Here is a 115,343-nt window from a genome sequence, read left to right as displayed (position 1 = left end):
ATGATCACACCAGCTTTTGCAAGTGTCCCGGGAGTGGATACTTCACTGAAAAAAGGAGCAACAAAAGGAATCGTATCAGTTTCCCACCCTTTAGCGGCTGAAGCGGGCATAAAGATATTAAAACAAGGTGGAAACGCAGTCGATGCAGCAGCAGCCATCCAATTATCGTTAAATGTAGTTGAACCGATGATGTCTGGAATCGGCGGCGGTGGTTTTATCATGATTTATAATAAGAAAGAAAATAAAATAACGATGATCGATAGCCGCGAAATGGCACCGCAAAATGTTACGCCTGAACTCTTTTTAGATGAAAAGGGAAAACCCGTACCTTTTAGTAAACGGCACACAACTGGAAAAGCTGTCGGTGTTCCTGGAACCCTTAAGGGGATGGAAGCTGCCCTGGAGAAATATGGAACATTGAAATTATCACAAGTTATGGACCCTGCCATTAAACAAGCTGAAAAAGGAGTTAAGGTCAATTGGATAACGGCGCAATATATCGATGAAAATGTAAAAAAATTAGAAAATAACGAAGAAGCTGCAAAAGTATTTGTGCCTAACGGAGTGCCATTGGAAGAGGGAGACACTCTCGTTCAGCCCAATCTTGCAAAGACTCTTAAGTTAATAAAAAAACAAGGTTCAAATGTTTTTTATAAAGGTGAAATCGGGGAAGCCCTCACCAAAGAAGTTCAAAAACGTGAAGGGACGATGACAACTGAAGATTTGGAAAACTATGTGGTGAAAGAGAGGGAGCCAATTAAATCGGAATATAGGGGATTTGAAGTGGTAGGGGCGGCTTCACCAAGTTCAGGCAGCTTGACTGTCCAACAGATTCTTGAGCTTATGGAAGGGTACGATGTGCAAAAGATGGGGGCGAACTCTCCTGAGTATCTTCATCATCTAACTGAAGCCATGCATTTGGCTTTTGCCGATCGAGCTGCCTATATGGCGGATGAAGATTTTTATGATGTACCCACTAAAGGACTATTAGATGAAGAATATATAAAAGAAAGAAGAAAACTCATCAATCCAAATAAATCAACAGCAGATGTCAAAGAAGGCGATCCATGGAAGTACGAAGGCCAAGAACCGGTTTCAATGGAGAAGGTAAAAGAAGAGAAAACACCGATTGGACAAACGACTCACTTTTCTGTAATGGATAAGTGGGGAAATATGGTTTCTTATACGACTACGATCGAGCAAGTATTCGGTTCAGGTATCATGGTACCTGATTATGGCTTCATGCTTAATAATGAAATGACGGATTTTGATGCCACACCAGGTGGCGTTAACCAGGTGGAACCAGGAAAAAGACCAAGAAGCAGTATGTCACCGACCTTCATATTAAAAGATGGCAACCCTTTCATGGCCATCGGGTCACCGGGTGGAGCCACGATTATAGCATCGGTATCTGAAACGATTATGAATGTGATCGATCATCAAATGACAATTCAAGATGCGATACTTACGCCGCGTGTTTACTCTGCTGGCTATCCGACAGTTAGATGGGAACCGGGAATCGATCAAAATACAAGGTTAGAGTTAATGGCCAAAGGGCATGTTTATGAAGAAAAACCGCAGCATATCGGAAATGTGCAAGCTGTTATTTATGATTATGAAAGGGAAAGAATGTATGGGGGTGCCGACAATACAAGAGAAGGAACAGTTCTCGGTGTGGATGGGTTTTCCTATAAATCGAAACAGCCAAGAGAAATGAAAGAAGAAAAAAAGGGGCCGTTCACCTTAAAAGTGAATGGAGCCGTTTATCCTTACACAGCAAAACAAATGAAACTGATTAATGGAAAACCCTATATCCAATCAGACAAATTGCTTCTAGGTTTGGGTGCAATTGAAACAGTGGATTTAAAAACATTTAAACCGGATAAAAAATCCTACTTACCGGTGCTAAAAGTCGCAAAATCATTAGGATATAAAGCAAAATGGAACGAAAAAGACAAAGTTGCACTTTTGGAAAAAGATCCGGCTGATAGTGAAGATCCAGACGATGATGGCAGTGTCACGAATTAATCCAACCTGCTCTAAGAATAAAATCGAATTCTGTATGACTCAAAAAATGGAAAACCCCTGGATTCTCTATGAAAAGAGAATTCAGGGGTTATTTATAGTTCATAGCGGTTCTTTTATCAAATCTGATCATTTCAAAAGTGGATGGCCGCTTAAATTGGATTTTGTCTGTTCAATTGCCAATTTTGCTAAATTCTTTATCGTTACATCGTCCATCGGAGGATTGTGTAAACCAGCTCTTACATCCCTATAGTGCCTTTGTAGTGGATTATTGCGTTGAAGACTCTTTGCACCGACTATTCGCATGGCTTTATCGACAATTGTAATGGCTGCGTTTGTAACAATATGTTTTGCAGCCCCCAGCTCATTTGTGAAATGGATTCTTCGTGATTCATCATCATAAGCCTCGGCAACGCTATATAAGAAATGCCTGGCTTTCATTAATTCCAAATCAATTTCTCCTAACAGTTGTTGGACATTAGCCAGCTGGCTGATAGGTGCATTTATACTGTTTGGAGTATAGGTATTGGCAAAGTGTATGGCGTAATCCCTTGCAGCTTGCGCAATGCCAAGGTAACAGGCTGGAATATGAAGGATCCATGCATTGAATCTGTTTCCACTTGGCATTTCAGGTAACTCTACAAGTTTTGAATCATCAACTTCAACATCTTTAAGGACCAAATCATGACTTCCTGTCCCCCTCATTGAAATTACGTCCCATGTTTCATCTATGTAGAGCCCATCCAAATCTTTATGCAGGAGAAAAAATCCAACCTTTTGCCTTTCCTCGATCCATGCTGAAACTAGGAAATAAGTTAAAACGGGGGACATGGTTGTATAGGTTTTACGTCCGGAAATAACCCAGTAATCTCCCTTTTTGACTGCCTTCGTTCCAGGGCGTCCCCCGCGAGTCGGACTGCCAGTTTGCGCTTCACTAACGGAACGGTTCACTAAAGCGCCATTTAGAACTTCCCCTGCAATAAAATCTAAGTTCGTGTTTGTCCAACTTTCCTGTTCAAAAAGGTCTCCTATCACTCCAAGGTTCCAACCAATGGATAGCGCAGTCGCTGAATCAAAACTAGCCAATGTTTCTTGAAGGAGAATCATGTCATAAACTTTTAACCCTCCGCCACCATAGGATTTGGGAAGAGTTGAACTTGTATATCCCATACGAATTAAATCTTGAATATGTTCTTTCGGAAAAAAGGCCAATTCATCAATTTGAGCAGAATTATTTTTGAATTTTGATTCTACTTCATATAATTTTTTCAGCCACGCTTTTTGACTCTCCGTCTTAATGAATAGGTTAATCACACGGTTCCCTCCTTCTATAACCTTCTGTTTTTGTTTTAATTCCTATTAATCTTATTGGTTTAAATAATAATTAAGGTGTGTTTAGTTGTCAAGGAAATTAAGGATTTGCAGATAAACTACAACTCTTTTAATAAAACAGGTGTGTGCAGTTGCTTGAAAATTTTAAATATACACATTGACTTTACAAAAGTATCCATCTATTATGTTTATAACCAAATAACTTACTTAACCTACCTCAATAGTTGGTATTGGGTGGTGAAGGGTGATGTATTTATTTCCTTTTAATTTCAGGAAATACCAATGTAAGTAAAAAAAGATCGTAAAACGAAAGGGGTTCCACTATGAAAAATAAAAAAATTCGCCATGTTTTAACTATCGGTTTAGCGTTTGTAACCATATTAGCGGGGTGCGGATCAGGTACATCAACGAGTAATGAAGCCGATGCAAATTCAGGTAGCACTTCAGGTGTCCGAAAGGTAAAAGTAGCATATGACCAAGCATCAAAACCTATGTCTTGGCTGGATGAGAAGGGAAATCCAACTGGATATGATGTGGAAGTTATGAAATTGGTAGATGAATTACTACCGGCATACGAATTCGAATATGTTGGCACATCAAGCGATGACCTGTTAGTAGGCATTGAACAAGGTAAATATCAAGTGGGGGTTAAAAATGCTTTCTGGACAGAAGAAAGGACTGAAAAGTTCATCTTTCCTAAAGAATTCCTTGGATTAAGCAGTGCGGGCCTTGTTTTAAAGAAAGAAAATTCAAAGATCAAAAATCTCAAGGACTTTGCTTCATCGGGCTTCTCATTAGCACCAATCGCAGCAAACAACGCTCAATACACGATCGTTGATGAGTATAATCAGGCCAATCCGGACAATAAGGTGAAATTGAAAGCAGGAGATGCATTCACTGTAGATGTAATTCAATGGGTAAATGAAGGTCGTGTCGACGGTGGAATAGCAATCGAGGGAGCTTTTAAGAAGCAAGTGGCCGATGATGGCCCCTATCATAATTTAGTGGATGATCTTGTTTACAATGAATTTGCAGTCATTAAAACCTGGCCATTATTCAACAAAAAAGAACAACAATTCGCAGATGCTTATGATGAAGCGATTAAAAAAATTAAAGACGAAAAGAAGACGAATGAGTTAAGCAAAAAGTTTTATGGCCGGGATTTATTCGAAGTTTTGGGAACTGTAGAGAGATAACGAAGCCCTTTGCAAAAAAAGCATTAGAATGTCAATCAATAGGTTATGACTTGTCATTTTCTTAATATGGGTTTTCTTGGATAACTCTTGGTATTTTAAGAGATGGCAAGTTTCTAGGTACTGGCCTTGAATAGAATGATTGGATTTGAAAATTCGAATCTTCAATGAAAGCAGATGGAGGTGAAACATGGAAAAATACTTTGATTTAGCTTACATAATAGAGTCGGTACCAATGTTAGTTCCTTTTCTAAAAGTAACATTAATCGTTACGGGTCTATCAGTCTTGTTCGGGACAATCATAGGGTTCATCTTAGCAGTCATGAAACTTGGAAATAGTAAAATCGCCAGGAAAATTGCTTATGGATATACAACGGTACTGAGATGTACGCCCTCTATAGTTCTGCTTTTTTTGACTTATTATGGTATCCCTGCAATTGCAGGGAATTTTGGCATAAATCTTAATGATATTGATAAAGCAGTATTTGTAGTCATAACCTTTTCGCTTCAATTTGCGGCTGCAATGTCAGAAGTGATCAGAACATCGCTTGAATCTATTGATAGAGGGCAATTTGAAGCGGCAGTAAGCGTTGGATTAAGCAATACGCAAGCTTACCGGAGAATTATTTTACCCCAGGCTGGCGTAGTCGCTTTACCAAACTTCGGTAACAGCTTACTTGAATTAATGAAAGAAGGGTCTTTAGCATATACAATCGGCTTGATAGATATCATGGGGAAGGCAGAGCTTATAATCGCCGGGAACTATAACACTCATGCATTAGAAATTTATCTTGCATTGGCGGTTATTTACTGGACATTATCGATTGCCATTGAACAACTGTTCTTAAAATTGGAAAAGGCATTCAGTAAAGGAAAACAAGTGATAACAACTGCATAGAGGGGTGACGGAATGTCAGAAGGTCTGGATTATAGGTTTTTAGTGGAAACCTTTTTTGTAGCGTTATCGGGGGTGCCGACCGCATTATTCATTACAATTGTTGCTTTGATTATTGCCTTGCCATTAGGGTTTTTACTTGCTTTATCAAGAATAAATCAAATCCCGGTATTGAATCGCTTAGCACAGATATACGTTTCATTTGTCAGAGGAACGCCTGTCATTATCCAAATTTTCATTATATATAGCAGTGTGCCATTAATGCTGACTTCGATATTTGAAAAGTATGCTGTCGAAATGAATGTATACGATGTAAATCCGATATGGTACGCTTTCATTGTTTTCTCGTTGAATACGACAGCTATTCTCACAGAGGTGTTTCGTTCGGCAATTAGCACAGTGAGCAAGGGGCAGCTTGAAGCTTCTTATGCTGTCGGATTAACAACTGTGCAAGCATTTAGAAGAATTATCATTCCACAGACATTGGTAGTGGCATTACCGAATATATGTACAGCAACAGTCAATCTGATTAAAGCGACATCATTAGGTTATGCTTTGTCATTGCAGGAAATCACTTTAAAAGCCAAAGTAGCTGCCAATGTTGGCTACAATTATGTTGAAGCATATATTGATATCTTTCTTGTTTACCTAATTTTATGTAGTTTGGTGGAATACTTGTTTAAAAGGTATGAAAAACGAGTAAGCAGGTTTAAAGCAGTTAGTATCTGAAATTAGGAGGTGTGGCCGAAATGCTAGAGATTAAAAATATTCATAAATCATTCGGTGAGAATGAGATTTTAAAAGGTGTGGATTTAAATATAGACAAGGGGGATGTGGTGGTCATTCTGGGTCCAAGTGGTTCAGGTAAGACAACTTTACTTCGATGCATTAACTTTCTTGAAAAAGCAGATCAAGGACATGCCGTTTTTGGAGATATTGATGTAAGTCTTAAAACGGCATCTAAAAAAGTGATTCATGGAATAAGGCAGAAGATAGCCTTTGTTTTTCAAAATTATAATCTTTTCACTAATAAAACGGCATTGGAAAATGTGACGGAAGGACTGGTTATTGGAAGGAAGATTGCGAAAGCAGAAGCATATGAGATTGGTAAAAAAGCATTGGATAAAGTAGGCTTGTCAGAAAAATATGATGCTTACCCTAGTGAACTCTCAGGCGGGCAGCAGCAAAGGGTGGGCATTGCGAGAGCAGTTGCTTTAAACCCTGACATTATTTTATTTGACGAACCAACTTCGGCATTGGACCCGGAATTGGTCGGTGAAGTACTGACGGTGATGAAGCAAATTGCCAAAGAAGGAACTACGATGTTAGTCGTCACGCATGAAATGTCTTTTGCAAAGGATGTTGCAAACAGAGTGATTTTTATGGATGCAGGTGTCATAGTGGAAGAGGGATCGCCTAAAGAAATTTTTGTGAATCCAAAAGAAGAAAGAACGAAGAGGTTCTTAAAAAGAGTCTTGCCGGAGGATTATATTTTTTATATTTAGGTTATGTTCACTTCTCTTTTGAAATGTGATTGAAACAAACGAATGAAAATAACGTTTGTTAGGGTAATTCAGAATGCCGTTAAGTGAATTGATAGTAAAAAGTCAAAATTTGTATTAAACAAAAATACATCGATTGAAAGAATTCTTTATCCATTTACTTGCATCATCATTTTCTGCAAGTGAACAAGCATTTCAAGAAGTGACCGAACGCAAAAATAAAGATGGCTAAACTTATGTAGATTTTGACTCTTTAAACATATACCTCTACAGTTCATTATCAAGCAGATAGTATAATGAAAGAAATATGCTTTTGTGGAAATTGAAAACTGTAAAGGAGAATAAAAACATGCGTAATCAACAATGGAGTAAAGTAAAGAAAAAGTTAGAGAGTTTTATCTGTGACTCTCTAAAAAATAGAGTTCAGTTTACTGTTACGAATTATCGAAAGGCTCACGACCGATTAGGACGAGCTTTTATTACTGTTGATAAAAAGGAAATCCTAAATATGTGTACGATAACATCTGATAGAGAAATGTTCAGAAAAGAAAATGAAATAAGAAATGCCAAAAGTATTGAATACGATGTCTATAATGGAAATCAGAACTATGAGATAGGGATACAAGCACATGAAATGATTAAAGCAGATGGGATTTTTGCGCAGTATGACTTTTTTAATGCGGTTGAAGAATATTTTAATATACCAATAGAAATTTACTTAAAATCAGATGATATGATTTTAAAGATTCTTTCTCTGATAGATAGAAGAGTTGGGATGCGTACTTTACAAGGACTAAAAAAATCTATCCTAAATGAAAAGGAAATTATCCAGTATTTTTATATCTTGCGATGTGAAGCAGAGGGAATAAGAACTTCCTAAAAAGCGCTTAATGAATTTTTATTGAACACGTATTTTACTTGGCATTGAAGTGTGAGCGTTAGGACGTTATTAATTAGTGAGGAAAAACAATATGGATGGAGAGTGAAAACACATGAACCTCCTGCAAATATGATGGGGGAATCTAGCTCATTGGCAGGAAGTCTAAAGTGTTTTCTTTATATAAAGTGAATCACAATGAGCCATGGTGTCTTTCCCATTAAATTAGAGAATCAGCATTTAGGTATCGTTCCTAACATCCCACCTAAAAAAGCAATGTATGTCCTCGACTAACTTACATACAGCAGGAGATAGATATCGATCTTTCAAAAAGGCCAGGTAAACAGTCCTTTCCAAAAAATTCGAATCAATCGAACGAATTGCAGTATTGGGGGTTGCAGCGGATTTTATATAGCTTTCCGGTAAAATTGTAACCCCAAGACCTTCTTCCACCAAACTGCAAGCCGTTTCAAGTCTTTCTATTTCGTATAGGATATTCGGAATTGCATTTTCATCCTTAAACGCTCTTAAGATATCATCTCTAGTTTGAAATCCAGTTGTGCTGATGATCAATTCTTTCTTTGCAATGTCTTGGAAAGTGATGGACTCTTTTTCATTTAACTCGTCATCTTTATGGATCAAAAGCATGAATTTTTCTTTATAAAGGGGAGTGGACAGGATTTCATCATTGTTGATGGGCTGGTTCGTGATGGTGAAATGAACATTATATCGATTTAACGAATCGAAAACTTTCTCTTCCCCTAATATTTCACTTATTTTTATATGAATATTAGGATAATTGATTTTGAAATTCCTGATTATCTTCGGGAACCAAAATTTGAATGATTCTATGGAACCTATAGATACTGTTCCGCTTCCAACATCCTTCATTTCCTTAAGCTCCACTTGCATATTATCGAATCTTCTTAACAGATCAACAGATCTCGCATAAAAAAGACCTCCTGCTTCCGTAAGCTCAAGACCCCTTGTATTACGTTCCAAAAGCTGTAAACTAACTTCATTTTCTAATTTCATTATGGCATTACTTAGGGAAGGTTGTGATATATGCAGCATTTTTGCCGCTTTTGAAAAATTCTTTTCCTGGACGGTAGTAGTGAAATACCGAAGTTGACGAAGATCCATTTATTCTCCTTACTATAGCTTTAAACTATAGATATATTGAATTTTTGTATTGGTAATTATATATTATCTCATTTATAATTTTTTAAAAAGATATTTCGGAATTTTTTAAATAAAGGAGAAATTATGTATACTAACCCGACTTCAAACTATTGGAATGGAAGAATTGACTCCCAAACTGACCTGGACAGCTTTAGATACCACCAAAGAGTACGGTTGGCTCCAATATCGGAATTGGCCATCTCTTCCAATGCATCAAAGACCTTTGGTTTGATTGGCTTCAAATGTGATGAAGGCGTCAAAAGGAATAAAGGCAGGATTGGTGCTGCTGAGGGTCCTGATCATATTAGGCAGTACTTGGCGAAATTACCCTGTCATTTACCGATCCATACCGAGCTGGTGGATGCTGGCGATGTAATATGTGAAAGTACGGAGATGGAGGCCGCCCAATTCGAATTGGGATCGGCTATTGACAGAATATTGGAGACTAAAGCGATTCCTATCATACTTGGGGGAGGACACGAAACCTTGTATGGCCATTATCTTGGAATTAGGAAATCCATTGGACCGAAAGCTAGATTGGGGATCATTAATATTGACGCGCACTTTGATATGAGGCCTTATGAAAAAGAAAGTTCATCAGGAACGATGTTTAAGCAGATTTTGGACGAAGATCAAAGTTGTGGATATTTATGTGTCGGAATTCAGAAGCAGGGGAATACGAAGGCACTGTTTGAAACCGCTGAGAGAAGTAAGGTCGACTACATATTGGAAGAAGATTTGTCATTGAACGAAATGGATGAAACAAAGCGGCGGATAAATGAATTCGTTAATAAAAATGACTACATTATGCTAACATTATGTACGGACGTTATTGATTCAGCCTATGCACCTGGGGTAAGTGCACCATCTCCGTTTGGACTGAACCCGAAATTGGTCCGTGCGATTATTAGGCATATCGTATCAAATGAAAAGATTCTCTCCTTTGACATTTCGGAAGTGAATCCTTCGTTGGACGAAAATAATAAAACCGTAACATTAGCAGCACATTTAATAAATGAAGTTTTGCTGCATTTTAAATAATGAGTGGACATGGAAGAGGGGCAATTCGAATTTGGTCCTTCCAGCTTTCCTCAATGTTATCTCCATGATCAACTATCAGTTGAGGCTAAAACCTTTGACAGCACCCAGGCTGTCCGTGAATCATTCATGGACGGTCTTTTTTACGCCTTATTTACACGGGTTAATGGTCCAGCAATTGCTTGCCTACCCGTTATTGGTTTAACCATGACTCGGCCAAAGTTCACTATGATACTTGTGGGTTTTTGGTTTATAATAACAACCATCTAGGGGGGATTTTTTTATGAATGAATATAAAGTGACGGTCAGGAATGGCAGTACCTTGATCTTGTCGGAAATCATTAAAGCTGAAGATGAAAGAGAAGTCCTTGGAACTCTTTTGATTTCCAGCGAATTATTTAATCAACCATTTACCGACATCAGGATTTTAGAACGCTGATTTGTGCCTGCCCGTGTGATTTGTTACACTGTAATAAATTCTAATACGGTAGGCGATAGTATGTGTGGACGTTTTACTCTTTTCACTGATATTGAAGAAATAAAAGATCGGTTTGATATTCAAGGATCGTTTGATGAGGAATACCAATTCAGCTACAATATTGCTCCCTCCCAATCCGTCCTCTCCGTCATTAATGACGGGGCAAGGAATCGACTTGGATATCTTCGGTGGGGACTCATTCCTTTCTGGGCAAAAGACGAAAAAGTGGGCTACAAAATGATTAATGCCAGAGCGGAAACCATTGCTGAGAAAGCAAGCTTCAGGAATGCGTATATGAAGAAGAGATGCTTGATAATCGCTGACTCTTTTTATGAATGGAAGAAGACACCGGAAAGAAAAATACCGATGCGAATAAAACTGAAGAATCATGCTCCATTTGGAATGGCGGGTATCTGGGAATCCTGGAAATCTCCTGAAGGCATCAGCGTCTATTCGTGCTCCGTTATAACAACCGTTCCTAATGAGCTAATGACTAGCATTCATGATCGTATGCCTGTCATCCTTAAACCAGAAGATGAAAAAGATTGGTTGAATCCAACCAATAATGATCCTGCATATCTGCAGCAGTATTTAAAGTCATTCGATTCGGAACAGATGGAAGCCTTTGAGGTATCGACTGATGTGAACTCGACAAAGAATAATTCATCGACCCTAATACAACAAATTTGCTGAGAGGTCATTAGACCTCTTTTTTATATGAACTCTTTCCGATAAATGAAAATAACTGATTAACTGCATATGTCAAGATCTCTTTATAATCAGTAAGGAGTGCATGAGAAATAATTTAAAACTAATCCTTGCGAAAATAGACAAAATGCTGTACTCTTATATTTGCTTTTCAAAACGACTTTCGGTGACACTTTCAGAAACTAGATCGGTTTCGGCAACTTTTCAGCCTGGTCCTTTTCTGGTAGACATCGTAATTTTTGATAAATTATATAATTTAGATCTTCTTATCAAGAGAGACGGAGGGACTGGCCCGAAGATGTCTCGGCAGCGGACTTAATAGGAGTGCTGTGCCAAATCCAGCAGGCTGATTTTCGCCTGAAAGATAAGAAGGGTGTTTTTTATAAATTAAAAGACCTCTTCTTGTTGTTAACATAGAAGGGGTCTTTTTTATGCTGACAGTTTCTTGGCTATAGCTCCATGACTTGATAATCAAGTTCAAACGGGTGTTATTTGCGAAAACTGTTAATAAAATAAGAGCTGTGACACATGTCACGGGAAAAATAAAAAGAGGTGTACATCATGAGTGCAAACAAGAAAGGGAATCCATGGGCATTGATCCCATTTGTCGTATTTTTAATTTTATTTATAGGGTCCGGAATCATCACTAAAGATTTTTATTCATTTCCGGTGATTGTAGCGATTTCAATTGCTTCGGCAGCTGCATTGGCAATGAATCGGAAAGAGACATTCAATCAAAAGGTTGATATCTTCTGTAAAGGTGCCGGGGACGCCAATATTATGTTAATGGTTATCATTTTCCTTTTAGCCGGAGCTTTTGCCGAAGTTGCCAATGGCATGGGGGCAGTTGAATCAACAGTGAATCTTGCCTTAGCCGTTTTTCCGCAAAATTTATTAATGGTAGGGATTTTCATCATCGCTTGTTTTATTTCACTATCCATGGGGACAAGCATGGGAACGATTGTTGCACTGGCACCTATCGGGGTCGGGATTAGTGAGCAAACAGATATTTCGCTTGCCCTTTCAATGGCGGCCGTTATTGGTGGTGCGATGTTTGGGGATAACCTTTCCTTCATTTCAGATACGACAATCGCTGCAGTTCGAACTCAGGGAACGAAAATGAAGGATAAGTTTAAAGTGAATTTTTTCATCGTTTTACCTGCAGCCATCATCACATGTGCCATCCTGGGAATTTTAACGATGGGTGAACAAGCCGACATCTCCCAACAGTCTTATGATTGGGTGAAGATTCTTCCATATCTTTGCGTATTGATCACTGCATTGGCAGGAGTCAATGTGTTCTTGGTCCTTTCCATCGGAATCGTCTTTGCCGGAATTATCGGGTTGGCGGACGGAAGTTATCAACCGTTGGGTGTCATCCAAAAAGTTGGAGAAGGAATGGCGGGAATGTATGAAATCTCCTTCCTTGCCATTTTAATTGCAGGTATGGTAGCTGTAATCAAACATAATGGTGGCATCGATTATCTACTCCACCTAGTGACCCGAAATAGCAAATCAAAAAAAGGCGCGGAATTCAGCATTGCCGGGCTTGTTGGTTTGACGAACCTTTCAACGGCAAATAACACGATTTCGATTATAATTGCCGGGCCACTTGCCAAAAATATCGCTGAAAAGTATGGGATTGATCCGCGGAAATCAGCGAGCTTGCTTGACATATTTGCATGTTGTATCCAAGGGTTGATTCCATATGGGGCACAACTGCTTGTTGCAGCAGGGGTAGCAAAGATTTCTCCGATAAGCATCCTGCAGTATTCATATTACCCGATACTAATTGGACTTTGTGCTGTCATTGCCATCCTGATTGGTTTTCCACGGTTTCAGCCGGGAAATGATGGATCGAAGAACTAAAACAAAGTTGAGGAACGGGTGTGCGAGACTCCTGCGGGAAAAGCGAGTGCCCTACGTTCCATTCAACTTTCAAATTGTACAACCCCCTAAAAAAACTGTAGACATACTAGATTTTCATCGAGTTTGTCTACAGTCTGAACACCCTGAATCATTGGATACAGGGTGTTTTCTGTATGGGTTAATATCGAACGTATATAGTATCAATGTTTAAAAGAAATTAAAGTGAGTCTTCAATTTATCTACTTATTTCCGGTCCAAAATGATATGGTTGTGTGTGCGAAATTTGTCATGAATAGAGGACGACTCCAACTAAACCAGAAAGAATAATTACATAAGCTGGGTGCCAGCGTAATTTCATTAGGGCAAATAACGATAATCCAAAAACGAGTAATAAGCTTATCGTATGCCATGAAAAGTTCAACGCTATCATATGATTGGAAAGTGCAAAGCTGATCGCTGCAAAGAGGATTAAACTAGTGACAATGGGTCTTAGTCCATAGAACATGGATTGAATAACTGAGTATTGATTCAATTTGCTAAAGAAGGTGGCTATAACGGTTACGAATATAATAGCAGGAAGCAAGATTCCGACAACAGATGATATGGCTCCTGCAAATCCGGCAGTAGAATAGCCAACGAGAATGGCACTATTGGCAGTGACAGGTCCTGGGGACATACCGGAAATGGCAATGATATCAGCAAATTGCTGCGTCGTCATCCATCCATGCTGTGAGACTTCCGATTCTATTACGGGAATCATGGCGTATCCGCCTCCAAACGATACAAAGCCGATAATAAAGAAGGTGCTAAACAACTCCCACAACTCCATCATTCTATCACACGCTTTCTTCAAAATTAGTTAGACCCTTCTTTTGATATACCTATATGCCAGCACCCATGTAAGGTTCGAAATCATTTTCTTCATTTCCTATATCTTTTCTGTCCATTTTGACATCGTAACCTAATTTTCTCTTAATGGAGATGGTCACAATTCCACCTACAGCTCCTGCTAATATAACCATCACAGGGTGCAGAAAAAAAAGGACTGGAATTCCTGCTATTAAAATACAGAAAGTTGTTTTATCTACAATAGCCGTTTTACCAATCTTGATAGCCGCATAGGCGATGATGGCTACTATGGAAGCTCTGATCGCTACGAATGCGGATTCTATCTTCGGGTTATCATGAATGAAAAAATACAAAATGCCGAGGAGCAGAACAATTAAAAAGGTAGGTAATGAAACACCGATCATGGCTGCCATTGCCCCCTTCATTCCGGCAATCCGATGGCCGATAAAGGTGGCGGAGTTAATGGCGACTGCTCCCGGTACGGACTGAGATAACGCAAAAACATCCGTAACTTCTTCGCTTTTCATCCATTTCCTCTTTCCGACCACTTCTTTTTCGATTAAAGGGATCATCGCAAACCCGCCTCCGAATGTGACAGGTGCTATTTTAAAAAAGGTCCAAAATAATTGGAATAGAATTTTCCATTGCCCTTTCATTGACATCAGTCACTTCCTTTGCATGCTTTGTTTAAATCTTATTATTAACATATCAAAGAAAAAGGGATGGGTAAATTGCAACAAAATCATCGGGTATAACAAAACGTTATACCCAGAAGATTTATCCGTTTTATAAAGAATGCCGCCAAAAATTGAATAGCCTCAGAATGTATCATACTATTTTCATTTCGCCATTTACCTAATGATGCTATCATTTTAATAAACTATCTAAAAACATGGAGGTCGTTTTCTTGAAATTGGAAAATCTGAAAATGTTTTGTTTGGTGGTGGATGAAGGAAGCATAAGCCAGGCAGCTAGGTTAAGTTTCCTATCTCAACCCGCTGTAACACGACAAATCCATCAACTTGAAAATTATTATAACACTTTGTTATTCGACCGTGAGGAAGGAAGGCTGAGAGTTACTGAAGCAGGAAAGCTGTTATACCCTTTTGCAAAAGCTATTGTAAATGACTTCAACCATTCAAAAGTAGTGATCCAGCAATCGACGGGCGAGTACAATGCAAACCTCATAGTGGGCGCATCTTTGACTATCGGTGAGTATTTGTTGCCGAGCTTGCTGGGGAGATTTAAAAAACAACAGCCTGAAATAAAAGTGACCTTAACGATAAAAAATACCCCCCGGGTTCTGGAGGATCTTTCAAACGATGTCATTGATTTGGCCTTGGTGGAAGGACTTGTGGAAAACACCGATTTTATTGTAGACAAGTTCGCCGAAGACGAATTGATATTGGTATGTCCATCCGACCACCCATGGAAAGACAGAAAAGAAATTCAGCTAGAGGAATTGGGAAATGAAAGGATGATTTGGCGTGAATCCATTTCCGGAACACGGCTTATCGTAGAAAACATGTTAAGAGAGCATGGGGTTTTAGAAAAAATAGAAAGCTACATGGAGATTGGCAGTACACAAGCGATAAAAAGTGCGGTTGAAGCTGGACTTGGAATCAGCATTTTGCCAAGGTTGACAGTGGCCAGGGAATTGGAGCAAGGCTTTTTGTGTAAAGTGGGTATTTCCAGAATAGAAATAACAAGAAATTTATGGCTAGTCAGGAAAAACAAGCGATTCAATAAAATAGGGGTGTCTAAATTTGTTGATTTTCTTCGATAAGGAATGAAGGCTACCTCCGTTTACTATTACAATTGCGGGAAACGGTATGGCCCCGAACTCCTTGCCTTGGAAAAGTAATAGCAAATTGAATATCCAGCATTGTTATACATTAAAGCTCTTCCCTATCGGGAGGGGCATTTTGTATTTGGTTGTTCAGCCTTCGGTTAGACAAATAAAGGAATTGTTATTTTTTTATATAAATAAAATTGAAGTTACCATTAGAAATAGGAAATATACTTAAAGGCAAATTAATTATAAAATAAATTCACATTATTCTAAAAATTTATAAAAAATGAGAAAGTTTACTGCTGCAACATTCGGAATAGATACATGATATCTACTTAGAAAGGGGTATGAAATGTCCAAAGTATCTTTTATTAAAGGAATTATATCCATTCCCATTGTTTTTGTTTTACTGGCAGGGTCTTCTGTTACAAAGGCTGCGTCAGATGAGCCGATGGCGGCGACAGATGCAACCATTTCAGCAAATAAGGCTTTTTATGAACAGTTGAATTTTAAAGATAAGGAAGATTTCAAGAATGCACATAAAGGGTTCATTGCGCCTTTGAATATGAATCCAATTAATAATTCAAAAGGTGACGTAGTTTGGGATAGTAATCGATATTCATTCATCAAAGAAGATCAGCCGGCAAGTTTTACTGTAAATCCAAGCTTGTGGCGGCAGGCTCAATTGCAAAATATAACAGGCTTATTTAAAGTGGTAGATGGTGTTTATCAAGTTCGGGGCCAGGATTTATCGGTGCTTACCATTGTTGAAGGAAAGACAGGATTAATAGTTTTGGATACACTTTCTACAATTGAAACGGCCAAAGCAGCCATGGAGCTTTATTTTGAACATCGGCCCAAAAGTCCGGTGAGTGCAATTGTAATTAGTCACAGTCATGCGGATCATTTTGGTGGTATGAAAGGCATTGCTCAATACGCTGAAAATCCAGCTAAGGTGCCGATTATTGTCCCAGCAGGTTTTAACGATGAAGCGCTAAGTGAAAACATTCTATTAGGCAATATAATGTCTCGCCGTGCAGGTTATATGTTTGGAAATCTCTTACCCGCAAATGAAAGGGGATTTGTTACTTCTGGTATTGGCCCTGGATTAAGTAACGGAACTTTTAGCTATTTACCTCCAACAATGGAAGTCAAGGAAGATATTCAAACGGTGGAAATAGATGGAATAACATTTAAATTTTTATTGACGCCGGATTCGGAAGCTCCATCTGAAATGCATTATTATATCAATGATTACAAAACTTTAGTGGTAGCGGAAAACACCGGACACACGTTACATAATATTTATACATTAAGGGGAGCTAAAACCAGAGATACCTTAAAATGGGTGAAAGCACTTGATGAAACAGTTGATCTGTTTGGAAACGAAGATATAGATGCTATGGTTACGGCCCATACATGGCCCATATGGGGAAGGGACAATGTTTTGGAGCAGTTGGAAAGTCAGCGTGATTTGTACAAATATATTCATGACCAGACCATACGATTAGCTAATTTAGGTCTAACACCGGATGAAATCGCGGAAGAGTTAAAGCTTCCTGAAAAGTTGGATAATGTCTGGGCCAATCGGGGGTATTACGGAACATTGAAACACAACGTAAAAGCAGTGTACAACTTTTATTTAGGATATTTCAACGGTAATCCATCCGACTTGGATCCATTACCACAAGAGGAATCGGGCGCTAAATATGTACAATATATGGGTGGGGAAAAGAAGGTAGTTAAACGGGCAAAACTTGATTATAAAAAAGGGGAATATCGCTGGGTGGCTCAAGTCTTAAAGCATGTCGTCATGGCCAATCCGAAAAATACAGAAGCAAAAAATTTATTGGCTAAAGCATATGAGCAATTAGGATACACAGCTGAATCTTCTGTGTGGCGTAATTTCTATCTTACCGGCGCAGATGAATTAAGGAATGGTGTGGCAGACTCGAAAGGAAGTGGCGGAATGATGAATCTCGATACACTGCTCAATATGCCAACGGATGATTTTCTGAAATTCTTGTCCATTAAATTAAACGGAACAAAAGCGGAAAATAAAAATATGACATTCAATTTGTCATTTACAGATTCGAAAACCAAATACACGATTGAGCTGAATAATTCTGTATTGAACTTCAAAAAAGGGGAAATGGCATCCAACCCTGATGCAACATTAACATTAGATAGAATAACCTTCTATCTGATTGCTCTGGGACGTGAAGATCTATCCAAAATGGAAGCATCCGGTAAAGTTGCCATTTCCGGTGATAAAAAACAGTTTAAAGATTTCCTGACTTTGCTGGATCAATTCCAACCAAAGGTTAATATTGTAACTCCATGATAATCAACTACTTCATATTCTAAAAACCAGGATGGATCGGTTACCCACTAGTCTACATAGTAGTCTCGTGGGTTTGAATGTATTAATTAATCCTGTAGGCATCCAGTTTCATTTATAATTTTTTATAAAACGCTCCTAATAGTTACAGAACATAAGTCAATAACCGTTAAAAGAAAATTTTAGGTTTTGTCATTCGAAAGGAATTGTAAGCGCTTCCTATGTGACTGAGGTTTTGTGAAAATATAAGAAAATGGAGTGATGGGGAATGCAGTTATATGCAAGTAAGAAACGAAAAATAATGATTAGCGGCCTTTTATTTGTAGGAATGATTTTAAGTTTTTTTGATCGCGTTGCCATAAATGTCGGGATCATTCCTATTGCAGATGAGTTTCATCTCAATACGTCCCAGACAGGTATTTTAATTAGTATATTCTTTGTTAGCTACTCACTCATGCAACCGGTTGGCGGATGGATGACCGATAAGTATGGCGCCAGAGTCATGGTTGCTGTTTCTTTGTTTAGTTGGTCCTTGTTCACTGTAATGACCGGGTTTGCTTGGTCATTTATGTCTTTATTATTCATCCGTTTTCTGTTCGGGTTAGGTGAAGGGCCTTTCTATCCTGCCAGTATGTCCACTATAAGAGATAACTTCCCGGAAGATGAACGGGGCCGGGCAAATTCGTTTTTCCTGTCAGCCCAAAATATTGGCGGGATATTAGGTACGGCACTTGCCGCTTCCATGGTGGTGGCATTCGGTTGGCGGGGCATGTTTACCATTGCCGGAATTCTAGGGATATTGGCTTCTTTCGGAATTTGGTTCATTCTAAAGCCTCAAGGAAATCAAGAGGTTAAAAAAGACAAACCGAAACAAAAAAAGGTTGCTCTGAAACTGTTATTTAAAATCGAAAATATTTGGAAACTCATAACATTCAAGTTTATATCAAATATTATCAACTATGGTCTGATCACTTGGATGCCTATATATTTGGTTAAAGAAAAAGGGGTGGATCTAATAGCCGCCGGAGGTTTATTGGCAATTCCTTATATATTTGGTTTCTTGATGTTTAATGTAAGCGGGTGGCTTCTGGATAAGCATATGGCTAACCGGGAGAAGTATCTTGCCGCTGCAGGCGCTTTATTATCGGCAATTTTTCTGTTTCTAATGTCTAACGCCACGTCTATAGCACTTATCATCACTTATCTCACTCTCAACTCCATAGCACTGTCTTTCTTTGGAACGGTTCTTTATACGATCATCATAAAATACTCACCAAAGGAACTAACGGGCTCTGCTTCCGGACTCGTAACTTTTGCCGGTCAAATTGCCGGTGCAGTTTCACCTTTAGCGCTCGGTTTGATTATCAGTTTGTTTAATGACTCCTATAATGCCGCTTTCCTGTTCTTGGTGATAATAGCGTTATTGGGAACGGTTGTTGCCGTATCTATTAAAAATAATCGGGCACAACCCGTAAAAGACTATGAAAAAACAACTACTATTATATAAAACGGGCATTCTGCTTTCGATGAGACCGTTTGAAGTGTCCTGAATCCACTTCTCTAAAATTGAAAGGGCTTTCTGTTCGAGGTATGATATTAGTAATAGGCTAGAAGGAGAATGAAACATGAATATTGAACAATTGGAATATATCATCAAGGTAGCCGAGGTTAACTCGATTTCCACGGCTTCAGAAAGCCTCCATATCTCCCAATCTGGAATCAGCATGGCCATTACGAGTTTGGAGAAGGAATTAGGTATAAAAATCTTCAAGCGGTCAAGGTTAGGAACCATACCTACAGAAGACGGAAAGGAAATCATCCAGAAAGCTCTTGAAGTATTAAGCAAATTGGAAGAAATAAGAGACAGTGCCCAAATACATACAGATACGATGGAAAAAGAGTTACGTCTATCATCTACACAAGGGTTATTTCTAACGGTTTTGCCTAAATCCCTGGCCTTATTTAAGAAGAAGTATCCCGAGGTGAAAATCGTCATTGAAGAAAAAGGGGGACAAGAGATAACCGAAGAAGTACTGAATGGTAAGATAGACATCGGGCTATTGAATATCCCAAAGGTTAAACCAAAAGAAATTGAGCTGGAATTCCAGCCCTTGATGGAAGCTAAAGTGATTGTGATGGTCAGTAAGAACTCCCCTTTAGTGAACCGTAAAAGTATAACCCCAAAGGAGCTAATGGACCAAAATTTGGTCATTTACAATGGTCCAAGAATGAAGTCTTTCATTAAAGGTTTTTTTGATCATTACGGTGAGATGAATATTTTGTTTTTCACGAATAATACAGAGATCATCAAAAAAACCGTCGCTGAGGGATTAGCGATTGCCTTTTCTTATGATATTGGAGTAAACAGCGACCCCTATTTCCTAAGCGGGGAGCTTGTTGCCATTCCTTTGGTGGAACTGGAAAATGATACAATGGAATTCGGTTACGTTCGCTCTAAGAAGCAGTATTTTTCAAAAGCTTCCAGGGAGTTTATTAAATGTCTCGATTTCTATACTACTCTTAAATATTAGTTTCCTATGATGATAGGGAACTAATATTTTTTTATTTACTTCAATATTTTTTATATTTATATCATATATCCTTATTTTACTTAAATATTATTTACATTTAAAATTAATTTTATAACATTTTAAATATTTAAAAAGTTTAATGATAATAAACATCGAAAGGGGAAACTTATGGTAACGTCCCAGGAAGAGAAATTAGAGGTACTTCAAACAAAATTGCAGGATTTCATCCAAAATGAATTGCTGCCATATGAACAGGAGCATGGATTGAACGCTGAAGAAGATGTCCCGATGGAATCCATACAATGGGCAAGGAAGCGATCCAGGGAATTGGGTTTTTACGGAATTAACCTCCCTGAAACTTATGGCGGACAAGATGTTAGCTTAAAAGGCTTATGCATGTTTAAAGAAGAATTGGCCCGTTCCGGAGCGGTTTTATGGGGGCAGGTTATCGGCGAGATTGGCGGGCCGCTAAGAATTGGTCAGATGTTGGAAAGTTTTACACCGGAGCAAATAGAAAAATATGTGATGCCCGTTGTAACGGGAGAAGCGAGCTGCTGCTTTGCCTTAACAGAACCAAATGCCGGTTCGGATGCATTCGCTATCGAAACAACAGCCGTTAAAGACGGAAATGATTATTTATTAAACGGAAAAAAACATTTTATCAGTGCTGCTCCCTATGCTGATTTTGCCATTGTCATAGCGAAAGAATCCCGGAAAGGAGAAAAAGAAAGAATCACCGCTTTCCTAGTTGATAAAAAAACACCCCAACATCCGGGGTTTGAACTAGGAGACATTCAAGTTCCTCTTTCAGGAGAACGCATACATGCTGAATTGAATTTCAATCAATGTCGAGTGCCTGCCTCCAATATAATCGGAGAACCAGGAAAAGGGTTGCTGCTCGGATTGAAAAGAATAAACACAAATCGCGCTTCCCATGCCGCCGGCTTTATCGGAATGGCTCAACACCTTCTCGATTTATCAATTGAACATGCCAAAACGCGAGTCCAGCATGGCCGGCCCATCGGTGACTTCCAGGCAATTCAGCATATGCTCGCAGATATGGCGACTGAAATCTATGCAGCAAAGTGCATGGTCTATGATGTGGTTGAAAAAATTGATCAAGGAAAAGAGGATCGAGCCGGCACGTCCATGGCTAAGCTGTTTGCTTCAGAAGTAAATTGCCGTGTGGCTGACAAGGCTGTCCAAATCTTTGGCTCCAAAGGCTTGGTAAAAGGGCATCCAGTAGAAAAAATGTACAGGAGTGCTCGGATGTATCGTATTCTGAGCGGAACCTCAGAAATTCAAAAAAATACAATTGCCAAAGCATTATTAAAAGGGTAAAACCTTTTTCGAGGGAGGAAATATAGATGCTGCACAAGATGACATTTCAGTCACTGTTGAATAAAGGAATGAAACGATTCGGCGAACTGCCTGCTATTACCTTGTTGCCAAACGGTGAAACGCTAACCTACGGCGAGTTATGGAAGAAAACAGAACTTATCACTTCTTATCTACTTCGTTTAGGTGCAGGAAGGGGTGTCCGCATAGCGACCATCATTCCAAACAGTTTGGAAAGTGTGATGTTTGGTTTGGCCATCCAGCAATGTGGAGCCACCTTAGTGCCATTAAGTGAAAAACTGGGGAAACGAGAAATACAATTCATTTTAAAGGAAGCAAAACCAGAAGTGGTAATAATAGCTACACAGACACACTTTGACACCTTTTTTGAGTATTTGGAAGAAATGAAGAAGGAAGATGTCCATGTCATTGGGCTCCCAGGCTTCCATATTAATTATCCGGAGGAGTTTGAACAGTTTCAATGGCCTCGCGACATAAATAATCTAGACTTGCCATTAGCGGAAGAGGAAGACATTGCCCTTCTGTCATATACAGGCGGGACAACCGGTACACCGAAAGGCGTCATGCATTCCCAGAAAGGACTCGGCGCCGCCATACTTTCTGCCGCTATCGAAGACCCGCTGGACGACCGTGACCGGGTATTGCTAAGTACGCCCATTGTGCATTCAGCCGGTTCATTACTTTGGAGATCCCTTGTTTCAGGCGTCCATGTCTATGTGATGGGCTCATTCGACGCTGCAACATTCATTCAGGCGATAAAGGAACATAAAATCACGACGACATTCATGGTACCGACCATGTTATACAGGCTCCTTGATCAGACAAAGAAGATGGAATATGATATGAGCTCCATGCGCAATATCTTCTACGGCGCGTCACCAATTTCTCAAAAGCGCCTTAAAGAAGCTTTTGAAGTATTCGGGCCTATCATGCGCCAGCAATACGGCATGACAGAATGCAATATTGTCATTGCCAGACTATCGAAGAGCGCTCATGTATGGGCTTATCATAACAATTCTGAAATTTTGAAAAGCTGTGGGAAACCGTGCATTCTTACCGAAGTTCGACTGATTGATGAAGATGGAAATGATGTAAAACCAACCGAGCTTGGAGAAATAATCGTAAAATCACCAGCGATGATGGCAGGCTATTATCAAAGACCGGATCTTACCCAAGAATACATCCGTGATGGCTGGTTCTACACTGGGGATATTGGCAAATGGGATGAAAGCGGTTACCTTTATATTGTAGATCGGAAGAAAGATATGATCATTTCAGGCGGGATGAACGTATATTCTTCAGAAGTTGAGCGGGTGGTGAACCTGCACCCTTCTGTTGCATTAAGTGCTTGCATAGGTGTTCCCCATCCAGATTGGGGAGAAGTAGTGTGTGTCGTTGCATCACTGCAAGAAGGGCTGGACTGTACGAGTGAGGAATTAATTGATTTCTGCAAACAAAGAACCTCAAAGTATATGGTTCCTAAAGTAGTCTATTTTCTTGATAAGTTTCCATTAACGCCGATTGGAAAAATTGATAAGAAAGAATTAAGAAAGATGTTTGCACAAGGTATTCTAACCATCTAGCAGCAATGAGAACTATAGCAAATATAAGATAGAGCAGAGGAATGCAAAAAAAGCCTCGCACGTTAACCTGGGATCAGGACGTGTGAGGCTTTTTTGTGCTATACCAAGATGTGTTTGGAATATGAATGGAATAATCGTTGCAGTGAATGTTAACTGAATAGAGGATAAAGATTATGATCTAAAAGAAAGGCTCTTTTCGTAAAGATTGTTTTTAAAACGAAACTATATAAGGTTGATTGGAGCGGAACCTGCGGGAGCAGCGGGACAGGTGAGACCCCACAGGCGTTTACGCCGAGGAGGCTCACCGCCCGCCCCGCGGAAAGCGAGCATCTGGAGGGGAAATCAACCACACCGCACTACTTCGTAAATAGCAACAAAGTATGCGAAAACAGCTAAAAGAAATGATACTGAAATATAAATTCATGAATGAAAAAAATAGAGTGTTAGGATATAATATATTATTGTATTGGAGATTCATTCTGGAATTTCCTTTTTTTATGGGCTTCACTTGTTTATCTCCTCATTGTACGGGGAAATAAATTATAGTTGTATATGTTTTTATAATAATAATTAGAGTTAAGTAGAGGGGTTTGGTTTAATGGAGATGTTAGAAAATTTTATTAGTGAGACAAATGATGTGTTATGGTCTTCCATATTGATCATCATGTTGGTTGGATTGGGCCTCTATTTTAGCATCCGCACGAAGTTTGTCCAATTCAGAATGGTAGGGGAAATGTTCAGGCTTTTGGGAGAGGGGGCCACTGCGGATAAAAAAGGTGTAACATCTTTTCAGGCATTTTGCATAAGCACGGCATCGCGGGTAGGAACGGGTAACCTTGCAGGTGTTGCCATCGCGATCACGACGGGCGGACCGGGAGCCGTTTTCTGGATGTGGTTAATAGCACTGATCGGATCTGCTTCCGCATTTATTGAAAGTACACTTGCTCAAATCTATAAGGTCAAGGATGGGGATGCATTCCGCGGCGGTCCTGCGTATTATATGGAAAAAGCGTTGAATGCACGCTGGATGGGCATCACGTTCGCTGTGTTGATTTCGCTTACATTTGGACTAGCTTTCAACTCGGTACAAGCCAATACGATTACGAGCGCATTCAATGAATCGTTTGGGATTGAAAAGTGGGTTACGGCAATCATCTTGGCTATGGTCACGGCTGTCATCATTTTTGGCGGGATCAAAATGGTTGCAAAGGTCTCTGAAGTCATCGTTCCGATCATGGCAGGAGCCTATGTGATAGTGGCATTGGTTATCATCATCATGAACATTACCGAGTTACCCGGTGTCTTTGCTTTGATCTTTCAAAGTGCATTTGATGGAATAAAAGAAGTGGCTGGCGGAGTACTGGGAGCTGCCATGATGCAGGGAATCAAGCGCGGCCTATTTTCAAATGAAGCCGGGATGGGTAGTGCACCAAATGCTGGCGCCACGGCTGATGTCAGTCATCCCGTCAAGCAAGGTCTCATTCAGTCTCTAGGTGTTTTTGTCGATACGCTCATCATTTGCAGCTCGACAGCCTTCATCATTTTGTTTTCAGGTCTTTATACATCGAAGGAAACGGATGGAATTGTCCTTACCCAAAATGCCCTTGGAACGGCATTGGGATCGTGGGCCGGTATTTTCCTTGCCATTATTGTCCTGTTATTCGCTTTTAGCTCCATTGTTGGCAACTATTATTATGGAGAGTCGAACATCGGCTTCATCAATGAAAATAAGGTTTGGCTGAATATCTATCGTATCGCAGTCGTAGGGATGGTGATATTCGGTTCGCTTGCCTCACTGGATTTTGTTTGGGGACTGGCTGACTTGCTGATGGCCCTTATGGCCATTATCAACCTGATCGCCATAGCATTACTAGGGAAGATTGCATTTGCTGCACTGGCGGATTATCAAAAACAAAAGAATAGCGGGAAAAATCCTGTCTTCCATGTGAACAATATTAAAGGTTTGAAGAATGTGGAATGTTGGGGTGACTCATCCGATAATGTGGATGGGAAGAAGGAAGCCTAAACTATCAATTAGCTTACATGTAAAGTCCTTGAAAGGGGATTTTACTTGTAAGCTTTTTTCCTTTTTCCTCCTTTTTTTACATTATTGAATATTGCTTCATTTTTTACACAAAATACCTTTGACTTTAATTATGCTGTCAAAATGTTTGGATAATTCAAAAACTAGGAGTGAATAAAATGGGTAGTAAGCAATCAAAAAATGAATCTTCAGAAGTTGCCGGAAGAATATATGATGTCAGCGATTATAAACGGGAAGATCCATTATCCTCTGGACTGGCCAGAACTCACGAACAAGTCTCCGATACTTATGCGGAAGGCGAAATAAAGGCAGTCATTGATGATGTAAACGGAAGAGATATTGAAATTGCAAAAGAAAGATCTAAAGAAGAAAGGTAATAAAATTTTTTAGGAACAAGAATTATTGCCTTTATTTTATAGATATCTCGGTTTGCTCCCCTAGCTTCTGGAAATATGAACAAGAGCTAGGGGATACTTAATTAATAAATTCTTTCTGTCTCCAACTTTTGAAGCAACTCTTCCTTCGTCCTTGGAAAAAAGTCCCTTTCGGCAGCACTCCTTGATTGAAGTAGTGCTTGAAACATTTCAAAAACCCACGGTTTTTCCAGATGTGCCTGCAGTAAAACGTCTTCATCATGGAAAACGGAAATAGGATCCCCCTGATATATGACCTTACCATCGTTCATGACAACGACTTCATCAGCCCATTGATAAGCTAAATTAACATCATGAGTTGATAGAATAATCGTTTTTTCAGTGTCGTGGATACTGTCCAGCAGAGCCATGATCTGTCTAGAGAAATAAGGGTCCAATCCAGCAGTAGGCTCATCTAAGAGCCAGACATCGGGTTCCATGGCGAGTATCCCCGCAATAGCGACACGTTTTTTTTGCCCAAGGCTTAAAAAATGGGTAGGTCTGTCTTTCAGTTCCGTTACTTCCGTTTGGGCCATTGCCCAATTTACTTTCTCGTGAACCTTCATTCTATCCCATTCTAAATTCATCGGTCCAAACGATATATCCTGTTGAACATTAGCGGAAAAGAGCTGCGAGTCGGGATCTTGAAAAACAATCCCGACTTGCTTTCGTAATGATAATAATGACTTACGGTCATATTTCATTTTCTTGCCCTTAAATCTGATCTTTCCTGCCGTAGGTTGTAAAAGACCATTTAAATGGAGGAATAAAGTCGATTTGCCGGCACCATTATTACCTAATAACGCTATCTTTTTACCATGTTGAATCGTTAGCGACAGTTCGTTTAAAGCGAACGTTCCATCTGCGAATTGATGGGTGAGGCCGTCTATATGAAAAATATGCTCGTCCATTGTTGGGTTGCCTCCAATTTACAAATATCCATTAATAAAGATTAAGCTTCCTAATATTATAATCGTGATCAGCCAATTCCGTGAGGAATAAGTGTAACTATCCTCGATATAGGAAAGGTTCTCCTGGTAGCCTCTTGCGTTCATGGCCATCGTCAATTGCCCAGAGCGCTGCAATACTCCTAAAAATAAAGACGAGATTAGTAATCCGAGAGATCGTATGCCTTTCCTTAACGAAACATACCCGAGCCGTGAAGCTTGTGCTTGGTGAATGGCCAAAGCTGTATCTAAAAAAATAAAAATGAAGCGATAGGTCAATTCTATTAAATCGATCAATAAGGAAGGCACTTTAAATTTTCGCAGCACGGATAGGATGACGGTAATCGGTGTAGTTAAGGTAAGGAAATATAAACAGCTGATGCAGCCGAATACGACACTGATCAAATTGGCCACTGTACCGACGCTGTCATCGCTGATGAATATTTGCCAGTTCCCGACCTTCCAGGACCACCATATATTCGATATCGATGTAAATTTACTTGTGAAAGAAAAAAGAATGGTAATTGTTCCCGATAGTATAAAAAATCCTGGCAATAGAAGTAATTTCAGATAATAGGAAAGCGGGATTTTTGCCGCAAAAATGATTAAAGCGCTCATCACCGTAAAAGTGATGAGCGAAACGGTCATATCCCTTACCGTTAACGAAAATAGCAATATGGAAAGTGAAAAAACCATCTTTTCTAACGGATGTACATCCTTTAGCCCATTGAAATAGGCATATTTATCAATGAGTAACATGCTTCGATTTTTCGGGAATTTCTTGTTTGGTTTGTTTATTCCTTTGTCTCGTTACACCTATGAAATAACCGATGAAACCAGCTCCGATTGCAGCTTGCAGCGCAAATAATAAGCTTTCGGTTTCTGCACCTGGCGGTTCCCAAATACTGTTGAACCATGGCTTGTATTCCGGATGGATCTTAGTGATGGCTTCCTCAGCTTCACCGTCGGCACCGCCAAATTCCGTTCCTTGTTGGGTGATTAACGGTATGGTTGCAAGAATGACAACCAGGAAAAGCAGCAGTAGACTTTTTTTCATATTAACGGGCCTCCTTTGATAAAACTCGCAGCAATTTCAATTCACCTAGATTGTATTTTTTTAAGAAATTCATCACGACGACTGTCAATAACCCCTCACTGATTGCCAAGGGAATTTGGGTCAGGGCAAAAATGCCTGCAAATTTACTGAAAGAAGCCATGAATCCTCCTACCTCGGATGGAAAAGCAAGAGCAAGTTGAACGGAAGTGACTACATAGGTTCCCAAATCTCCAAAAGCAGCCGCCAAGAAAACGGCAAGTGAAAAAGACCACCCCAATTTAGTTGCGCCCTTGAAGACGAAGTAAGCAATGAACGGTCCGCAAACGGCCATGGAAAATGCATTGGCCCCTAATGTCGTCAAGCCTCCGTGAGCCAGTAAGACAGCTTGAAATAACAGAACGATGGAGCCAACGACACTCATGGCCAAAGGCCCGAATAATATGGAACCCAAACCAACACCCGTAGGGTGTGAGGAGCTTCCCGTAACGGAAGGAATCTTTAGGGCCGATAAAATAAATACAAATGCACCCGATAGGCCAAGTATCATTTTAGTTTCTGGATTTTCCCTTACTTTGGACCTGATGGAACGGTAACCCATGATTAAAAATGGAAGCGTTACGGCCCACCAGAATATGGCCCATTCAATGGGTAAAAAGCCCTCCATGATATGCATGGCCATTGCCCGGTTCGGGACAAAAAGCAGTAAGATGACAAAATAAATGATTTTCCAATTGGTTCTTTTCATTCTTTCTCCTTTCAACACTTTTAAAATTTTTCTGATCAATCTTGAGAAGAAAAGCGGCGCCCAACATAAAAAGCACTTCTCTCATAGGAAAGAAGTGCGTAATGAACAGGAATTTTGCAGTATGAACCAACCATGGGCCATTCTGCCTGATCCGCACGCCCATCCTCGTAGGCTGAAACAGTTTCACGCTTCATGGCAGGTCTCCTGGCTTTGGTTCATCATCCCATTACATCCTTCCCATCTCATTTGACAGTGGATTAAAGTTAAAGTAATAGGACTTCCCTTTACAGTGGCGGGACCGCTCCGGATTTTCACCGGCTTCCCTTTTAAGCTGAATTCCGAGAAATTCAACACCATGAAACTTATGTAATTATTTTGAAAATTTTCTCGTATAGTGTACCATAAAGAAATAATTCCAGCTACACTATCTTTTTTTTCGGGACGAAGTTTGTTGCAAGGAAAGGATTTTAACTGGTTTTACAAGATTAAACTTTTCTAAACAGTCGGAATAAACTATTGAATTTTGATAAAGTTGTTATATGATAGATTAAGTTAGTTAGAAATGTATAATAAAACCAAATATTTCATTTTAAAAGTGCCCTTGTGTGAATAAGCAAGGGATAATAGGGAAATCGGTGAAAATCCGATGCAGCCCCCGCTACTGTAAACGCTGATGAAATTGTCGATAGCCACTGGCATTGTTGCCGGGAAGGGACAAAGTAAAATGAAGCGTAAGCCAGGAAACCTGCTTTTAAAATTGCATGATACTTTTCGGAGGGAAAGGTAGAAGGACTATGACGATTTTGGGAGGATTTGGCATGCTTGCCTTTGGCTCCTCATTCATATAGTTTTTTAAACCTTGACTCTTATGTTAAGGTTTTTTATTTTGCCTTTTCCCTGAACTCAGGAGGAAGAAGATGACTACTTGGAACTTGACGGGTACAAATACACATCTGTTGATTTGTAATGGAAGCAGCTGCATGAAAAAGGGCGGGGAAGAAGTAATCCAAGCGATTCGTGATGAAATTACTTCAAAAGGACTGGATCTGAAAATCCATACAACCAGGACACGCTGTAACGGAAGATGTAAGGATGCCTGCGTTGTGATTGCCTATCCGCAAGGAAACTGGTATCGAGTGGAAACGCCTGATTTCGGTCGGCAGATCGTCAGTAATATCGATGAAGGTGAGTTTGTTTCACAGATGATCTATCAATTCAATGATGGGGAAATGACACCTAATCCAGATTTTCCTGCTCATACGGGTATTTCAAAGAACAAAGCGTAAAAGGAGATGTCTTAATGAGTACAAACGGTAAATTATTCGTCGTGGGCTTTGGGCCCGGGAATTTTGAACACATTACCAAACGTGCCGTCGAAGCCCTTCAAGAAAGTGACTACATCATTGGTTATAAAACTTATGTTGAACTCATTCAGGGACTGCTTACAGATCAAACGATCATTAGTACGGGGATGACTGAAGAGGTATCACGTGCACAGGAAGCAGTGAAACAAGCGGAGCTGGGAAAGAAAGTGGCGGTGATTTCCAGTGGGGATGCTGGAGTTTACGGGATGGCAGGGCTGGTTTATGAAGTATTGATTGAGAAAGGCTGGAAAGAAGAAACAGGAGTGGGCATTGAAGTCATTCCTGGCATATCTGCAATCAACTCATGTGCGTCTTTACTTGGGGCACCAGTCATGCATGATTCGTGTACGATCAGCCTCAGTGATCATTTAACTCCTTGGGAACTGATTGCTAAAAGGGTTGAAGCAGCTGCGATGGCAGACTTTGTCATTGCACTTTATAATCCGCGCAGCGGCAGGCGGACCCGGCAAATTGTTGAAACACAGAAAATTCTCCTTCGCTACCGCTCGCCGGATACACCTGTCGGGTTGGTGAAAAGTGCTTATCGAGATAGGCAGGATATTGTCATAACCAATTTGCAGGATATGTTGAATCACGATATTGGAATGTTGACCACCGTCATTATCGGTAATTCATCCACCTTTTTGTATGATGACAAAATCATCACACCAAGAGGCTATCAGAGAAAATATACGTTGAATTCGGAAAAGCAAACATTGAAGCCGCATCAACGACTTCAAAAAGAAGCGGAACCGTGGGCATTAGATCAAGAAGCCTTAACCGAGTCCGCTGGAGGAGTTGGATTGCTTACAAAAGCACCAGAAAAGAAGCCAGCCTCCTTTGAAATGGCAATGGAGGCCCTGTCAAGAGTCAAGGGTCAAACCGTTAAGCAATCCATTCAGCCGATTGTTCAGCAAAAAATGGAGTCAGTATTCGAACTTGCCGTTAGTCCAGGTGTGGCGAATAAACAATTCACTCCCAATCAAATGATGACACTTGCGGAAGTTGTCGGGGAAAAGGGAACGATGGAATACACGCCAAATCATAAAATCGTCTTAAAGATCCCGACAACGGATCCGGAAGTCATTACGGGGAAATTGCAATCAGCAAACTTTCTTTTGTCGCCGATTGGAGATGTACTGACATTAAAAGCCTGTGATTTCTGTGATGGTGAAAAAGCGGAATCCATTCCTTATGCAGATGAAATACACAGGGTGCTTGGCGGAATGAAAATGCCCAAGGAACTGAACATCGGTTTTAATGGGTGTGGGATGGCTTGTTATAGTGCTGTGATGGATGATATCGGGATTGTCTTCCGAAAAGGGAAGTTCGACTTATTTCTTGGAGCTAAACCGGTTGGAAGAACAGCCCATCCGGGTCAGCCGGTTGCGGAAGGCATTGAACCGGAACAGCTTGTTGAACTGATCACGGACATTGTCGGGGAGTATAAGCAAAATGCCCATCCAAATGAGCGGCTTTTTAAATACTTCAAACGTTCGAAAAAGATACAGAATTTTTCTTATCAGGACATCGCTCCCAAAATAAACATAGAGCCTGCGCCTTGTGAAGACTAATCAAGAGGGGGAAAGTAAATGAAAGCAGTTTTGTTCGTAGGACATGGAAGCCGGTTGGCTTCGGGAAATGAAGAAGTCCGTCATTTTATTGAAAATATGATTCCGGCAATGGACGAGCGTTTCCTGGTGGAAACGTGCTTCTTGGAATTTGCGGCACCGAATATATCCAAAGGAATTGATAATTGTGTAAAACGAGGGGCTACTGAAGTTATTGTCATACCGATCATTTTATTGCATGCAGGACATTCGAAATTACATATCCCAGCTGAAATAGAGGATGGGAAAACCAAGTATCCAGAAGTGAAATTCACATATGGCCAAACGATCGGGGTCCACCATGATGTATTGACGATCCTGACAGACCGTCTGGAGGAAGCGGGATTCGATACGGCCACTGAACATTCTGAGACAGCGATATTGCTAATTGGCCGAGGTGGCAGTGATGCTGATGCAAATAGTGATATATATAAAATTTCACGGTTATTATGGGAAAAATTAAACGTTAAATGGGTTGAAACTGCTTTCATGGGTGTAACGGACCCGCACGTTGATGAAGGTATTGAAAGATGCATCCGATTAGGGGCAAAAAAAGTAGTGATGCTGCCATATTTCCTCTTCACAGGTGTGTTGATGGAAAGAATGGAGGATATGCTGAAAGGCTATCAAGAGCAATATCATGATCGAGAATTCATTTTGGCAAAGTATTTTGGATATCATCAAACCTTACAGAACATTCTGCAAGAACGAGTAATTGAAGCCAGTGAAGGCAGGTCAAGCGGGGCGCGTGATTTGGAAAACTATCGTAAACATGTCGAGGAACATGGACATGCTCACCATCATCACCATCACGACCACGACCATGATCATCACCATGACCACGACCATGACCATGATCATCACCACGACCATGATCATCACCACGATCATGATGGGCAAGTGGTGGGGACATCAAAATGATTTTGTTCTTGGCGGGTACAAGTGATGCAAGGGAATTAGCGATTGAGATACAGCAGGTGGGGTTCAAGGTTTTGGCAACTGTTGTAACCGAATCGGCGGCTAAGAGTTTGCAAGATGCTGGGATATCCACCCGGATTGGCCGATTATCTGCAGAAGATATGACCTCTTTAGTCTCTGCAAAAGGTTTTCAGGCTGTAGTCGATGCGAGTCACCCATTTGCCGAAGAAGCATCCAAAAACGCCCTTAACGGAGCAAAGGCAGCAAATGTTCCTTATATTCGTTATGAGCGTGAAAGTCAACGGTTTCAGAATGATAAATTGATAGTTGTCCGTGATTATGAGGAAGCTGCCAAGCTTGCCGCTGCAAAACGGGGAGTCATCATGCTCACGACCGGAAGTAAAACACTATCCGTGTTCGCAAAAGAATTGGTAGGGCTCGAGAATACCAGAGTCATAGCGAGAATGCTGCCACGCATGGACAATATGGAAAAATGTGCACAGCTGGGCATCGAACAAAAAAATATCGTCGCGATTCAAGGGCCGTTTTCCAAAGAATTGAATAAAGCTCTATATGAACAATATGGGGTCACATTGATGATAACGAAAGAAAGCGGCAAGGTCGGTGCGGTTGATGAGAAATTGGAAGCCGCGTTGGAATGTGGAATCGAGACGATCATGATATCTCGACCGGATGTTGACTATCAGAATGTTCATTCCAGTTTTGAACATGTCATTGCCGAGCTGAATAATCAGTTAAATGAAAAATAGGAGGAATGCAAGATGGATTTTAAAACGGATTTTAAACCACTAACGGTAGACCCTGACAAAATATATGATTATAGCTTTTCAATCATCGCTGAAGAAATGGGCAATCATGATTTTTCTGAAGATGAATGGAAGATCGTCCGCAGGGTCATTCATGCTTCAGCGGATTTTGAATTGGGAAGAAGTGTCATCATCCATCCAAATGCCATTCAAGCTGGTGTGGAAGCCATTCGCAAAGGCAGACATGTCATTGCGGATGTGCAAATGATCGAGAGCGGTACAGGCAAAAAAAGATTTCAAAAACACGGCGGGGACGTTCATTGCTATATTTCAGATCCGGATGTGATGGTCGAAGCAAAACGTTTGAATACGACAAGGGCGATCATTTCGATGCAAAAAGCGGTAAAAGAAAATGAAGGGGGCATTTATGCGATTGGCAATGCACCTACCGCTTTACTTGAGCTCATTCGCCTGATTAAAGAAGGGATTGCAAAACCGGACTTAATCATTGGAATGCCTGTTGGGTTTGTTTCTGCAGCAGAATCGAAAGAGGAACTCGCTAAGATCACAGAAGTGCCATTCATTACGAATATTGGCCGAAAAGGTGGAAGTACTGTCACTGTTGCAGCATTGAACGCGATTTCCCTTTTAGCTGATAGTTAAAAAACATGGAAAAGAAAGTGAAAAAAGACCCCTCACAAATGCGTCATGGATATACGACGGGAGCATGTTCGACAGCCGTGACCAAAGCGGCATTGACCGCTTTGATCACGGGGGATGCACTAGAGGAGGCAACCATTTCCTTGCCAATCGGCCGAGATGCCACTTTCACTATTGAGAAATATGAAATATCGGAAAATGCGGTAAGTGCAGAAACGATTAAAGATGCCGGAGATGATCCCGATGCCACACATCTGGCCCATATCATCTCTACTGTCAGCTGGTCGGATGCACCGGGGATTATTTTGGATGGAGGGACCGGAGTTGGTCGTGTAACCAAACCCGGTCTTCCCGTTCCAGTTGGAGAAGCGGCGATTAATCCTGTACCGCGCAAAATGATTTTAACCACTGTGCAACAAACATTGGAAGAATTCAAGATCAATAGAGGAGTGAAAGTCGTCATCTCCGTGCCCGCAGGAGAAGAAATGGCGAAAAAAACATTAAATGGCCGCTTGGGGATTGTAGGAGGCATTTCCATTTTGGGAACAAGGGGCACTGTCGTCCCTTTTTCCAGTTCAGCCTATATGGCAAGTATCGTCCAGGCTATAAGTGTCGCCAAAGCGAGTGGGTGTGAGCATCTTGTCTTAACGACTGGCGGGCGCAGTGAAAAGTATGCGATGGGCCTTCTCCAGGATTTACCTGAGGAAGCTTTTATAGAAATGGGTGACTTTGTGGGCTTCTCACTTAAGCAATGTAAAAGGCAGGGAATTAAAAAGGTCTCACTGGTCGGCATGATGGGCAAATTCTCCAAAGTGGCCCAAGGTGTGATGATGGTGCATTCAAAAAGTGCCCCGGTCGACTTCGGTTTTCTATCGGAAATCGCCCAAAGCGTCGGAGCTGATGATGATCTTGTTCTTGATATCAAGAATGCAAACACAGCGTCACAAGTCGGGGATATGATGTCAGCCATTAATAATTTTGACTTTTTTAATAAACTTTGTGAATCTTGCTGTCACTCTGCCATAAACCAAGTGAAGGGCGGCATTGAAATGGAAACGGCGATTTATTCGTTGAAAGGACAATTACTGGGAAGGGCTGTTGGAATTGAGTCAATCGATTAAATTAATCGGGATAGGGGATAACGGTCAGGAAAGCTTACTGCCTCAATATGCCCAATGGATAGAAGAAAGTGAAGTGCTGGTCGGAGGTGAACGGGTCTTATCCTTCTTTCCGAACTATTCTGGCAAAAAGATTGTCATAAAGGGCGGTTTGAAAAAGGTGGTGGAGCAACTGCAGGATGAAACTCGTCCAACAGTGGTTTTAGCTTCCGGTGACCCAATGTTTTATGGAATGGGAGGCTATCTTTCCAGCAAAATCAACATGGATGTTTACCCATATTTCAGTTCAATACAGCTTGCTTTTGCAAAAATGGGGGAAAGCTGGCAAGATGCCTTCCTTGTTAGCATTCATGGCCGCAGTATGAAAGGGCTGGCCCAAAGGATTGATGGGAAAGCGAAAGTTGCCTTGCTTACTGATAGTGAAAATAGCCCCAATCAACTGGCAAAATATCTCCTTTCATTCGGAATGACGGAATACCGGGCATTTGTGGCTGAAAATCTTCAAGGGGAAACCGAAGAATCTGGCTGGTATGAACTTGATGAAATGATGGAGCGGGAATTCTCCCCGCTGAATGTCGTCATTTTGAAAAGAAAATCAGAAGGGCCAAGCTGGTCATTGGGGATAGAAGATGAAGAATTTTCGCAGCGTAAGCCGGACAAAGGCCTCATAACCAAAAAGGAAATTCGGGTACTAAGCCTGCATGCGATGAAACTCCGGAAAAACAGCACAGTTTGGGATGTTGGGACGTGTACGGGCTCAATGGCAATTGAAGCGGCCAAGCTTGCATCCGAAGGTCAAATTTTCGCGATTGAAAAAAATGAGCCAGATTTAGAAAACTGTTATCAAAACCAACGTAAATTCCGTACCGATATAACGGCGATTCATGGTAAAGCCCCGCATGGATTGGAAAATTTTCCTGATCCTGATGCAATCTTCATTGGCGGGACTGGCGGCGAAATGGTAGATCTGATCAATACATGCTGTAAACGGCTTAAAGAAGGCGGAAGGATCGTTCTTAATGCTGCGACGATTGAGAATCTTTACCGGGCTAATGAGGCATTTGCGGAAGCTGGTTTTCACACCTCCATCATGCATGCGCAAATCTCCAGAAGTAAGCCAATATTGGGAATGAACAGGTTTGTACCTCTTAATCCGGTTTATATCATTACTGCACAACGAAAGGAAGACATGAATGAGTAATCTTGGTACATTATATGGCCTTGGCGTGGGCCCGGGCGATCCAGAGCTAATTACAGTAAAGGCATTTCGCGTGATTCAGGAATCTCCGGTCATTGCGTATCCCAAAAAAAGAAAAGGGAGTAAAAGCTACGCCCATCGCATTGTTGAAGTTTACATTCGTCCTGAAGAGAAGGATATGCTGGGCCTTGTTTTTCCGATGACGAAAGATCAAGCCATTTTGGATCGGGAATGGAATGGAACGGTTGAAAAGGTTTGGCAAAAATTAAATGAAGGAAAAGATGTGGCTTTCGTTACGGAAGGCGATCCGCTTTTATATAGTACGTTCATACATATGATGAAATTGATGCAGGAGTTGCACCCCGAAGTCGAAATCAAGACAGTCCCGGGCATTTCTTCCTTTAATGGATCAGCGTCAAGGCTGGGCATCGCTTTGGCTGATGGTGATGATCATGTTGCAATAGTTCCTGCAAGGGATGATTATGAAGCGATGAAGAAGGCTATCGAAGATCATGATGCCGTGGTGTTCATCAAAGTCGCAAAGGTCATCGATTTAATGATTACCGTTTTAAAAGATTTGGACTTGCTTGAAAAGGCCTCGGTCGTAACCAAAGTCACTTCCGATGAGGAAGTGATTTGGAAAGTGAGTGAATTGGAAGGACTTGAACTGGAATACTTAACATTGATGGTGGTGAGAAAATGAAGATATATATTGTAGGTGCCGGACCGGGTGACCCGGATTTGATTACTGTAAAAGGATTGAACATTCTCCAAACGGCTGATGTGATTTTATATACGGATTCATTAGTGAATGAAGAATTGATTGCAAAGGCAAAACCCGAGGCCGAGGTGCTAAAAACGGCTGGAATGCATTTAGAGGAAATTGTTGGCATCATGGTTGAGCGTGTTAAAGAAGGAAAGATGGTTGCTAGAATCCACACAGGTGATCCTGCCATGTACGGTGCAATCATGGAACAAATTGTCCTTTTGAAGAAAGAGGGTATTGGTTATGAGGTGATTCCTGGCGTAAGTTCGGTATTCGCCTCAGCAGCGGCAATAGGAGCAGAGCTGACCATCCCTGATTTAACTCAGACACTCATATTGACGAGGGCTGAAGGACGTACGCCTGTTCCTGAATTTGAGAAGCTACGTGATTTGGCAAGTCACCACTGTACGATTGCCCTCTTCTTGAGTGCGACCTTGACCAAAAAAATCGTTAAAGAACTCCAGGAAGCCGGGTGGAAGGATGATACTCCGGTAGCGGTCATTCAAAGGGCAACATGGCCGGACCAAAAAATCGTTCGTACCACGTTAGTGAACTTGGATGAAGATATGCGTCAAAATGGCATCCGCAAGCATGCGATGATTTTGGCTGGATGGGCGTTAGACCCTGACATTCATGATAAAGATGAATACCGTTCCAAATTATATGATGCGAGTTTTACCCATGGTTTCAGAAAAGGTGTTAAGCCATGATCATTGAACTGAAAGAAGCGGAACTTGCTCCCATTAAACGGTCTCATACTTATGCGGTCGTTGCGATTACAAAGCATGGTGTTGAGCTGGCACGAAAATTACATACCGTTTTTTCGAATTCCGATCTATATTACATGAGCAAGTTTGAAAAAGGGGACGAAGAGCATAAACAGATCCAGCTTTTTTCGGGCAGTGTCCGTATGCTATTGCCAGCTTTATTCAAGGAATATAAGGGAATCATTTTAATTATTTCACTCGGGGCAGTCGTGAGGATGATTGCACCAATTTTGAAGGATAAGAAAACGGATCCAGGTGTCGTAGTCATTGATGATAAAGGGGAAAATGTTATCAGTGTACTGTCAGGGCATCTGGGAGGGGCAAATGAACTGACTAAGGAAGTTGCTGCAGCCCTTGATGCAAGAGCTATAATCACCACGGCTTCGGATGTACAAAAAACGATTCCTGTCGACTTATTTGGCCAGCGCTTCGGCTGGATTTGGGATTCCGCAGAAAAATTGACGCCAGTAAGTGCGTCCGTTGTAAATGAAGAGCATGTTGCCGTTGTACAGGAATCAGGTGAACGGAACTGGTGGTCTTATGAAACCGCATTACCTGAACGAATTATCGTGTACCCATCCATTGAAGAAGCGCTTCAAGCAAAGCCGCAAGCAGCTCTGGTCGTGACTCACCGCATGCTTAAGCTGTCGGAAAAGAGGATCCTGGAAAATGGAATCGTATATCGTCCAAAGGTCATTGCTCTTGGTATCGGGTGCAATAGGGGAACGGCGGCTGCTGAAATTGAGCAGGTGATTGCAGAAACACTAGCCGATTTATCATTTTCATTAAAAAGCGTTAAGGCGATCTGTACAATTTCTTTAAAGAAAGACGAACTTGGCTTGATTGAAGTAGTTGAAAAATATGGCTGGGAATTCGTGCATTATGAACCCGAAGAGCTTAATCAAGCCAAAATCGAAGCGCCATCGGATACAGTATTTAAATACACGGGTGCATATGGTGTGAGTGAACCGGCTGTGAGGATTTATACAAAAGCCGAACAATTGGAGCTAGTTAAGAAAAAATCGGGGAACGTAACCATATCAGTTGGGATCATTCCTTTTTAAGGAGGGAGAAACAAATATGAACGATAGAAGACTGGTAATTGCGGGTACCGGAAGCGGTGTCGGCAAAACGACATTGACCATCGGAATCATGGCAGCCCTCCAGAAGAAAGGCTATACCGTTCAAGGGTTCAAATGTGGTCCTGACTATATTGATCCTACTTATCATACTGCAGTTACAGGACGGGTTTCACGCAATCTGGACAGTTGGATGTTTGAACATGACACTGTTCGAGAAATTCTTAACAAAGCAGGTGCCGGAGCTGATATATCGATCATCGAAGGAGTCATGGGCTTCTTCGATGGCAAAAGTCCATTAGCCAATACAGGATCGACGGCTGAAATCAGCATCATCACGCAAAGCCCTGTCCTGTTAGTAGTCAACTGTGCCAGCATGGCACGGAGTGCAGCTGCCATTGTAAAAGGATTTCAGGACTTTTTGACCGGACCGAACATCATTGGGGTCATTGCCAATCAAGTGGGAAGTCCAGGTCATTACAAAATTGTCAAATCAGCCATTGAGCAAGAATGCGATATACCGGTGCTCGGTTATATGAAGCGGGAAATGGATATTGATATTCCAAGCCGTCATTTAGGTTTAATTCCTGCTATTGAACGCGGGGAACTAAATCCGTTTTTTGATAAGCTTGCACAATTAGTCATGGAAACGATCGATATCGAACAGTTGTACCGTTTATCCAAGACAAGCTCCGTTACCAGTACAGACTCAAATATTTTTCAACCCAAAAATGAAAATGACGTCTGCATTGCCGTCGCAAAAGATGCAGCCTTCAATTTTTATTATCAGGAAAACCTTGAGCTGCTTGAAGCATATGGGGCAAACATCAAGTATTTTTCTCCATTAAAAGGGGATGAAGTACCATTGGATGCTGATGGTTTATATCTTGGAGGCGGTTTTCCTGAGGAATTTGCAGCTGAACTTTCCGGTAACGTGGATGCTATCTTATCCATCAGAAGCTCCATTGAAAAGGGGATGCCGACTCTTGCGGAATGTGGCGGTTTCATGTTTTTGAGCAAATCGATTGAAACAACTTCCGGAGAAACGCATCAGATGGCAGGAATGATTCCGGGCAGGATTAAAATGCAGAAAAAGCTTGCAGCACTTGGGTATCGTGAAATTAAAGGAACTCCAGGCAATTTTTTGATCAATGAAATGGAGCAGGCAAAAGGTCATGAATTCCACTACTCGACATTTGAAGCGGATGATGATCTTGCACATGCTTATGAAGCCAAAGGCAGATTCGGTTCGAAACAAGAGGGGTGTGTATTGGGCAACCTTGTTGCTGGGTATACCCACTTTCATTTTGCTTCCAATCCAACACTTGCTAAGAACTGGATCGATGCTTGCATAAAACAAAAAAACAGATCTGCCCATGAAACTATCAACTAGGAAAAAGGTATTTTTTGAAGCTTAAGAGGAGGCGCGAGCATGAAACCGGGAAAAGTTCATCTGGTCGGTGCGGGTCCCGGAGATCCGAAATTGATTACGGTATATGGACTGGAATGTATCCAAAAGGCGGATGTCATTGCATATGACAGGCTTGTCAATCCAGAACTATTAAACTATGCAAAAGAAGATGCAGAACTGGTGTATTGCGGGAAATCACCAGGGAAACATCATCTCATTCAAAATGAAATACATGAACTGTTAGTGGAAAAAGCCTTACAGGGGAAAAACGTCACCCGTCTGAAGGGTGGAGATCCATTTGTCTTTGGGCGGGGCGGTGAGGAAGCGGAAATACTGGCTGCTAAGGGGATTGAATATGATATCGTCCCAGGAATCACAGCGGGAATCGCCGCACCGGCTTATGCGGGAATCCCGGTAACCCACCGTGAACATGCCTCAAGTTATGCCATAGTGACAGGCCATGGCCGTGATTACAAAGGGCAGGATAACCTGAATTGGCAGGCATTGGCTCAAGGGATCGATACCATTGCCTTTTATATGGGAATAGGTAATATGCCGTTCATCTGTGAAAAATTGATGGAGCATGGCAGGGACGGTAAAACGCCAGTGGCCGTCATTGAATGGGGCACGACAGATAAACAAAGGACGATTACCGGTACTTTAAGTTCGATTTCCTTGAAGGCTATAACAGAAGAAATTCAAAATCCGTCAATCTTTCTAGTAGGGGATGTCGTCCAATTAAGAGAAAAAATCCAATGGTTTGAAAGAGTGATTGAATCAGAGTCCATTAAGAAAGGGAATGAGTTGGAATGTCCATCATTCAAGAATTGAAGGAGCGCCGGGCAATAAGGAATTACGAAGAAAAAGAAGTGGAAGATGAAAAAATCAGGCAGTTATTGGAAGCGGCTACCTATGCCCCTAATGACCGATTGCGTGAACCTTGGAGTTTTTATGTTATCAAGGGGGAAGCGAAGCACCGTTATGAAAGATTGGCAGAAAGGTATTTACATGAACGCTTTCCGACCAAACCAAAATTGATTGACAGTTCACTGGAAGTTGTAAACACGACACCGCTTATCATTGTCGTGACTTCTGATATTTTACCTGACGATCCAGATTCATCTGAAGACAATGTATTCGCTTCTTGTTGTGCCGTCCATTCGATGTGGCTTGCCGCAAAAGAACTTGGTCTTGGATTCGTTTGGCGCACTAGAGGAGTGGGTCTTGTCAGGGATGAACGCCTGCACGAATTTATCGGTTCACCGGAAAACAAAAAAGTGATCGGCACCATTTTTGTCGGTTACCCTAAAGGCGACCAACCGGTTCCTGCTACTAAAAGGACTTCATACATAGAAAAAACAGTTTGGCTATGAAGGTAGGTGAGTGAGTGGCACGCAGAGGATTAATGCTTATTTATACGGGAAACGGGAAGGGCAAGACGACTGCCTCATTAGGGGTGACTTTAAGGGCAATCGGCAGAGGAATGACTGTTAAATACCTTCAGTTCATTAAATCTCCAGAGCGTACTTATGGGGAAGCATTGGCTTTGAGAAAATTAGGAGTTAAAATGGAACAGTTAGGAATTGGTTTTACATGGACCAAAACACCAGAAGAACATCGCGATGCCTTATCGTTAGCTTGGGAAAAGGCGAAACTGGCACTTACTGATCCGGATATTGATTTACTTGTTTTGGATGAGTTGAACAATGCGCTAGCGATCTCCAAATTCCCGATTGAAGATGTCTTGCCATTGGCTGAAGTCATTGATGCAATTCGAAATCGTCCCGCTCATATGCATATAGTCATTACCGGCAGGGATGCCAGGCCGGAGCTTATGGAAATGGCGGATTTGGTTTCATCGATCGAGGCGACCAAGCATTATTATGACGAGGGTATCGGCGCTGTCAAAGGATTAGAGTTTTAGGGGGTGAACGTAATGAAGGCACGATCCATCATGATACAAGGGACGTCATCTGATGTAGGGAAAAGTCTGATTTGTACGGCATTTTGCCGGGTATTTTCCAATAAAGGATTACGTGTCGTCCCATTCAAATCACAAAACATGGCTTTGAATTCTTATGTAACCTTGGATGGCGGTGAAATTGGACGGGCACAGGGAGTACAAGCGGAAGCAGCAAGGATTACGGCAACGACCGATATGAATCCAATATTACTGAAACCGAAACAGGATATGGTTTCGGAAGTGATCGTGCACGGAAAGCATTTCCTTGATATGAATGCAAAAAGCTATCGGTCCCAATTTGTCCAGGAAGCCATGCCCATCATCCGTAATTCGGTGGAAAAACTTCAAGATGAATATGACATCATTGTACTCGAAGGGGCAGGAAGTCCGGCTGAAATTAACCTTAAGGACCGGGATATAGCGAATATGCGAATGGCTAAACTCACGGATGCGGCTGTCATTTTAGTGGCCGATATTGATCGTGGTGGAGTATTTGCGTCCATTATCGGGACACTTGCCCTATTGGATCAAGATGAACGAGATAGTGTAAAGGGCATCATCATCAATAAATTTCGTGGCATGCGTGAATTATTGGACGATGGCATTGAATGGTTGGAAAAGGAAACCGGGATTCCGGTTCTCGGGGTGCTGCCCTATCTAGACGTGAATATTGAAGCGGAAGATTCACTTGCCCTCTCTTCCTTACGTTTTAAAAAACCTAAAAAGGCTGAGTTTCCGATCGATGTTGCCGTCTTGAGATTTCCGCGGATCTCCAATTTTACAGATGTAGATCCTTTTTTTGATGAACCCGGAGTAGGTGTCCGCCTGGTAAGCACTGTCCATGAGTTAGGTAATCCCGATCTGCTAATTTTGCCGGGTACAAAAAACACGATGGAAGATTTAGAGTGGTTGAAACGTATGGGATTGGATCGGGCCATCAATGAATTGCGGAAACATGGAACGATGATATTTGGCATATGCGGCGGTTTTCAAATGCTAGGGACAAAACTTTTTGATCCGGACGCGGTCGAGGGTGACGGTGTGAACGCGGAAGGGCTTTCGCTTCTTCCGGCGGAAACCATTTTTCAAGCAGAAAAGAAAACGGTACAAATGGAAGGTGTCCTTTCTGCCGGGATAATGGAAGGTCAAATGAATCTTAACGGTTTCGAAATACATTTAGGCAGAACGACATTGAAGTCACAAGCAAGGCCCTTTCTTTTATTGAAGGATGGAAGAAAGGATGGAGCCATTTCCAATGATAGCATGGTAATGGGAACATATCTTCATGGGATATTCCATAATCGCTTGTTCACTAGATTACTTGTTAACCAAATTCGACGGAACAAGGGGTTGGAAGAAGTGAAGGAAAACGTCCAAAGCGACTCGGAGCGTAGGGAGGAAGCTTACAATCTCTTGGCTTCCCATTTGGAGGAAAACATTGATATGGATACCATCTATCAATGGCTGCAGCTGGAATCTGCAGAAAGTTGAAAAGGGGCATTAGTTAATGTTGATCATAGCCCTTTTAGCTTGAAAAAAGATCAATTTATAGCGATAATTCCTTTTATTTAGCCATTTTAAGTGACAGAGGCATACAAGATATGTTATGTTGTCTACTCTACATACTTTATACAAAATAAAAGGATGAGGTGTTCATATGAATAAAACAGAATTAGTGAGCAGTGTTGCAGCACAAGCTGAACTGACAAAAGACGACGCAAAAAAAGTAGTGGACGCATTGTTTGAAACAATCACGGCTACACTTGCTAAAGAAGAAAAAATCCAATTAGTTGGTTTTGGTACATTTGAAGTGCGTGACCGCGCTGCCCGTACAGGAAGAAACCCGCAAACTGGCGAAGAAATACAAATTGCAGCTAGTAAAGTACCCGCTTTTAAAGCAGGTAAGGAATTAAAAGAAGCTGTAAAATAAAAGGTGAACGAAGAAAACCCTGGCGAAGCAATATTTGCCAGGGTTTTTTGTTTATTGACTGATTTGGGAAACGGTGTGTTATATCAAAAGCACACTGAAATGGAAAAGATAAAAAATCGACTTTGTCATCTATTCGTATTTTGAAAGAGCCATTAGAAGTTTCATTAATTGATTATTTTTGTATATTTGGTCAGTCGAACGGAGGACCAACAATGAAACAAGCCGACTCCATGAAGCAGTATTGGACTGTAACACAAATGAAAAAAAATTATAGTACTTATTAATAAGGTTTATACTGTGACTATGTTAGGCTAAGTAATAACAAGTTGTAAAACCAAAATAAAAGAGGTGAAAGATATGCTGAAGAAAATAATGAAAAAAATCAAACAGCTTTCCCAAGGCAGCAGTGAGCGAAGACATGGTCATTATCGCCGAGGCAGCAGCAGTAGCAGCCGAGGCTACAAAAGGTATCCCATGAGTGGAAGTGACCGCTACAAGAGAAAAGGGCGCGGCAGTAGCAGCTAATTCAATTTCTTAGACTTCAATGCAGCCTGCAGGTCCATTGAGATTTCTTTAATATCTGAATAAGGTTCTTGGATGCTTAATAACCTTTTCAGTAAATGCACGGTTTCCTTTTCTAACGAAAGCTCTTCTGTCCAAGGAAGAGTCTTTTTACTTTTGGAGACGTACGTCGTATAAAGTACATATAGAAGTATTTCCCCCAAGTCGTAAAAATCCTGCCTTTTCAGCTGCAGCATGGATTCATTAGTAAAATCCTCTGAATTGAACATTTTAGACAAACCAAAGTCTATCAAAATGGGCTGATTGTTCTTTAGTAAAATATTTGGTATACGTAAATCTTGATGGAAAATGCCATGGTCATGTAGATAAGATACTAAACCGACCAGCTCATCCAGAAAAAATAGAGACTCTTTCTCATTGAAGATTATATGATTCAAGAAAATATGGTCTTCCAAATTATCTCCTTCTATGAAATCCATCACAAAATAAACATTTCCCTCATGTGAAAATCTCTCGTGAAATTTGGGGATGTTTTTGTGGTTTAACCTTTGTAATATGGAAATTTCATTTTCAAACTGCCTCAGCTCTTTTTTGCTGCGGCGTTTACTTTTCCGGAGCTGCTTGATCACTATATTTTCATTTATTTTCAAATCATTGCAAAGATAAATAATACCGTAGCTTCCTGTTCCGATTACAGTTTTAACATCGTAACGGTCATTCAAAACCACTCCTTTTTTTAAAGGAATATCCACGAAAAATTGGTAGAACTTTCTAAATGTCCGCAAAATTGAAACTTTCCTCACCACTTTCATCTATTCAAGTCAAAACCAAAAAAGTCCATTATTAATTAAACTGGAAATATGAATGAACATGGATATTTTAACACTGATTTTTGATAATGCGGTAATGAAAGTCTTTTTTAAGATAAGTCACCATTAAAACGACCAAATTTAAAAAAATTCCTTAAATTTCATAATATGAAATTATATGATTTTTTTAAATTATTAAGTTTACTATAATGAATTCATAATAAAAGAGTAGGAGGTGATAAGATGGATGGGCGCGAGTTGAGAAATTGCTTTGGTAAATTCCCAACCGGAGTCACGATAGTGTGCGGGATTGATGGGAAAGTTCAAAAGGGCATCGCTATGAATTCATTACCTAGGTTTCCTTGGATCCCCCCGCTCGCTTTAGTATCAATTCATAAGTAGCAAAAGCCCGCACTAGCATGAAAGATAAATCTTTTACCATTAATATTTTCCGATGAACAAGAACTGCGGGCAATGAACAGGAACATTTGAAATTGACTGGGAGAAAAAGGGGATTTCGCCAAAAATAAATGGAAGTGTTGCTTGGATGGAATGCAAACCATGTAGAGAGTTTGTGGCTGGTGATCATGTATTTTCATCGGTGAGATCCAGGATTTACATTCCAAAGATTTGGAAGCGCTTACTTTTTATCAAGAGAAAATGGGATCTGCTAAACAACTTGTAAAATAAGGGGGTTTCTTATGGGCATTAAAACCGGGGAAGAATATATTACTAGAATTAAATCAAGGAAACCGGAAGTCTGGCTTGGTGGAAGAGTTGTTGAGGATATTTATAATGAGCCAATTTTTAAACAGCCAATTCAAGAAATTGCGAAGTTGTATGACATTCAACATGACCCGGAATATCAAGGTGAAATCACTCACATTTGCAAAGAAACCGGTGAACGTGTCAACAATGCTTTTTTATTTCCAAAGACATCGGGGGACTTGCAAAAAAGAAGTAAATTATTTGAAGTGTATGCAAGGATGACATATGGACTAATGGGGAGAACACCGGACTTTTTAAATGTCGTGGTCACTTCCATGGCACATAATTCCTGGTTTCTTGATAAATACAACAAAGACTGGTCAAAGAACATCAAGGATTATTATACCTATATTCGTGACAATGATTTATTCTTGACGCATGCAATCATTAATCCTCAAAATGATCGAAGCAAGCAATCTCATGAACAAAAAGAAACATATACCCACTTAGGGACTGTCGAGGAAAGAGAAGAAGGAATACTTGTACGCGGTGCAAAAATGTTAGCAACACTGGCACCGATTACAGATGAAGTGATTATCTATTCTTTCCCAGGATTCACACCAGGCGATGAGCGTCACGCGGTTGCATTTGCATTGCCGATCGATACGCCCGGACTGCGCATAATCTGCCGGGAACCAATGCAGGACGGAACACGCTCGATGTTTGACCATCCACTGGCCTCCCGCTATGAAGAAATGGATGCCTTGCTAGTATTCAATGATGTACTTGTTCCTTGGAATCGTGTCTTCTTATACAACAATGTGGAGGCGGCAAACCGCTTGTATCCAATGACGGGAATTGCTGAACAGCCAGCTCACCAATCAGGCGTGCGTGGATATATTAAACTGGCATTTGCCGTTGAAGTAGCTTGTAAAGTGGCAGACTCTATCGGAGTTGATGGATTCCTGCATGTACAGCGTGATTTGGGTGAACTTGTTCAATCTGTCGAAGTCATCCGTTCACTGCTTCGGGTAGCGGAATATGAGTACACGATTAATGATTACGGTGAGGCCCGGCCAAATCCGGATGCATTGGAAACGATTCGCGGCTTCCTTCCGGAGATGTATCCACGTGCCATCGAAGTTATCCAGACCATTGGAGCTGGCGGGCTGTTGATGTCTCCGACAGAGGCCGACTTTGATAATCCGGAATTGCGAGTAGATATCGATAAATATTATGGAGGACGAAGCGGGGTCTCGGCTGAAGAGCGTGTACGGGTGTTTAAACTGGCCTGGGATTTATGCGGAGAAGCATTTGGACAGCGCCTCCTTCAATACGAACGCTATTACACGGGTGATCCAGTTCGGAAAAGAGCGATTTTTTATAATAAATACAAGAAAAACAAGAACTTCGCCATGGTCGAAGAAGTTCTTAACAAACCGATGCAAGAAGCCATCAATTCGGTTAGCCAGTAACTTTAATAGTTGAATAGGGAGGGGGGGGCCGTCATGATTTCGTCCGTTGAGAAGCTAATAAAGATACTTGATTTATTCACAAATGAAGAACCCTCACTTGGAAATAAGGAAATAGCTGAAAAATTGAATATGAGTCCAAGCTCATCTCATCATTTAGTGAAAACGATGTGCAAGGATGGAATGCTGATCCAAGGCAAAGATCGAAAGTACCGGCTTGGATGGAGGTTGCTTGAGTGGAGCAGTAGAGTCATGTATCAGCAGGATATTCATTATGAAGCAGGTCCAATTATAAGTAATCTTGTCCTGCAATTTAGAGGAAATTCTCACATCGGTATGTTTCACGAAGGCGAAGTCAGGTTTGTGATGAAAATGTCGTCCCCTCACGCTGAGCATATGACCACATATATAGGAGCAAGAAAACCAGCTCATTGTACGAGCGCGGGGAAAGTATTACTTGCCTTTAACCCATCCTTCATTCAGCCTACGCTGGCAAAAGGGCTATTAAAGCACTCAACTAACACGATTACTTGCATCAACCAATTGAATGAAGAGTTAAAGGACGTCCGCAAACAAGGATTTGCGATTAGTGATGATGAAAATGATTTTGGGTTATATGGCGTTGCTGCGCCCATTAAATCCTATAATGGCCAAGTTATTGCAGCACTTAACCTTGTCGGGGAAAGAAATTATATGATAGGAAAAGAAAAAGCGAGAATCATTCAGTCTGTGATACGATCGGCACAAATGATTTCAAAACAGGTTGGCTATATGTCGTTAATGTGAATTTTCTGATTATTAAAAAAATGGAGGTAGTTTAATTATGAAAGGATATGCTCAATCATCAAAATTACAGGCTAGATCATTAAATCTAATGAAAGTTATTGAAGACAATAAAAATTTATTGAAACCGCCAGTTAATAACAAAGTGCTTTGGGAAGATTCCGAATTCATTGTCATGCTTCTGGGTGGTCCGAATTATCGTCGTGATTTTCATGTAGACCCTTCAGACGAGCTATTTTATCAGATAAAAGGTTCCTGTTATGTAGAATGCATCAATCAAAACGGGGAGCGTGAAGTAGTGGAGGTAAAAGAGGGGGAAATGTTCATGCTGCCAGCTGATGTACCTCATTCTCCTCATCGTGTATCTGATACTTACGGCATTGTCATAGAGCGCAAGCGTGCTAAAGGTGAGCTAGAAGATTTTGTTTGGTTCTGCGGGAATTGTAACCATGAGATGCACAAAGTTACGATCCAATTGACGAATATTGAGGTCCAGGTGAAAGAGGGGATTGAGGCTTTCAACGGAAGTAAGGAACTTCGCACCTGTAGTGAATGCGGCCATGTCATGTCAGAAAACGTTGAGGCTTGGAAATGCGAATAGATTTTCACACACATATTCTTCCTTTGGACCTGCCGGACTTAACCGGTGAATTTGGTCAGGGACGCTGGCCAGTGCTAGAGCAGAAATGTTCTTGCGGGGCGGATATCATGGTAAGCGGAAAGCTCTTCAGGAAAGTGACTGACCAGGTATGGGACCCTGAAAAGCGCATTCAGGATATGGATGCGGAAGGAGTCGATATGCAGGTGCTCTCACCGGTGCCAGTGACATTTTCATACTGGGCGCCAATTGACCAGGCGCTTTACATGTCCCAGTTCCAGAATGATTTCATTGCTGAGACTGTGAACAGGCACCCTGACAGGTTCATCGGTCTAGGTACTGTACCGCTTCAGGATATGAAAGCAGCCATTTATGAAATGGAACGCTGTAAATTTGAACTTGGCCTGGCGGGGATCGAGATCGGTACTAACATAAATGGAGAGAATCTGGATTCACCTGTTTTATTGGAATTCTTCCAAATGGCTGAAAAATGGAATGTTCCGCTGTTTATACATCCATGGGAGACAATGGCCAAAGACAGAACGGAACGACATAATCTCATGTATACAATCGCGATGCCGAGTGAAACGGCATTGGCAGCAGCAAGCATTGCATGGAGTGGCGTCTTGGAAAAGTTCCCGGATTTGAAACTCTGTTTTGCACATGGCGGGGGGTCTTTTCCATATATTTTACCTCGGATCGATCAAGGATGGGAAGTTTGGCCGGAGTTAAGGAAAACATCAATGCCACCAAGCCATTATGCACAAAAGTTCTATTTCGATTCCCTCAACTATGATCCCCGGAATATTCAGTATTTGATTGACCGTTTCGGATATAAGAAAGTGCTGATGGGTTCCGACTATCCATTTTTATTGAGAGAGAAGCCACCAGGTCAAGTGATTGATGACACTTTAAATCTATCAGATGAAGTGAAAGCGAATCTTCTAGGGAGAAATGCATTGAGGTTTTTAAATTTGGAATCAAGAAGGGAGAAGCATGGAAAAACAGATTAAAGCACCAGAACAAGTCCTTGAAGAACTTGGAATCATGCTTGAGCCGTCAAGGGAAGCGGTCGGCAACTACGTTAGCCACGTCCGGGTGGGAAATTTGATTTTTACATCCGGACAAGGTGTTGATGAATATCACGGAAAGGTTGGCAAAGAGCTGACGGAAGAGGAAGGGTATCAGGCAGCGAGGCAGTCAATGATTAATCTTCTGCGGGTGCTGAAAGATGAGCTTGGGGAACTATCCAGAGTGAAGAAGGTAATCAAAATTCTCGGAATGGTTAATTCAGCCGAAAATTTCACAGGACAGCCCAAAGTATTGAATGGCGCATCAGACCTGCTTGTGGCCGTATTTGGAGAGAGGGGCAGACATGCCCGGTCAGCAGTGGGGATGGCCCAGCTTCCAAATAACACGGCAATTGAAATTGAAATGATTGTGGAAATACAAGATTGAGACACTCGAACTAAGCGGGTGTCTCAATAAAGGGAGAGGAATGTTTCATGCAAGCAGCAAAAGATAGTATAAATACAGCTAAATCAATAGATTGCCGGCACTTTATTAACGGCGAATTCCTGAATCCAAATCAATCCAAGACTTTTGACAATATCAATCCCGCCACGGAAGAAATACTTGGATGGGTTGCAGAAGGCGGGAAAGAGGAGGTGAATCAGGCTGTTTCTGCAGCAAGACATGCGCTCAAAGGTCCTTGGAAATCTTTTACCGATAATGAACGCTCGGCGGTTCTAAGGCGAATCGGCGATCTCATTTTGGAAAAGAAAGAAGAATTGACAATGTTGGAAACCCTTGATACAGGGAAGCCATATAGCCTTGCACTGGAAATGGACATCAAGCGTTCAGCTCACAACTTCCACTTTTTTGCGGACTATATCACTACACTTGGTAATGAATCCTTCAACCAGAATAACATTGCACTTCATTACTCTATTAGGCGGCCGGTAGGAGTGGTAGGGATGATTAATCCTTGGAATTTACCATTGTTATTGTTGACATGGAAATTGGCACCATGCCTGGCAGCCGGCAATACAGCGGTTATGAAACCAGCTGAACTGACACCGATGACAGCGACAAAGTTAATGGAGATTTGTAAGGAAGCGGGAGTTCCCGATGGCGTCGTCAATCTTGTGCATGGATATGGTGTAAATTCAGCAGGAGCTGCCCTAAGTGAACATCCGGATGTCGATGCGATAACATTCACTGGGGAAACAAAAACGGGAACGGCAATTATGAAAGCTGCCGCGCCCACGTTGAAAAAAATCTCTTTTGAGCTGGGCGGGAAAAATCCCAATATTGTGTTTGCTGACTCGAATCTTGATGAAGTAATCGAAACCACATTGAAATCAAGCTTCATGAATCAAGGTGAAGTTTGTTTATGTGGATCACGAATCTATGTTCAGCAAGGTTTATATGACGAATTCCTTGAAAAGATGGTCGCACAAACAAAAAAATTAAAAGTTGGGGACCCGTTTGATTCCGAAACGGAAGTAGGAGCTGTAATAGGAAGCGAACATTATAAAAAAGTGATGAGTTACATTGATCTGGCGAAAGAAGAAGGAGCGAAAATATTAACTGGAGGAAGAAGGGCAGGCCAGTTTGAAAAAGGATTCTTCATTGAACCGACGATCATTGCCGGAGTTACGCGTGACTCCCGGTGTGTACGGGAAGAAATTTTTGGTCCTGTGGTAACGGTCATGCCTTTCGAAACGGAAGATGAAGTACTGGAGCACGCTAATGATACTCATTACGGACTTGGGGCAACAATCTGGACCAATGATTTAAGGAGGGCGCATCGTGTCGCTTCCAAAATAGAAGCGGGCATTATCTGGGTGAATACCTGGTATTTACGTGATTTGCGCACACCTTTTGGAGGCATGAAACACAGCGGAATCGGCCGCGAAGGCGGATCGCATAGTTTCGAATTTTACAGTGAATTGTCTAATGTCACGATTAAATTATAAAGAAGGAGGGAAGCACTCATGATCGGTAGTTTAACAGAATGGTCTGACAGGTTTTTGAAAGCGGAAAAAACAGGAATAGGAATACCGGCCCCTACTAGTGAAATTCCGGGTTTTGATGTGGAGGATGCCTACCAAATTCAGCTTGAAACGATTCGAAGGAAAATCCAGTCCGGTCTGGAAGTATCAGGAAAGAAAATAGGCTTGACTTCAAAGGCTATGCAGGAGGCCCTGGGAGTGAATGAACCGGATTACGGACATTTACTTGATGTGATGGAAATAGAAAATAATGGCTGTATATCGAGTTTGCGGTTAATCCAACCAAAAGTGGAGGCAGAAGTAGCTTTTATATTAAAGAAAGATTTACATGGCCCCCATATTACGGTTGATGATGTAATCGAGGCAACCGATTATGTGGTTGCTTCAATCGAAGTGGTTGATAGCAGGGTGAAAGACTGGGAGATTAAACTTCCGGACACTGTGGCGGATAATGCATCATCGGGCTTATATATTCTGGGGAATCGCAAAATTCATTTGAGTGAAATCGACCTCCCTTCCATTCAAATGAGCCTTTATAAAAATGGCGAATTCATAAACCAAGGGACAGGTGAAGCAGTACTTGGAAATCCAGCAACGTGTGTAGCATGGCTAGCAAATAAACTGCATCGTTTTAAAGGTTCCTTGAAAGCGGGCGAAGTCATTTTATCCGGTGCATTATCAGCAGCGATCGAAGCGAAACCGGGTGACCGTTTTACTGCTGACTTTGGAGTAAAACTTGGAGCCGTCACGGTTAATTTTGAGTGAAAGGAGCACAGCGGCCTTGAAAAAACTAAAAGTAGGCATTATTGGCTCAGGTAATATCGGAACGGATTTAATGATGAAAATTCATCGGTCGGAAGTTCTGGAAATGTCGGTAATGATTGGTATCGACAAGGAATCAGAGGGTTTGAGGAAGGCAAGGATGCACGGACATCATGTCATTGAAAATGGCATGGATGGATTTTTGGAAAGGCCGGAGCTTGCAGACATTTTATTCGATGCCACATCTGCGAAGGCGCATGTTTTTCACTGCAAAGCCTTAAAAAAGATGAACAAGAAGCTTATAGACTTGACGCCTGCCGCAATCGGACCGTTTATCGTTCCTTCCGTGAATTTAAAAGAGAATTTGAATGAGATGGTCGTTAACATGATTACATGCGGCGGTCAGGCGACAATCCCCATCGTTCATGCGATCAGTCAAGTGGCCATGGTCGAATATGCCGAGATAATAGCGACAATTTCCAGCAGGAGTGCCGGTCCGGGAACCCGTGCCAATATTGATGAATTCACCCAAACGACGGCAAGGGCCTTGGAACAGGTAGGTGGAGCGAAAAAAGGAAAAGCTATCATACTGCTAAATCCGGCCGAACCGCCACTCATCATGAGGGATACCATTCATTGTCTGCTTCAATCGGATTCCTTTGATGTGGAAGAAATAACAACGTCCATAAATAAGATGGCAAAAAAAGTCTCTGAATATGTTCCAGGATATCGCCTGAAGACAGAGCCGATATTTGATGGGAAACAAATAACAGTCCTTCTTGAAGTGAAAGGGCTAGGGGATTTTCTTCCCGTATATGCTGGTAATTTGGATATAATGACGGCTTCAGCTGTAAAAGTAGGGGAAGAGATCGCTAAAAGCCAATTCGAACAATTTGTTTGAAAAAGGTAATCGGAACTATAAAGGTGGGGTTCATTTGAGTAAAGATGTATTGGTGACTGAAGTTGCATTGCGGGATGGGAGCCATGTAGTGGCACATCAATTCACCATCGATCAAGTAAAGAACATGACTGGGAAACTTAGTGCTGCAGGTGTTCCTTATATTGAAGTGTCGCATGGAGATGGACTGGGCGGTTCATCCTTACAATATGGTTTTTCAAAAGTGAATGATATTGAATTGGTGGAGGCCGCTGTTGAAGCTGCAGGCGAATCCGTTATTTCAGTACTATTAATCCCTGGTATAGGGACGATCGACCAATTAAGAGAAGCCGCTCAAGTGGGGGCGAAAATGGCGCGGATTGCAACCCATATAACGGAAGCGGACGTCTCAAAGCAACATCTGGAAGCTGCGAAACATCTTGGTATGGAAGCAATCGGGTTTTTAATGATGTCTCACATGGCATCACCGGAAAAACTTCTTGAACAAGCCATTTTAATGGAATCCTATGGAGCGGATGCTGTATATGTTGTTGATTCCGCAGGATCTTTTTTGCCTCAAGACGTGAAGACCCGAATCCGGTTATTAAGATCACAGCTGAATATCGATATTGGTTTTCATGCTCACAATAACTTATCGCTCGCTGTGGCAAATTCTCTTATGGCAATTGAAGAAGGTGCGAATAGAATCGATGGCAGTATCCGCTGTCTGGGTGCAGGTGCTGGTAATACCCAAACGGAAGTGCTTGTTGCCGTTCTGGACAGGATGGGTATCCGTACCGAAATTGACTTATATAAAATGCTTGATCTTTCTGAGGAAGTTGGAAATACAATCATGCCCAAACCCCAGGAAATAACAGACTCGAGTTTAATCATGGGTTATAGTGGCGTGTACTCCAGCTTTTTATTGCATGCAAATAAAGCGGCTGAAAAGTATGGAGTCGACGCCCGGGATATTTTGATGGAGCTTGGTCGACAAAAAGTGGTTGGTGGTCAGGAAGATACCATAATTGAAGTAGCTGAACAAATGGCGTTTCAGAAAGAAGGGACATTAAGATGAAACTAGATCAACTGGCAAAACGGGTAGCCGATTCGCAAAAAAACGGTCGTGAGATGGATAAGCTTACATTATCCAATCCTGATCTAACAGTAAATCAAGCATATGAAATTCAGAAGTTGAGCATAAATGAGACACTTACTGGTGATAACAGATTCATCGGATGGAAGATGGGCTTGACGAGCAAAGCCAAACAACAGCAAGTAGGTGTAGAGGAAGCGATCTATGGCAGGTTGACATCTGCCATGGAACTAACTAAACCAGTATTAAAAGTTGGGGAACTCATTCATCCGCGAGTGGAACCTGAATTTGCTTTTTTGTTCAAGGACGAACTGAAAGGTGCAAACATAACCGCGAAAGATGTCTGGCCGGCTGTAGAATGTGTATTTCTTGCCCTGGAAGTTATTGATAGTCGTTATAAAAATTTTTCTTTTACACTTACCGATGTAGTGGCGGACAACGCATCCTCAGCCAAAATCCTGCTAAGCAATCAAGCTTATTCTCCATATCACACGGACTGGGCTCAAGCAGAAGTTACGCTATACCAAAATGGTGAAATGCAAAAGAGGGGACTTGGAGAGGCTGTACTCGATCATCCGATTCATTCGATTGTGGAACTTGTAAAAATGATTAGCCGTGAAGGACTTTCCATTCAGGCTGGAATGATTGTTTTGGTAGGCGGAATAACAGATGCCGTTTCCATACAGACAAACGATGAAATAATGGCAGATTACGGTGAACTAGGGAAACTGACATTACATGTTATATCGTGAAATATGGAAAAGGGAGGGGAATTAATTGCGTGAAGTCAATGCTTCGGAAGTGGTAGGTAATAGTAGATTTGGCCGTTTTCATTTAATGGTCTTCATGTGGTGTTTGTTTGCAATTACTTTCGATGGATTTGATATAGCCATGTACGGAGTAGGTTTACCTTTGATGATGGAGGAATGGAACTTGACGCCAGTCGAAGCTGGCGGAATAGCAAGTTATTCATTATTCGGAATGATGGTGGGAGCCCTCATTTTTGCACCTTTGGCGGATAAAATAGGGAGAAAAAAAGTGCTGGCCATTTGTATATGTTTATTCAGTGTTTTTACATTGCTTTCAAGTTTTGCACCCAATCCTGCCTTTTTCTCGGTTATGCGATTTATAGCAGCCTTGGGAATGGGAGGATTAATGCCAAACGTCATCTCTTTAATGGCGGAATACTCACCCAAAAAGAATAAGGTGCTCATTGTAACCGCTATGTACTGCGGTTATTCCATCGGAAGCATACTTGCTTCTTTAATTGGAATGTATGTAATGGAACAAATGAGTTGGAGGGTTTTGTATTGGATAGGGGCACTGCCCTTACTGGCACTGCCATCCTTCATGAAGCAATTTCCTGAATCGCTTTCCTATTATGTTATTCGAAAACAAGGAGCAAAGCTTGCTGGAATCCTCAATCGCATTGATCCAGACGGCGACTATAAAGAGTCGGACGATTATGAGTTTGCCAAAGTCCAAGAAAGGGCAAAGGGCTTTCCAGTCAAGAAACTCTTTGAAAATAAGCGTACTCTCAGTACATTTGCGTTTTGGTTAGCTGCCTTTAATTGTTTACTAATGGTATACGGACTCAATACATGGTTACCTAAAATCATGCAGCAATCCGGATACGGCCTTTCATCCAGTTTATCTTTCAATCTTATATCGGGAATAGGACAAATTGGCGGATCTATAATTGGCGGATACCTAGTTGGAAAAATAGGCCATAGAAGAGTACTGGTATCCCTCTGTGCCATAGGTACGGTCTGTTTTGTCATATTAGGACTAACCTCAAATGCTGTAGCATTATATATTCTCATCGCTTTTGGAGGAGCATGTACAGTCGGCACAATGAATTTAGCCAATACGTATATATCCGAGTATTATCCTCGGGAGATAAGGACCACCGGGATAGGCTGGGCCTTGGCTTTTGGCAGAATTGGAGCCATTGTTGCCCCAACATTAATAGGATTATTGTTGGCTGCAAACTATTCACCACAAAATGCATTCATGGCCTTCACGGTTCCAAGCATAATGGCTGCCTTGGCGTTACTCGCTGTGAAGGAGAGGTATGGCAGCTATGATAAACTACAGGTTGAAGGAGAGATAAAACTAAAAGCAACGTCGAATGTATAATTTTGTTTTTTAGTAGATGGTCTATATGTCAGCGAACAGTCATGCAACTGTTCCTTGACATATAGGCCATTTTTTAGAGAATAAAAGAATTCACGAGTAAACCAGTTGAATTCACGAGTAAATCGGCAAAACTCACGAGTAAACCGGCAAAACTCACGAGAAAACAGCTGAATTCACGAGTAAACCGGCCAAATTCGCAGTAAAACAACAAATGAACTCCCATTTTATAGTATTTGATGGGAAAGTTATGTATAGTTAGTATTATATTTAAATTGAATATTCTGATAAAAAAGTGAGGAGCGGTGTTATGAGTTTAACAATCACTGATTTGTTCATCGGCCAGGTTGCTAGTATGCATCGGACATTTAATGAATCTGATGTAAAATTATGTAATGAATTAACAAAAGACTACAGTCCGATTTATGAAGTGAATAATGAAGCATGGAAAAGTAATTTCAGCAAGCCGGTTGTACCTGGTTTGTTAACGGAAGGCCTTATCACTCAAGTGATCAGTGAAAAACTCCCTGGTAGAGCCTGTATACTTTTACAAAAGGAATTGGTCTTTTATCATCCAGTACATATAGGCGATATGATTTCAGCCGAACTGGAGGTCATTGATATTAATTTGAATAGAAATTGGGTTACGCTAAAGGTGACTTGCTTTAATCAGGCAGGAATTGAAGTCATTAAGGGTCAAGTTGTGATCTTTGTTTTAAGTAATCAAGGTATTGGGTGATGTGAATGGAAAATGTTAAAAACGTAATAAGGAATTGGGGATCGATTGAAGTTGATGAAAATGGAAGAATTATAGGCGCCACTGCTGATTTTTATGAATATTTCATGATCATGCCGACTGATTTGATAGGAAAGTCCATTACGAGAGTCATTCACACTTCTTCCAACTTTTCTTTGAAAGGACTTGCTCACAAACATGTGTTTTCTGGTGTGATCAGCGGACACTCTTGTTTTATAAGGGTATTTCGACGAGAAGCTGACACCCTTTATACCATAATCATCCGGCAAGACGAACTGGAATACAGTGACTTGGTGTATTTTGCTAACGCTTTGGATAAGAATAAGGCCAAGAATAATTCCGTGGTTCAAAGTCGATATAGCTTTGAAGAGATTGTTGGAAAGAGTAAGGAGATAGAGAGGGTTAAAGAGCTGGCCGCCAGAATAGCTACTAGTAGTTCAACCGTACTGCTTACGGGGGAAACGGGAACGGGAAAGGAACTTTTTGCCCAAGCGATCCATAGTTTGAGTACAAGAAAAGCACAGCCCTTCGTACCGGTAAATTGTGCCGCGATTCCAGATGAATTATTTGAATCGGAGATTTTTGGTTATGAAGCAGGCGCATTTAGCGGGGCGAAAAAAGAAGGTAAGCCTGGAAAAATAGAATTAGCCCAAAATGGTACGTTGTTTTTAGATGAGATTTCTGAATTGCCTTATCAGGCTCAAGGTAAGCTATTACGAGTTTTACAGGAAAGGGAAGTGGAAAGACTAGGAGGGACGGGGACTAAAAATGTTGATATACGTATTATTGCGGCGACGAACAGGGATTTAAGAACCCTTATTCATGAAGGGAAATTCCGCCAGGATTTATATTATCGACTTTATGTTTTTGAATTAAAAATTCCTTCTTTAAGGGAGCGGCACGAAGATATTCTTCCTCTGGCATATCATTTCGTCGATTATTTCAATAACAAATTAGGGTCCAATGTGAAAGAAATCGATCCTAAACTCCAAGATTGGCTTATCCAATATGATTGGCCTGGTAACATCCGTGAAATCAAAGCGTTAATCGAACGCGGAATGAATATCGTAGATGGTGGGACTCTAACTCTGGATTCTATATATTTTACACCTAATATCTTATTGGAGGTTCCATCAGCTATGGATAATTCTATGTCCGGCACGTTGGATGAAGTTGTAGGTAATGCTGAAAAATCAGCCATTCAGCGCGCATTAAAAGATTCGGAAGGGGATCGTTCTTTAGCAGCTCAAAAGCTGAAAATTCATGTTGCTAGTTTATATAGGAAAATTGCCAAATACAAATTGAAATAGTAGTAGCATCCAATGAAATATAAACAGGGTAACCAATAGGGCACACTTATAAAGTGTGTATTTTTTTTGTGAAGTTTCGCAAGCTTGATTTGCAGAATTGCGAAAAACTGCAAACTTGCAAAAGTTTTAGTAAGCTATCGTCAAATTTGTAGCGAATTCAAGTTGGCACACAACTTGCAATGATAGTTTGTCATGGAAGAGATTTCTTGCTTTGTAAAATGACCAAAATGGAGGTATTGGATAAAAAAGTAAATAAATAAGGAGGTAATGATATGCTGAATTTTTCTTTTACTGATGAGCAAGATTATTTTCGTAAAACATTAAAAGAATTTGCTAAGGAAGAGTTGCTTCCACATTATACAAAATGGGATCGCGAAGAGATTACTCCAAAACATTTGTGGAAAAGGCTGGGTGATCTTGGCGTGAATGGTCTTCGGATTCCAGTGGAATATGGCGGAAGCGGTGCGGATTGTGTGACAACGGGGATAGCTGCTGAGGAGATAGGTCGTGGTGATTTCAATCTTACTTACGCGGTGATGTTGAATGCATTAATAGGTGAAATTATCAATAATCACGCTAGCGAGGAACTGAAAAAGGAGTGGCTTCCCAAAATTTCAAGTGGTGAAAAAATTGTGGGCATTGCCATTACGGAGCCATCCGCCGGTACGGATGCAGGCGGAATTAAAACAACAGCTGTACATATAGGAAATAAGTATGTGCTTAATGGAGAAAAGTCGGGAATTAGTGTAGCTATGTGTGGAGATGCATTTGTTTTATTTGCAAAGACGGAACCTGAATGGGGAAATCGAGGGATAAGTGCCTTCATGGTTCCTGCCGATACTCCAGGTGTTGAATGTAAAGGGTACACAGATATGGGGAATATCCCCATTGGAAGAGGTTCGATATATTTAAACGATGTCGAGATTCCGGAAGAGTATATGATCGGTCTTCAAAATAAAGGGTTTTCCCAAGTGATGAATGGGTTCGATTTAAGTCGGCTGTTAATAGGGCTGCAATGTGTGGGCACTGCTTCACAAAGTATCGATGAAACCATCGAATATGTGAAAATCAGACATTCATTTGGTAAACCGCTGGCGACATATCAAGGGGTCTCCTTCCCCATTGTGACCCACTATACCCAATTGGAACTGGTGAAGTGGCAAGCCTACCGAGGACTTTGGCTACGTGACCAAGGGCTGAATCATAGTAAAGAATCGGCTTCCGTTAAGTGGTTAGGTCCTAAATACAGTGTAGAAGCTATCCATGAATGTTTACTGTTGAATGGTCATTATGCTTATACGAAGGAAATGCCTCTTGAGCAACGCTTGCGTGATGTGATTGGGTTGGAAATTGGTGATGGCACTGCACAAGCCAATATGATGGTCATTGCAAAGGACATTATAGGAAAGGAGTTCCGTTCTCATTAAGCCAATGGATTAGTATTTTTACATTCAGTTTAAACGGAAAATATTACGAAGAAATCGAAATTATTTACAGTCGTATTAGGTACCGGTTCCGTTCGAAATTAACAGTGAATTATGTGATACAAGGCAAATCATCCTTTAGTAGACTAAGAGAATGAAGGGAATGAAATCGATGGAATTTACAGATGTAATCTATGAAAAAAAAGGTGGAATTGCAAAGATAACCATGAACAGACCTAAAGTTTACAATGCTTTCCGTGCCAGAACCATTCAGGAATTAATTTGGGCTTTCCGGGACGCTTGGGATGATAATCGTGTTGGTATAGTGATTCTGACTGGAGCAGGTGAGAAGGCATTTTGTGTAGGTGGAGATCAAAAAGAAAAGGGAGAAGAAGGAGGATATAATCATTCGGGTGGTTTAGGTGGTGGAATGGGACTGGAGATCGAAACGCTGCACCAAACGATCCGCAATATTCCTAAGCCGGTCATTGCAGCGGTTAATGGGTTTGCCATCGGGGGCGGGCATGTCCTTCATGTAATATGTGACCTAACCATTGCATCTGACACTGCAAAATTTGGCCAGAGCGGGCCAAAGGTCGGTAGCTATGATGCAGGTTTTGGTTCAGCTTATTTAGCACGAATTGTCGGAGAAAAGAAAGCGAGGGAAATCTGGTATTTGTGTGAACAATATTCTGCACAAGAAGCAAAAGAAATGGGACTTGTGAACAAAATCGTTGCCCAAGAACAATTGCACGAGGCAGCAGAAGAATGGGCAAGAAAGATTCTTGATAAGAGTCCTACTGCGCTAAAAATGCTCAAATATTCCTTTAATGCAGATAGTGCCAATATTCAAGGGATTTCACAACTTTCGATGGGCAGTTTAGCGATGTTTTACAATACACAAGAATCGGAAGAAGGAAAAAATGCCTTCCTAGAAAAGAGGCCTGTAGATTTTAAAAAATTCAGAGGTTGATGAGGGGGAAGATGACTAGTGAAATTGGAGACGATTTTGACTCAGCAATATGTGGAGAAATATCAAGACGTTTGGCCAAACCGAACCATCTTGGATTATTTGAATGATGCTATAGTCAAGCATCCAGATAAGATGGCGATTATCGATAAAAAAAGTAGTTATACTTACAAGCAGCTTGGTAAGTTGGTCGATCGAATCGCATTGGGTCTCTTGCATATAGGGTTGGGTAAGGGGGATGTTGTCTCTTTTCAACTGCCTAACTGGAATGAATTTATAATCTTACACTATGCTGTAACAAGAATCGGTGCCATTAGCAATCCCTTGATACCGATTTATCGAGATAGGGAAATTGGTTATATGGTTGGGATGGCAGAATCTAAAATGATAGTTGTGCCAGATTATTTCCGTGGGTTTTATTACCCTGACATGATTGAAAGACTAAGCCATCAATGGCCATCAATGAAACATATATATGTGATTGGGGACAATGCACCGAATGGGATGAAACTGTTCTCCTCATTATTTGAGGAACCTTGGGAAGATCGGATGGATTCATCCATTTTGGATGAAATCACACTTGACCCCAACGATGTGACTGAAATTATCTTTACCTCGGGAACTACAGGGAGTCCAAAAGGAGTTATGCATACACATAATACTTTATGTACATCAACGGATTATTGGATTGACCGCTTACATTTAACTTCCGATGATGTTCTTTTCATGGCGTCAACGTTCGCTCATCAAACAGGTTTTGGTTATGGAGTTAGGCTCCCTACACATATTGGAGGTACGGGAGTCTATCAGGACATTTGGAATCCGAGAGAGTTTATTGAATGGGTAGAGAAGGAAAAGATAACGTTTACGGCCGGAGCCACTCCTTTTTTGCAAGATACGGTCCAGATGGAAGGGATAGAAAGATTTGACCTTAATTCGCTGCGAGTCTTCGTAGCTTTAGGTGCCCCGATTCCCAGGCATTTAGTAAAGGAGGCCGTGAAAAAAGTACCGTTCAAGATATTGTCAGGATGGGGACAAACGGAAGATGGCTTGGTTACCTTGACGAGACTTGATGATCCAGAAGAAAAACTGACGAATACCGACGGAATCCCGTTTCCGGGAATGGAGTTAAAGATAGTGGATTTTGAAGGGGAGATCTGTGCCCCGAATATAGAAGGCTCTTTATTAGTAAGGGGTCCGGCTCTATTTGTCGGCTATTTTAAACGAATCGATGATACTTTAGCTGAGTATAGTGACGGATGGTTCATTACCGGTGATCGAGCATTCATTGATGAAGACGGATATATCCGGATTTCTGGAAGAAACAAAGACATAATCATACGTGGCGGTGAAAATATTCCTGTCGCTTATGTAGAAAATGTATTGTATGAACACCCGGATATTTCAAGTGCTCAGGTTATTGCGGTTCCAGATTCCCGTCTACAGGAAAAAGCATGTGCATGTATCAGCATGAAAACGGGGAAGAGCCCGATTACGATGGATTCACTGCAGGAATTTCTCTCGGAAAAGGGTTTGGCCAAACAATATTGGCCTGAATTTCTTGAAATAATGGATGACTTTCCTCGTACGGCAAGCGGGAAAATCCAGAAATTCCGGCTCCGGGAAATGATTAATGAAAAGATAATCGACAATCAGCTTAAATAAATCCATATTGACTAAATGGTGGAAGTGGAGGGAAATAAGATGATTAAAAGAATGGCATTCATCACAGGTGCTGGGAGCGGAATTGGCAGAGAAATTGCAAAAAAATTGGCTTCTCGCAATTTTAACATCATCGTGGCTGATATAAATCTTAAAAATGCAGAGGAAACGGTTTCTATAATTGAAAAGTCGGGTTTTGAAGCCAGAGCGGTTCATTGTGATGTAACGAAATTAGAAAGTGTTAAAAAAGCCGTTGAAGAATCAGTGAACCATTATCATAGAATAGATATATTGGTTAATAATGCAGGCTGGGATAAGGTGGAACCTTTTTTAAAAAGTGATCCTAGCACTTGGAAAAGGATTATTGATATTAATTTACTTGGGCAGATCCATACTTGCAAGGAAATTTTACCTCTCATGATTGAAAATGGTTACGGAAAGGTAGTAAATATTGCATCCGATGCAGCTAGAGTAGGATCAAGTGGAGAGGCAGTTTATTCGGCTGCAAAGGGAGGGGTGATTGCCTTCACAAAAACGATAGCAAGAGAAATGGCACGTCACAAACTCAACATCAATTGTATTGCGCCAGGTCCTGCCGATACGCCCCTATTTCAAGAAATAGGCTCTTATAATGAAGGTATAGCAGGCGCCTTGGAAAAAGCGATTCCATTCCGCCGGCTAGCACAACCAGAGGACATTGCTAGTGCTGTTGCCTATTTCGTTTCAGAAGATGCAGGGTATATTACGGGGCAAACACTTTCCGTAAATGGTGGATTAACAATGGTTTAAACGATCAAGGTAAGGGTGTTATGCAAGATTGAAAGGTTAGTAACCATAAATCAATAAGTTGAAAACTTTTTCTAATACGTTTGACAATTGAATTTATCGTGTTAATATAAAGGCAAATGAGATTTAATATACAATTTGTACCACTAGGGGTGCTTTATAGGTGAAAGTTGATTTTTACCGCAGAAGCTGAGATTAAAGTATGACTTTAAGACCCTTAGAACCTGATCTGGTTTATACCAGCGTAGGGAAGTGGGGTCTGGAACAATACGTTTCTGTATTATTTCAAGTACAACCACTTTCTTTACGTTTAAGAAAGTGGTTTTTTGTTTGCAAAAAAAGGGGTGACAAAAGGTTTTTTTTTCGTAATATTTCTTAAAAAATATCATTTGGAGGTAATGGACATGAAGTTTTCAGAGGAAATTCGTCAGGAAGCTGATCATATTTGGGAAGCTAGTTTTAATCACCCGTTTGTTGCAGGAATAGGAGATGGCACATTGCCATTGGAGAGTTTTCGTTTTTATGTCATGCAAGATGCCTATTATTTATCTCATTTTGCTAGAGTTCAAGCTTTAGGGGCAGTTAAAGCTACGGATTTACATACAACAAGCAGGCTTGCCGGCCATGCACAAGGAACATATGAAGCGGAGTTGAAGCTTCATGAGAATTTTTCTGAGAGGTTAGGCATCACTAAAGAAGAACGGGATAATTTCAAACCTGCCCCGACTGCTTATGCTTATACTTCCCATATGTATCGTGCGGCTTATTCGGGGCATTTAGGGGATGTAATTGCAGCTATCTTGCCGTGTTACTGGCTGTATTACGAAATAGGTGAAAGACTGCAAGGGTGCATGCCCGAAGAGCCGATTTATCAAGAATGGATAGCGGCTTACGGAGGGGAGTGGTTCCGCACGTTGGTGGAAGAACAAATTGCGAGGCTTGATGAGATTGCTGAAAAAGTGACTGACGAAGATAAGGAAAGAATGAAAGAGCATTTTATCCTCAGCAGCCAATATGAATACTCATTTTGGGAAATGGCTTATCGTTTAGAGACATGGCCTGTGCATAAGGAAACACTAGAAGTATAAAGGGGAATGAAACAATGAAAAAAGGATTGAAATTAACGGACATATTGGTAACGATCGTGATTGCGGTAGCATTTGGAATCGTTTATATCCTTTGGGGTTCGATTTATTATTCCGTTAAACCGTTAGGATTACATCTGGATCAACTTATTTATGGAATGTGGTTTATAGCCGGCCCCGTCGCCTTTTTAATTTTACGGAAACCGGGTGTGGCACTTTTGGCGGAGATAGCAGCAGCTTCCGGGGAGTTCTTTCTTGGTTCACCATGGGGGCTGACCGTACTTTTATATGGGGTGGTACAAGGTTTGTTCGCGGAACTGATGTTCATGGCGTTCAAATATAAAAAATTCAATATGCCGGTGGCCGTTTTAGCTGCGATAGCTTCCTGCCTGGCATCAGTTATCATGGATTTTGCATACGGGGAAATAGGTGCGCTTTCTACTTGGAATCTATCGTTATTCATGATAGCGAGGTTTGTGGGTTCCATATTCTTTGCAGGTGTTACCGCTTATTATCTAGTTAAAGTCCTGGAAGCAACAGGAGTAACTAATCTTGTGCGTCCGGTTTCAAATAAAGATTATGCAGAACTGGATCAAAAGTAGAGGTTGAGGGCCATGGAACCAATCGTTTCTGTTGAAAAGTTAAGAATGAAATTTCCAGGTGATGAATCTTTGATATTCAAGGACCTATCACTATCGTTTGATCAAGGAGAAAAAGTGCTATTGTTGGGTCCGTCAGGATGTGGTAAGTCGACTCTTTTACAAGTGTTAAGCGGATTGATTCCGAATTCCATCGAAGTACCGATGAAAACGGATAAATTGAAATGCCCTTCTTCATGGGGGTATGTTTTTCAAGACCCTGATAGTCAGTTTTGCATGACATTTGCCGATGAGGAAATTGCCTTCGTCCTTGAGAATCTTTCCGTCCCGAAAGAAGAAATGAAAGAGAAGATTCAAAATCATTTCCGTAAAGTAGGATTGAACCTGGGCCATACAAGTATTGAAACATTATCAGGCGGGATGAAACAGCGTCTGGCAATCGCTTCAGTATTGGCCCTTGAACCAGAAGTGATATTTTTAGATGAACCAACCGCCATGCTTGATCCCGAAGGAACGAAAGAAATCTGGGAATTGTTAAAGGAAGTCGGAAGAGACAAAACGGTTATTATCGTCGAGCATAAAATTGACCATGTTTTAGAATTCATCGAAAGAATCGTGCTTTTTAACGATGACGGTCAAATCATAGCTGATGGTCCAAGAGACACCATTCTTTCACTTTATAAAAATGAAATGAAAGAACATGGAATTTGGTTCCCGGGTGTTTGGGATGAATATCTACAGAAGTATGCACCGATTCGGGAACACCCCTTTATAGATGACTCACCCCTTATGGATGTGCAAGGCTTTAGCGGTTTTCGGAATAAAGAGGAAAAAATCAAGGTTGAAGAGCTGATGATACATTCAGGGGAATGGATTGTAGTCAGGGGTGAAAATGGCGCGGGGAAGAGTACGCTTTTGCATGCATTGATGCAGTTCATAAAAACCAATGGTAAGTATGAATTATTGGGAACACCCATTAAAAGGGTGAAAAATCCAACAGATCATATGACGTTTGTCTTTCAAAATCCTGAGTTTCAGTTCGTTGCAAATACTGTATATGAAGAGATTGCTTATTCATTGCGAATTGATAAAAGGCCGCAACAAGAAATAGATGAGAGAGTCCGTTCATTGCTTAAAGTGTTCCGCCTGGAGGCACATCGGGATAAACATCCGTTTCAATTATCAATGGGTCAAAAGCGTCGATTAAGCGTAGCCGCCTCAATCGTAATAGACAAAAAAATCATTCTCCTGGATGAACCAACCTTTGGCCAAGATTCGAAAAATACCTTTGCATTACTGGAATGGTTTGAGGAATATCGAAGGCGCGGAATAACAGTGATCATGGTGACTCATGACGATCATATTTCAAGAAACTTTGCAACTAGGATCTGGACGGTTAAGGACGGAAACGTAATATGTGATGAAAACATTGCGCAATCAGGATTTGTGGAGACCAAAGATAAAAGGAGTGTCATGTAGATGAATGATTCAAATGCAGAAACATGGCTCCATAAAATTAATCCAAGCCTTAAACTTGGTGTACTGATTGTGTTATGCATCTTGGCGTTATTCATTCATGACCTGAATTATATGATGAATATCACCATTGGCGTATTATTTTTATTTTTGTTTTTTACCGGACATTCGATAAAACGCATCTTACTTTTGTCGATTCCCTTTTGTTTCATTTTTATATCCACCTCTTCTGCAATGATACTATTCGGGCAAGGTGAGACGCTTTGGTTTGAGTGGGGCCTTATATCGATTACGGAAGAAAGTTTCATGAGGGGATTATTGGTAGGCTTTCGAGCTTTGTTCTTTGGGGTCCTTGGTTTAACTTTTTCCTTAACGACGAGACCAGTGAACCTGTTTTATTCGTTAATGCAGCAAGTTAAGCTTAAACCGAAATATGCCTATAGTTTCATGGCGGCATTAAGGCTGATTCCCATCATGATGGAGGAGTTCCAAACGATACGCAACGCGATGAAGGTACGCGGCTTTGAAAGGGGAAAAGGGATAAAAGCGGTATATTTTAAAATGAAAGCCTATTCCATCCCGTTGTTATCCGGAAGCATCAGACGTGCTCACCGTATCGCGGTTGCGATGGAGGCAAAGCGATTTACAGATACACGGGATCGAACGTTCTATTATGAATTCGGTTTTTCAAAAAAGGACCATGGTTTCATTTTGTATTTTATCATCTTGTTGTTGGCCGGCTTTTATCTGTCGATACAATTCCCGTTAGTTTCTATTTGATTTTATGAGATTGTAACTTTACTTGTTAGGGGTCCTTAGTATGAATGCACATGAATTGCATATTATTTCTACTGGGAAACAGCCAATTGAAAAGTTTGTGGAAATCGCTTCAAACATTCAGGAACATGTTGATTTCTTTCATCTAAGGGAAAAGCATATGAGTGCATCGGAACTTTATCGAGCAGTGACCTTACTACATGATAATAAGATTCCGCTTTCTAAGATCATCCTTAATGACCGGGTGGATGTAGCTTGGGTACACAAAGTATTTGGTGTGCAATTGGCTTTTCATAGTTTAGATGCGGGAGTTGTAAAAGGAGCTTTTCCAGGGATGAATGTCGGCTGTTCGATCCATTCCATGGATGAAGCGAATGCCGCATTCAGCAAAGGGGCCGATTACGCGATTTATGGACATGTTTTTGAAACGAATTCAAAAATAGGCCTTCCTCCTAGGGGAGTTGAGGAGCTTCATGCAATCTCAAGAAATGTCAATCTTCCGATAATTGCGATAGGCGGAATAACCCCTTTCAATTGCCAAGTCGTGCTTGATGCGGGGGCACGTGGAATTGCGGTCATGTCAGGTGTCCTTGAAGCTGAAAATCCGATTGAAGCCGTTAAAGAATATTCGAAGTCTTTGGGAAAGGAGACATAAGATGAATACCATATATGATGCAATCATTGTTGGGGGAGGAGTAATAGGTGGATCCATTGCTTTTCAATTAGCCAAACGAGGTAAAAAGGTCCTCTTATTGGAAAAAGATAGACTGGCCAGCAAAGCATCTAGTGCTGCAGCCGGGATGTTAGGGGCACAAAGTGAGTTAGATGCTGATAATCCGCTTTTTACATTGGCAAGCCGAAGCAGGGAGATGTTTCCTGCACTGTCGGAAGAATTAAAGGACATAAGTGGAATAGACATCGAATTAGTGAACAAGGGCATGTTTAAGGTGGCACTAACGAATGATCAGGTAGCCGAGTTGAAAAACATGATCAGAGTCCAGCAAGATGCGGGACTTGAGGCTGAGTGGCTATCGACTGCCGAAATAAGGAAAACGGAACCGCTTCTATCAGATGAGATTAAGGGAGCCATGTTCATTCCGAAGGATGGACAAGTTTCAGCCACTAGGCTGTCACTCGCTTTTACTGAATCTGCCGCTGCCCTTGGTGTAGATATAAAGGAATTTGTTCATGTCTCCGACTTAGTTACGGAAAACGGATGTGTAACGGGAGTGGACACGAACATAGGTAGATTTTCAAGTGAAAATGTCATCGTGGCAGGTGGAGCCTGGAGTACTTTCCTCCTTGAAAAATCAGGGGTGAATCTCGACAGTTATCCTGTAAAGGGAGAGTGCTTTTCCGTCCTGACCGATCGTCCATTGCTTGGAAAAACGATCTTCTCGCATGGCTGTTATCTTGTGCCCAAAGTTGGCGGAAGAATCATTGTCGGGGCAACGGTTAAGGCGGGCACTTTCGATCAAAAGGTAAGTCTTGACGGGATTTCTACTTTAATAGAAAGAGCAACGCAATTGCTTCCGGCGATTAAAGGAACCGAATTGGAAAAGACATGGGCAGGTATACGCCCACAAACTGGGGACGGCTTGCCGTACTTTGGTGAACATCCGGCATGCAAAGGACTTTTCATTGCAACGGGGCACTACAGGAATGGCATCCTGCTTTCCCCAATTACAGGTGTACTTATAGCGGATATTTTGGAAAGGAAGATAAATCCCGAATGGTCCGCTTTTCGATTGGACCGTTCGATACAGACCCTTTTATCTTAATGGAGGTGGTTGAATTGGAATTGGTCATTAACGGCGAAAAAATACGGATTCCTGCTGATGAATCAACAGTTACAGGACTTTTGCAACACTTTAATTTACATCAAAAAGTAGTGATTGTTGAATTGAATGATGAAATATTAGCAAAAGAAAGTTTAAGTGAAACACTTTTGTCTAATGGAGACAAGGTAGAGATTGTACATTTTGTAGGAGGCGGATGATTATGTTAAAGATTGGTTCTTATGAATTTTCTTCAAGATTATTGTTAGGTACTGGAAAATATCCAAATTTCGATGTTCAAAAGCAATCAGTGGAGGTTTCGGAGACGGAAATATTAACATTTGCGGTCCGGAGGATGAATATTTTTGAAGCAAGTCAGCCCAATTTTTTAGAAAAGCTTGATTTGAAAAAATACACACTCCTTCCCAATACAGCAGGAGCTAAAACTGCCAAGGAAGCAGTGCGAATAGCCCACCTTGCAAAGGCATCTGGATTATGTGACATGATTAAGGTAGAAGTTATTGGCTGCCAAAAAACACTGCTGCCTGATCCGATTGAAACATTGAAAGCAGCTGAAGAATTAGTGAAATTGGGATTCACCGTATTACCCTATACTTCGGATGATGTGCTGCTCGCTAAACGCCTGGAAGAAGTGGGGTGCCATGCAATCATGCCTGGTGCTTCACCAATTGGCTCTGGTCAAGGCATTATTAACCCATTGAACTTACGATTCATCATGGAACAATCAGAGGTTCCAGTAATTGTTGATGCAGGGATTGGGACGCCCTCCGATGCGGCAATCGCCATGGAATTAGGGGCGGATGGAGTATTGCTTAACACTGCTGTTTCGGGAGCAAAAGACCCAGTCAAAATGGCGAAAGCAATGAAACTTGCCATTGAGGCAGGTCGATTAGGATATGAAGCAGGAAGAATCGAAAAAAATGATTATGCGATAGCAAGCAGCCCAGTTGAAGGATTGAGCATTGGATGAATGAACGTTATTCACGTCAAGAACTTTTTGGCCCTATAGGAGAAGAAGGGCAATTGAAAATTCGCAAAAAACACGTTTTGGTGATTGGAGCAGGTGCTCTCGGTACGGGAACTGCGGAAGGTCTTGTACGAGCCGGAATTGGGAAACTTACCATTGTGGACAGAGATTATGTAGAATGGAGCAATCTTCAAAGACAGCAGCTTTATTGTGAAGATGATGCACAAAAAAGAATACCGAAAGCAGTGGCAGCGAAGAATCGTTTAAAAGCGCTAAATTCGGACGTTATCGTTAAATCGCATGTGGCGGATGTTTCGGTTGATGAACTGGCGAAGCTGGTTGAAGGCGTGGATTTAATATTGGATGCCACAGATAATTTCGATACCAGGATGCTTATAAACGATACTGCGCAAAAATATAAAACACCTTGGATTTACGGGGCCTGTGTAGGGAGTTATGGGATAAGTTACACAATGATCCCAGAGGAGACCCCATGTTTGAATTGTTTGCTGGAAACGGTTCCAATGGGGGGACTGACATGTGATACGGCGGGAATCATCAGCCCTGCTGTTCAAATGGTCGTTGCCCATCAACTGACGGAAGCATTGAAAATCCTTGTCGAAGATCATGCATCGCTAAGAAATAAAATCGTCTCGTTTGATCTTTGGAAAAATGAACATACATCCATAAATGTAGCGCAATTAAAAAAAAATACATGTTTGTCATGCGGGGCAAATCGAACGTATCCACACCTCTCATATACAAATCGAACAAAAACAGCCGTTTTATGCGGAAGGGATTCTGTCCAGATTCGGCCGGCAATGAAGCTTGAACGAGACTTAGCGGAACTTGAAAAAAATCTTCTCGCACAAGGTGGTAAGATCGTCAGGAATCCTTATTTACTTTCATTTACTACCGGAAACCATCGGTTGGTCGTTTTTAAAGATGGAAGGGCGTTGATTCATGGAACAAAAGATATTGCAGAGGCTAAAACGTTATATCATCGTTATATTGGCTGAAATGAATGGCGAACTTGAATTGAAACCGTGAAAGAGTGCCCAAAAAAGACGCCCTTATAATAGGAAGGAATCGAACATTTTCCATGAGACTTATTTGCTGCACAAATATAAAACGAAAGCGGTGTCTGCCTTTTTGGGGCGGCACCGCTTTGTTTTGGAACGTTTATTTAAGCAGCCTACATATCATGACTGCTATTATGCTTCTGACGGGAGTGCTGTCGGTTTTTCACCTTATGAGAACCGCTTAACGGTGCAGGTTGACCTGAGTTATTTCCTTTAGGTGCATTTTTCCGAATATCTTTACCATCGTTTTTGTTCATGTGCGATCCCTCCTATCTCTTAAGATAATCAGTCCGTGAAATTTTATTCACATACATATATTTGCAAACCTCGTACATGCTATGGATGGACACTAAATAAGGAGCTGAACCAAATGCAGGATAAACAAGATAAGCGAAGGACTTTCCAGGAAGCCCAGCAAAGTTATCAGCAAGTATTTGATGTATACTCATCCATTGAGAAGAACGCACCGAATTACGGAACGGAATTGAAACATGTGAAGCAGGAAGTGAACGAGGCCTATCAGCAAATACAATCTGCTTTAGTCACCGCTTCCGAACATCAGAAAGAACAATTGAAAAAATTCGAACAGGATATTCAGGCAATCGTCAATGAGGTCAATTCAGAGGACTATTGAGTGACAGGTTCCATCATCGTGGGTTCATGCACTTTACTTATGCGTTTCCTGATTTTAGAATGGAATAGGCTTTTTGAAAAATGCAGTCAACTGCCATTTCAAAAAGCCTATCCTGTTTAAAGCCTAGAAATGAGGGAAATCATTGGTTTTTCTTTCTTTTTTTATTGTTTTGCCTTTGCATTTCCGATAATGGCGGTTCATTTCCCATTTCATCATTGTATCCGGCTCCATTACCTTGCGCTTTTGCAGCATTCATACCCGGTATAACATGATTTGCCTTTTGTTTTGTCATTTCGACACCTCCACCCATAGAATGCGATAATGTCGAATGATTATGTATGAAGTACTAATATGTTTTGCTGGAATAATTTATCAGGCCGTAAATAGGCGTATTTCAATAAAAATCATATCAGCAAGGCTTCCTAAATGCACTTTAATATATGGGGGAATTTTTTCTATAAGAGAAACTTATCAAAAACAATAACTTTCTTGTTATTTACTTATACTCATTTCTATATTAGTATTAAGTTGAAGGAAGAGTTAGGGTGGGAGAAGAGAGAGAAAATTCGACAATCTAACTTTTTTACTTATATTTATAGTAAACATGGTTTCAGTGAACCAGGTTTTACTTTTATGTGCAGAATACGTTCTGACAGTTTAATAGGGGGTAATATTCATGACGAAAAATGACGTATACCAAGCGCGTAAGTCCTTTGAAATTGAAGGGAAACGCTACAACTACTACAGCCTAGACGCTATTGAAAAAGCAGGGGATGGCAAAGTATCACGCCTTCCATACTCCATTAAAGTATTACTTGAAGCGGTACTTCGCCAAGTAGACGGAAGAGTAATCACTAAAGAACACGTTGCGAACCTTGCTAAATGGGGAACAAGCGAGCAACAAGATATAGATGTTCCGTTCAAGCCATCACGTGTAATCCTACAAGATTTCACTGGTGTTCCAGTTGTTGTTGATTTAGCTTCTTTACGTAATGCTTTCGCAGCTCTTGGTGGAGATCCTGACAAAATCAACCCGGAAATCCCGGTTGACCTTGTAATTGACCACTCTGTACAAGTTGATAAAGCAGGTACGATGGATTCCCTTGATGCCAATATGGATCTTGAATTCGAACGTAATGCAGAGCGTTACCAGTTCCTAAGCTGGGCTCAAAAATCATTCAACAACTATCGTGCAGTTCCACCGGCAACGGGTATCGTTCACCAAGTTAACTTAGAGTACCTTGCGAACGTTGTTCATGCTGTTGAAACTCCAAACGGCGACTTCGAAGTATTCCCTGATTCTGTTTTCGGTACAGATTCACATACTACAATGATCAACGGTATTGGTGTTCTTGGTTGGGGTGTCGGCGGTATCGAAGCAGAAGCAGGAATGCTTGGACAGCCATCTTACTTCCCAGTTCCAAAAGTGGTTGGTGTTAAACTGACTGGTCAACTTCCTAAAGGTACAACAGCTACTGACCTTGCATTGAAAGTAACACAAGTTCTTCGTGCACACGGCGTAGTTGGTAAATTCGTTGAGTTCTACGGCCCAGGAGTAGGATACCTTCCACTTGCTGACCGTGCAACAATCGCTAACATGGCTCCTGAATACGGTGCTACAGTTGGTTTCTTCCCTGTTGATGCAGAAGCGATCGATTACATGCGCTTAACAGGCCGTGATGAAAAACAAATTAAAGTGGTTGAATCATACTGCAAAGAAAATGGATTGTTCTACTCTCCTGAAAACGAAGATCCAGCATACAATGATGTTGTGGAAATCGACCTTTCAGCAATTGAACCAAACCTTTCAGGCCCTAAACGCCCGCAAGATTTGATTCCACTTTCTCAAATGAAAAAATCTTTCCATGACGCTATCAATGCACCTATGGGCAACCAAGGTTTTGGCATGGACAATTCTGAATTGGATAAAGAAGTAACTGTTAAATTTGCCGATGGCAAAGAAACGGTAATGAAAACAGGTGCGATTGCAATTGCTGCAATCACAAGCTGTACGAACACTTCTAACCCGTACGTAATGCTTGGAGCAGGTCTTATTGCTAAAAAAGCAGTTGAAAAAGGCTTGACTGTTCCGGATTATGTAAAAACATCATTGGCACCAGGTTCTAAAGTTGTTACTGGTTACCTTCGTGATGCAGGTCTTCAACCATACCTTGATCAATTAGGATTCAACGTAGTTGGTTACGGCTGTACAACATGTATCGGTAACTCAGGTCCATTGGCTGACGAAATCGAAGCAGCAGTTGCTGAAGCAGATCTTCTAGTAACTTCAGTACTTTCAGGTAACCGTAACTTTGAAGGTCGTATTCACCCACTAGTGAAAGCAAACTATCTTGCTTCACCTACTTTGGTTGTTGCATATGCTCTTGCTGGAACTGTGGACTTCGATCTTAACAATGATTCTCTTGGTAAAGACAAAGATGGTAACGATGTATATCTTGCTGATATCTGGCCATCACAAGAAGAAGTTAACGCTGCTGTTAAATCAACAGTTACACCGGAATTATTCCGTAAAGAATACGAAACAGTATTCAACGATAACAAACGTTGGAATGAAATCCAAACAAGCAACGAAGCGATTTATGCTTTCGATTCTAAATCAACATACATTCAAAATCCTCCATTCTTTGAAGGATTATCACCAGAACCGGGTTCAGTTAACCCACTTTCCGGCTTGCGTGTAGTTGGTAAATTCGGTGACTCAGTTACAACTGACCACATTTCTCCTGCAGGTGCAATCGGTAAAGATACACCAGCTGGTATCTATCTTCGTGAAAACGGTGTGAAACCGCGTGACTTTAACTCTTACGGTTCTCGTCGTGGTAACCATGAAGCGATGATGCGCGGAACGTTCGCAAACATCCGTATCCGTAACCAAGTTGCTCCAGGTACAGAAGGTGGATACACAACTTACTGGCCAACAGGCGATGTAATGGCTATCTATGATGCTTGTATGAAATACAAAGCTGATGGAACAGGTCTTGCAGTCATCGCAGGTAAAGACTATGGTATGGGAAGCTCTCGTGACTGGGCTGCGAAAGGTACTAACCTTCTTGGCATCAAAACAGTCATCGCTGAAAGCTTTGAACGTATTCACCGTTCAAACCTTGCATTAATGGGTGTTCTTCCACTTCAATTCAAAGAAGGCGAAAACGCTGAGACACTTGGATTGACTGGTAAAGAAGCGATCGCAGTTAAAATCGACGAAACAGTTAAACCGCGTGATATCGTAACAGTTACAGCTACTGATGAAGCTGGAAACGTAAAAGAATTTGATGTACTTGTTCGTTTCGATTCCGAAATCGAAATCGACTACTACCGTCACGGTGGTATCCTTCAAATGGTATTACGTAATAAATTAAAAGGCTAATTTCAGCTTTTAGGAAGCGGTAAACCTATTTATCAGGTTTACCGCTTTTTTTGTGTCAAGTTTATGAAACAATGTGACATCATGTTATGATTTAAAGGAATTGTACTTTTCCGGAGGTCCTTTTATTGTTAAGATGGAATAGGGAAGTTGTTCTATTTCTGGAAATGGACTAATATTTTTATTGTAATGGGATTAGGGGGACGAGTATGCTTAAAAAAATTATTGCTTCGGTGGCCTTACTATCACTTATTACTGTAGCGATCGTGCAGGCGATGGATAATGACTCAAAGGAAAATGACGAAAATGATGCTCTAGGCGGATTGAAAATAGGAGCTAAAGCACCGAATTTCTCCCTGAAAACTTTAGATGGGGAGCAAGTTGAATTATCCGATTACAAGGGCAAAAAGGTAATGCTGAATTTTTGGGCAACGTGGTGTCCGCCTTGCAAGAAAGAAATGCCGGATATGGAGAAGTATTCACAGCAAGCGGGTGATGATGTCGTCGTACTTGCCGTCAATATTGACCCTGAAAATGATGTACAAGCATTTGTAGAGGATAATGGAATTACTTTTACCATACCGCTGGACAGTCAAAGTGCCAAAAATCCAGTGAATGAGCGCTACAAGATTCTTAGCATACCGACAACTTACTTCATCGACAAAGAAGGCATCATCAGGAATAAGGTAATTTCAGCCATGCAATTAAAAGATATGGAACGAAATATAAATAGTATGCAGTAGGGGAAAAACCCGGTTAAATACTTGTGGCTAGGAAACTTGGCGGCAGTTAGAGTGTTCTGAAAACAAAGAATTCGGTTTGACGGAACCTTTATGAGGTTCCGTTTTATTGTATGTTAACAAAGTTGTCAAACTTTGATGGAAAAATCAAAAAATTTAAAAAATTATGGTTAATGTTCATGGAAAAAGGGTTAAAGTATAGAGAGCGGATAAATGGAATTTTAATCAGAATAAAAATCTGATAATTATGACAATTATAGGGGTGTAAACCATATAGTCATAATTTTACGTTAATTTGGCAATACTGAAAATTATATTAAAAAATAAGTAGGTGAAAAGCATGAAAAAAAGAAAAAGGACATTTGAAGAATTAATTAAAGAAAACAAAAGGGAATTATTGATGGACGTTAAGCAAATGGAAAGACTTGAGGAACGTCTTGAAAAAAAACATATGCAAAAGGCTGAATAGCTTTTGCTTAAAAGAGCCAGTGCCATGAAGGTTTCTTCAAGGTGCTGGCTCTTTTTTCATGGCTTTTTCAAAAACTGGCATTCATGAATTACCTCTTTTTTATCCATGATAAGAGAAGGAGGCGATAAAATGGGTAATCCAAAAAAAGATTCAAAACACTTTAGACCGAGCCATCAAGGGACACAACCAATAGCAGCTGGTGGGAATAATGGTAAGAAAATGCAGGACAAATCCGGTAAACATGCTCAGGTCATTCAAACAAAAGGCGAGTAATCAAAGGGCCTAAGCTAATAAAGTAATCGTAATAATATTATAAATAAAAAACATGAGGTGAAATTAATGGGCACAAATAAGCACAATCCGGATAATCGTTTGGATAATGTTGAAAAAATTCAAGATGCAATAGAAAATACGGAAGAGAACATAACCGCTGCAAATGAAACGTTATCATTCTCTTCAGGGGTGGAGAAACAGGCAATTGAGGTTAAAAATGAACGAAGAAGAAAGAGCATCGATGGAATGAAGGAAGAAATGCAAGATGAGCAGGAAGCACGGGAAAGCGGTTATAGTAACGATAATATGTAATCAAATAGGGGAAGGGGAGAAAGATGCGAGTAATCTTTCTCCTCTTTTATTTAGGTTCATCGAAGGGAAGCAGTCCAGATTAAGACAGCTTAAATGAAATTTGCACAATTGTTATGGTAAAATGTTTATTGCAATAGAAATGAAAGTGGGGAAACAAAATGTTCATAGCTGAAAACGAAATTGAAGTGCGATATGCAGAGACAGATCAAATGGGTGTTGTTTACCATGCGAATTATTTTATATGGATGGAACTGGGCAGGACAAAATTGATAAATGATTTAGGGTTTTATTATGCTGATATGGAAGCGGATGGCATCCTCTCACCTGTTATGGATATCCAGGCTTCGTATAAAACCCCTGTTAGATATGGCGATAAGGTAAAAGTTAAAACCTGGATTGAAAAATATGACGGCTTGCGGGTCGTTTATGGGTATGAGATCGTTAATGGGAAAAATGAAGTGGCTGCTACAGGTCATTCTTCCCACGTTTGCGTTAAAAGGGAGAGCTTCCGCCCGATATCCATTAAACGCTTGTATCCAGAATGGCATGAGGCCTATGAGAAAAATAAAAAACAGGATGATTTGATTTAATTATAATTATTGAGGTGATCAAAAATGGCTTTTGGGATAAAACGGGTAGACGTAGTAGCCTGGAAGCAGAAAATCGATCAAGGCCAAATAGCTTTTTTGACACATTATTGGCTGGATGACCGATTTCCCGGTTGCAAGACGGTTACAAAAGTCGGATGCAAAGATTTACGGCGTTTATCGGAGTGGGGTAAGCAATACGGGCTTAAAAAAGAGTGGATTCATCACAGGAAGGATGGTTATTCACATTTCGATCTTTTAGGGGAAAAGCAAGCGGAAATTCTTAGGGCGGAAAATATTAAAGAGCGTCTGCTCGATTGAACAAGAAAAAACAGCAGTTTACACCGCTGCTTTAATGTCAAACACTCTTTTCATAGTGAAATTCTGGTTCAGTCAGTTTTTCATTAAAAGTAATAAGTAAATCGTGACCATCAAAGTACCATAAATCTTTTTCTTCTACATAAAAATTAATCTCATTCATAGTTGTTGCGGCTGCTGCAGTTTCAGGTTCTTCCTGCATGATACCTAATGAAAAGCCGCTTTGGACGGTACTATGCCCGCCATATCTTACATAAAAGCGTAAATGAGAGCCTTCTTGAAGCCCCAGCTCATCCATATACCACTTAGCTGCTTGATCGGAAATGGTCAGTTTCATACTCATTCTCCTTCCTAGAGGTTCGTTATTTAAGTATAAAGTAATTATGAAGTAGATGCGAATAATGTGCGTTCAAGAAAGGATATAACCTATGGATATTATCTATAATATTTGTTTCATAACGCGAAAAAAATTCAATGAAGTCGAAGTGTTGATGCTATTTCGCCAAAAGAATCCCAATAAGCATAAATGGAATGGTATAGGCGGGAAGATAGACCAAGGTGAAACCATCGATGAATCGATGGAACGCGAAATTTTTGAAGAAACTGGATTGAAAGTAAGGGGGATGGCCTTTCGGGGGATCGTGACATGGAATCAAACGGGTGGAATGTATGTTTACAGAGCTGAAGATGCAGGGGGCGGGCTATCTGCCTGTGATGAAGGGGAACTTGCCTGGAAGCCGTATCAATGGGTTATGGAGGCAAGTGATGTTGTGTCCAATATAAAGTATTACCTAAAAGATATATTACAGGATGAACCACCACAAGAATTTGTCTGTACCTATGAAAATGAACAATTAATATCAGTCAAAAAAAGGCCATTGCCTGATTGGGCAAAGGAATTGACTTTCAATTGAAAACCGCCCATGTGCGGTTTTTTTGCTTTTTTGATTCCTAAGCTAAATATAACTAAGTAGCAGATTAGGAATTTTGGTATTTTTAAGCAAGGTACTGAAATTATTTAATGTGATGATTTACGATAAAAGAGTTGTTAAAGGAAATACGGAAATGGTGCTTTTTTGATTATTGGCTAAGTGGGGGTTATTTACATTAGGTTATATCCCGATTTATAAGGCAAGAGTATTTAATTAGTAACTGGGGGGAGTCTATAGAGGACCGAAAAGAAAAACAATTTATGCGACGAAATTAAGGTCGTATCGCACACCTAGAAGTATTCACAAAAATAGCTGCAGATTCCTGCAGCTATTTTGTATTTCCTTTTTCTTTTGCTTCAGCCTCGGCAAGCTTTCTCAGCAAAACAGGTGTAGGCATATGCATGATTTGCTCTAAAGGCAAGTTTAGTGACTTGGATAACTTTAATGCGGTTTCCGGTGATATTTGCAATGGCTTCATGGAATTTTCTCCTATCGATATTTAATAACTAGTTACAGTGTAGCCTCTGTTCCACTATTATTCAATCCTTACTTGACCATTTCTCCATTAAACGAAATCCATACTATTCCTTTCATGGGAAGTTAATGTGGAAAAGATATAGGTCCTTTTACCTTGACAAATGGCTTGGATTGAGGCCAAAATAAAAATATGTGTAGTCTATATGAATTATTTTATTCATATGAATCTGATTCATTTTATTCTATTTGGATATAAAGACCTATACAATATTGATAGAATATCTTGGATCCGCTTTATCGTGAATTACAAAATCAGGGGGAGTGGGATATGGGGATCTTCATGAAAGCGAAGTCGGAAAAAGCAATCTGGTTTCAAAAAGCAAAAGAAACAGATGGCATATTGGATGTAAGCAGTGAACAGGTGAAAATGCAGGTGACTATCATCGATTTAACCGAATTCGATTTAAAGCTGATCCATGCCTTTAGAGAGGCAATAGAGCCCCAGTTAGAGGGAGTTGTTGATGCCTTTTATCAAACGATTCTGCAGGTTCCTGATTTGAAAGGGATAATCACAGAACACAGCACGGTGGGAAAATTGAGGAAAACGTTAATTACCCATATGCTATCTTTATTCAATGGTGTGATTGACGATGAGTTTGTTGAATTGCGGACGAAGGTGGCGAAGACTCATTATCGAATTGGCCTACAGCCCCTGTGGTATTCATCTGGTTTTCAAAATGTTCAAAATTACTTGCAAAGAATTGTCTTTGATCAAACCAAGAATGAAGAAGAGCAGCAGGCATTAATATCAGCGATAGGAAAAATACTCAATCTCGAACAGCAATTGGTCCTTGAGGCATATGAAGTTGAAAATTTAAAAGCTAGGGAAAATCAATATAAGGAAATAAAAGAGGAAGTGAGAAGGAAAATCTCGTTTGTTAGTGAAGAAGTCCTGAATTTAAGTGAGGAAACGGATGCTTCCGTAAAGCAATTGATAGAAAACGGGCAATATGTCAAAACGCAAATCGCAACGCGTGCTGAACAATCACTTCGTTCAAAAACAATGGCTGAAGAGGGGCAGGATCGTATGCAGATCTTAACGGAAAAGATACAAAATCTTGTTATCTTCATGAAAAATGTTGATGAAAAGATCGTTTTATTAAATCAATCTTTCTTAAGCATTACCGAGTTTGTTAAGCTTGTACAGGGAATGGCCGACCAGACAAATTTACTATCATTGAACTCAGCCATCGAGGCAGCACGGGCAGGTGAACATGGTAAAGGATTTGCAGTTGTTTCAAATGAGGTCAGGAAACTTGCAGAACAAACTAAAAAATCGATAGCTGAAATAGATGCAATCGTGCAAACATCAAATGAATATATGAAAGATGTTGTTGATTCTGTCCTAAGGGTCAAGGAAGTGGTTCAAGCAGGCGAGAAAGAATCGAAATTGACAGAAAATTCTTTTAATGAAATAATCGGTGTTATCAAAGGGAATATAACCGATTCTGCAGAAATGGAAATGAAGATTCAGGGATTAGTGTCAATCCTCCAGGAGATCGGAAACGATACTGAAAAGGTTTCGAGGCATGCCGGTATCCTGAATAACACGGCTAATGAATTGTAGAATGGAAAATAGGCCCATGCATACGGGCCTATTTTCACTTGGATATGCGCATGTTCTTATAACCACTTTACCTTCGGTTCAGTTTTATCAATAATCCGCTTGATGTTTGCGCGATGCCGGTAAAAAATGAAGATCGTTATTAAACTGATTACAATAATGAGCGCCGTGTCATGAATATGAAAAACTAAACTGTAGATGAGAGCAAGTAGACAAGCAATCATGGATGAAAGCGAGACATATTTGGATATGTATAAGGATATAAAGAAAATGATGACGGCAAAGACAAAAAACCATGGTTCATAAGCAAGAATGACACCAGCAGAAGTTGCCACCGCTTTTCCGCCCCGAAAGTTTGCAAAAATGGGAAACATATGACCGATGACCGCAATAACTCCGGCTAGCAATAAATGCATGTCCACGCCTAGCATATACGGCAGACAAGTTGCTAGGGTACCCTTAAGTATATCCATGATAGTAACGGTCAGTCCTGCCTTGACACCAAGTGTCCTGAAGGTATTTGTACCGCCCAGATTTTTACTGCCATGCTCCCGGATGTCGATTTTGTAAAATGTTTTACCAATAATTAAACCGGAAGGAATCGAACCGATCAGGTAGGCAGCCAGTATAGTGATAAATGTAAGCATTCTATTACCCTTTCTTTTAAGAAATATCTTCTTTTTTTATCACGTTCAAGGGACGAATGTTCCCCTTTTCAAAAATAAACGTGTAGAAATAGCCAAAAACAGCCTTAAAATGCCTGTTAAGCTTCTCTTATTGTAACATTTTCGTGACAAAATGGTACGGCTGTCCAAAAAAAATCCATTAAAAAAATGAATTTTCCTTGATGAACTTACATCTTTTGATATACGTTAAGTTCATGTAGGGAAAAAGGTTTAGGCTTCCTTATTTTCGTAAATATAAAATGAAGGATGCCTCCTTGTATAAATTGTTACTATACGTGGTAGTCTGTATGAACATAAAGGCAGTTAAGTGAGTCCTGCCTTTTCGAAACCTATTATTTCTTGTATAATGGTTTTTCTTAATAATGGTAATCCGTAAAATACACTTGTTAAGGAATACTCTTTATTCAAATATTACATTTTATTATAAAGGGGATTGAAAAGAATGATAGAAAATCCAAGCAGAGAAGAAATGGGAAAGATGTTGAAAAATTCGAAGCGCATCGCTGTCGTCGGTTTATCTGATAACCCTGAGCGCACTTCATATATGGTATCGAAGGCCATGCAGGATAGCGGTTATGAAATCATTCCGGTAAACCCTGCTGTATCTGAAGTGCTGGGTGTGAAGGCAGTTAAAGCCCTGAAAGATATTGAAGGGCACGTCGATATCGTCAATGTTTTCCGCCGTTCAGAGTTCCTTCCTGAGATAGCCAAGGAATTTGCTGAAATCGATGCAGATATCTTTTGGGCGCAGCTAGGGGTGGAGAATGAAGAAGCGTATAATTTTTTGAAGGAAAAAGGATATACTGTCATCATGAATCGATGCATAAAAGTCGAACACGCCCTTACTAAGTAAAAATGAAGAGCGGAACTTCCGCTCTTTTTTTAAGGTATTGCTGTATCTCAACCCGGAGATAAACTAAAATGCAGGGAAAATTTTATCCATTAAAGCTTAATTTCATTAAAATAATAAAAGTATATTTGCCAAATGAAAATTTACCGCTACAATTAGAATGGTAGCTATGATACGTTTTCATGTTCCAATCAAGGTGCTAACGCTAATAAAAGGGACGAAAAAAATAGAACACTTGTTCTTTATTCGTAAAAGTATTATACTTTTTATATGATATTAACGTATGAATGGATTTATTAAGCTAGTGAGTCATTTCATTGCAGTATGATTTGGCCCGGAAATTGTGTTTAGTAAGGAAAGGGGAATTTCTGTGGCAAAGAAAGTAAAAACAATCGAGTACAATGATGATGCAATTCAGGTACTGGAAGGACTCGAAGCGGTCAGAAAACGTCCCGGTATGTATATCGGCAGTACTGATGCACGCGGACTTCATCATTTAGTGTACGAGATTGTAGATAACTCCGTAGATGAGGCTTTAGCTGGATATGGAGACCAAATTAGTGTGAAAATACATAAAGATAACAGTGTAAGTGTGTCTGATAAAGGGCGCGGAATGCCTATTGGCATGCATAAATTAGGTAAACCGACACCTGAAGTCATTTTGACGATTCTTCATGCTGGAGGTAAATTTGGACAAGGCGGATATAAAACGAGTGGAGGCCTTCATGGAGTAGGTGCTTCGGTCGTTAACGCGTTGTCTGAATGGCTTGTTGTGACCATCAAAAGGGACGGGTTCATTTACGAACAACGTTTTTTCAATGGCGGAAAGCCAGAAACCACACTGGAGAAAATCGGTAAAACCAATCAAGCCGGTACCAAAATCCACTTCAAGCCCGATCCGAAAATATTTTCGGTGACGACTTTTAATTATGAGATCCTATGTGAGCGTCTTCGCGAATCGGCTTTTCTTTTAAAAGGCATGAAGATAGAATTGACGGATGAGCGTAACGACCATAATGAAATTTTTCACTATGAAAATGGCATTGAAGCGTTTGTTGATTATTTAAATGAAGAAAAAGAGACCCTTCATAGTGTAGTCAGCTTGGAAGGGGAACAAAATGGAATAGAAGTCGAACTCGCCTTTCAATTCAACGATGGCTATTCAGAGAATATTTTAAGCTTTGTAAATAATGTTCGGACAAAAGATGGAGGCACCCATGAGATTGGCGCAAAAACGGCCATGACACGGGCATTTAATGATTATGCCAGAAAGATGGGTCTATTGAAGGAAAAAGATAAAAACCTCGAAGGTACCGATATACGTGAAGGCTTGTCTTCAATCATTTCAGTACGTATCCCTGAAGAACTTCTTCAATTCGAAGGACAAACCAAGAGCAAGCTTGGAACAAGTGAAGCCCGTTCTGCAGTCGATTCCATCGTATCAGAGCACTTAGCCTACTTTTTTGAAGAAGATCCGACCACGAGTACCCTATTGGTTAAAAAAGCGATTAAAGCGTTCCAAGCAAGGGAAGCGGCACGCAAGGCTCGTGAAGACGCAAGAAGCGGGAAGAAACGGAAAAAATCCGATGCCATCCTTTCTGGGAAATTAACGCCAGCTCAATCGAAAAATCCCGAACGGAATGAATTGTATCTTGTTGAAGGGGACTCTGCTGGGGGATCTGCTAAACAAGGGCGCGATCGCCGTTTCCAAGCAGTGCTGCCATTACGGGGTAAAGTAATCAATACGGAAAAGGCAAAATTGGCCGATATTTTTAAAAACGAGGAAATAAATACGATCATCCATGCCATCGGCGGAGGTGTCGGTGCGGAATTCAATACGCCGGACACTAACTATGATAAAGTGATCATCATGACTGATGCCGATACGGATGGAGCCCATATCCAAGTGCTGCTGCTGACATTCTTTTATCGTTATATGAAGCCGTTAATAGAGGCAGGAAAGGTTTACATTGCCTTGCCTCCTTTATATAAAGTGAGTAAAGGGACCGGGAAGAAAGAAGTCATTGAATATGCTTGGAGCGACGAGGAACTTCAGGGGGCGATAGACAAAGTGGGGAAAGGCTATATGATTCAGCGCTATAAAGGGCTGGGTGAGATGAATGCCGATCAATTATGGGATACCACGATGAACCCGGAAACAAGGACATTGATACGTGTGAAGATCGATGATGGTGCCCGTGCGGAAAGACGTGTGACAACGTTGATGGGAGATAAGGTTGAACCGCGTCGTAAGTGGATTGAAGCCAATGTCGCTTTTGGTCTCGAAGAGGAATCGAATATTTTAGATAATGAAAATATGTCGATTGAAGAGGAGGTCATTAACGATGGTATTTGAAGAAACGTTTCGAGATTTGCCGCTTGAAGAGGTAATTGGTGACCGCTTCGGGCGCTATAGTAAATATATCATCCAAGATCGGGCACTTCCAGATGCAAGGGACGGTTTAAAACCGGTGCAGCGCAGGATATTGTATGCGATGCATGTTGAAGGAAATACCCAGGAAAAAGGATTCAGGAAATCCGCAAAAACGGTCGGTAATGTAATTGGTAACTATCACCCTCATGGAGATTCATCCGTTTATGAGGCAATGGTTCGGATGAGCCAAGACTGGAAGCTGCGGAAGGTCATGGTCCAAATGCACGGAAACAACGGCAGTATTGATGGCGATCCGCCTGCTGCGATGCGGTATACGGAAGCAAGGCTTTCATCGATTGCCTCCGAGATGCTGCGGGATATTGAAAAAAGGACGGTCGATTTTGTACCGAACTTTGATGATACTTCGGAAGAGCCCATTGTATTGCCTGCAATGTTCCCTAACCTGCTTGTAAATGGCTCTACAGGAATTTCAGCAGGCTATGCCACTGAAATCCCGCCACATCAACTAGGTGAAGTCATTGATGCGGCCATTATGCGAATTGATAAGCCGGAAGCGACTGTCGCTGACTTAATGACGGTCATTAAAGGGCCGGATTTTCCTACTGGAGGTATCATTCAAGGCATTGAAGGCATTCGTAAGGCCTATGAAACAGGCAAAGGGAAAATAATCATTCGCGGGTTGGCGGAAGTGGAAACGATTCGGGGCGGCAAACAGCAAATCGTCATCACTGAAATCCCATATGAAGTCAATAAAGCCAACCTTGTTAAGAAAATGGATGAGTTCCGCCTCGACCGGAAAGTGGAAGGTATCGCGGAAGTAAGGGATGAAACCGACCGTACAGGACTGCGTATTGTCATCGAACTGAAAAAAGAAGCAGATGCAAATGGAGTCCTGCATTATTTATACAAAAATTCCGATCTCCAAATTGCATACAATTTCAATATGGTTGCGATTTATAAAAAACGTCCAACATTGATGAGCCTGCCAAAAATGCTCGATGCATATATCGAACACCGTAAAGAGGTAATCGTGAATCGTTCACGTTATGAGTTGCAAAAGGCGCATGACCGGGCACATATCGTCGATGGTTTAGTGAAAGCTTTGTCCATATTAGATGAGGTCATCGCTGTCATCCGGGCATCTAAAGACAAACGGAATGCCAAAGATAACCTCATTGCTAAATTCGATTTTACAGAAGCGCAAGCTGAAGCCATTGTCTCCTTGCAGCTATACAGGCTGACAAATACGGATATTACAGCACTTGAAGCAGAGGCAGCGGAATTGAAAAACAAAATTGAGGAATTGACAAAGATTCTTGGCAGTGAAAAAGTTCTTCTTCAAGTAATTAAAAAAGAACTTCGATTCATTAAAAAGGGCTTTGATGACGGACGGCGTTCCAAAATCGAAAAAGAAATTGAAGAAATCAAAATCAATCTTGAAGTCTTGATTGCGAGTGAGGACGTGATGGTGACCGTAACGAAAGAAGGCTATGTCAAACGGACTTCGTTACGATCTTATGCAGCATCAGGCGGTCTTGATTTTGGCATGAAGGATTCCGATCGCCTGCTCCAGAGGCTGGAGATGAATACAACGGATGTCCTGTTGCTATTCACATCCAAAGGGAACTACCTCTATTGTCCAGTTCATCAGCTTCCTGATATTCGCTGGAAGGAAACCGGTCAGCATATCGCGAACATCATTCCAATCGACAGGGAAGAACAAATCATAAAAGCGATTCCAATCAAAGAGTTTGCCGTGCCGGAATTCTTAGTGTTCATCACGAAAAATGGTATGGTGAAAAAGACAGAATTAGCTTCCTATAAAGCCCAGCGTCATTCAAAACCTCTGGTTGGTGTCAATTTAAAAGGTGACGATGAACTTGTCGATGTCCATCATACCAATGGACAGGCTGACCTTTTCCTGGTTACCCATAACGGCTATGGTTTATGGTTTGATGAAGAAGAAGTAAGTGTTGTCGGTGTTCGGGCAGCAGGAGTCAAAGGGATTAATTTGAAAGAAGATGATTATGTCATTGGCGGAAAGGTTTTGGCCAAGGATAGTAAAGAATCGATCTTTATCGTTACACAGCGCGGGGCCATAAAGAAAATGAAATTAACCGAGTTTGAAAAAACGAGCCGGGCAAAACGCGGTGTCGTGGTCTTGAGGGAATTGAAATCGAATCCTCATAGGGTCATTGGATTTGATATCATTAACAAAACGGACAGTCTATTCATTCTTTCTGAAAAGGGAACCATTGAAACGATTCATGCCGCTACATTAAAAAATCATGATCGATATACGAATGGATCATTTGTTTTTGATGAAACGGTCAGTGGAAAAGCGAAAGAATTATGGAAAATATCATTGGAAGATGACTCCGCCATAGAGCAGTGAATCATTTTTTAAAACGGGATGCTGATCTTGATCAGCATCCCGTTTTATTTTCAAAAAATATCCTTCAAGAAAAACCCCGCATGCCCCGCACTACAAGTTGAGTCCTTTTACGAAAGCACCTCTAAATTCAAAAATGACTTATTGAGTCAATTTTAAATCCTAGCTTTATGAACCTAATATTATTAAGGGCGCAGCAAATAATTCAATTTTGAATTGTACCATTGATTGAATCAGCGTAACACAACAATTTTATTTTTGGCACACTCCTTGCATATTGTTTAGTATGACTTCTTTATTTATTTGAATGAAGAAAGGGGAGGGCCAATGGATAGACCTTGGAAAAAACATATCCCGCAAGGAAATCCAAGCGAGATTGATATTCCTGACATGTCTTTGTCAGAACTATTTTATCAATCAGTCGAACAATATTCGGATAAAACAGCGGTTACGTTCAGGGAGCAGAGGTATACATATTCAGAGTTGGGGGCGTTAGTGAAAAGATGTGCCCGCTTGCTTGCTGCTGAAGGGATTGGAAAGGGAGATCGAGTGGCTATTATGCTTCCTAATTGTCCCCAATATCCAATTGGTTTTTTTGGAACTCTTTTGAATGGAGCCATTGTTGTCCAAATCAATCCAATGTATAAGGCGAACGAATTAATCCATGTCCTGAAAGACTCAGGTGCAAGGCACATCATTGTGCTAGATGATTTATTGCCAATAGTTGAAGCCGTCATAGCTGACACCGATCTTGAAAAGGTATTGAGCGTGTCGCTGGAAAAGGGCAAATGTGAAATGACAAAAAAACTGCTATCAGTAACAGAAGCGGATTTCAGTGTGGAGATTGATCCTGCTAGAGATGTCGCCGTTCTACAATATACAGGAGGAACGACAGGTCTTTCTAAAGGGGCGATGCTAACCCATCGTAATATCGTAGCCAATACGTTGCAGAGTGCAGCCACTTCAAGAATCAATACTCAAAAGGGTAAGGAAAGGGTACTTGGCGTTTCCCCATTATTTCATGTTTACGGCATGACTTCAGGGATGAACCTGACGTTTTATAATGGCGGGGAATTAATTCTTGTATCCAGGTTTGAGGTGAGGGAAATCGTCGATATTATCAATAATCTTAAACCGACAATTTTTCCAGGGGTACCGACGATGTACATTGCTTTATTACAATATTACCAGTCCCATCCATTTGATTTGCATGCATTGAAATCTTGCGTTTCGGGTTCGTCACCATTGCCATTGAATGTATTATCAAGGTTTAACGAACTGAGCGGGACAAAGATTGCAGAAGGCTATGGCCTATCCGAGGCGTCACCAGTCACGCACCGGAATCCAGTTAGCGGCCTGCAAAAACCCGGAAGTATCGGGATTCCGATACAAAATACGGATGCCGCCATAATTGACAGTATTACAGGGGAGCCTGCCCTCTTGGTTGATACACCAGGTGAATTGGTCATAAAGGGTCCACAGATAATGAAAGGTTATTGGGGCATGCCTGAAGAGACGCGGCAGACGATTCAAAACGGATGGCTGCATACCGGTGATATTGCCAAGATGGATGAAGATGGCTTCTTTTACATTGTGGGACGGAAGAAAGAAATGATCATAGCAGGCGGATTCAATATCTATCCAATTGAAATTGAAGATATATTATACAGCCATCCTAAGGTTCTGGAAGCTGCCGTCTTTGGCGTTCCCGATCAATATCGCGGTGAAACGGTACATGCAGCGGTAGTTCTAAAACCAAGTGAAAGAATAACTGAAAACGAATTGAAGGATTTTTGCCGAAAGCAGCTCGCTGCCTTTAAAGTCCCAAAAGCAATCACATTTGAAAGTGAACTTCCGAAGACGGCAGTAGGTAAAATCCTAAAACGCAAACTTCAGGAAAAACATATTGCTTATTCGGATAATATATGAAAGCGTTAACAACCAATTCGCAGATAAAGGGGAATGCAAATGGACTTTCGCTTAGATGAAGACATCCTGCTATTAAAAGAAAATATACGCCAGTTTATCGAAGAGCAAATCGATCCATTTTCCATGCAGATAGAGGATGAAGATCATATCCCGGAATCCATTATAAATTTATCGAAGGAAATCGGGTTATTCGGGCTTAGTATCCCGGAAAGGTATGGCGGGCTCGGAATCGGGATGGTGGGGAAATGCGCTTTATATGAGGAAATCGGGAAAACACATAATGGATATACCACTCTGATTGGGGCCCATACCGGCATAGGTACGGTAGGGATAGTCGAAATGGGCAATGAAATGCAAAAGGAAAAGTATCTACCAGATATGGCAAGCGGTAATAGAATTGGCGCTTTTGCTTTAACTGAGCCTGCAGCGGGCTCACATGCTACGAATCTCAAAATGACGGCAGTCAAAAATGGCGATAAATATATACTTAACGGGACTAAGCATTATATAACGAATGCTGATGTAGCAGATATTTTTACAGTTATGGCCGTAACGGACAAAGATAAAGGGGCAAAAGGAATCACCTCATTCATAGTAGAAAAGGATTTTCCGGGTTTTAGAGTTGGTAGCCTGGAAAGGAAGATGGGTCTTCGAGGCTCACATTCGGCCGAATTGGTTTTTGAAGATTGCGAGGTTCCTGCCGAAAACGTACTGGGGGACGTTGGACAAGGGTATGTAAATGCATTGAAGATCCTTGCAAATGGCCGGGCAGGCCTTGCTGCCCGTAATTTAGGATCCTGTCAGTACTTGCTCGATCTATCTACTAAATATGCCATAGAACGTGAACAATTCAATGTCCCAATCATAGATCACCAAGCAGTATCCCATATGATTGCCGAGATGGCAATGGAAATAGAAGCACTTCGCTCATTCACATACCGGGTCGCATGGATGGTCGATCAGAAAGAAAAAATCATTAAAGAAGCGGCAATGCTAAAGTTGTATGGTTCGGAAGTATATAATCGTGTCGCTGATAAGGCCGTTCAGATTCATGGCGGTATGGGATACATGAAGGATTATCCAGTTGAACGTTTCTATCGGGATGCCCGAATCACTAGAATATATGAAGGCACGTCCGAAATCCAAAAAAATATCATTACCGGACAATTGAAGAGAAAATATCAAAACTAGTCTAATTGGAAAGCGGAGGGGTTAACATGGATTTACGACTATCGGATGAACAAAAAATGGTACAAAAAACAATACGCAAGTTCGTGGAAAATGAGTTGATTCCATTGGAAAATGAAGTGCTTCGCAATGAAATGGCAGGGAAACCTAGTTTACCGGAGGGGACATTGAAAGAATTACAGGAAAAAGCAAAAAATGCTGGATTTTGGGGGATCAATACCCCGGAGGAATTTGGCGGGGCTGACCTAGGGCAGCTTATGATGGCAATTGTCCTTATGGAAGTGTCAAAAACGTTTGTACCATTCAGCTTTGGAGGTTCGGCTGATAACATCCTTTATTATGCAAATGAAGAACAGAAGCAGAAATATCTGATCCCTACGATTAATGGTGAGAAAAAGTCCTGTTTTGCCATGACGGAGCCGGGGGCTGGGTCCGATACGCGAAATATTAAAATGACGGCAGTAAAAGAAGGGAACGAATGGGTGCTTAACGGTGAAAAAACTTTCATTACTGGAGGAAATGATGCCGATTTCGTCATGGTCATTGCTGTAACTGACAAAGAACGTCATCAAGCAACCGGGACGGAAGGGGTAACCTGTTTCATTGTTGACCGTGATATGGGCTGGAGATCAGAGTATATCAATACGATGGGAGAATGGGGACCGGCCGGTTTAGTTTTTGATAATGTCAGGGTACCCGAAGAAAACATTTTAGGGGAAGTTCATGGCGGTTATAAACTAGGCTTGGAATGGATTGGGTTTGCAAGATGGATCGTGGGCGCACGCGCTGTCGGTTCTGCAGAAAGATTGTTGCAAATGGCTATAGAGTACGCTAAAGAACGAGTCACATTCGGTAAACCGATCGCGGAGCGCCAGGCCATCCAATGGCAGATAGCTGATTCGGCCGTAGAAATCGAAGCTGCAAGATGGCTTGTATTGAATGCGGCTTTTACACTTGATAATGGAGAAGACAATCGCCATTTAGCTTCAATGGCTAAACTTTATGGAGCCAATATGGGGAATCGGGTCGTTGATCGCGTATTGCAGATACACGGAGGCATGGGCTATACGAAGGAGCTTCCCATCGAGCGTTGGTACCGCGAGGCTAGGCTTTGGAGGATTTATGATGGTACAGATGAAATACAGCGTATGATCATTTCCCGGAATTTGATTAAGGGGCATGTTAAATTAGGACAATTTTTATAATAGATTAGGAGGAAATGATTATGACAGGGAGATTTTCAGGGAAAACGGCTTTAGTTACAGGTGGAAGCAGGGGGATTGGTCGGGCGATCGTCGAACTATTTGCCAGTGAAGGCGCAAACGTGGCGATTATCGATATCAACGAAGAGGTGTTGACATCAACAGGAAATGAATTAAGGGATAAGGGGTATACCATTTTTACCAAAGTTGCCAATGTGGTCAATTCCGAAGAGGTGGAAGCATCCATAACAGAAATAGCCGACACATTCGGATCGCTTGATATTCTTGTGAATAATGCGGGGGTCATCCGGGATAATCTACTTTTCAAAATGACCGATTCAGATTGGCAGACGGTAATGGATGTGCATTTAAAGGGTACTTTCAATGCAGTACGTGCCGCCCAGAAGCATATGGTTGCAAATAAATACGGAAGGATCATCAATATTTCATCGACTTCGGCCCTAGGGAACCGCGGTCAGGCTAATTATTCAGCTGCTAAAGCCGGACTTCAGGGGTTAACAAAAACACTGGCGATCGAACTTGGCAAATACGGGATAACGGCTAATTCGGTCGCACCTGGTTTTATCGAAACCGAAATGACGAAAGAAACAGCTAGGCGGGTGGGAGTGAGTTTTGAGCAATTCATCCAGGATAGGGCAAATAGTATTCCGGTTGCCAGAAGCGGTTTGCCAAGTGATATTGCTCATGCTGTTGCATTCTTTGCCGATGAAGCATCTTCATTCATTAGCGGGCAGGTTTTATATGTTGCGGGCGGTCCAAAAAATTAAGGAAAGGCGGGATGTTATGTTCAACGAAAGTATTGGAAAACGATCCAACCCCGTTAAAAATATAGTTGAACGGGGAGCCGTTAAAAAATTCGCATTATCGATTGGCGATCCCCACCCGATTTTCATTGATGAAGAAATAGGCAGGCAATCAAGGTACGGAACGAATATCGCTCCACCAACTTTCCCAAGGGTCTTTGATTTCGGGACGATTGAAAGTTTAAATCTCCCGAATAAAGGGTTGATTCATGGTGAGCAGATATATCGCTATAACAGGCCGCTGAAGGTAGGGGAAGAAATCACCTGTTATACGGAAGTGAAAGACTATTACGAGAAAAAAGGAAAACAAGGGGAAATGGGATTTCTAGCCTTTAAAAATTATGGGACGGATGCAAATGGGGAAATTGTCTTCACTGCTGAACAGCTTGTCATTATAAATGAAACGATCAGAAGGATGGTGATGAGTAAGTGACGACATTAACCGAACTTCATATTGGTGACTCGTTACATTCAATCGAGCTTGCACCTGTAACGCGACTGGACCTCATTAAATATGCCGGGGCATCAGGTGATTTCAATCCCATTCATACGATTGATGAGGAAGCAAAAAATGCTGGTCTTCCCGGTATCATTGCGCATGGAATGTGGACGATGGGAAACCTCGCAAAGCTTTTCAGCAATCTTTATGAAATTGGTTTTATCGAAGAATACAAGATTCGTTTCAAAGGTATGGTTTTCTTGAATGATGTCATAACTCTTCAAGCGGATCTAAAAGAAAAAAATGGGGATAGATATTTTTTCAACGTTGCGGCCACTAACCAGTCAGGCAAGGAAGCGATTAGCGGAGAGGTTATTTTTAAGACTTACTGAGGGAAAGTAGTGATGAAAATTATTTCATCACTACTTTTTTTCGAGCGAAATTCGACAATATTAAAGGACTTTCGAAAATTATCCAGAATTGTACTTAAAAAGAATTCTTTTTGCGGCGGTGAATAGTAATGAATCAAGTGAAACAGGATTCTCAGATTAATTTGCTCAAAGAATGGACCTTTCCTGCACTAGTCGTGGATTCTGCAAATCGGATAAAGGATTGGGGCAACTATTTTAATCAATCGTTAAATCAGGATGGAAATAATACACTAACCGAACAATTTGATGAGTGGCAATTTCTCGATAATAAAAGGCTTGCAGCTGCAAGGCTGCATGATAAGCGGTATTTATTTTTATTAATGAAACAAATGGATGCTGACAATATTCTATATATAGGCAGTGAAACAGAATTTTTGGACGATTTATTGATTGATGCGCATGAAACGGATAAATTGAATCGCGCACTGGATGCCATTATCGAAAATTCCTATGATGGAATATACATCACCGATCAAGATGGAATCACACTTTATACCAATTCGGCAATTGAACGGATCACTGGCATACCAAAAGAGTATTATATCGGCAAATCTGTGGACCAATTAATTAAACGCGGCATACTGAATGCTTCGGTGACGCATAAGGTAGTGAAGCTGAGACGAACGGTATCAGTCGTACAGGATAATTTTGCTGGAAAGGAAACATTGATTACAGGAAGTCCCGTTTTTAATGCAGAAGGGGAAATAGAGCAAGTCGTTACGAATATAAGGGATTTATCCGATTTAAATGAACTGATGCATGAGTTGACGAAAGTTAATGAACTGAATAATCAATATAAGCAGGAAATCGAAAAACTGCGGAAGATAACAAGCAAGGATGGAGTCGTATTTGTCAGTGATAAAATGAAAATGATTTATGAAATTGCTGAAAGAATATCGGATATTGATGCGACAGTACTCATTCTGGGAGAAACGGGTGTTGGAAAGGATGTCCTTGCCCGCAATATTTATAATCGGAGCATCCGATCTAAAAAAGGAGACTTCATCAAAATAAATTGTGGGGCGATTCCCGCTGATTTATTGGAATCCGAGCTCTTTGGATATGAAGGAGGGGCATTCACCGGAGCCAATCAAAAAGGCAAACCAGGGATGTTTGAGCTTGCAGAGAGTGGGATCTTATTCCTGGATGAAGTTGGTGAGCTTCCCTTGCAACTTCAAGTGAAGCTGCTTCGGGCCCTTCAGGAAAGGGAGATTCAAAGAATCGGTGGTACAAAGCCAAAGAAGATCGATGTTCGCATAATTGCAGCCACGAACCGAAATCTATCGGAAATGGTCAAATCGGGTGACTTTCGTGAAGACCTCTTTTATAGGCTGAATGTCATTCCGATTACCATTCCTCCTCTACGGGAAAGAAGAGAGGATATATTGGCATTGACTGATTTATTTTTGACAAAAGCAAACGAACAATATAAATTCTCAAAAGAAATAGATTCGCGGTTGAAGGAATATTTTTATCAACATGATTGGCCAGGTAATGTCCGTGAATTGATTAATATAGTGGAAAGGCTCGTCGTGCTGACGGATAATCAAATATTATCGATTAGCGACCTTCCGGAAGAATATCAGCCGGAAAATCGGAATCAGCCGAACCTCAATGCTGCCCTAACTTTAAAAGAAGCGGTGGAAAGAGCCGAAAAGGAAATCTTGACAAAGGCGGCTCAGACCTACCAAACTACATATGAAATCGCAGAAGCCCTTGAGTCCAGTCAGGCAACAATAGTGAGGAAACTTAAAAAATATCGATTGAAGGTCAGCGGAAAAGAATAGTTTAGTTATGATCAGCACCTCCAAGGTTGGACCTAATCCAACAATGGAGATGCTGTTTTTTTGTGCGATTTTTGGTTCCTTTTCCTGTTATATCTTCATATTAATTTTTTTATTGATTCAGAAATGATTTTTTCAGTCAATAGTGAATGACGAACTTCCCTTATGGAACCGTTACTTTTGATTTTTATAATTCAATAATGAATTCAATGACTGGTGAACAGCCTTATTGTTGGTGATTTAATTTTGGCACGGCACTTGCATTTATATACAATACAGGAAATTAATCCACTTATTGGTCCTTTAGATGTGTGGAAGGGGTGAACGAACCAGACGATTACCATGGGGAAACCGTTATTAAAGAGAAGTTGGAATCATGGTCTATCCCAAAAACAGCATATGCTTGTCTGCACAATCGTATTGCCTAGATTCATTAGCACGTGAGGTGCATGTACTGTAATAAGTGGTCATTATAAATGAAAGCGCTAACAATGAATCAGGTGTTTTTTACGCTATACCTTAGGCTATATCTGTAAGTGGATAGTATAGGGGAAATAATACTTACTTTTCCTCCCCGGAAGATAAGGCCTGTGAGGGAAAAATTGAAAGTGTTTTTCATCGCAGAGGTGTACTTTCAAAATATGGACAGGATGGTAGGCCAGGGAATGAACAGCAAATTGAAATTCAATAATGTTCAAGGAGGAAGTAAATGGAAATTTTGATCCAGCAGCTTTTTAATGGTTTGACGATTGGCAGCGTATATAGTCTTGTTGCCCTGGGATTGACTCTAGTATATGGAATATTGCATATCCCGAACTTTGCCCACGGTGCCCTATATATGTTGGGTGGGTATATCACGTTATCAATGATGACCTTATATGGGGTCAATTACTGGATTGCCATGTTCGTATCCATTATCGTTGTTGGTTTGTTGGGAGTCCTTTTGGAACGTTTCGTGTTCCGCCTGTTAAGGGAGGCACCTCCATTGCACGATAAGATAGCGGCAATCGGAATTCTCCTTTTTCTTGAAGCTTTTGCCCAATTTGTCTGGGGTGCCGACTTCCATACAATGACTTCTCCATACGGCCAAGTGGTCAATATCATGGGCCTGACGTTCACACTTCAGCGATTATTGATCATCGTATCAGCTATCGCAGTGATGGTTTTACTATACCTTTTCCTTAAGAAAACTTATGCCGGTTCCACGATAATAGCGATGTCCCAAAGCCGTGAAGGGGCGTCATTAGTGGGAATCAACATTCATAAAGTCGCGATGCTTACCTTCATGATATCGGGTGGATTAGCAGCGATCGCTTCATCCCTTGCATCACCGATCAACCTTGTTTTTCCAGGCATGGGGCATTTAGTCATCCTAAAAGCATTCGTCATTATCATATTGGGCGGGATGGGGAGCATCCCGGGGGCGATCGTAGGCGGATATATCCTAGGTTTCAGTGAGAGCCTGGGCGCAACTTATATTTCAAATGATTATAAAGACATCATTGCATTCATTCTTTTAGTCGTAATATTAACCGTGAAACCAACAGGTCTTTTTGCCAAGGGGGAGAGGTAGCGTGAATATATTAACGAAAAGAAATGGGATTATCGCACTTATCATCTTTGCTTTTTCATTCCCCTTTATCGCGCAAAACGACTATTATCTCCATATGCTGACACTTTCGTTCATCTGGGCGATAGCTGTTTATGGAATCAATTTATTATCAGGATATACTGGATATCTCTCACTTGCACATGCTGGTTTTTTTGCGATTGGAGCATATTCCCTTGGCCTCCTGACGGTAAAAGCGGAAATGAACTTTTGGCTGGCACTTGTATGTGCATGTTTAATCACCTGTGCAATTGGGTTTTTAATCGGTTTGATCGCGCTGAGGACAAAGGAACACTTTTTCGCGATATATACACTATGTGTGGGTTACATCATATATCTGGTCATCGATAAATGGGAGGGACTTACAGAGGGGGTTAGGGGATTGATCGGTATCCCTGCTCCCGGGAATATAGGGCCTATCACATTCGATACTGCCGCATCCCAATATTATCTAGTCCTCATTTTCCTGCTTGCAGTGATTTTAATCGTGTATCGAATTATACGCTCGTTGACCGGCAGGACGTATATGGCCATCAGGAATAGCGAGGACCTTGCACAAACCATTGGCATATCCACAATGAAGAATAAGTTAACCGCATTTGTCCTATCCACATTCTTTGCAGGTTTGGCAGGTGCTTTGTATGCTTCATTCATTCGTTTCATTGGACCTGATATCGGATCAACTGCCATAATGTTCGATCTATTGATGTATTTATTGGTTGGTGGAATCGGGACACTTTCAGGTCCATTGGTAGGAACATTATTGTTAGTAATCCTTTCGCAGAATCTGCAATTCCTTCAAGAATATCGAATGTTGATATTCGGGCCATTGCTTACGGTGATCATTATCTTTTATCCGCGCGGAATCGCAGGGGCCTTGTTTGATTGGCAAAGAAAGCGAAAGGATAATGAACTGTCCAGGGTGAGAAGCGAAATGCACATAAAAGCTGAGGAGGGATGAATTTGCTAATCGAAACGAAGAATTTGACAAAGCGGTTTGGAGGATTGGCGGCCGTCAATAATGTGGATTTTACGATTGAAAAAGGCAGAATCAATGCAATAATCGGCCCAAATGGTGCTGGAAAATCAACTTTTTTCAACTTGATCAGTGGCTTTCATCGACCAACTTCCGGGACAGTCCTTTTTAAGGGGATTGATATCACCAAACTTCCTGCCAATGAAATAGCGGGGCTCGGAATTTCAAGAACCTTTCAAACGACAAGCCTTTTTGATCAAACGACCGTGCTGGATAATGTCATTGTCGGTCATAGGCTGCGAACCAAATCCAATCTGGTGGATGCCATTTTAAGAACAAAACGTTTAAAACGGGAGGAAGCGGCTTGCAGAGATAAGGCAATGGAAGTTCTTGATATTGTCGGATTGACGGAATCGGCTGACAGAATGGTCTCCAGCATCTCGCAGGAGGAAAAGAAACGGACAGCCATTGCCCTTGCCCTTGCGACTGAACCGGAAATTATCTTTCTTGATGAACCCGCTGCGGGAATCAATCCGGATGAAACGGAAGGCTTGACAGAACTGATTAAAAAATTGAATAGATCGGGACTGACCGTTTGTTTAATCGAGCACAAAATGCATATGATCATGAACTTGGCAGACCACATCATGGTCCTTAATTACGGAGAAAAAATTGCCGAGGGCACACCTAAGGAAATCCGCGGAAATGAAGCGGTGATTAAAGCCTATTTGGGAGGGAGTGCCAGTGCTTAAGTTAACTGATGTCGCCGTGAATTATGGAAGCTTCACTGCGATAAAACATGTGAATATCGAAGTTGCCAAGGGAGAGATCGTTGTTTTGTTAGGAGCTAATGGGGCAGGAAAAAGCACGACTTTTCGTTCCATAAGCGGAATCAGTAAGCTGTCCAAGGGGGAAATTCATTTTCTGGGCATGCCGATAGGGGGCCGTGCTCCGGATAAGAATGTTCGGGAGGGAATCGTCCAGTGTGCCGAAGGACGTAAACTGTTTCCACAGATGACCGTCCAGGAAAATCTGCGGATGGGTGCTTATGTGCATCGAAAGAAGAAAGCGGAGATCAAGGATTCCTTGGAATACGTCTATCACTTATTCCCGATTTTAAAAGAAAAGCATCACGATGAAGCGGGAAGCCTGAGCGGGGGCCAACAGCAAATGCTCGCAATTGGAAGAGCCTTGATGTCGAAACCGAAATTGTTGATGCTTGATGAGCCTTCGGTGGGACTCGCTCCACTTATTGTCGAACAAATGTTTCGGGTCATTGAAGAAATAAACCGCGAAGGAATCACGGTCTTGCTTGCTGAACAAAACGCGAATGCTGCTCTCGGCATTGCAGATAAAGGATATGTTTTTGAAAATGGGGAAATTGTCGTTCAAGGGACAGCAAGTGAGTTATTAGCCAATGATGAAGTAAGGAAAGCGTATATTGGGGCCTGAAAAAATTGAATGGGGGATTTTTATGAAAAAACTGAAAGTATTATTTATTTTTCTCCTGCTAATGATCACTGTGTTGACTGGGTGCAATAAAGGGGATAGCCCTGTGTCAAGCAGTGGCAGTAAAGGCAAAAGTGACAATGTCGTTAACATCGGTTTTAGCGGTCCTTTAAGCGGGGCAGCAGCGTTATATGGGAAACGGACATTAAATGGTGTGGAAATGGCTGTCAATGAAATTAACGATGCTGGTGGGTTTGAAGTAAATGGTAAGAAATACACATTAAATTTAGTTTCATTGGATGATAAATATCTTCCCAATGAAACAGGGTCGAATGCTAAACGGTTAATTCAGGAATATGATACGCCGATCATTTTCACGCCTCATAGCGGAGGTGTGCTGGCACTTCAGGTTTTTAATGAACAAGAGGAATTCATCATTGGAGCATATACGAGTGAACCGGCAGTGACCGAGAGCGGAAATTCATTAACCGTTCGAATTCCACCGAATTACGAGGGGTATATAGAACCTTTTACAACATATGCAATGGAACATTACGGCAAGAAGATTGCCGCTTTGCCAACATCTTCGCAATACGGTAAAGACTGGACAGAGGCTGTGCTCCCACATTGGGAAAAGCAAGGCGGAAAAGTCGTTTATAATTCCTCGATTGATTTCGCCAAAGAAACCGATTTCTTTACGATTGTCACCAATGCCTTGAAAAAAGATCCTGATGTGCTATTTATCGGTGGTGCTTCGGAACCTACGGCAAAAGTAGCGAAGCAAGCTCGGGAGCTAGGATTTAAGGGCGGTTTCATCATCATGGATCAAGCAAAGCTGGATCAAATGAAGCCGATTGCAGGTTCATATGAAACATTGGAAGGCTCGATTGGCGTTCTGCCACTGATGGACTCAGATGAAGAAGCAATACCTGCTTTCGTTGAGAAATATCAAAAGAATTATAAAGAAGATCCAAGCTCAGAAGTAGGATTGAATTATATCGCCATGTATGCGTTTGTGGAAGCGATGAAATCTGCAGGCAGCGTGGATGATGCCAAGGCCATCCGTAAACATATGCAAGATGGACTTACAAATATCGGGCCGGATCAAAAAATATACGATATTCCCTCGATTGATGAAAATGGAGGATTTGCATCAACTATTGTCGTCGGTGCAGTAGAAAACGGGAAAGTAGTCCCTATCCGTTAACTGGGTAAAGGAATGAGGTATCCCGAGGACGGAGTAGTATACTAGTTTGGCATTTTGTTATATTACTTGTGCGTGTATCGTTCCCAAGTTTGGGGACGGTACACGTTTTTTATTGTTGAAAATATTTTTGGGGACAATATCCTCAAAAATATCTTGTATCCGAGTAATGAAAACGCTATCATTGAATATAATATGAAATATAATTTCATTATTTTCTATTAAAAAATGAAATTATATTTAAGTAATTGTTTATGGGAGGATTTAATTGTCTATGGAAGAACACTTGCGTTCATTAACGACTGAATTACGGAACGAAAAGACAATGAATATCGACAGTGTAAATACGATGGAAATCATCTCTGCAATCAATAAAGAAGATTTTAAAGTGGCAGCAGCGGTTGAGGAGGTATTGCCAGAAATTGAAACAGCGGTTGAATGGGCTTGCGAATCGTTAAAAAAAGGAGGGAGACTCATTTACATCGGCGCAGGAACGAGCGGAAGACTCGGTGTGCTGGATGCCGTGGAATGTCCCCCGACTTTCAGCACACCGCCTGATAGGGTACTGGGAATAATCGCAGGAGGGGAAAAGGCGTTTGTTCGGGCTGTTGAAGGAGCAGAGGATAAAGAAGAGTTTGGGGAATGTGATCTGATTGATGTGGGCCTTACAGCAAATGATACGGTTATTGGCATTGCGGCAAGCGGCCGTACCCCTTATGTGAAGGGGGCTTTACGTTATGCAAGAAAAGTTGGGGCTAAAGCGGTCGCTTTATCATGCAATAAAAACGCGAGCATCACCGAAGCAGCAGATATAGGGATTGAAGTGATTGTCGGACCGGAAGTGTTAACAGGATCCACGAGAATGAAAGCGGCAACCGCACATAAAATGGTACTTAATATGATTTCAACGGCAACCATGATTCGGCTGGGGAAAGTCTATGAAAATCTGATGGTTGATGTAAATGTCAGTAATCAAAAACTGAAGGACCGTGCAATAAGCATCATAGAAACTGTAACGAATGCTGACTATGATCAAGCATTGAATACGCTTGTAAAGGCAAATAATCAAGTTAAGCCAGCGATTGTCATGATAAAAACGGCAACAGATTATGAAAGAGCAATGGAGTTACTGAAAAAAGCGGATGGAGATGTCAGAAAAGCCATCTCCATCTATGAAGATTAAGGAGGGAAGAAATGGCTACAGGAGGATTATCAATCATACAGACGATGTTGAGCAAGCTGCCGCAATCTGAACAAAAACTAGCAGAATATATTCTCAAGAATCCTCATGAAGTTGTGAACAGTACTGTACAGGAATTAAGTACGTCTGCCCAAACAAGCGGGGCTGCTGTTATTAGGTTGTGTAAGTCGCTTGGCATAAAAGGATTTCAAGATCTGAAAATAAGGATTGCCGGAGATTTGATGAAGACCGTTGAACAGGGCTACCGGGATATCGAGCCTTCCGAATCACTATATCGGATTGTGGAGAAAACAACGAGTAATTCGATTCAGACCATCCGGGACACATCTGAAATAATCGATCACGATAATCTCAAACATGCGATAACGCTGATGCTGAATGCTAAAACCGTCCACTTTTGCGGTGTCGGTGCTTCGAATATAGTTGCGGCTGACGCTCAGCAAAAATTACTTCGCATCAATAAAGGGGCAACGGCTTTTACAGATATGCATTTAGTTGCAACTTTGATTGCAAATGCAGATGAAAATGATATCGTTTTTGCCATTTCATTCTCAGGGGAAACACCAGAAGTTGTCAATATTTTGAAGCTGGCAAAAGAACGTGGGGTCAAGACGATCGGGCTGACTCATTATGGCCAAACAACAGTATCTTCTTTGTGTGACGCCACGCTGTATACATCCTTTTCGAATGAAGCACCGTTTCGTAGTGCAGCCACATCCTCACGATTGGCACAATTATATATGATTGACATTTTGTTTTTGGGGATGGCTTCAGAGCAATATGAAGAGACTGTCCAATATATTGATAACACCAGGTCTGCCATTAAATCGATGACAGATCGATATAAATGAGTGATACGAGATTTGACAAAGGGGGCTTTTGAATGGGTAAGGGGGATAAGTACGCCAGTTTAGCCGAAGAATTATTGGGGAAATTAGGCGGGGCATCAAATGTTGCCGATGCTGCGCATTGTATGACCAGACTAAGGGTATTGCCAATTGATCGTTCGAAAGTAAAAATGGAAGATATAAAAAATACGGAAGGCGTTTTTGGAGTCATTGAAGAGGAAACGATACAAATCGTCCTCGGGCCAGGCGTGGTGAACAAGGTTCATTCAGAATTTGAAAAGCTTTTGGAAGATTCTTCGGGCAAATTGAACTTAAAGGAAGTAGCCTCGAAGAATAAATCAGAGATTGATAGGAAAAATGCAAAACCTTTTAAACTTTTTTTACGCAGGATTGCAAGTATTTTCATCCCTTTAATTCCCGCCTTAGTGGCATCAGGTTTGATTACCGGTATAACAAAAGCAATCGTTCAAGCAGGCTGGCTAGCAGCAGAATCACAATTAGCCATCATTTTAACCGTTATTGGATCGGGGCTGTTTGCCTACTTGGGGATTTTGGTTGGGACCAATGCTGCAAAAGAATACGGTGGATCACCTGCACTTGGTGCACTTGCAGGTATTTTGGTCATCAACCCCGCCGTCGGCGACATTTCATTGTTCGGTGAAAATTTGCTCCCTGGCCGCGGTGGATTGATAGGTGTCCTCTTTGCAGCTATTTTCATAGCCTTGGTGGAAAAACAGGTCAGGAAATTCGTTCCTCAATCACTGGATATCATTTTGACGCCAACCATTGCTTTACTCATTACCGGGATTGTCACTTACATTGTATTTATGCCGGTAGGTGGGTTTTTATCTGATGCCATTACGACTGGGTTATTGAATGTATTGGATTTCGGCGGTGTTGTAGCTGGGTTCGTCCTTGGTGCGGCCTTCCTCCCTCTCGTCATTACTGGCTTACATCAAGGTTTAACGCCTGTCCATCTAGAATTGATCAATTCGATTGGAGATGATCCACTGCTTCCCATTTTGGCGATGGGTGGCGCGGGCCAAGTGGGAGCGGCATTTGCCATCTATATGAAAACGAAGAAAGCAAGTTTGAAGAGAGCAATCGGAGGAGGCCTTCCTTCCGGGATGCTTGGTATCGGCGAACCTCTTATATTTGGAGTGACCCTGCCATTGGGCCGTCCTTTCTTAACGGCATGTTTAGGTGCAGGAGTAGGCGGGGCATTCCAGGCTCAATTCGGAATCGCAACGTCGTCCATCGGTGTGTCCGGACTGCCGCTCACCTTTTTAGTTCATCCAAATCAAATCGCTCTGTTCCTCGCTGGATTGTTCATTTCCTATATAGCAGGATTTATTTTTACGTATCTGTTTGGATTTAAAGATGAAATGGCGGTTGAATTCAAGTGATCGGAATCTCTTTTTATCTACAAGACCCGCATGCAGAAACACAAATCATACATGCTGCTAACCTGGGAGTGAAGAGAGCATTTACCTCGCTTCATATTCCTGAAGAAAAGGGCGACCTGGTGAAGAGAATGATCATGCTTTTAAAGCTTTCAGAGTCCTACGGAATGGAAATCCATGCAGATGTCTCAATAAACACCCTTGACCATTTGGGGATTAGCAAATTTACGGATTTATGGCCATTAGGTATTAAAGGTATTCGCCTTGATGATGGATTTGATAAAGAAACGGTCATATCATTATCCAAGGTGTTTTCACTTTCACTGAATGCAAGTACGCTGAATGAAGATGAACTTTTAGCCGTGCTTGAAGGCGTGGACCCGGAAAATCTGATAGCTTGGCACAACTTTTATCCAAGGCCTGAAACGGGCCTTGATGAAGAATTCTTTCATGAACAAAATCGAATGTTCAAGAAATACGGCATTCCGATCTTTGCTTTCATCCCGGGTGCAGAAAGTAAACGCGGTCCAATTCATGAAGGTCTTCCGACGCTTGAAAAACACAGGTTGATGAATCCTTACGCTGCCGGTATCGAGCTGTTTCAGCATGTGGAAGGAGTTTTCGTTGGAGATCAAGGAACGGAGAATAATCTGCTTGAGAATCTGACTGCTTATAAAAGTCAAAATATTCTAACTGTTAGAGCGGAATCCCGACTCTTGCAAAGCGGTCAGTACGAATTGAGGCCAGATGTTTCTCAAGATGTTTTCCGGCTGCAGAATACCCGGGTCACAGCAAAGGTTGCGCCGAGTAATACAGTTGCACGCAGTCTTGGATCCATAACGATGGACAATGATGGTTACGGAAGATATCGGGGAGAGGTCCAGATATGCAAGAGAGACCTAGGGGCAAATCACCGAGTTAATGTGATTGGGCGAATTATAGAAGAAGATCTTCCCTTGCTGTCCCTTCTAAAGCCTGGTCAAACGATAAAACTTATATTGAGTGACCAATTGGGCTCTATGATTCAATTATACTAGGATAAATGGATATCTTTCATGATGGCTTGTTTAAAAGAGGCGGCTGACGGGATTCCCAATGCTGCCTTGATTTCTTTATAGGATCTATATAGTTCTTTTCCATAACCCCTTCATGGTAGTGGTTATGGAATTGCTGCTAAAAGAACTAAAAAGTACACAAGGGAGGAAGCCTAAATGATAAAAAGGATATGTGCCCCTGCTGGAATCGCATTATTCTTGGTTATATCCATTCTGGGAGGGAATGCGGCAGCAAAAGGATCAGAGACTGAAAAAACGGTATCGGATATTCAGGAAATCGTAGCAAACATGACAGTCGATGAAAAAATCGGACAAATGATCATGCCGGATTTTCGAAATTGGCAAAAACAAGGAGAAGCGAAGGCGACGGGGTTTATTGAAATGAACTCAGAAGTTGCAAGCATCATCAAAAAGTATCATCTGGGCGGTGTTATTCTGTTTGCTGAGAATGTAGTCGATACCGAACAAACGGTACGACTCACCGATGGTTTGCAGATGGCAAGCCGGGAACTTCCGCTGTTCATAACGATTGATCAGGAAGGTGGAATCGTAACTCGCCTTCAAACTGGAACGAATCTTCCCGGTAATATGGCACTTGGTGCTGCCAGAAAAGAGAGTTATGCTTATCAATCTGGAGAAATCATTGGCAAGGAACTGTCGTCACTTGGCATAAATGTCAATTTCGGGCCGTCCGTCGATGTGAATAATAATCCTGGAAATCCCGTTATTGGCGTTCGTTCCTTCAGTTCTGTTCCGGAACTTGTAGCAAAGATGGGCATTCAGACGATAAAAGGATTGCAAAATCAAAACACGATAGCAACGACCAAGCATTTCCCCGGCCACGGAGATACAGCAGTCGATAGTCATTATGGTCTCCCCCTTGTTTCTCATGATAAAGAACGTTTGCGTTCAATCGAGTTGATGCCATTCCAAAGGGCCATAGATGCTGGAGTTGATATGATGATGACTGCACATGTTCAGTTTCCTGCATTCGATGACACTACGTATATCAGCAAAAAAGACGGTCAAGAGATTATGGTTCCTGCAACGTTGTCACATAAGGTCATCACGGGTCTATTACGTGAAGAAATGGGTTTTGACGGTGTCGTGGTTACAGATGCATTGAATATGAAAGCCATCGCGGACAACTTCGGACAGGAAGAAGCTGTTGTCCTTGCATTGAAGTCTGGAGTTGATATTGCATTAATGCCTGCACAGGTTAATTCGCTTCAAATGGAAAAGAATTTAACCTCTGTATTCAATGCAGTGAAGTCAGCAGTGGCAAGCGGGGAAATTCCTCTAAATCAAGTCAATCAATCTGTAACAAGGATACTTGAACTGAAAGAGAAAAGAGGGATATTAAACCCTGATGAAACCCCGATCGATAAAAAAATCGAAACCGCGCTTCAAGTGGTAGGGAATGAAGATCATTTGAAAAAAGAAAGGAAAATCGCGGAAGATGCCATCACCATATTGAAAAATGAAGAAAAAACATTGCCTTTCAAACCTAAGAAAAATGATAAAGTTTTAATTCTTGCTCCTTTTGATGACCAAGTTGAATCCATGTCCAGGAGCATCAGCGAATTAGCTGTTAAAAAGAAAATAAAGAAAGTCCAAATAACGGGTATGAGTTTTTCAGGAAAGTCATTTACAGATCAAGTGGCCAGACTCATTGATGAATCGGACTTCGTCATAACTGGTTCCTATGTTGTCAAAAACGATCCGGCTGTCAATGATGGAGTGATCGATGATAGCATTCAAGATTCTTCGAAGTGGGCAACAGCCTTCCCTAGAGCGGTCATGAATCATGCTAATAAGAAAGATAAAGAATTTGTTTTAATGAGTTTAAGAAACCCTTATGATGTTGCAAACTTTGAAGAAGCGAAAGCTGTCCTTGCTGTTTACGGATTTAAAGGGTATTCGAATGGGCGTTATAGACAGCCGAATATCCCGGCAGGCATCTCGACCGTTTTTGGAGAATCAAAACCTAAAGGCACGTTGCCCGTCGATATACCATCAGTAACTAAGCCCTCTGAAAGTCTTTATAAATTTGGATACGGATTAGATATTAAATCAGGAAGACCCATAAAAAAATAAGGAGGGAAGTATTTTGAAAAGAATCATAATCCTATTTACCATTTGCATGCTTTCTTTCGGCATCGCTTCCTCAAAAAGTGTAACCGCTGTTAAAGAGAAGAAAAAACAAAAGGTCAGTCCTGGTATTGAAGTCCTTTTAAAAGAAGAAAAGAACGTGTTAAGCGGAAAGAAGGTCGGCTTGATTACGAACCCAACTGGCATCGATTCAAAATTAACCAGCATCGTCGATCTACTTCATGATGATCCGAACATTAATTTGACAGCGTTATTTGGTCCTGAACATGGAGTGCGTGGAGATGCGCAAGCTGGTGCAAGCGTTGAATATTATATTGATGAAAAAACAGGGTTGCCCGTTTATAGCTTATATGGCAAAACGAAAAAACCGACGCCCGAAATGTTAAAGGATGTTGAGGTCCTTGTTTTTGATATCCAGGATGTCGGAACGCGCTATTACACTTATATCTACACGATGGCATATGCAATGGAAGCAGCCAAAGAAAATGATATCCCCTTTATCGTGCTGGACCGGCCGAACCCACAGGGCGGGGAATCGGTAGAGGGGCCGGTACTTGAACCTGAATTCTCATCGTTTGTTGGATTGTACCCAATACCGCTAAAGCATGGGATGACAGTTGGGGAACTCGCGACTTTGTTCAATAAAGAATTTAATATTGGTGCAGATCTAAAGGTCATCAAGATGAAAGGCTGGAAACGAGATATGGACTACGATGATACTGGTCTCCCTTTTGTCTTGCCGTCACCGAATATGCCGGCAGTTTCCACAACTTTTGTATATCCGGCTACTGGCTTGATCGAGGGAACGAATGTCTCGGAAGGCAGAGGAACGACTAAACCATTCGAGTTGATTGGTGCTCCTTATATAAACAGTGATGAGCTTGCTGGGAAATTAAATGCATTAAGGTTACCTGGAGTAAAATTCAGGGCCGCCTCCTTTACACCTACATTTTCAAAACATGCAGGTAAACTTAGCCACGGAGTGGAAATTTATATAACGGATAGAGAGGAATTCAAGGCTGTCCCTACTGGACTTCACATCATCAAGACCATTCAGGATTTATATCCTGGTGATTTCGAATTCCTTGCAGCCAAAAATTTCAATTTATTGATTGGAAATGGCTGGGTAATGTCAAGAATTGAAGAAGGTTCATCAGTAAATGAAATCATGAAAGAATATCAAGCAAAGCAGGATGCTTTTAAAAAGGTTCGTAAAAACTACTTGCTCTATAAATAAGTTAAAAAAGAAAAGTCCGGTTGGACTTTTCTTTTTTTTATGGAGGAGTAAATCGTTAAGACTTTATTCCTGAATATAGCCAACTTTATATATGAAATGAAGTTCTAAAATGGAAGGAACCGTTGTCTAATAGAATATGGGGTTTGCCCTAAATCAGTAATTGACAGGAGGAAAGCGGGATGAAAAAATATCTTCAAAAAATTGGGCGTTCCTTGATGCTGCCAGTAGCCGTATTGCCGGCAGCCGCCATTTTAATGGGGATTGGTTATTGGATAGATCCGGCAGGATGGGGTGCGGGAAGTCCGTTAGCGGCTTTCTTAATAAAAGCAGGTTCTTCGATAATCGACAATATGGCTATCTTGTTTGCTGTTGGAGTGGCGTTGGGAATGTCGAAAGGAAAAGATGGAGCCGCCGCTTTAAGCGGGCTGGTAGCCTATCTAGTTGTAACGACGTTGCTTTCCACGGACTCTGTAGCGATGCTGCAGGGAATTGATGCAAAAGATGTAAATCCAGCATTCGTGAAAATAGAAAATGCATTTGTCGGAATCCTCTCGGGCCTTATCGCGGCAGCTATGTATAATCGGTTCAGTAAGGTCGAACTGCCGGATGCACTCGCTTTCTTTAGCGGTAAACGCCTTGTCCCGATCCTTACTGCGGTTGTCATGTTACTTGTTTCCCTTATATTATTCTTCGTATGGCCACTCATCTACTCCTGGTTAGTTACATTTGGTGAAGGAATAAGTGAATTAGGTGCTGCTGGAGCAGGACTCTATGGATTCTTTAATCGGCTTTTGATACCAACAGGTTTACATCATGCATTAAACTCTGTATTTTGGTTCGATGTAATAGGACTTAACGATATCGGTAAATTCTGGGCTGGTACAGGAATAAAAGGAACCACAGGCATGTATCAAGCCGGATTCTTTCCCGTCATGATGTTCGGTTTGCCGGCAGCAGCCCTTGCCATGTACCATACGGCAAAATCACGGAAGAAAAAACAAGTTGCCTCATTAATGCTTGCAGCCGGTTTCGCTTCATTTTTCACAGGCGTTACTGAACCGTTGGAATTTGCTTTCATGTTTGTTGCACCAGCACTATTCGTTGTTCATGCCTTATTAACTGGAATATCATTAGCAATTGCTGCGACCTTCCAATGGACAGCAGGGTTCGGTTTTAGCGCAGGATTCATTGACTTTGTTTTAAGTTCAAGGTTGCCAATGGCAAATGAACCTTATATGCTACTTCTTCAAGGACTGGCTTTTGCTGTCATCTACTATTTCTTATTCCGATTCTTGATAACAAGGTTCCATTTAATGACTCCTGGCAGAGAAGATGATACAGAAGATGAGCTTGATGGCGGAGGAGCGAGTGCGGAAGCAGACAGCAGTCAAGGCGGGAAAAACGAGAGTAAATTCTTTGGAATGGCTTCCGCTATTTATGAAGGACTAGGCGGAGACGCAAACGTCACATCTGTAGATAACTGCGTTACCCGTTTAAGAGTTGAAGTGGAAAATATGGGAGCTGTCGATCAGAATAAAATCAAATCAACAGGGGTTGCTGGAATCAATATCGTGGGTCCCCAAAGCATTCAAGTCATCGTAGGGACACAGGTACAATTCATAGCTGATGAAATTGAAAAGATCCGGCGGCAATAGCTAATACACTAAAAATCTACGATCAGGATTATATTTTCTGATCGTAGAGATTTTTATGATAAATTACTGATTTTTAACGTACAAAAGATTTATCTTTATAAACTCTGCGCTTAAAATAGAATAAAACGAATCAATGTTCTATAATATATAAGGGTATTGAATGAAGGATTTGCCATGAAACTTGGAGAACTAGTAATGAAGAACGACCGCCAATCATTGATACATCGGTGATGAAGGCTGTATACATACATATCAACCTAAAAACACGATTGTATAGGGTACTATGATACTGGGCAAGCGATATCTTATGAATTTTTCTGCCTTTTAATATAAGGGAGGTTCCGGTCATGTATAAACAAAAAACCAAAGAAACTGACAGTAGTGTCATTGAGTTCATTGAGAACGTCGATAACCCGAAAAAACGTGCAGATGCATACGAATTGCTGGATGTTTTTACCGAAACGACAGGTTATGAGGCAAAGATGTGGGGACCGAGCATCATTGGGTTCGGTACTTATCATTATAAATATGAATCAGGTCACGAAGGGGATGCCCCCCTGGTAGGCTTTTCTCCTCGAAAAGCAAAAATCAGTTTATATTTTGCTACGGGGGACAAAAAAAGAGAAGAATTGTTACTGGCATTTGGAAAACACACTTCCGGAAAAGCGTGTGTGTACATCAATAAAGTGGCAGATATCGATATTAATGTATTGAAAGATTTGATTAATCAATCTGTCAAGTTTTTGAGAGATGCATACCCGGACAATGAAATATAATAAAATGTATGTTTAAGAGGAACAAGAAAGCGAGTGGGACAGAAAAATGAGAAAAATTAAAGTTGGCATAGTTGGATACGGATTGTCAGGAGCTACTTTTCACGCGCCATTACTAAGTGTTTTAGGGCAGTTTCAAATTGCGAAAGTTGTCAGCTCCAATAAGGAAAAAGTCCAAAAAGATTTGAAAGATGTGGAAGTGGTAAGCAGCTTAGAGGAAATTCTTGAAGACCCGTCCATTGATTTGGCTGTTATTACGACACCGAGTGGTTTACATTATGAAATGGCCAAGCAAAGCTTGTTAGCAGGGAAGCATGTCATCCTTGAAAAGCCAATGGTAGTGGAAGCCTGGGAGGCGGAGGAGCTCATTAAGATTGCCGAGGAAAAGAATCTGCTATTAAGTGTCTATCATAACCGGAGATGGGATAATGACTTTTTGACCGTGAAAAAACTTATGGATGATGGAGTGCTTGGGGAAATCAATACATACCAAGTCCATTATGATCGATACCGGCCTGTGGTCAGGGATAGATGGAGGGAAAAACCAGGCCCGGGATCAGGCATGCTTTATGATTTAGGATCACATCTCATTGATCAAGCACTTCATTTGTTTGGATTGCCGCAATTCGTTTGGGCAGATGTATTTTCCCAAAAGGAAAATGCAGAAACGGATGATTATTTCCATGTAATATTAGGATATGAAAAGCTGAGAGTTATCTTGCATTCAGGCTCAATCGTTCCATTTAATGGACCGCGCTATCAAGTGCATGGAAGTAAAGGATCATTTATCAAGTACGGTCTTGACTGCCAAGAGGCAGCCCTAAGTGAGGGAAAAAAACCGATTGATGACTCTTGGGGTGCAGATGAACCCGAATGCTATGGTAAGCTGGTTACGGTTGAAGGTGAAAATGAGACTCATGAAACCATTGAAACACTGCATGGATCTTATTTAACATATTACCAGGCAATTGCCGATAGTATATTAAGCGGGAAAAAAGCTCCAGTAACCGCCCAAGAGGGATTATCGGTCATTAAAATCATTGATGCGGCTTTTGAAAGCAGTAAAGGGAAAAAAGCCGTATATATTAAATGAAATTCATTTTCCACTTATAACAATATAAAAGAAAAAAACTGAATGATAAGCGGCCTTATTTTCTTTTAGAGGAAAAAGGCCGCTTTTTGTTTTGGTCCTAGCATCATTAACATAAGAAGCAAATACTCGTGAATTAGGATGTAACGCAGGATTTTGAGCTGATCCAGCATGAAAAAGGAGCGAATATCCAAGAGATTGAGCGTTTACTCGTGAATTTGACGCATTTACTCGTGAATTTGGAGCAAATACTCGTGAGATTCACCCAATTACTCGTGAAATTGAAGCAATTACTCGTGAATTCGGATGTAACGCAGGATTTTGAGCTGCTCCAGGATGAAAAGGAGCGAATATCCAAGAGATCGAGCGTTTACTGGTAAATATACAGTTTGAAGGATTACAATTGATATGAAAATCATAATGAAAAACCCCCGAATGGCGGCGGCTACTCGGGGGTTTTGTTAAGGCAGAAATGCCTTTTAAGCTCTAGGATAATGCCTTTGCATGAAGTGATCGCTTTTGCCATGCCATGGTAATCATCAAAGTAATGAATAAAAGGATAAGGCCCAACATGAACGGATAGGTAATGTGGACATCATACATCATTCCGGCAAGTGTAGGTCCGAGCACATTTCCGATGCTCATATATGCATTATTCATACCCATTGCAAAGCCCTGCTCATTCCCTGCCATCTTGGAAATCAGTGTGTTAAGAACTGGACGCAAAATGGAAGTGGAAAGGAAGATGATAAGCGAAATCAAAAAGAAAATCAGATAACTTGTAGCAAAAAGTGATAGAAGGAAACCGATTGCTGCAACACTGATAAAGATATTCAGCACATTCACTTCCCCGAATCGCTGTACGATCCGGTCGACGACAAACAGTTGCACTATTACACTGACGATACCCGTAGCTGTAACCATGACAGCGATGTCCTTAGGACTTGAATTGAATTGATTATCAAGATAAAGACCAATTACGGATTCATATGCCATTAAGCCAAAGCTCATTACAAGGGTAATGATGAGTGGGATGAAATAAGGCATTTTCACGGATAAGGCAATCTTCCGAATCATCGTTTCAGTTTTTGCATCCATGGATTGTGCAACCTGTGCCGTTTCGCTTTCTTTTAAAACAAAAATCGAAAATACCACAGCTGATAGGGATACCAGCGCAGAAATCAAAAAGGGAAACTTCAAGCCAAAGTCAGCTAAAAAACCTCCAATTCCCGGACCGACTACAATTCCCAGGGACATGGCGGCCGATACTAAACTATTGCCTTTGGCGCGTTGATCAAATGTGGTGATATCGGCTACATAAGCAAAAATTGCGGGTATAAGCAAAGCTGCTCCGATCCCGCCAATGATACGTGAAGCATATAATAACCAAATGGAATTGACTGCATAAAAAATAAACATGGATAATGTCAAACCGACCAATCCATAAATAATCATTTTTCTGCGCCCGAATTGGTCAGTCCATTTTCCGGCAATTGGCGAAAAGATAAGTTGTGCACCAGCGAAAATGGCGATCATTAGGCCAGCGGCGGTGCCACCTTGATTAATGGAGGCCAGGTATGCTGGTAAAATGGGAATGATGATACCGAAACTTCCTATTGCTATAAACATATTGATCATGAGGATAATGATCTTTTTGCGTTGTTCTGCTGACATGGACAGCCTCTCTCTCTCTTTAAAAAATCAATAACCAATTTAATTCGCATGGTTAATTTTTTGATACGTTAATTATGTTATAGTTTTAGATAGATAGTGTCAATAAGAAAGGATTGTCAAACATGAATTCAAGTGAATTGTATAATTTACATCTAGAGATCAGGGAACTAAGCAGCCTATCACAAGAATTGGTTGAACCGCTATTGGTTAAATATGATCTAACTTCTGTACAGTATCGCGCATTGCAATTAATAGTCTTGAATGAATCCATAGCTGTTAAAGATGTTTCGAATCATTTGAAGATTAAACCTGCAGCAGGAACTGCATTAATTGATCGGCTTGAACGGAAGAAGTTGATTGAGAGGGTACACAGTGAGGATGATCGGCGGGTAGTTTTTATCCAATCCACCGTAAGTGGAAGGAATACCTATCATTCGATCAATAAGTGTTTTACCAAAATCTTTCGTGACTTTTATAGCGTCCTGAATGAAGAGGAAACGGAACGGCTCAAACAAATCGTTGGGAAACTTACCGAACATCTGTCGTCTTGCATAGATAATAAAATATAATCTTCCTGACGTATACAGTTTCCATTATAATAGAAAGAAGGAGCACTATTCTTTATTAAAGCAGTGAATTCCACTGTTTTATGATAAGAATTATCAGAATAATTAAAAAATACTCCAAGTATAAACGTCATTCAATGATTTTTTTATGGTGTAAGGACTCCATTAAAGAAGATATGACGGCTGGAAAATGAATATGTATCAATAGGATAAGAAGTTTTTTTCTCAGGATTCATCATGACGAACGAGGCAGGGTGCTGGATGCAAAGAATTTGAAAAGAAGGAGATGGTAAAATGTTTTCCCCATTAACCCCAATGGATTGGAAGCGCAGGGCCGTAAAATATTATCCTCAAAAAGTGGCAGTCATCGATGAAGAGAAAGAGTTTACATATAAGGAATTCGGGCAGCGAACAGATCAACTTTCCAAAGCATTGCATTCTTCGGGGATTGAGAAAGGCGACCATATTGCAGTAATGTTGCCAAATACCCATTATATGTTGGAATGTTTTTATGGCATTTGTCAAATGGGAGCGGTAATGGTTCCTTTGAATTATAGGCTTGCTGCAGAGGATTTGGAATATATCATCAAGCATAGTGATTCAAAAATGTTGATAGTCGATGAAGAATTCACCGCTCCGATCGAAAAGATCATTACTAGACTATCTTTGGAAAAAATCATCATCGTGCCTGTTGAGGGACATGAAACCACTTTACCTGGGATAGATTATGAGAATTTCATTTTGCATGCAATTGATGAAGGTTTGCCAGAGGTTATAATCGATGAAAATCAACTTTTGACTATAAACTATACGAGTGGAACGACTTCAAAACCAA

114 protein-coding genes and 4 riboswitches (2 of these 118 only partly in view) are annotated in these 115,343 nt (G+C 41.1%); of the genes, 97 read left to right on the top strand and 17 right to left on the bottom strand.

The features are described from left to right. Positions 1 to 2,028, top strand: the 3' portion of a protein-coding gene (gene ggt / locus MPH60_RS11570; protein WP_241588821.1) for a gamma-glutamyltransferase. 48 nt of this gene lie to the left of the window's left edge; 2,028 of the gene's 2,076 nt are visible here — the last part of the coding sequence; its start codon lies off the left edge, out of view; its stop codon occupies positions 2,026 to 2,028. Between the two features lie 126 nt (positions 2,029 to 2,154). Here ggt and MPH60_RS11565 read toward each other — a convergent pair whose 3' ends face one another. Continuing rightward, complete coding sequence (locus MPH60_RS11565; protein WP_241588820.1) at positions 2,155 to 3,339, bottom strand: acyl-CoA dehydrogenase family protein; 1,185 nt, start codon at positions 3,337 to 3,339, stop codon at positions 2,155 to 2,157. A 341-nt stretch (positions 3,340 to 3,680) separates the two neighbouring features. Here MPH60_RS11565 and MPH60_RS11560 point away from each other — a divergent pair, with 341 nt between their 5' ends. The 5 genes from MPH60_RS11560 to MPH60_RS11540 all read left to right on the top strand — a co-directional run bounded on the left by MPH60_RS11560 (position 3,681) and on the right by MPH60_RS11540 (position 7,827). Beyond that, complete coding sequence (locus tag MPH60_RS11560; RefSeq protein ID WP_241588819.1) at positions 3,681 to 4,553, top strand: transporter substrate-binding domain-containing protein; 873 nt, start codon at positions 3,681 to 3,683, stop codon at positions 4,551 to 4,553. Positions 4,554 to 4,740: 187 nt separating this feature from the next. Then, a complete protein-coding gene (locus MPH60_RS11555; protein WP_241588818.1) occupies positions 4,741 to 5,448 on the top strand; it encodes an amino acid ABC transporter permease in 708 nt (235 codons plus the stop codon). Positions 5,449 to 5,460: 12 nt separating this feature from the next. Continuing rightward, positions 5,461 to 6,174: an amino acid ABC transporter permease gene (locus MPH60_RS11550; RefSeq protein WP_241588817.1), complete on the top strand. Its 714-nt coding sequence runs from the start codon at positions 5,461 to 5,463 to the stop codon at positions 6,172 to 6,174. A gap of 20 nt (positions 6,175 to 6,194) precedes the next feature. Then, positions 6,195 to 6,950, top strand: coding sequence for an amino acid ABC transporter ATP-binding protein (locus MPH60_RS11545; protein WP_241588816.1), 756 nt, complete (start codon positions 6,195 to 6,197; stop codon positions 6,948 to 6,950). A 346-nt stretch (positions 6,951 to 7,296) separates the two neighbouring features. After that, complete coding sequence (locus MPH60_RS11540) at positions 7,297 to 7,827, top strand: SF0329 family protein (RefSeq protein WP_241588815.1); 531 nt, start codon at positions 7,297 to 7,299, stop codon at positions 7,825 to 7,827. Between the two features lie 237 nt (positions 7,828 to 8,064). Here MPH60_RS11540 and MPH60_RS11535 read toward each other — a convergent pair whose 3' ends face one another. Then, the gene (locus tag MPH60_RS11535; protein WP_241588814.1) at positions 8,065 to 8,967 is read right to left on the bottom strand and encodes a LysR family transcriptional regulator; all 903 of its coding nucleotides are present in this window, start codon (positions 8,965 to 8,967) and stop codon (positions 8,065 to 8,067) included. 123 nt (positions 8,968 to 9,090) lie between these two features. On the opposite strand from MPH60_RS11535, the gene hutG reads away from it, so the two are divergent. The 4 genes from hutG (at position 9,091) to MPH60_RS11515 (ending at position 13,099) form a co-directional block, all read left to right on the top strand. Next, entirely contained in the window at positions 9,091 to 10,047 is a 957-nt protein-coding gene (gene hutG, locus MPH60_RS11530) for a formimidoylglutamase (RefSeq protein ID WP_241588813.1), read from the top strand. A 280-nt stretch (positions 10,048 to 10,327) separates the two neighbouring features. Beyond that, positions 10,328 to 10,483, top strand: coding sequence for a hypothetical protein (locus tag MPH60_RS11525; protein ID WP_153246094.1), 156 nt, complete (start codon positions 10,328 to 10,330; stop codon positions 10,481 to 10,483). A gap of 60 nt (positions 10,484 to 10,543) precedes the next feature. Next, complete coding sequence (locus MPH60_RS11520; protein ID WP_241588812.1) at positions 10,544 to 11,215, top strand: SOS response-associated peptidase; 672 nt, start codon at positions 10,544 to 10,546, stop codon at positions 11,213 to 11,215. 278 nt (positions 11,216 to 11,493) lie between these two features. Beyond that, a riboswitch (SAM riboswitch) is annotated at positions 11,494 to 11,601 on the top strand. A 190-nt stretch (positions 11,602 to 11,791) separates the two neighbouring features. Then, complete coding sequence (locus tag MPH60_RS11515) at positions 11,792 to 13,099, top strand: Na+/H+ antiporter NhaC family protein (RefSeq protein ID WP_241588811.1); 1,308 nt, start codon at positions 11,792 to 11,794, stop codon at positions 13,097 to 13,099. Positions 13,100 to 13,385: 286 nt separating this feature from the next. Here MPH60_RS11515 and MPH60_RS11510 read toward each other — a convergent pair whose 3' ends face one another. Next, positions 13,386 to 13,931, bottom strand: a complete 546-nt coding sequence (locus MPH60_RS11510) for a chromate transporter (RefSeq protein ID WP_241615827.1) — start codon at positions 13,929 to 13,931, stop codon at positions 13,386 to 13,388. Between the two features lie 49 nt (positions 13,932 to 13,980). Next, entirely contained in the window at positions 13,981 to 14,610 is a 630-nt protein-coding gene (locus MPH60_RS11505) for a chromate transporter (RefSeq protein WP_241588809.1), read from the bottom strand. 245 nt (positions 14,611 to 14,855) lie between these two features. Between MPH60_RS11505 and MPH60_RS11500 the strand changes: the two genes are divergently transcribed. From MPH60_RS11500 to MPH60_RS11465, 8 genes are all read left to right on the top strand, one after another. Next, positions 14,856 to 15,734: a LysR family transcriptional regulator gene (locus MPH60_RS11500; protein ID WP_241588808.1), complete on the top strand. Its 879-nt coding sequence runs from the start codon at positions 14,856 to 14,858 to the stop codon at positions 15,732 to 15,734. A 358-nt stretch (positions 15,735 to 16,092) separates the two neighbouring features. Further along, positions 16,093 to 18,084, top strand: a complete 1,992-nt coding sequence (locus tag MPH60_RS11495; RefSeq protein WP_241588807.1) for an alkyl/aryl-sulfatase — start codon at positions 16,093 to 16,095, stop codon at positions 18,082 to 18,084. Between the two features lie 265 nt (positions 18,085 to 18,349). After that, positions 18,350 to 19,588 (top strand): MFS transporter, encoded by a 1,239-nt coding sequence (locus tag MPH60_RS11490; protein ID WP_241588806.1) that lies wholly within the window; start codon positions 18,350 to 18,352, stop codon positions 19,586 to 19,588. 118 nt (positions 19,589 to 19,706) lie between these two features. Next, the gene (locus tag MPH60_RS11485) at positions 19,707 to 20,612 is read left to right on the top strand and encodes a LysR family transcriptional regulator (RefSeq protein ID WP_241588805.1); all 906 of its coding nucleotides are present in this window, start codon (positions 19,707 to 19,709) and stop codon (positions 20,610 to 20,612) included. Between the two features lie 168 nt (positions 20,613 to 20,780). Then, positions 20,781 to 21,953: an acyl-CoA dehydrogenase family protein gene (locus MPH60_RS11480; RefSeq protein ID WP_241588804.1), complete on the top strand. Its 1,173-nt coding sequence runs from the start codon at positions 20,781 to 20,783 to the stop codon at positions 21,951 to 21,953. Positions 21,954 to 21,979: 26 nt separating this feature from the next. Then, positions 21,980 to 23,554, top strand: coding sequence for a class I adenylate-forming enzyme family protein (locus MPH60_RS11475; RefSeq protein WP_241588803.1), 1,575 nt, complete (start codon positions 21,980 to 21,982; stop codon positions 23,552 to 23,554). Positions 23,555 to 24,152: 598 nt separating this feature from the next. Then, positions 24,153 to 25,580 carry an alanine/glycine:cation symporter family protein gene (locus MPH60_RS11470; RefSeq protein ID WP_241588802.1) on the top strand — a complete coding sequence of 476 codons (1,428 nt, stop codon included), beginning with the start codon at positions 24,153 to 24,155 and terminating at the stop codon, positions 25,578 to 25,580. Positions 25,581 to 25,756: 176 nt separating this feature from the next. Continuing rightward, complete coding sequence (locus MPH60_RS11465) at positions 25,757 to 25,975, top strand: YozQ family protein (protein WP_241588801.1); 219 nt, start codon at positions 25,757 to 25,759, stop codon at positions 25,973 to 25,975. 101 nt (positions 25,976 to 26,076) lie between these two features. On the opposite strand, the gene MPH60_RS11460 is transcribed toward MPH60_RS11465, so the two are convergent. From MPH60_RS11460 to MPH60_RS11440, 5 genes are all read right to left on the bottom strand, one after another. Further along, positions 26,077 to 26,922 carry an energy-coupling factor ABC transporter ATP-binding protein gene (locus MPH60_RS11460; protein ID WP_241588800.1) on the bottom strand — a complete coding sequence of 282 codons (846 nt, stop codon included), beginning with the start codon at positions 26,920 to 26,922 and terminating at the stop codon, positions 26,077 to 26,079. Between the two features lie 18 nt (positions 26,923 to 26,940). Next, entirely contained in the window at positions 26,941 to 27,717 is a 777-nt protein-coding gene (gene cbiQ, locus MPH60_RS11455; RefSeq protein WP_241588799.1) for a cobalt ECF transporter T component CbiQ, read from the bottom strand. Next, positions 27,704 to 28,015, bottom strand: coding sequence for an energy-coupling factor ABC transporter substrate-binding protein (locus MPH60_RS11450; protein ID WP_133345719.1), 312 nt, complete (start codon positions 28,013 to 28,015; stop codon positions 27,704 to 27,706). Before MPH60_RS11450 ends, cbiQ begins: the two co-directional genes overlap by 14 nt. Before the next feature lies 1 nt (position 28,016). Continuing rightward, positions 28,017 to 28,760 (bottom strand): energy-coupling factor ABC transporter permease, encoded by a 744-nt coding sequence (locus MPH60_RS11445; protein ID WP_241588798.1) that lies wholly within the window; start codon positions 28,758 to 28,760, stop codon positions 28,017 to 28,019. A gap of 35 nt (positions 28,761 to 28,795) precedes the next feature. Next, entirely contained in the window at positions 28,796 to 28,954 is a 159-nt protein-coding gene (locus MPH60_RS11440) for a hypothetical protein (RefSeq protein WP_241588797.1), read from the bottom strand. Then, positions 28,938 to 29,133, bottom strand: a riboswitch (cobalamin riboswitch). It overlaps the preceding gene by 17 nt. A gap of 203 nt (positions 29,134 to 29,336) precedes the next feature. Further along, positions 29,337 to 29,527: riboswitch (cobalamin riboswitch) on the top strand. A 150-nt stretch (positions 29,528 to 29,677) separates the two neighbouring features. Between MPH60_RS11440 and MPH60_RS11435 the strand changes: the two genes are divergently transcribed. The 16 genes from MPH60_RS11435 to MPH60_RS11360 all read left to right on the top strand — a co-directional run bounded on the left by MPH60_RS11435 (position 29,678) and on the right by MPH60_RS11360 (position 44,311). Beyond that, positions 29,678 to 30,046 (top strand): (2Fe-2S) ferredoxin domain-containing protein, encoded by a 369-nt coding sequence (locus MPH60_RS11435; RefSeq protein ID WP_241588796.1) that lies wholly within the window; start codon positions 29,678 to 29,680, stop codon positions 30,044 to 30,046. Between the two features lie 14 nt (positions 30,047 to 30,060). After that, on the top strand, positions 30,061 to 31,698 hold the full coding sequence (gene cobJ, locus MPH60_RS11430; protein WP_241588795.1) for a precorrin-3B C(17)-methyltransferase: 1,638 nt from the start codon (positions 30,061 to 30,063) through the stop codon (positions 31,696 to 31,698). Between the two features lie 18 nt (positions 31,699 to 31,716). Then, positions 31,717 to 32,655, top strand: coding sequence for a sirohydrochlorin chelatase (locus MPH60_RS11425; protein WP_241588794.1), 939 nt, complete (start codon positions 31,717 to 31,719; stop codon positions 32,653 to 32,655). Next, entirely contained in the window at positions 32,652 to 33,422 is a 771-nt protein-coding gene (gene cobK, locus MPH60_RS11420; RefSeq protein ID WP_241588793.1) for a precorrin-6A reductase, read from the top strand. Before MPH60_RS11425 ends, cobK begins: the two co-directional genes overlap by 4 nt. A 12-nt stretch (positions 33,423 to 33,434) precedes the next feature. Further along, positions 33,435 to 34,082 (top strand): precorrin-8X methylmutase, encoded by a 648-nt coding sequence (locus MPH60_RS11415; RefSeq protein WP_034312499.1) that lies wholly within the window; start codon positions 33,435 to 33,437, stop codon positions 34,080 to 34,082. Positions 34,083 to 34,087: 5 nt separating this feature from the next. Continuing rightward, positions 34,088 to 35,200: a cobalt-precorrin-5B (C(1))-methyltransferase gene (locus tag MPH60_RS11410; RefSeq protein WP_241588792.1), complete on the top strand. Its 1,113-nt coding sequence runs from the start codon at positions 34,088 to 34,090 to the stop codon at positions 35,198 to 35,200. After that, the gene (gene cbiE, locus MPH60_RS11405; protein WP_241588791.1) at positions 35,184 to 36,398 is read left to right on the top strand and encodes a precorrin-6y C5,15-methyltransferase (decarboxylating) subunit CbiE; all 1,215 of its coding nucleotides are present in this window, start codon (positions 35,184 to 35,186) and stop codon (positions 36,396 to 36,398) included. Before MPH60_RS11410 ends, cbiE begins: the two co-directional genes overlap by 17 nt. After that, positions 36,391 to 37,098 (top strand): precorrin-2 C(20)-methyltransferase, encoded by a 708-nt coding sequence (cobI, locus tag MPH60_RS11400; RefSeq protein WP_098371853.1) that lies wholly within the window; start codon positions 36,391 to 36,393, stop codon positions 37,096 to 37,098. The genes cbiE and cobI overlap by 8 nt, the downstream gene beginning before the upstream one ends. Continuing rightward, positions 37,095 to 37,871 carry a precorrin-4 C(11)-methyltransferase gene (cobM, locus tag MPH60_RS11395; RefSeq protein WP_241588790.1) on the top strand — a complete coding sequence of 259 codons (777 nt, stop codon included), beginning with the start codon at positions 37,095 to 37,097 and terminating at the stop codon, positions 37,869 to 37,871. The genes cobI and cobM overlap by 4 nt, the downstream gene beginning before the upstream one ends. Then, positions 37,868 to 38,992 carry a cobalt-precorrin 5A hydrolase gene (locus MPH60_RS11390; RefSeq protein WP_241588789.1) on the top strand — a complete coding sequence of 375 codons (1,125 nt, stop codon included), beginning with the start codon at positions 37,868 to 37,870 and terminating at the stop codon, positions 38,990 to 38,992. The genes cobM and MPH60_RS11390 overlap by 4 nt, the downstream gene beginning before the upstream one ends. Before the next feature lie 16 nt (positions 38,993 to 39,008). Then, entirely contained in the window at positions 39,009 to 40,400 is a 1,392-nt protein-coding gene (locus MPH60_RS11385) for a cobyrinate a,c-diamide synthase (protein ID WP_241588788.1), read from the top strand. Positions 40,401 to 40,439: 39 nt separating this feature from the next. Continuing rightward, on the top strand, positions 40,440 to 41,249 hold the full coding sequence (cobA, locus tag MPH60_RS11380) for a uroporphyrinogen-III C-methyltransferase (RefSeq protein ID WP_241588787.1): 810 nt from the start codon (positions 40,440 to 40,442) through the stop codon (positions 41,247 to 41,249). Then, positions 41,228 to 41,791, top strand: a complete 564-nt coding sequence (locus tag MPH60_RS11375) for a nitroreductase family protein (protein WP_241588786.1) — start codon at positions 41,228 to 41,230, stop codon at positions 41,789 to 41,791. Before cobA ends, MPH60_RS11375 begins: the two co-directional genes overlap by 22 nt. 14 nt (positions 41,792 to 41,805) lie before the next feature. Then, on the top strand, positions 41,806 to 42,342 hold the full coding sequence (locus MPH60_RS11370; protein WP_241588785.1) for a cob(I)yrinic acid a,c-diamide adenosyltransferase: 537 nt from the start codon (positions 41,806 to 41,808) through the stop codon (positions 42,340 to 42,342). Between the two features lie 12 nt (positions 42,343 to 42,354). After that, complete coding sequence (locus MPH60_RS11365) at positions 42,355 to 43,872, top strand: cobyric acid synthase (RefSeq protein WP_241588784.1); 1,518 nt, start codon at positions 42,355 to 42,357, stop codon at positions 43,870 to 43,872. Between the two features lie 166 nt (positions 43,873 to 44,038). Beyond that, positions 44,039 to 44,311: an HU family DNA-binding protein gene (locus tag MPH60_RS11360; protein ID WP_063233522.1), complete on the top strand. Its 273-nt coding sequence runs from the start codon at positions 44,039 to 44,041 to the stop codon at positions 44,309 to 44,311. Between the two features lie 521 nt (positions 44,312 to 44,832). Here MPH60_RS11360 and MPH60_RS11355 read toward each other — a convergent pair. Beyond that, complete coding sequence (locus tag MPH60_RS11355; protein ID WP_336275364.1) at positions 44,833 to 45,561, bottom strand: serine/threonine protein kinase; 729 nt, start codon at positions 45,559 to 45,561, stop codon at positions 44,833 to 44,835. Between the two features lie 782 nt (positions 45,562 to 46,343). Here MPH60_RS11355 and MPH60_RS11350 point away from each other — a divergent pair. The 11 genes from MPH60_RS11350 to MPH60_RS11300 are packed head-to-tail and all read left to right on the top strand — an operon-like array spanning position 46,344 to position 57,094. Next, positions 46,344 to 47,825: a 4-hydroxyphenylacetate 3-hydroxylase family protein gene (locus MPH60_RS11350; protein ID WP_241588782.1), complete on the top strand. Its 1,482-nt coding sequence runs from the start codon at positions 46,344 to 46,346 to the stop codon at positions 47,823 to 47,825. Between the two features lie 33 nt (positions 47,826 to 47,858). Further along, complete coding sequence (locus tag MPH60_RS11345) at positions 47,859 to 48,608, top strand: IclR family transcriptional regulator (RefSeq protein ID WP_241588781.1); 750 nt, start codon at positions 47,859 to 47,861, stop codon at positions 48,606 to 48,608. A gap of 37 nt (positions 48,609 to 48,645) precedes the next feature. Continuing rightward, positions 48,646 to 49,206 carry a 3-hydroxyanthranilate 3,4-dioxygenase gene (locus MPH60_RS11340; RefSeq protein ID WP_241588780.1) on the top strand — a complete coding sequence of 187 codons (561 nt, stop codon included), beginning with the start codon at positions 48,646 to 48,648 and terminating at the stop codon, positions 49,204 to 49,206. Further along, entirely contained in the window at positions 49,197 to 50,216 is a 1,020-nt protein-coding gene (locus MPH60_RS11335; protein ID WP_241588779.1) for an amidohydrolase family protein, read from the top strand. The genes MPH60_RS11340 and MPH60_RS11335 overlap by 10 nt, the downstream gene beginning before the upstream one ends. Further along, positions 50,200 to 50,661, top strand: coding sequence for a RidA family protein (locus tag MPH60_RS11330; RefSeq protein ID WP_241588778.1), 462 nt, complete (start codon positions 50,200 to 50,202; stop codon positions 50,659 to 50,661). The genes MPH60_RS11335 and MPH60_RS11330 overlap by 17 nt, the downstream gene beginning before the upstream one ends. A 47-nt stretch (positions 50,662 to 50,708) precedes the next feature. After that, complete coding sequence (locus tag MPH60_RS11325) at positions 50,709 to 52,184, top strand: aldehyde dehydrogenase (RefSeq protein WP_241588777.1); 1,476 nt, start codon at positions 50,709 to 50,711, stop codon at positions 52,182 to 52,184. An 18-nt stretch (positions 52,185 to 52,202) separates the two neighbouring features. Beyond that, positions 52,203 to 52,985 (top strand): 2-keto-4-pentenoate hydratase, encoded by a 783-nt coding sequence (locus MPH60_RS11320; protein WP_241588776.1) that lies wholly within the window; start codon positions 52,203 to 52,205, stop codon positions 52,983 to 52,985. A gap of 16 nt (positions 52,986 to 53,001) precedes the next feature. Further along, entirely contained in the window at positions 53,002 to 53,883 is an 882-nt protein-coding gene (locus tag MPH60_RS11315) for an acetaldehyde dehydrogenase (acetylating) (protein ID WP_241588775.1), read from the top strand. Between the two features lie 34 nt (positions 53,884 to 53,917). Further along, positions 53,918 to 54,937 (top strand): 4-hydroxy-2-oxovalerate aldolase, encoded by a 1,020-nt coding sequence (gene dmpG, locus MPH60_RS11310; RefSeq protein ID WP_241588774.1) that lies wholly within the window; start codon positions 53,918 to 53,920, stop codon positions 54,935 to 54,937. Continuing rightward, entirely contained in the window at positions 54,934 to 55,707 is a 774-nt protein-coding gene (locus MPH60_RS11305) for a 2-keto-4-pentenoate hydratase (RefSeq protein ID WP_241588773.1), read from the top strand. Before dmpG ends, MPH60_RS11305 begins: the two co-directional genes overlap by 4 nt. A gap of 25 nt (positions 55,708 to 55,732) precedes the next feature. Then, positions 55,733 to 57,094 (top strand): MFS transporter, encoded by a 1,362-nt coding sequence (locus MPH60_RS11300; RefSeq protein WP_241588772.1) that lies wholly within the window; start codon positions 55,733 to 55,735, stop codon positions 57,092 to 57,094. A 73-nt stretch (positions 57,095 to 57,167) separates the two neighbouring features. Here the strand turns inward: MPH60_RS11300 and MPH60_RS27800 are convergent, their stop codons facing one another. Next, positions 57,168 to 57,302 carry a hypothetical protein gene (locus MPH60_RS27800; protein ID WP_272492770.1) on the bottom strand — a complete coding sequence of 45 codons (135 nt, stop codon included), beginning with the start codon at positions 57,300 to 57,302 and terminating at the stop codon, positions 57,168 to 57,170. Positions 57,303 to 57,401: 99 nt separating this feature from the next. Between MPH60_RS27800 and MPH60_RS11295 the strand changes: the two genes are divergently transcribed. From MPH60_RS11295 to MPH60_RS11225, 15 genes are all read left to right on the top strand, one after another. Beyond that, positions 57,402 to 57,830 carry a MaoC/PaaZ C-terminal domain-containing protein gene (locus MPH60_RS11295; RefSeq protein ID WP_241588771.1) on the top strand — a complete coding sequence of 143 codons (429 nt, stop codon included), beginning with the start codon at positions 57,402 to 57,404 and terminating at the stop codon, positions 57,828 to 57,830. A gap of 5 nt (positions 57,831 to 57,835) precedes the next feature. Next, positions 57,836 to 59,158, top strand: a complete 1,323-nt coding sequence (locus tag MPH60_RS11290; RefSeq protein ID WP_241588770.1) for a sigma-54 interaction domain-containing protein — start codon at positions 57,836 to 57,838, stop codon at positions 59,156 to 59,158. A gap of 272 nt (positions 59,159 to 59,430) precedes the next feature. Further along, positions 59,431 to 60,585: an acyl-CoA dehydrogenase family protein gene (locus tag MPH60_RS11285; protein ID WP_241588769.1), complete on the top strand. Its 1,155-nt coding sequence runs from the start codon at positions 59,431 to 59,433 to the stop codon at positions 60,583 to 60,585. A gap of 169 nt (positions 60,586 to 60,754) precedes the next feature. Beyond that, positions 60,755 to 61,555, top strand: coding sequence for a 1,4-dihydroxy-2-naphthoyl-CoA synthase (menB, locus tag MPH60_RS11280; RefSeq protein ID WP_241589038.1), 801 nt, complete (start codon positions 60,755 to 60,757; stop codon positions 61,553 to 61,555). 18 nt (positions 61,556 to 61,573) lie between these two features. Next, entirely contained in the window at positions 61,574 to 63,217 is a 1,644-nt protein-coding gene (locus MPH60_RS11275; protein ID WP_241588768.1) for an AMP-binding protein, read from the top strand. 39 nt (positions 63,218 to 63,256) lie between these two features. Beyond that, positions 63,257 to 64,003 carry an SDR family NAD(P)-dependent oxidoreductase gene (locus MPH60_RS11270; protein WP_241588767.1) on the top strand — a complete coding sequence of 249 codons (747 nt, stop codon included), beginning with the start codon at positions 63,257 to 63,259 and terminating at the stop codon, positions 64,001 to 64,003. A gap of 135 nt (positions 64,004 to 64,138) precedes the next feature. Then, positions 64,139 to 64,268, top strand: a riboswitch (TPP riboswitch). A 136-nt stretch (positions 64,269 to 64,404) separates the two neighbouring features. Next, positions 64,405 to 65,088: a thiaminase II gene (tenA, locus tag MPH60_RS11265; protein WP_241588766.1), complete on the top strand. Its 684-nt coding sequence runs from the start codon at positions 64,405 to 64,407 to the stop codon at positions 65,086 to 65,088. Positions 65,089 to 65,102: 14 nt separating this feature from the next. After that, positions 65,103 to 65,687 (top strand): ECF transporter S component, encoded by a 585-nt coding sequence (locus MPH60_RS11260; protein ID WP_241588765.1) that lies wholly within the window; start codon positions 65,103 to 65,105, stop codon positions 65,685 to 65,687. Positions 65,688 to 65,699: 12 nt separating this feature from the next. Further along, complete coding sequence (locus MPH60_RS11255; RefSeq protein WP_241588764.1) at positions 65,700 to 67,163, top strand: ABC transporter ATP-binding protein; 1,464 nt, start codon at positions 65,700 to 65,702, stop codon at positions 67,161 to 67,163. Then, positions 67,164 to 67,940, top strand: coding sequence for an energy-coupling factor transporter transmembrane component T family protein (locus tag MPH60_RS11250; protein ID WP_241588763.1), 777 nt, complete (start codon positions 67,164 to 67,166; stop codon positions 67,938 to 67,940). A gap of 40 nt (positions 67,941 to 67,980) precedes the next feature. Continuing rightward, complete coding sequence (gene tenI, locus MPH60_RS11245; protein WP_241588762.1) at positions 67,981 to 68,592, top strand: thiazole tautomerase TenI; 612 nt, start codon at positions 67,981 to 67,983, stop codon at positions 68,590 to 68,592. 1 nt (position 68,593) lies between these two features. Continuing rightward, a complete protein-coding gene (gene thiO / locus MPH60_RS11240) occupies positions 68,594 to 69,718 on the top strand; it encodes a glycine oxidase ThiO (RefSeq protein ID WP_241588761.1) in 1,125 nt (374 codons plus the stop codon). A 14-nt stretch (positions 69,719 to 69,732) separates the two neighbouring features. After that, a complete protein-coding gene (gene thiS / locus MPH60_RS11235; protein WP_101221892.1) occupies positions 69,733 to 69,936 on the top strand; it encodes a sulfur carrier protein ThiS in 204 nt (67 codons plus the stop codon). Between the two features lie 2 nt (positions 69,937 to 69,938). Beyond that, the gene (locus MPH60_RS11230; RefSeq protein ID WP_063233542.1) at positions 69,939 to 70,706 is read left to right on the top strand and encodes a thiazole synthase; all 768 of its coding nucleotides are present in this window, start codon (positions 69,939 to 69,941) and stop codon (positions 70,704 to 70,706) included. Then, positions 70,703 to 71,722: a thiazole biosynthesis adenylyltransferase ThiF gene (locus MPH60_RS11225; protein ID WP_241588760.1), complete on the top strand. Its 1,020-nt coding sequence runs from the start codon at positions 70,703 to 70,705 to the stop codon at positions 71,720 to 71,722. Before MPH60_RS11230 ends, MPH60_RS11225 begins: the two co-directional genes overlap by 4 nt. Before the next feature lie 176 nt (positions 71,723 to 71,898). On the opposite strand, the gene MPH60_RS11220 is transcribed toward MPH60_RS11225, so the two are convergent. Beyond that, positions 71,899 to 72,042, bottom strand: coding sequence for a small acid-soluble spore protein P (locus MPH60_RS11220; RefSeq protein WP_230176398.1), 144 nt, complete (start codon positions 72,040 to 72,042; stop codon positions 71,899 to 71,901). Between the two features lie 113 nt (positions 72,043 to 72,155). Here MPH60_RS11220 and MPH60_RS11215 point away from each other — a divergent pair, with 113 nt between their 5' ends. Further along, positions 72,156 to 72,419: a hypothetical protein gene (locus MPH60_RS11215; protein WP_063593346.1), complete on the top strand. Its 264-nt coding sequence runs from the start codon at positions 72,156 to 72,158 to the stop codon at positions 72,417 to 72,419. Positions 72,420 to 72,558: 139 nt separating this feature from the next. Here MPH60_RS11215 and sspO read toward each other — a convergent pair whose 3' ends face one another. Continuing rightward, on the bottom strand, positions 72,559 to 72,711 hold the full coding sequence (sspO, locus tag MPH60_RS11210) for a small acid-soluble spore protein O (protein ID WP_241588759.1): 153 nt from the start codon (positions 72,709 to 72,711) through the stop codon (positions 72,559 to 72,561). 384 nt (positions 72,712 to 73,095) lie between these two features. On the opposite strand from sspO, the gene acnA reads away from it, so the two are divergent. The 7 genes from acnA to MPH60_RS11175 all read left to right on the top strand — a co-directional run bounded on the left by acnA (position 73,096) and on the right by MPH60_RS11175 (position 78,506). Beyond that, on the top strand, positions 73,096 to 75,807 hold the full coding sequence (acnA, locus tag MPH60_RS11205) for an aconitate hydratase AcnA (protein WP_241588758.1): 2,712 nt from the start codon (positions 73,096 to 73,098) through the stop codon (positions 75,805 to 75,807). Positions 75,808 to 76,013: 206 nt separating this feature from the next. Beyond that, positions 76,014 to 76,547, top strand: coding sequence for a TlpA disulfide reductase family protein (locus MPH60_RS11200; protein ID WP_241588757.1), 534 nt, complete (start codon positions 76,014 to 76,016; stop codon positions 76,545 to 76,547). A gap of 337 nt (positions 76,548 to 76,884) precedes the next feature. Beyond that, positions 76,885 to 77,013 (top strand): FbpB family small basic protein, encoded by a 129-nt coding sequence (locus MPH60_RS11195; RefSeq protein WP_072272906.1) that lies wholly within the window; start codon positions 76,885 to 76,887, stop codon positions 77,011 to 77,013. 129 nt (positions 77,014 to 77,142) lie between these two features. Continuing rightward, on the top strand, positions 77,143 to 77,286 hold the full coding sequence (locus tag MPH60_RS11190; RefSeq protein WP_048678620.1) for an acid-soluble spore protein N: 144 nt from the start codon (positions 77,143 to 77,145) through the stop codon (positions 77,284 to 77,286). A gap of 66 nt (positions 77,287 to 77,352) precedes the next feature. Next, on the top strand, positions 77,353 to 77,598 hold the full coding sequence (gene tlp, locus MPH60_RS11185; protein WP_241588756.1) for a small acid-soluble spore protein Tlp: 246 nt from the start codon (positions 77,353 to 77,355) through the stop codon (positions 77,596 to 77,598). A gap of 158 nt (positions 77,599 to 77,756) precedes the next feature. Further along, positions 77,757 to 78,188, top strand: a complete 432-nt coding sequence (locus MPH60_RS11180; protein WP_241588755.1) for an acyl-CoA thioesterase — start codon at positions 77,757 to 77,759, stop codon at positions 78,186 to 78,188. A 24-nt stretch (positions 78,189 to 78,212) separates the two neighbouring features. Further along, positions 78,213 to 78,506 (top strand): hypothetical protein, encoded by a 294-nt coding sequence (locus tag MPH60_RS11175; protein ID WP_241588754.1) that lies wholly within the window; start codon positions 78,213 to 78,215, stop codon positions 78,504 to 78,506. A 37-nt stretch (positions 78,507 to 78,543) separates the two neighbouring features. Here the strand turns inward: MPH60_RS11175 and MPH60_RS11170 are convergent, their stop codons facing one another. Then, positions 78,544 to 78,840 (bottom strand): HesB/YadR/YfhF family protein, encoded by a 297-nt coding sequence (locus tag MPH60_RS11170; RefSeq protein WP_241588753.1) that lies wholly within the window; start codon positions 78,838 to 78,840, stop codon positions 78,544 to 78,546. 91 nt (positions 78,841 to 78,931) lie between these two features. Here MPH60_RS11170 and MPH60_RS11165 point away from each other — a divergent pair, with 91 nt between their 5' ends. Continuing rightward, complete coding sequence (locus MPH60_RS11165) at positions 78,932 to 79,417, top strand: NUDIX hydrolase (protein ID WP_241588752.1); 486 nt, start codon at positions 78,932 to 78,934, stop codon at positions 79,415 to 79,417. Between the two features lie 346 nt (positions 79,418 to 79,763). Here the strand turns inward: MPH60_RS11165 and MPH60_RS11160 are convergent, their stop codons facing one another. Next, on the bottom strand, positions 79,764 to 79,913 hold the full coding sequence (locus MPH60_RS11160) for a YycC family protein (protein WP_065310839.1): 150 nt from the start codon (positions 79,911 to 79,913) through the stop codon (positions 79,764 to 79,766). A 327-nt stretch (positions 79,914 to 80,240) separates the two neighbouring features. On the opposite strand from MPH60_RS11160, the gene MPH60_RS27795 reads away from it, so the two are divergent. After that, positions 80,241 to 81,539 carry a globin-coupled sensor protein gene (locus MPH60_RS27795; RefSeq protein WP_272492769.1) on the top strand — a complete coding sequence of 433 codons (1,299 nt, stop codon included), beginning with the start codon at positions 80,241 to 80,243 and terminating at the stop codon, positions 81,537 to 81,539. A 56-nt stretch (positions 81,540 to 81,595) separates the two neighbouring features. On the opposite strand, the gene plsY is transcribed toward MPH60_RS27795, so the two are convergent. Continuing rightward, positions 81,596 to 82,183 carry a glycerol-3-phosphate 1-O-acyltransferase PlsY gene (plsY, locus tag MPH60_RS11145; RefSeq protein ID WP_192204579.1) on the bottom strand — a complete coding sequence of 196 codons (588 nt, stop codon included), beginning with the start codon at positions 82,181 to 82,183 and terminating at the stop codon, positions 81,596 to 81,598. Between the two features lie 481 nt (positions 82,184 to 82,664). On the opposite strand from plsY, the gene MPH60_RS11140 reads away from it, so the two are divergent. From MPH60_RS11140 to MPH60_RS27790, 25 genes are all read left to right on the top strand, one after another. Next, positions 82,665 to 83,075, top strand: a complete 411-nt coding sequence (locus MPH60_RS11140) for a CoA-binding protein (protein ID WP_241588751.1) — start codon at positions 82,665 to 82,667, stop codon at positions 83,073 to 83,075. A gap of 367 nt (positions 83,076 to 83,442) precedes the next feature. Continuing rightward, the gene (parE, locus tag MPH60_RS11135; RefSeq protein WP_241588750.1) at positions 83,443 to 85,428 is read left to right on the top strand and encodes a DNA topoisomerase IV subunit B; all 1,986 of its coding nucleotides are present in this window, start codon (positions 83,443 to 83,445) and stop codon (positions 85,426 to 85,428) included. Then, positions 85,418 to 87,862: a DNA topoisomerase IV subunit A gene (gene parC / locus MPH60_RS11130; protein WP_241588749.1), complete on the top strand. Its 2,445-nt coding sequence runs from the start codon at positions 85,418 to 85,420 to the stop codon at positions 87,860 to 87,862. The genes parE and parC overlap by 11 nt, the downstream gene beginning before the upstream one ends. A gap of 324 nt (positions 87,863 to 88,186) precedes the next feature. Then, positions 88,187 to 89,788 (top strand): long-chain-fatty-acid--CoA ligase, encoded by a 1,602-nt coding sequence (locus MPH60_RS11125; protein WP_241588748.1) that lies wholly within the window; start codon positions 88,187 to 88,189, stop codon positions 89,786 to 89,788. Positions 89,789 to 89,827: 39 nt separating this feature from the next. Next, a complete protein-coding gene (locus tag MPH60_RS11120; RefSeq protein WP_241588747.1) occupies positions 89,828 to 90,979 on the top strand; it encodes an acyl-CoA dehydrogenase family protein in 1,152 nt (383 codons plus the stop codon). 26 nt (positions 90,980 to 91,005) lie between these two features. Next, a complete protein-coding gene (locus tag MPH60_RS11115) occupies positions 91,006 to 92,181 on the top strand; it encodes an acyl-CoA dehydrogenase family protein (RefSeq protein WP_241588746.1) in 1,176 nt (391 codons plus the stop codon). Positions 92,182 to 92,201: 20 nt separating this feature from the next. Beyond that, entirely contained in the window at positions 92,202 to 92,966 is a 765-nt protein-coding gene (locus MPH60_RS11110) for an SDR family oxidoreductase (protein WP_241588745.1), read from the top strand. Between the two features lie 16 nt (positions 92,967 to 92,982). Continuing rightward, entirely contained in the window at positions 92,983 to 93,435 is a 453-nt protein-coding gene (locus MPH60_RS11105) for a MaoC family dehydratase N-terminal domain-containing protein (protein WP_101221909.1), read from the top strand. Beyond that, positions 93,432 to 93,833, top strand: a complete 402-nt coding sequence (locus MPH60_RS11100) for a MaoC/PaaZ C-terminal domain-containing protein (RefSeq protein ID WP_057914834.1) — start codon at positions 93,432 to 93,434, stop codon at positions 93,831 to 93,833. The genes MPH60_RS11105 and MPH60_RS11100 overlap by 4 nt, the downstream gene beginning before the upstream one ends. 128 nt (positions 93,834 to 93,961) lie before the next feature. Continuing rightward, positions 93,962 to 95,659, top strand: a complete 1,698-nt coding sequence (locus MPH60_RS11095) for a sigma-54 interaction domain-containing protein (RefSeq protein ID WP_241588744.1) — start codon at positions 93,962 to 93,964, stop codon at positions 95,657 to 95,659. Between the two features lie 706 nt (positions 95,660 to 96,365). Continuing rightward, positions 96,366 to 97,229, top strand: a complete 864-nt coding sequence (locus MPH60_RS11090; RefSeq protein WP_241588743.1) for a branched-chain amino acid ABC transporter permease — start codon at positions 96,366 to 96,368, stop codon at positions 97,227 to 97,229. A 1-nt stretch (position 97,230) separates the two neighbouring features. Further along, positions 97,231 to 98,226 carry a branched-chain amino acid ABC transporter permease gene (locus MPH60_RS11085; RefSeq protein WP_241588742.1) on the top strand — a complete coding sequence of 332 codons (996 nt, stop codon included), beginning with the start codon at positions 97,231 to 97,233 and terminating at the stop codon, positions 98,224 to 98,226. A gap of 2 nt (positions 98,227 to 98,228) precedes the next feature. Continuing rightward, a complete protein-coding gene (locus tag MPH60_RS11080; RefSeq protein ID WP_137018495.1) occupies positions 98,229 to 98,993 on the top strand; it encodes an ABC transporter ATP-binding protein in 765 nt (254 codons plus the stop codon). Beyond that, a complete protein-coding gene (locus MPH60_RS11075) occupies positions 98,986 to 99,693 on the top strand; it encodes an ABC transporter ATP-binding protein (protein ID WP_214746594.1) in 708 nt (235 codons plus the stop codon). The genes MPH60_RS11080 and MPH60_RS11075 overlap by 8 nt, the downstream gene beginning before the upstream one ends. A gap of 22 nt (positions 99,694 to 99,715) precedes the next feature. Beyond that, positions 99,716 to 100,897 carry an ABC transporter substrate-binding protein gene (locus MPH60_RS11070; RefSeq protein ID WP_241588741.1) on the top strand — a complete coding sequence of 394 codons (1,182 nt, stop codon included), beginning with the start codon at positions 99,716 to 99,718 and terminating at the stop codon, positions 100,895 to 100,897. A 271-nt stretch (positions 100,898 to 101,168) separates the two neighbouring features. Then, the gene (gene murQ / locus MPH60_RS11065) at positions 101,169 to 102,077 is read left to right on the top strand and encodes an N-acetylmuramic acid 6-phosphate etherase (RefSeq protein WP_241589036.1); all 909 of its coding nucleotides are present in this window, start codon (positions 101,169 to 101,171) and stop codon (positions 102,075 to 102,077) included. 11 nt (positions 102,078 to 102,088) lie between these two features. Then, positions 102,089 to 102,946, top strand: coding sequence for a MurR/RpiR family transcriptional regulator (locus tag MPH60_RS11060; protein ID WP_101221915.1), 858 nt, complete (start codon positions 102,089 to 102,091; stop codon positions 102,944 to 102,946). Between the two features lie 32 nt (positions 102,947 to 102,978). Next, positions 102,979 to 104,349 (top strand): PTS transporter subunit EIIC, encoded by a 1,371-nt coding sequence (locus MPH60_RS11055; protein WP_241588740.1) that lies wholly within the window; start codon positions 102,979 to 102,981, stop codon positions 104,347 to 104,349. Continuing rightward, on the top strand, positions 104,346 to 105,383 hold the full coding sequence (locus tag MPH60_RS27900) for a MupG family TIM beta-alpha barrel fold protein (RefSeq protein WP_241588739.1): 1,038 nt from the start codon (positions 104,346 to 104,348) through the stop codon (positions 105,381 to 105,383). Before MPH60_RS11055 ends, MPH60_RS27900 begins: the two co-directional genes overlap by 4 nt. A gap of 174 nt (positions 105,384 to 105,557) precedes the next feature. Continuing rightward, entirely contained in the window at positions 105,558 to 107,498 is a 1,941-nt protein-coding gene (locus MPH60_RS11045) for a glycoside hydrolase family 3 protein (protein ID WP_272492768.1), read from the top strand. Between the two features lie 13 nt (positions 107,499 to 107,511). After that, the gene (locus MPH60_RS11040) at positions 107,512 to 108,750 is read left to right on the top strand and encodes an exo-beta-N-acetylmuramidase NamZ family protein (RefSeq protein WP_405389781.1); all 1,239 of its coding nucleotides are present in this window, start codon (positions 107,512 to 107,514) and stop codon (positions 108,748 to 108,750) included. A 179-nt stretch (positions 108,751 to 108,929) separates the two neighbouring features. Beyond that, the gene (nagE, locus tag MPH60_RS11035; protein WP_241588738.1) at positions 108,930 to 110,405 is read left to right on the top strand and encodes an N-acetylglucosamine-specific PTS transporter subunit IIBC; all 1,476 of its coding nucleotides are present in this window, start codon (positions 108,930 to 108,932) and stop codon (positions 110,403 to 110,405) included. A gap of 347 nt (positions 110,406 to 110,752) precedes the next feature. Continuing rightward, entirely contained in the window at positions 110,753 to 111,181 is a 429-nt protein-coding gene (locus MPH60_RS11030; RefSeq protein ID WP_241588737.1) for a DUF1801 domain-containing protein, read from the top strand. Between the two features lie 46 nt (positions 111,182 to 111,227). After that, complete coding sequence (locus MPH60_RS11025; RefSeq protein ID WP_241588736.1) at positions 111,228 to 112,271, top strand: oxidoreductase; 1,044 nt, start codon at positions 111,228 to 111,230, stop codon at positions 112,269 to 112,271. A 251-nt stretch (positions 112,272 to 112,522) separates the two neighbouring features. Further along, complete coding sequence (locus tag MPH60_RS27790; RefSeq protein ID WP_272492767.1) at positions 112,523 to 112,648, top strand: hypothetical protein; 126 nt, start codon at positions 112,523 to 112,525, stop codon at positions 112,646 to 112,648. A 106-nt stretch (positions 112,649 to 112,754) separates the two neighbouring features. Here the strand turns inward: MPH60_RS27790 and MPH60_RS11020 are convergent, their stop codons facing one another. Beyond that, a complete protein-coding gene (locus MPH60_RS11020) occupies positions 112,755 to 113,942 on the bottom strand; it encodes an MFS transporter (protein ID WP_137018505.1) in 1,188 nt (395 codons plus the stop codon). A 122-nt stretch (positions 113,943 to 114,064) separates the two neighbouring features. Between MPH60_RS11020 and MPH60_RS11015 the strand changes: the two genes are divergently transcribed. Both MPH60_RS11015 and MPH60_RS11010 read left to right on the top strand, forming a co-directional pair. Continuing rightward, a complete protein-coding gene (locus MPH60_RS11015; RefSeq protein WP_241588735.1) occupies positions 114,065 to 114,511 on the top strand; it encodes a MarR family winged helix-turn-helix transcriptional regulator in 447 nt (148 codons plus the stop codon). 291 nt (positions 114,512 to 114,802) lie between these two features. Further along, positions 114,803 to 115,343: the 5' portion of a long-chain-fatty-acid--CoA ligase gene (locus MPH60_RS11010; protein WP_241588734.1), read on the top strand. It continues 1,049 nt past the right edge of the window; the window shows 541 of its 1,590 coding nt (coding positions 1-541); the start codon lies at positions 114,803 to 114,805; the stop codon falls past the right edge of the window.

This window comes from Peribacillus sp. Aquil_B1 (assembly GCF_022603275.1).
Classification (GTDB): Bacteria; Bacillota; Bacilli; order Bacillales; family DSM-1321; genus Peribacillus.
Note: the sequence above shows the minus strand (reverse complement) of the source record. Positions and strands in the feature narration are given on the sequence as shown.

Coding starts and splice junctions, on each gene's coding strand:
- MPH60_RS11560 (WP_241588819.1), top strand. CDS start 3,681: ATGAAAAATAAAAAAATTCGCCATGTTTTAACTATCGGTTTAGCGTTT.
- MPH60_RS11555 (WP_241588818.1), top strand. CDS start 4,741: ATGGAAAAATACTTTGATTTAGCTTACATAATAGAGTCGGTACCAATG.
- MPH60_RS11550 (WP_241588817.1), top strand. CDS start 5,461: ATGTCAGAAGGTCTGGATTATAGGTTTTTAGTGGAAACCTTTTTTGTA.
- MPH60_RS11545 (WP_241588816.1), top strand. CDS start 6,195: ATGCTAGAGATTAAAAATATTCATAAATCATTCGGTGAGAATGAGATT.
- MPH60_RS11540 (WP_241588815.1), top strand. CDS start 7,297: ATGCGTAATCAACAATGGAGTAAAGTAAAGAAAAAGTTAGAGAGTTTT.
- MPH60_RS11535 (WP_241588814.1), bottom strand. CDS start 8,967: ATGGATCTTCGTCAACTTCGGTATTTCACTACTACCGTCCAGGAAAAG.
- hutG (WP_241588813.1), top strand. CDS start 9,091: ATGTATACTAACCCGACTTCAAACTATTGGAATGGAAGAATTGACTCC.
- MPH60_RS11525 (WP_153246094.1), top strand. CDS start 10,328: ATGAATGAATATAAAGTGACGGTCAGGAATGGCAGTACCTTGATCTTG.
- MPH60_RS11520 (WP_241588812.1), top strand. CDS start 10,544: ATGTGTGGACGTTTTACTCTTTTCACTGATATTGAAGAAATAAAAGAT.
- MPH60_RS11515 (WP_241588811.1), top strand. CDS start 11,792: ATGAGTGCAAACAAGAAAGGGAATCCATGGGCATTGATCCCATTTGTC.
- MPH60_RS11510 (WP_241615827.1), bottom strand. CDS start 13,931: ATGATGGAGTTGTGGGAGTTGTTTAGCACCTTCTTTATTATCGGCTTT.
- MPH60_RS11505 (WP_241588809.1), bottom strand. CDS start 14,610: ATGTCAATGAAAGGGCAATGGAAAATTCTATTCCAATTATTTTGGACC.
- MPH60_RS11495 (WP_241588807.1), top strand. CDS start 16,093: ATGTCCAAAGTATCTTTTATTAAAGGAATTATATCCATTCCCATTGTT.
- MPH60_RS11490 (WP_241588806.1), top strand. CDS start 18,350: ATGCAGTTATATGCAAGTAAGAAACGAAAAATAATGATTAGCGGCCTT.
- MPH60_RS11485 (WP_241588805.1), top strand. CDS start 19,707: ATGAATATTGAACAATTGGAATATATCATCAAGGTAGCCGAGGTTAAC.
- MPH60_RS11480 (WP_241588804.1), top strand. CDS start 20,781: ATGGTAACGTCCCAGGAAGAGAAATTAGAGGTACTTCAAACAAAATTG.
- MPH60_RS11475 (WP_241588803.1), top strand. CDS start 21,980: ATGCTGCACAAGATGACATTTCAGTCACTGTTGAATAAAGGAATGAAA.
- MPH60_RS11470 (WP_241588802.1), top strand. CDS start 24,153: ATGGAGATGTTAGAAAATTTTATTAGTGAGACAAATGATGTGTTATGG.
- MPH60_RS11465 (WP_241588801.1), top strand. CDS start 25,757: ATGGGTAGTAAGCAATCAAAAAATGAATCTTCAGAAGTTGCCGGAAGA.
- MPH60_RS11460 (WP_241588800.1), bottom strand. CDS start 26,922: ATGGACGAGCATATTTTTCATATAGACGGCCTCACCCATCAATTCGCA.
- cbiQ (WP_241588799.1), bottom strand. CDS start 27,717: ATGTTACTCATTGATAAATATGCCTATTTCAATGGGCTAAAGGATGTA.
- MPH60_RS11450 (WP_133345719.1), bottom strand. CDS start 28,015: ATGAAAAAAAGTCTACTGCTGCTTTTCCTGGTTGTCATTCTTGCAACC.
- MPH60_RS11445 (WP_241588798.1), bottom strand. CDS start 28,760: ATGAAAAGAACCAATTGGAAAATCATTTATTTTGTCATCTTACTGCTT.
- MPH60_RS11440 (WP_241588797.1), bottom strand. CDS start 28,954: ATGAAGCGTGAAACTGTTTCAGCCTACGAGGATGGGCGTGCGGATCAG.
- MPH60_RS11435 (WP_241588796.1), top strand. CDS start 29,678: ATGACTACTTGGAACTTGACGGGTACAAATACACATCTGTTGATTTGT.
- cobJ (WP_241588795.1), top strand. CDS start 30,061: ATGAGTACAAACGGTAAATTATTCGTCGTGGGCTTTGGGCCCGGGAAT.
- MPH60_RS11425 (WP_241588794.1), top strand. CDS start 31,717: ATGAAAGCAGTTTTGTTCGTAGGACATGGAAGCCGGTTGGCTTCGGGA.
- cobK (WP_241588793.1), top strand. CDS start 32,652: ATGATTTTGTTCTTGGCGGGTACAAGTGATGCAAGGGAATTAGCGATT.
- MPH60_RS11415 (WP_034312499.1), top strand. CDS start 33,435: ATGGATTTTAAAACGGATTTTAAACCACTAACGGTAGACCCTGACAAA.
- MPH60_RS11410 (WP_241588792.1), top strand. CDS start 34,088: ATGGAAAAGAAAGTGAAAAAAGACCCCTCACAAATGCGTCATGGATAT.
- cobI (WP_098371853.1), top strand. CDS start 36,391: ATGAGTAATCTTGGTACATTATATGGCCTTGGCGTGGGCCCGGGCGAT.
- cobM (WP_241588790.1), top strand. CDS start 37,095: ATGAAGATATATATTGTAGGTGCCGGACCGGGTGACCCGGATTTGATT.
- MPH60_RS11390 (WP_241588789.1), top strand. CDS start 37,868: ATGATCATTGAACTGAAAGAAGCGGAACTTGCTCCCATTAAACGGTCT.
- MPH60_RS11385 (WP_241588788.1), top strand. CDS start 39,009: ATGAACGATAGAAGACTGGTAATTGCGGGTACCGGAAGCGGTGTCGGC.
- cobA (WP_241588787.1), top strand. CDS start 40,440: ATGAAACCGGGAAAAGTTCATCTGGTCGGTGCGGGTCCCGGAGATCCG.
- MPH60_RS11375 (WP_241588786.1), top strand. CDS start 41,228: ATGTCCATCATTCAAGAATTGAAGGAGCGCCGGGCAATAAGGAATTAC.
- MPH60_RS11365 (WP_241588784.1), top strand. CDS start 42,355: ATGAAGGCACGATCCATCATGATACAAGGGACGTCATCTGATGTAGGG.
- MPH60_RS11360 (WP_063233522.1), top strand. CDS start 44,039: ATGAATAAAACAGAATTAGTGAGCAGTGTTGCAGCACAAGCTGAACTG.
- MPH60_RS11350 (WP_241588782.1), top strand. CDS start 46,344: ATGGGCATTAAAACCGGGGAAGAATATATTACTAGAATTAAATCAAGG.
- MPH60_RS11345 (WP_241588781.1), top strand. CDS start 47,859: ATGATTTCGTCCGTTGAGAAGCTAATAAAGATACTTGATTTATTCACA.
- MPH60_RS11340 (WP_241588780.1), top strand. CDS start 48,646: ATGAAAGGATATGCTCAATCATCAAAATTACAGGCTAGATCATTAAAT.
- MPH60_RS11335 (WP_241588779.1), top strand. CDS start 49,197: ATGCGAATAGATTTTCACACACATATTCTTCCTTTGGACCTGCCGGAC.
- MPH60_RS11330 (WP_241588778.1), top strand. CDS start 50,200: ATGGAAAAACAGATTAAAGCACCAGAACAAGTCCTTGAAGAACTTGGA.
- MPH60_RS11325 (WP_241588777.1), top strand. CDS start 50,709: ATGCAAGCAGCAAAAGATAGTATAAATACAGCTAAATCAATAGATTGC.
- MPH60_RS11320 (WP_241588776.1), top strand. CDS start 52,203: ATGATCGGTAGTTTAACAGAATGGTCTGACAGGTTTTTGAAAGCGGAA.
- MPH60_RS11305 (WP_241588773.1), top strand. CDS start 54,934: ATGAAACTAGATCAACTGGCAAAACGGGTAGCCGATTCGCAAAAAAAC.
- MPH60_RS11295 (WP_241588771.1), top strand. CDS start 57,402: ATGAGTTTAACAATCACTGATTTGTTCATCGGCCAGGTTGCTAGTATG.
- MPH60_RS11290 (WP_241588770.1), top strand. CDS start 57,836: ATGGAAAATGTTAAAAACGTAATAAGGAATTGGGGATCGATTGAAGTT.
- MPH60_RS11285 (WP_241588769.1), top strand. CDS start 59,431: ATGCTGAATTTTTCTTTTACTGATGAGCAAGATTATTTTCGTAAAACA.
- menB (WP_241589038.1), top strand. CDS start 60,755: ATGGAATTTACAGATGTAATCTATGAAAAAAAAGGTGGAATTGCAAAG.
- MPH60_RS11270 (WP_241588767.1), top strand. CDS start 63,257: ATGATTAAAAGAATGGCATTCATCACAGGTGCTGGGAGCGGAATTGGC.
- tenA (WP_241588766.1), top strand. CDS start 64,405: ATGAAGTTTTCAGAGGAAATTCGTCAGGAAGCTGATCATATTTGGGAA.
- MPH60_RS11260 (WP_241588765.1), top strand. CDS start 65,103: ATGAAAAAAGGATTGAAATTAACGGACATATTGGTAACGATCGTGATT.
- MPH60_RS11255 (WP_241588764.1), top strand. CDS start 65,700: ATGGAACCAATCGTTTCTGTTGAAAAGTTAAGAATGAAATTTCCAGGT.
- MPH60_RS11250 (WP_241588763.1), top strand. CDS start 67,164: ATGAATGATTCAAATGCAGAAACATGGCTCCATAAAATTAATCCAAGC.
- tenI (WP_241588762.1), top strand. CDS start 67,981: ATGAATGCACATGAATTGCATATTATTTCTACTGGGAAACAGCCAATT.
- thiO (WP_241588761.1), top strand. CDS start 68,594: ATGAATACCATATATGATGCAATCATTGTTGGGGGAGGAGTAATAGGT.
- MPH60_RS11230 (WP_063233542.1), top strand. CDS start 69,939: ATGTTAAAGATTGGTTCTTATGAATTTTCTTCAAGATTATTGTTAGGT.
- MPH60_RS11225 (WP_241588760.1), top strand. CDS start 70,703: ATGAATGAACGTTATTCACGTCAAGAACTTTTTGGCCCTATAGGAGAA.
- MPH60_RS11220 (WP_230176398.1), bottom strand. CDS start 72,042: ATGAACAAAAACGATGGTAAAGATATTCGGAAAAATGCACCTAAAGGA.
- MPH60_RS11215 (WP_063593346.1), top strand. CDS start 72,156: ATGCAGGATAAACAAGATAAGCGAAGGACTTTCCAGGAAGCCCAGCAA.
- sspO (WP_241588759.1), bottom strand. CDS start 72,711: ATGACAAAACAAAAGGCAAATCATGTTATACCGGGTATGAATGCTGCA.
- acnA (WP_241588758.1), top strand. CDS start 73,096: ATGACGAAAAATGACGTATACCAAGCGCGTAAGTCCTTTGAAATTGAA.
- MPH60_RS11200 (WP_241588757.1), top strand. CDS start 76,014: ATGCTTAAAAAAATTATTGCTTCGGTGGCCTTACTATCACTTATTACT.
- MPH60_RS11195 (WP_072272906.1), top strand. CDS start 76,885: ATGAAAAAAAGAAAAAGGACATTTGAAGAATTAATTAAAGAAAACAAA.
- MPH60_RS11190 (WP_048678620.1), top strand. CDS start 77,143: ATGGGTAATCCAAAAAAAGATTCAAAACACTTTAGACCGAGCCATCAA.
- tlp (WP_241588756.1), top strand. CDS start 77,353: ATGGGCACAAATAAGCACAATCCGGATAATCGTTTGGATAATGTTGAA.
- MPH60_RS11180 (WP_241588755.1), top strand. CDS start 77,757: ATGTTCATAGCTGAAAACGAAATTGAAGTGCGATATGCAGAGACAGAT.
- MPH60_RS11175 (WP_241588754.1), top strand. CDS start 78,213: ATGGCTTTTGGGATAAAACGGGTAGACGTAGTAGCCTGGAAGCAGAAA.
- MPH60_RS11170 (WP_241588753.1), bottom strand. CDS start 78,840: ATGAAACTGACCATTTCCGATCAAGCAGCTAAGTGGTATATGGATGAG.
- MPH60_RS11165 (WP_241588752.1), top strand. CDS start 78,932: ATGGATATTATCTATAATATTTGTTTCATAACGCGAAAAAAATTCAAT.
- MPH60_RS11160 (WP_065310839.1), bottom strand. CDS start 79,913: ATGAAGCCATTGCAAATATCACCGGAAACCGCATTAAAGTTATCCAAG.
- MPH60_RS27795 (WP_272492769.1), top strand. CDS start 80,241: ATGGGGATCTTCATGAAAGCGAAGTCGGAAAAAGCAATCTGGTTTCAA.
- plsY (WP_192204579.1), bottom strand. CDS start 82,183: ATGCTTACATTTATCACTATACTGGCTGCCTACCTGATCGGTTCGATT.
- MPH60_RS11140 (WP_241588751.1), top strand. CDS start 82,665: ATGATAGAAAATCCAAGCAGAGAAGAAATGGGAAAGATGTTGAAAAAT.
- parC (WP_241588749.1), top strand. CDS start 85,418: ATGGTATTTGAAGAAACGTTTCGAGATTTGCCGCTTGAAGAGGTAATT.
- MPH60_RS11125 (WP_241588748.1), top strand. CDS start 88,187: ATGGATAGACCTTGGAAAAAACATATCCCGCAAGGAAATCCAAGCGAG.
- MPH60_RS11120 (WP_241588747.1), top strand. CDS start 89,828: ATGGACTTTCGCTTAGATGAAGACATCCTGCTATTAAAAGAAAATATA.
- MPH60_RS11115 (WP_241588746.1), top strand. CDS start 91,006: ATGGATTTACGACTATCGGATGAACAAAAAATGGTACAAAAAACAATA.
- MPH60_RS11110 (WP_241588745.1), top strand. CDS start 92,202: ATGACAGGGAGATTTTCAGGGAAAACGGCTTTAGTTACAGGTGGAAGC.
- MPH60_RS11105 (WP_101221909.1), top strand. CDS start 92,983: ATGTTCAACGAAAGTATTGGAAAACGATCCAACCCCGTTAAAAATATA.
- MPH60_RS11095 (WP_241588744.1), top strand. CDS start 93,962: ATGAATCAAGTGAAACAGGATTCTCAGATTAATTTGCTCAAAGAATGG.
- MPH60_RS11090 (WP_241588743.1), top strand. CDS start 96,366: ATGGAAATTTTGATCCAGCAGCTTTTTAATGGTTTGACGATTGGCAGC.
- MPH60_RS11070 (WP_241588741.1), top strand. CDS start 99,716: ATGAAAAAACTGAAAGTATTATTTATTTTTCTCCTGCTAATGATCACT.
- murQ (WP_241589036.1), top strand. CDS start 101,169: ATGGAAGAACACTTGCGTTCATTAACGACTGAATTACGGAACGAAAAG.
- MPH60_RS11060 (WP_101221915.1), top strand. CDS start 102,089: ATGGCTACAGGAGGATTATCAATCATACAGACGATGTTGAGCAAGCTG.
- MPH60_RS11055 (WP_241588740.1), top strand. CDS start 102,979: ATGGGTAAGGGGGATAAGTACGCCAGTTTAGCCGAAGAATTATTGGGG.
- MPH60_RS11045 (WP_272492768.1), top strand. CDS start 105,558: ATGATAAAAAGGATATGTGCCCCTGCTGGAATCGCATTATTCTTGGTT.
- nagE (WP_241588738.1), top strand. CDS start 108,930: ATGAAAAAATATCTTCAAAAAATTGGGCGTTCCTTGATGCTGCCAGTA.
- MPH60_RS11030 (WP_241588737.1), top strand. CDS start 110,753: ATGTATAAACAAAAAACCAAAGAAACTGACAGTAGTGTCATTGAGTTC.
- MPH60_RS11025 (WP_241588736.1), top strand. CDS start 111,228: ATGAGAAAAATTAAAGTTGGCATAGTTGGATACGGATTGTCAGGAGCT.
- MPH60_RS11020 (WP_137018505.1), bottom strand. CDS start 113,942: ATGTCAGCAGAACAACGCAAAAAGATCATTATCCTCATGATCAATATG.
- MPH60_RS11015 (WP_241588735.1), top strand. CDS start 114,065: ATGAATTCAAGTGAATTGTATAATTTACATCTAGAGATCAGGGAACTA.